We start from the raw sequence: 115343 nt of genomic DNA, 5'->3' as shown, positions 1-115343 counted from the left end.
ACGCAGCGTGCATTGGTGGACGCGCTTCAGGAGGAGGGTTTCTCATGTACTCAGGCAACTGTCTCGCGTGACATTACCGAGATGGGGCTTCGCAAGCTTCCGGAGGGAATCTACGTTCTCTCGGAGGACCTTCACCTGCAGCGCATGCTTTCCGAATTCGTCGTCGAAGTCAATCGAGCGAACAACTTGGTAGTCGTAAAGTGCCAGCCTGGCACTGCGTCAGGCGTTGCCGCCGCCATCGATGGGGGAGAGCTTGCCAACACGCTTGGCTCCGTCGCTGGAAATGATACCGTGCTGATTATTTGCAGCGCCGATGAAGGCGCCGAGAGCCTACAGGATCTCATCGCAAAGCTTGCGAGCTCGCGGTAGCTTTTGCGGTCGTTAGGACAAGAGGGCGGTCATGCTCGCTTGGGTTTTGGTCGCTGCATAGTTTTTCGAATCGCTCTATAAAATTGAGGCCCGGCTCCTTTTGGAAGCCGGGCCTCACTCTTTTTTGCGTTCTGACCGGAGCGCGGTGACGCTATTCGTCATGCCGTCCGCTTGGTGCTGCGAGGCGCTCAGTCTAGGCTACTCGGATCCACTGCTTGTGGAGCTCGAGCTATTCTGGCTGGTCCCGCTGGAGCTCGAAGAGCTGTCCGAGCTCGAAGAGGTGCCGCTGCTGCTTGAGGTGCCAGAGCTCGACGAAGTGTCACTGCTGGATCCCGACCCGCTGCTGCCAGAGCCTGACCCGCTGCTGCCAGAGCCTGACCCGCTGCTGCCTGACCCCGACCCGCTGCTGCCAGAGCCTGACCCGCTGCTGCCAGAGGACGAGTCCGAGGAGCTGCTTTCCGTGCTCGTGTCAGAGCTTGAGCTCGACGTGGTGCTGGTGGTCTGGGACTGCGTTGTCGTAGACGTGGTCGAAGAGCTGCTGCTCGAGGAAGAGCTGCTGACCGTCGAGCTGCTGTTTGCAGAGGAAGACGTGCCAACGAACGTCCACGAGCTGTTCGACTTGTACGTTGCCTCCTCGTCTACCTCGGCAAACTCCTCGCGATCGACGCCTTCAAGCACCGTGTTCATGTAATCGGTCCAGATAGGTTGCGACGTCTTGCCCGAGCCTGTAGAGGCAACGCCTTGGTAGTAGACCGTCTGGCTGTTGTCCTTGTTGCCGGTCCACACAACCGTGGTGAGCTGCGGCGTGAAGCCGCAGAACCAGAGGTTGTCGCCCTCGTCGGAGGTACCGGTCTTGCCGCCGACGGGCTGGTCGGCGGTGAAGTAGTCATGCACGTAGTAGGTGGTGTAGCCTGCCTCGACGACGCCCTCGAGAACCTCGCGCGCGTCGCGGGCGACTGCAGCGTCAATGACCTGCTCGGGATTGTCCTGGTGCTCGTAGACAACGTTGCCGTTTCGGTCCTCGATCTTGGTGATTGCGATGGCGTCGCGGTGCACGCCGTTGTTGGCGAAGACGCTGTAGGCCTCGCACATCTCAAGCGGCGTGACGCCAGAGGAGCCAAGGACCGATGAAGGCACCTCTTCAATCTCGGAGTCGATGCCCATCAGATGGGCGGTCTCGATCAGCTTGTCCACGCCGATGGCCATGATGACCTGCGCGTAGCCCGTGTTCGACGAGACTTCGGTTGCGCGCGCCAGCGTGATGTAGCCAAACTGCGCGTAGCTGTCGTTCTTAGGCGCCCAGGTGGCGGTCACCTGAATCGGCGAGTTGCAGTTGAGAATGACTGACGGACTCATCCCCTCGATCATGGCCGCCATCAACGTGAACGGCTTGAACGAGGAGCCGGCTTGTCGTTGGCTTGTTGCAAGGTTGACAGAGCTTTGCCCTTGGCTTGAGTCATAGCCGTAGTTTGTGCCGCCAACCATAGCGACGATGTAGCCGTTGGTGTTGTCGATTGAGACAAGGGCGCTCGAAATCTCGTCGTTCCCCGCCTGGGAGATGACCTCGTCGACGGCCTCCTCTGCGGCCTGTTGCTTCTCGGGGTCGAGCGTTGTGTAGACCTTCAGTCCGCCCTGGAGGATGGTGTCGTTGTCGAAGTCCTCCTCGAGCAGGGTCTTGACGTAGTCGGTGAAGTAGGGGTAGTCGCCCACGGTGTCGTCGTCAAGTGAGCCAGGGTTCAAAACGATGTCCTCGGCGCATGCCTCGTCGTATTCCTCTTGGGTGATGTCGCCCATCTCGAGCATGTTGCCCAAGACCTTGTTGCGACGCTCCTTGCACGCGTCGGGGTTCACCATGGGGTCGTAGTAGCTCGGCGAGTTGGGGATGCCCACGAGGGTCGCGGCCTCGGCCAGCGTGAGCTCGCTTGCGTGCTTGTTGAAGTAGGTGATGCTCGCGGCCTCAATGCCGTATGCGCCTTCGCCATAGTAGATGGTGTTCAGGTACATGTTGAGGATCTGGTCTTTGGAGTAGGTCTTCTCCATCTGGATGGCGATGTAGGCCTCGCGGACCTTTCGCTTGAGGGTCTGGTCAAATTGCTCGTCAGACAGAACAGTGTTTCTGACCAGCTGCTGCGTGATGGTCGAGGCGCCCTCGGAGCCGCCCGTCAGGTTTGAGATGATGGCGCGGATGATGCCCTGCGGGTCGACGCCGTTGTGCTCGTAGAAGCGCTGGTCCTCGACGTCCACCGTTCCCTCGGTCACGTATTCAGAGATTTCGGAGAGGTCTACCGAACGACGATTCTGTAGGTAATACGAGGCAATCTCGTTGCCGTCCGCATCGTAGACGATGGTGGGCTCGGCAACCAAGTAGGCATCTGCCGACTGATAGTCGGGCAGGTCCTGAAGCCATGAGTCGACAAGCGAGCCCAAAGAGATGGCAACGGCGAGAGCAAAGAGAGCAATGAAGCCGAAGACACCGGCAATGCCAAATGCAACGATGTGCGTCTTGGAGTGCTTGTGGGCCCTGCGTGTTCTGATGCCCATGAAATGAGTCCTCCTCAAACTAAAAACATGTAGGCACCATTATAGAGGGAAGTTGCTTCGAGGTTTTCTCCGCTTTCGTTTAACACAAGGGCTCGAGAAGCCCAAAATATTGAATATTGCTTGGTCTGGCTATCTTTTTGAGGTTGGTCTGGCAACTTCCTGACGTGCTTGTTTGCGCCGATTTTTGAGCTCGTTTTGCGGTAACGTACTATTGTTTTGCGGCCTTGACTCCCATTGCGCCGCCAGATGCACGTGCAGATATTACTTACGGAGGACAGAGAATTGCTGCCAGTCGAAGAACAGCTTAAGGTCATTACCTCGGGAACCATGCAGATTGTGCCGATGGACGAGCTGAAGAAGAAGCTCGAGCGTGGCGTCCCCCTGAACATCAAGCTCGGCGTTGACCCCACGAGCCCCGACCTTCACCTTGGCCATGCGGTCCCTCTGCGTAAGATGCGCCAGTTTCAGGATCTTGGCCATCATGTGACGCTCATCATTGGCAACGGCACGGCGCTCATCGGCGATCCGTCTGGTCGCGACTCCACCCGTCCGCCTCTGACCGAGGAGCAGGTCGAGAAGAACGCCCAGACCTACGTTTCCCAGGCAATGAAGGTCCTTGACCCCGAGAAGACCTCCATCGTCCACAACGGCGACTGGCTGAAGCCGCTGAACCTAGCAAAGATGCTCGAGCTCATGAGCAAGTTCAACGTAGCGCGCATCCTCGAGCGCGAGGACTTCCACAATCGCTACGCAAACGGCCAGTCCATCGCCCTGCACGAGTTCATCTATCCCGTGCTCCAGGCCTACGATTCCGTCGTGGTGAAAGCCGACCTCGAGATGGGCGGAAACGATCAGATCTTCAACCTCCTTGCCGGTCGCGACCTCATGCGCGCCATGGGCATGGAGCCGCAGGTGGCACTCACCGTGCCGCTTCTGGTGGGCACCGACGGCGTCAAGAAGATGTCCAAGAGCTATGGCAACTACGTTGGCCTGACCGACGAGCCGAACGACATGTACGGAAAGCTCATGTCCATCCCCGACGAGCTCGTGCCAGCCTACTTCCGCCTCTGCTCGACGCTTCCGGTCGCGGAGATTGACAAGATTGATGAGCAGTTCAAAGACGGCACGGCCGATCCTTATGCGCTCAAGCGCCAGCTTGCTCGCAACATCTGCGACCTCTATCACGGAGAGGGCGCGGGCGACGCTGCCCAGGCCTCCTTCGATGCCCAGTTCAAGAAGAACGAGGCTCCCGAGAACATGCCAGAGTTCCCGCTCTCTGTGGTGCAGACGAACGACGAGGGAAAGGTCTACCTGGCCAAGCTGCTTGTCGATCTGGGCATCTGCAAGTCCGCGGGCGAGGGCCGTCGCCTGATCGACGGTGGCGGCGTCAAGATCGACGGCAAGCCGGTCGAGCCCAAGTGCTACAACGTCGACCCTGCGCTCTTCTCGGCGGGCACGACGGTGCAGTCGGGTAAGCGCCACTGGGCTAAGCTTGTATAACTCATCTGCGGCGCCCTTCCTTCTGGGGATGGGCGGTCGTGGGTTGCTGTTGGCTGACGGAAGGGTTCGGCTGCGCCTTTGCTTGGGTTGGCGTAGCGTCAGAGGGGGTCGATAGTGAAGATTCTGGCCATCATTCCCGCGTACAACGAGGAAGACTGCATAGCGAACACTGTGAACGAGCTTGTAGCAACTTGCCCGGACGTCGACTATCTTGTTGTCAACGATGGCTCTCACGACCGCACTCCTCAGATTTGCGACGAGCTGGGCTTCAACCATATTGACATGCCCGTCAACTGCGGTCTGACGTCAGGCGTCAAGGCCGGCATGAAGTACGCCTATCGGTATGGCTACGACGCTGCGGTCCAGTTTGACGCGGACGGTCAGCACATGCCCGAATACATTCCCCAGATGGCGCGCGCCATGCAAGAGCAGGGGGCAGACATCGTTATTGCCTCGCGCAACCTGGCGGGCGGGGGAGCCGTTGGAGCTCGCGGGACGGGAGCCAAGCTCATCACCTTCTTCATCAAGCACGCCACGGGGCAGACGATCCTTGACCCCACCTCAGGGATGCGCATGTACAACCGTGCCATGATCGAGAAGTTCGCACGCGACTTTGACATCGCTCCCGAGCCAGACACCATCTCGCTTCTCATTCGCAAGGGCGCGAAGGTCATCGAGGTTCCCGCAAAGATGCGCGAGCGCCAGGGCGGCACAAGCTACCTGCGCTATTTCAGCGCCATTTCGTACATGGCGCGCACGTGCCTCTCGCTGCTCTTGTTCCAGTGGTTTAGATAGGGGGTAGCGCATGTCGCCTGTTCTTCGAGTCGTCCTTATCGTCGGGGCGTTCTTGTCCCTCTGGATCGTTGTCAAGCGCGTCCGCAAGAGCAAGATTCGCGTGGGGGACTCCGTCTACTGGGTCCTGTGCGCGGTCCTTTTGCTACTTCTTGCCATCTTCCCGCAGATTGCGTTCTTCTTCTCGGGGCTCTTGGGCTTTCTCTCGCCAAGCAACTTCGTGTTCTGCATGATCATCTTCCTCATGCTGATCAAGCTCTTCAACCTGTCGTGCGATGTCTCCCGGCTCACCGACAAGGTTGAGCAGCTTGCCCAAGAGCTTGCTCTTCACGAGAAGGAAAACGACGACGTGCTCGCAACGTCGTCTGAAAAGGACCGCCAAGTTCGTCCGGGGGGTTCAAAATGAGTCCCAATGACAAGCTGCTCTCCGTTGTCATCCCCGTCTACAACCTAGAAAGGCAGCTTCCGGCTTGCGTTGAGAGCGTGCTCGAAGCAACTGACGAGCGAGCTGAGATCTTGTTGGTAAACGACGGAAGTAGCGATGGCTCCAAGGAGCTCGCCGAAAGCTACCAGCGCAGCTATCCCGACCGCGTCGTTGCCATCACCCAAGAAAACAGCGGTCCGGGGGCCACCCGAAACCTGGGCATCGAGCGCGCTTGTGGCACCTACATCAGCTTCATCGACGGCGACGACACGGTGGAGCGGGAGTTTTTCATCAAGCACCTCTCCGCCATCGAGAGCACGGGCGCCGACGTTGTGGTAAGCGGCTACAAGCGCATCGTCGACGGCAAGGTCGACTTCATGCTGAAGCCCGAGGACATCCCTTGGTCGCGGTATCTGGTGACGGCGCCGTGGGCAAAGATCTTCAGCCTTGACTTCATCAGGCGCAACAACCTGCGCTTTAGCGACTCTCCCATCGGAGAGGACGTCTACTTCACCACGGTGGCCTATTCGTATGCAGACAGGGTCGTAACGCTTCCGTACACCGGATATCACTACATCTGCAACTCCACGAGCCTTACCAACACGAAGTCGACCGGCCTTCGCGCCGACATCGACTTCACCCAGCTTCTGGACCGCATCAATCGCGACGTTCGCTCGCGAGACAGGCTGCTCGAGTACTTCTTCATCAAGTACGGCGTCCACTACTTGCTCTATTCTGGCAGGCTCGCCACCAAGGAGCGCTTCATGGAGGAGCACGAAAGGATCTTCGACTGGTATCGTGACAACGACGTCCCCCTGAGCTTCCCCATGGGGGGAGAGGTCTCGTCGGAGTTCTTCAAGAACCGCTTCGCCATCAACGCCTATCTGGCGCTGACGAAGATGAACCTGATAGGCGCATTTGCGAGCGCCTATTGCAAGGGCGCGCCAGAAAGCTGACGAAGCGCGTGCGCCCTCGCGCTCTGTTCCTGTCCTCCTCATGCCGTGCAAAGGTTATAGCCCATGGAATCCGAAAGAAAGAAACTCTCTGTCGTCATCCCCGTCTACAATGCCGAAAAGTGGCTGTCGGGGTGCGTGGACAGCGTTCTTGCTGCGACTGACGATAGCGCCGAAATCCTCTTGATCAACGACGGCTCAAAGGACGGATCCAAGGGCCTTATCGAGGACTACCAGGCGCGCTATCCCAACAAGGTCATCGCCATCTCAAAGCCCAACAGCGGCTCTGGGGAGACGCGCAACTTTGGCCTTGAGAGGGCCACGGGCAAGTACGTGTGCTTCATCGACAGCGACGACTACGTGGACCCCGACTACTTCGATAAGTTCGTCTCTGCAATCGAGACCACCGGCGCCGACGTGGTGGTGGGCGGCTACAAGCGCGTGGTCAACGGCGAGGTCCAGTTTGAGGTCATCCCCAAGGACGTGCCGTGGTCGCGCTTCCAGATTCTGGCCCCGTGGGCGAAGATCTTCGACCTCGACTTCATCAACAAAAACCACCTGCGCTTCGCTCCTCTGGTGCTGGGGGACGACGACCACTTTGCCACGGTCGCCTACTCCTATGCCGACAAGGGGCCATCCTGCCCTATGCGGGATACAACTTCATCTGCAACGAAGAGAGCATCACCCAGACCAAGCACAAGGGGCTTCGCCGCGACATCGAGCTGACCGACCTTCTCGACAGGATCGATGCCGATGTCAAGCGCCGCGACGAGCTTCTGAACCTGCACTATATCAAGCTTGGCGCCTACTACATGCTCTATTCCGGAGGGCAGGCCACAAAGGAGCGCTTCATGGAGGAGCACGAGAAGCTGTTTGCGTGGTACAGGGACCACAGCGTGCCCCTGAGGTTTCCCATGGGCGGCGTGACCTCGTCGGAGCCGCTCAAGATCAGGCTAGCCGTGAACTTCTACCTCTTCCTTCAGAAGACGCATCTCGTCGGCGCGTTTGCCAGCGTGTACTGCAAGGGCAAGGAGCAGGACTAAAGACAGGGCCAAAGAGCTAGGGAGAAGGCGCAGCTGCGCCGTCAGCTCCTGCGGCGGGCGGACCGCTGGCTGCCGCGCTAGGCCCGCTTGAGCTCTTTGTTCCTAGAGAGGCGAACCAGCGAGATTATTATTCCGCTGACGCATGCGACAATCACGACGTAGTTGATCCCCTGCATGTCAAACGCCGCCTCCAGCGGGACCATGGTTGCGAGCGTGATGATCAGCGCAGCGGTGGCGCTGATGAGCGCCCCGCGGATGTCGCGGCATAGGATGAGGACGTCGGACAGGTAGTACAGCATCGCAAGCGCGCTCGTGCAGATGAGGACGTTCGTGAAGAGGTAGGTATAGCCGGCGACCTTCTGGCCGTACACCAGATCGAGCGCCCACGGCCCAACCCAAGACAGCACGACGACGCACACGACGATGAGCGCCAGCATGAGCTTGAGGGTCTTCTTGAAGAAGGGAAGGAACTTCTCGCGAGGGGACTCGTTCCACTTTTCGGAGAGGGGGACGAGCGCCGGGGCATAGAGGTAGCGCGCGGCGGCCTGCACCAGCACCGCAGGCGTCGCAACGGCGGCATAGATGCCCAGCCGGTCGTTTCCGTAGGCATTCGCGTAGTATTGGCGCGCAACCGAGACGATCATCCCCAGAAAGAGCACCTCGAGCACAATCGGCAGGCACTCCACAAGGAGGTCCTTTGCCTGCTGGGCGGAGAGCTCGGGCTTTATGGGAGCGATGCGCCTGGAGTGGGGAATGTCGTAGAGCAGCGTGACGGCAAGCCCTGCCGGGAACATGCCTAGGATCGCGATCACGATGCTCTGCGAGAAGTACAGCCCCAGCGAGAAGACGGCGACGACAAGAACGCCGCGGACAAACTGGGAGATTCCGATGTAGTCCATGCGCTCCCCTCGCTGGTCGACGCCATAGAGCACGTCGCAGAAGGCCTCGTCCACCTTGAAGAGCAGATAGACAAGCACCGCGGCGAAGGTCTCGCCGTCGGGGGAGACGAACACCGAGTAGATGGAGAGGGCAATCACGCCGATGACCAGGGTAAGCAGCCTGAAGCCAACGTAGTTGCGCTGCGAGTACTTGCCCTTGACGTCAGATACCTGGTAGGTGCGCATGCTGTAGGTGCCTATGGCGGAGAACATGTTTCCGACGCTCATGGCAAACGACAGGATGCCCGAGTCGTTGTAGCCGTCGGACAAGATCACCACAAGGACGGTCGTAATCCAAAGGCAGCCTTGGTAGGTAAGGCTGCCGATGGTGTTGTAGAGCATGTTGCGCTTGATATCGAGGGGTTTGGGCTGGTTCTCCACGTGCATCTCCCTACGTTTCGCTACCACTTGATGTCGATGCCTAGGTGGTTGATCACGGCAGAGTACACGGAGAGGAAGGCGGGCAGAAGCCCGAGCTTGTAGAAGCGCGAGACGGTGAGCAGGCGCTGGTAGGTCTTCCCGTGCAGGCGGGCGTACCTGCCGTTGATGTATGGCGAGTCGTGCCACGTGGGGAAGTACTCGTTCAGAAACGCGGTGCACTTCTTGATCGTGGCGTCCAGGTCGCAGTTCGGCGAGGCGGCGAGGCGGTAGTTGAAGGAGATGCCCAGATGAAGGAAGGCGGCGGCATCGAGCGCCTCCTGCTTTGCCTTGGGCGCGCCCGCGTCGGTGTAGCGCCGCTTCACCTCGCGGAAGGCCGCATAGGTGGGGTCGACTTGCTGTGGCTTCACGGTCTGGATGATGGAGTCGGAGCGGACCATGTAGTTCACGAGGGACTCGGGCACAAAGACGACGCGCCCGTCCATCTCGAGGTAGGCAAGCCAATGAAACAGCAGGTCATCGAGGACGGGCGGGATGGCGGAGAGGTCGTCGAGCCCCTTCAGCACAGAAGCGCGGAAGATCTTGTTCCATGGCGCGCCGTTAAGCTCAAGCAGGCGCCCCGGGTCATCGGCGATGGTGAAGTCCTCGCGCTTGTCGCACATCTCGCGAGAGAGGACCTTTCCGGTTGCGAGGTCGGTGCGCGAGAAGCCGCAGACGGCGATGTCCGCGTCCGCTGACTTGGCCGCCTGGTAGAGGTCTTCGAGGAAGTTTGGCTCTGCGTAGTCATCGCTATCCAGAAAGCCGATGTACTCGCCGCGCGCCTTCGCGATGCCGTCCCACCGGCCGCGCCAGACGCCCTCGTTTTCCTTGTCGATGATCACGATGCGGTCAGGGTAGCGCGACTGCCACTCCTTCAGGATGTCGATGCAGCGGTCGGGCGACCCGTCGTTGATGAAGATGAGCTCATAGCTGTCAAGCGTCTGCCCGACAAGCGAGGCGATGCACTTGGGGAGGTACTTCTCCACCTTGTAGCACGGGATGATGACGCTCAGCTTGGGGTTGGTGCTTCCTGTCGACACGAGTCGGCCCTCCTGAATCGATAAGAACTGCGTAACCGACGGCTTCCTATAATCGCTTGTCGGATGCTTCGTTTGCTGCCAATGAGGAAAGCAGCAGCGAAAAAATAGAGAATGCGCTGCTCTGACGAGAAGGTCATGGCATCCGGTAGAGTATGGTCTTGGCTTATTGTATCGACCGCGCGGTCAGTTTGCCGACGACCGCCCGATCGGTATCGACCGCGCGGTCAGTTTGCCGACGACCGCCCGATCGGGATTCTTGCAAAAACAGGGTTAGGAGATTGGCGTGACAAGAAAGGGCAGCATCGAGCTGCTCGCGCCTGCGGGAGGCCCCGAGGCCTTCAACGCAGCGCTGGCGGGTGGCGCTGACGCCATCTATTGTGGGCTGGGCAACAGCTTCAACGCTCGCAGGAGCGCACACAACTTTGACGACGAGAGCTTTGCTGCGGCATGCCGCCGCGCCCACCTCGCGGGCGCGCGCGTCTACGTGACCGAGAACGTCGTTATCGCGACGCATGAGATGCCCGAGGCGCTCGAGCTCGTCCGCCGCGCATGGGTTCTGGGGGCCGACGCCTTCATCATCCAAGACTGGGGCCTTCTCTCAGAGGTGCGCCGCAGCTGGCCTCAGATAGAGTGCCACGTCTCTACGCAGGCCAACGTCCATGACGCGCGCGGCGTCGCCTGGTGCCGCGACTTGGGCGTCGAGCGCGTGACGCTTTCTCGCGAGCTGTCGCTCCCCGAGATTCGACGCATCTCCGAGGAGGGCGTCGAGCTCGAGTGCTTCGGGCACGGGGCGCTGTGCATCTGCTACTCAGGCGTCTGCATGATGAGCTCTCTGGCGGGCGGCCGCTCGGCCAACCGCGGCCTGTGCGCCCAGCCATGCCGCCTTCCCTATGACCTCGTCGACGAGAAGGGCAACGTGATCGAGGGCACGGAGCAGGCGCGCGCCCTCTGCCCGAAGGACTATTGCGTCGTGGACGACCTTGCCGAGATGCGCGACGCGGGCGTGGGCTCCATCAAGGTGGAGGGGCGCATGAAGGCCCCCGACTACGTGCTCTCGGTGATCTCGTCGTATCGCCAGGCGCTGGACGCGCTGGAGAGCGGAAAGCCCCTCAGCAAGGAAGAAGACGCCGCCATGCGCCGCCGCCTGCGCCGCGCCTTCAACCGCGACTTCACGCATGCATACCTGATGGGCCGCTCGGGCAGCGAGATGATGAGCTACGAGCGCTCGAACAACCGGGGCGAGCTCGTGGGAGAGGTGCTTTCCTCTCGCCGCCTGGAGGACGAGGTCGTCCGCCGCGGCGGCTCTGACGGAGGTCGCGAGCGCATGCGCCGGCTCACTCGCGCGGAGGTCACGATCAGGCTGGACAAGCCTGTGGGCGAGGGGGACCTCCTGGAGCTTCGCCCGCTTGAGGACCCCTCTCAGTTCCTGACCGTGCACGCCGTCTCGGACGCCGTCGCCGGCGACACGATGGTCTGCCGCGCGTCGCGCCCCGTTCCCGCGCGCTCGACCGTGCGCGTCATCCGCTCGCAGGCGGCAATGGAGGAGGCCTCGCGCGCGGCTGGCATGGAGGTTCCCCGGAAGCGCGCGGTCAAGGTGCGCATCGTCTCCAAGCTGGGCAAGCCATTCTCGGTCACGCTCTCCTGCGCCGACGGCTCTGCAACCGCGACGGCCGAGGGCTTTGTCGTAGAGAAGGCAAGGACGCGCGCCGTGAGCGAGAAGGACTTGGTTGAGCACGTGGGGCGCATGGGGCAGACCCCGTTTGTGCCCGTCTCGTTTGACGTGGATCTAGACGAGGGCTGCGGCATGGGCTTCTCGGCCGTCCATGGCGTGCGCGCCAAGGCTTGCGATGCCCTTGAGCAGGAAATCCTCGACCCTTACGCCGCAAGGCTCCAGGGCCTTTCCGTCACCCCGTCGCTTGCCGGCATCGCCTCGAGGCTCTCTGACGTTCGCGCGGCCGCAGGAATCCGCGAGCCCAGTGCCTGGACGCGCCCCGAGCCTGAGGCATGCGCGCTTGTCTCTTCGGTCGACGCCGCGCGCGCCGCGCTTGAGGCCGGGGCCACACGCGTCTACGCCACCCCCGACGCGCTTTCTGACGGGGTCTGGCCCGAGGGCGTGATTCCCTGGCTCGACGAGGTCTGCCGCGAGCTTGACCACGACCGGCTAGACCCCTGGGTTAGCGAGGGCGCGCCTGTGGGCGTAGGCAACGTCTCCGAGCTAGCGCTGGCGGCCCAGCGTGGCGCTGCTGCGGAGATTCGCCCCTGCATTCCCGTGCATAACGAGAGCTGCATTGTTGCGCTGGAGTCGGCAGGCGCGAAGGGCTTCTGGCTCTCGCCGGAGCTGACGCTCGAGGAGGTCTGCTCGCTTGCGAAGGCTTCCTCGGTCCCGGTGGGGCTTGTGGTCTCGGGGCGTGCGCGCGCCATGACGACGGAGCATTGCGTGCTGCAAGTTGCAGGGCAGTGCATAAACGACTGCGCCCACTGCAAGCTTCGCCAGCGTCGCCTGTCGCTTCGCGACGTCGATGGCAACCTGCTGCCCGTGCGCACCGACATCCACGGGAGGTCCCGAATCTGGGCGGCGCACCCGCTTGACGCAACGCCGCAGGCAGCCGAGCTGGTCTCGGCTGGCGTCACACGCCTTATGGCCGATGCCACGCTGCTTTCGCCTGAGGAGTGCGCCTTTGCCGTGGCGCGCGTACGCCGCGCGCTCGAGGCGGCCCGCGAGGGGAGAAGGCCTGCAGCTCGTGTGCAGGGAGCAACCTCCGGGCATCTTTTCTCTGGCATCGGGTAACATGTCACCAGTAACCTATCAGTTTGCTGGGAATTAAAAGAGGCGCCGCCGCGGGCGGCGCAGGTTGGAGGAACACCATGGCCGAGAACGAAAACGCAGCTCAGGAGCCCGCTAAAGAGGAGAAGCCCCAGCTCAACCGCGCTCTTCTCGAGGAGACCATCAATATCATTCGCCAGAGCCTGCAGGCCGACGGCGGCGACATCGCCCTTGTTGACGCCACCGACGACGGCGTCGTGACGCTTGAGATGCAGGGCGCTTGCGCGGGCTGCCCGCTTTCCACCTATGACATGTCCGAGGGCATCGAGCGCATCCTGAAGGAGCATGTGCCTGGCGTCACTCGCGTCCAGCCCGCTCTCCTGTAGGTGGCCGTCTGTGTGGCTGAATGACCTCTACCATTCGCTTGACCCTGTCGCCTTTACCATCGGGCCCTTCTCGGTCCGATGGTATGGGCTTGCCTATCTTGCGGGCTTCGTCTGCGCCGGTATCGTGCTGGCGCGCGTTTCCAAGCGCTGGAAGCTCGACCTGACGATCGACGACGTGCTGGACATCATGGTGTCCGTGGCTCTGGGCATCATCATCGGCGCGCGCATCTTCTACGTGGTCTTTTATGGCGCAGGCTACTACCTTGAGCACCCGCTTGAGATCTTTGCGCTCAATCAGGGCGGGATGAGCTTCCACGGCGGCCTCTGCGGTGCCATCGTCGGTGGCGCCCTCACCTGCAGGAGGCTGCATGTCTCCATCCCAACGGTATGCGACCTTGCTGTCTGCGGAGCTCCGCTGGGGCTGTTCTTTGGCCGCTGCGCCAACTTTGTGAACGGCGAGCTATGGGGCAAGGAGACCGACCTTCCCTGGGGCGTCATGTTTGAGTCGGGAGGAAACGTCTACCGCCATCCCTCGCAGCTTTACGAGGCGCTGCTCGAGGGCGTCGTTCTGTTCATCGTTCTCTTTGTGCTGTCCCGCAAGTATCCGCCACGCCCACAAGGCACGTTTCTTGGGACGTTCTTGCTTCTGTACGGCATCTTCCGCTTCCTGATCGAGTTCGTCCGCCTGCCCGACGCGCAGCTGGGATACCTCTTTGGGACCGACTGGGTCACGATGGGGCAGATGCTGAGCCTGCCGCTCATCGTCATAGGCATCGTGCTTCTCGTGCTTGCCCATAAGTGGCAGCGTCCTCAGGTGGGGCATCTCGACGCACCCGAGGTAGAGCCCGAGGGGCAGCAGCAGTAGTAGGCTTGTGTCCTGGCAATGGATTGCGAAGCGCTCGTTGGTGGCCTTTTCCGCTGACGAGCGCTTTTCCCGGCCGTGCTTCAGAGATAAACATCAACAGATGTTGTGGTTTCGTCTAAGGGCGGTAGAGACGCAGGCACTTGCTCGCTGCCTCGGATATACTTTCGTGCTAGCAATAGAGACTTGAGGGCACGTTTGGGCTGCTGTAAGGCCACGTAATGGATCCCGGTTCTACTCCGGGCCAGCGACCAAGACTGTGCTTATCTCCCTGTGCGTCCTTTGCTGGTCTGTGCCTGCAAGACGCGTGGGGTCAAGACTGCCCGTCGTTACAACCGACGTCCACGCTTGCCCTCCCGAAGGCCTGTGAGGTCAGGAGGTAATCGTGGCAAGGCGACATGTGTACCTTGAGCGCTTCCTCGCCGTCCTTCTCGCGACGGCGATGGTTGTGGTGGCTCTGCTCCCTATGCAAGCGTTGGCTTCCGAGCTTGGCGGCTCGAGCTCGAGCGCCGCTGCGACCGATTCCGCAAGCGCGAGCACTGCCGACGAAAGCCCGACGCTTTCCGCATGCAGCGCAAAGGTCCAGTCGAGCAAAGACGCCGGCGACGCTGACGCCGCGCTCACCGGCGAGCTTTCTAGTGGGCAAACCATCTGGGCAAATGTGTATTGCGAGGCAACAGGGGAGGACAGCGAGAAGGGCTCCGGCTCTCTTGAGAGCGTCTCTTCCCAGGATGGCTGGAGCTATCAGTGGCTCTCCTCCTCAGCCAAGTCCTCCTCGCCGGACGACTATGTGGCGATTGAGGGCGCAACCTCTCAGAGCCTGACGATAGACTCCTCGCTTGCGGGAAGCTACGTCATCTGCCGCATCACTGACGGAACGACGACGCTCTACGCCCCGGGCTCAGAAGGTGGAGTCATTGCTGAGGGCTCCGTGCCGGGTCCCGTGGCATCGTCGCAGGAGCAGGGCACGGGCTCTGCCCAAGAGGAGAGCGCCTCTCAGACGGAAGAATCCGAAGCTGCGGCGACCTCAGATGACGCGGGCACCTACCAGGAGGAGGAAGCGTCCGCAGCCGACGCCTCGTCTTCAGAGAAGAGCGACGAGACGCTGGCCGTCCTCGCCTCCGAGGCAGCCTCCTCAGCTGACTCCGCAAGCGAGGGCGAGGCCGATACCGTCTCTGCAAGCTGCTGGGTCGTCGGTCCGGACGAGTCTGGCTCCTTGACCACTTGGGTGCCAATGGCCACCTTTGCCGTCGCGTCGGACACGACGGCAGCCGATCTCACCAAGCAGGTGCTCGACGAGAACGGCATCACCTACGACGACAGCCTCTACACCTTCACCAAGGACGGCAACTCGGTTGGTTGGGACTCGGCAACGGGCAAGTGGTGGCAATTCTTCATCAACGGCGAGTCCGCGGGCGTGATGGCCTCGTACTACGTGCTCAGCGAGGGAGACCAGATCGTCTGGTACTACTCCGCATGGGGCGACTCGCTGCCGGGCCAGGTCACCGGCACGGTCAAGGTGATCGGCAAGGACGCCTCGGGACTCGACCAGGTGTGGCTTGACGCCACGAGCGAAACGCTCGTCGAGGGCTCGACGGCTGACGAGCTCTCCGAGGCCGCCTTCGCTTCGGGCTCGCTCACGCACAACTCGTCTACCACTAGCTGGGGATACTATCTCAGCACGATAACCTCTCCCGAGGATGGTCGTGAGCTCGGCTATGACGCCTCCACGGGAGCATACTGGCACCTCTTTGTGAACGGCGAGATGTCGCAGGTTGGCGCGAGCAGCGTGACCATCTCGCCTGGCGACGAGGTCGTCTGGTACTACTGCACCGACTCCGACAGCCTGCCCGACACCGACGCGCTCGTGGTTGACCCAACGGCCGAGCGCCCCGAGAGCTACGAGTCTGACTGGGCCGGCTACAAGGGCACTGACGGCACGGGCGTCGTGCGCGGGCTTGCGACGCCGGTCTCTGAGTCCGGCACTTCTGCCAAGCTCGACTGGAGCCAGTCGCGCCTGACCCAGGACATGTTCGTGAACGCAAGCGACGCCATCATCGTGAACGGCGACGTCTACGACGCGGCGCAGACGGAGGTCTACCGCCGCGACTCCCAGACGGGCGAGGTGCTTGACCAGGCGCGCCTTGCTGCGAGCGTGGACTCGACGGCTCGCCTGCAGTATGCCGACGGCCTGATCTTGGTCCCGCTGAGGGGAGGGCGCATCCAGGCGCTGACGGCCGACACGCTCACGACGGTCTGGGTGTCCCCTGAGCTTGGGGCCTCGACCAGCGCAAGCGGCAGCTCGGTCGACCAGCAGCTGCTCTCGTCCATCGCGGTTCGTGACGGCAAGGCGTACTTCTCCACCGTGGCGCCCGACGGCGGCGACTCCTGCGGAGGCTACGTTGCGTGCGTGAGCATGGACGACGGCAGCCTTGTGTGGTCGTACGCCAATGACAGCGGCGTCGGATTCTACTGGACGGGCGCGGTGATCACCGACGACGGAGTGCTCACGGCAGACGACAACGGACGCGTGTATCTGCTGGACGCCCAGAGCGGAGCGGTGCTCTCGACGCTTGATTTGGGGCAGCGCTGCCGCGCGCAGCTTTCCGTAAACGGCAGCACCGCCTATGCGGTGACGACCGACGGCATGCTGCACGAGATTCTGCTCGGCGAGGGCGGGACGCTTGCCGCGGGCAGGTCCGTGCAGTTTGGCTCGTACTCGACCTCGTCCCCGACCATTTGCGACGGGCTTCTCTACGTAGGCGGCGCGACGTCTGACGACATGACGCGCGGCTCGCTCTTTGTGATAGACCTTGCGACCATGAGCGTCCGCTACGAGGCGCTGGTGCCTCTCACCAGCGTCGATGGCCAGGCAGGCACCGGCGACGTGAAGAGCGCCCCGCTTGTCTCGGTGGCCGCGGACGGCAATACCTACGTCTACTTCACCTGCAACGGCAAGCCTGGCGGCGTCTATTGCTACAAGCTGGGCGATGCCGCAGCGGCCACGCTCTTCACCCCCGAAGAGTCGCTCTGGCAGTACTGCATGAGCTCGGTCGCGTGTGACGGCGAGGGCAACCTCTACTTCTTCAACGACTCGGGAACGCTCTTCAAGCTGGACGCAGGCGAGAAGGTCCAGACGCCAACGAACAGCAACGAAGGCGACGGCGAGAAGGGCAACGGCGCAGCCGCCAACGAGGGCGAATCTGCCGCAGCCAACGGCGGTATCGCTTCTGGCGCGAGCGCGAGCGCCGGCAGCGGAAGCAAGGGGAGCAACGCTTCGTCAGGCACTTCTGGCCAGGCAGGCTCTGCCTCCACGAGCGCCGTCGGCAGCTCTGCTGCCACGTCTGACGCAGCTTCTGCCGGCGAGGCGTCGCTTCTCGATGGCTTCAGCTCTGAAGATGTCTCGGCGGTGAGCGCTACCAGCAACTCCGCGCAAGACGCAGGTCTCGCCGCCACGACGCTGGGCACGCAAGGCTCCCAGAGCGGGCTTCCTGTCTGGCCCATCGTGGGCACCTGCATCGGCGCAGCGCTGCTCCTGATTCTTCTTGCAACGCGACGCCGCAAGGGCGACCAGAAGCAAGAGGGGAGGCGTGCCTAAGTGCCTGAAGACAATGCAAGCGGTCGCAAGGTCGGTCGGGTAATCGTTGGCGCTCTATCCGCGGCGCTCATCGCGTTTTGCGTCTGGGCCATGTCGGTCTACGCGCGCGGCGGAGACCCCCTTGCGTGGATTGACGGAAGCGATGCCTTCCAGACAACTGCCGAGCAAACCACTGGCCAGGAAGGCGACGAGGCAGCCACATCAGACGAGACGACCACGACGACTGTGACCGCCGACGACGTGCAGAGCGCGCTTTCTGCGCTCTCCTTTGACGGCACCGACGTCTCTCTGGGCTCTGACCAGGCAAAGGTCGTGCTCTCCAGCGATGGCATCTGGGTCGAGCAGGCAAGCTCTGATGACGCAACGACCATGGTCGAGATAACCGCCCAGCGCGCGACGGCGCTTGCCGGATGGGCAGGCGAGCAAGGCGTCGGCCTCACGAAGGTCACCTGGATCTGCGAGGACGGCTCTGGCGCTGTCCGCATGGCCGTGACCATGCCCGTCGATGGCGCCCCCGCCTCTGGCGCTACTTCCGAGCTGCTTTCTGCCGCAACGGGCTATGCCATCTCGGGCGACGCCTACTCCCAGCTCACGCTTGAGGGAGTCGACCAGTCTGCAGGCGAGCAGCCCGTTCTTCCCGACGGGACCGTCATCACGGTTGAGAGCGCAACGACCTCCACCGGAGAGGACCTCTCCACGTCGAGCGTCAGCGAGCGCCAGGAGGCAGTGAACGAGGGCACGGCCGCAAGCTCCGTCTCGGCCGGAGCCACCACGGGCGCAACAGCTGGCACTACGTCTAGCAGCTCAGAGACGAGCTCGTCTGCCAGCGCCTCGTCCTCCGGCGATGATGCAAAGATCAGCGTGAGCGTGACGATTGACGCTTCCGCCGACGGAGGGGCAAGCAGCACGTACTCGGTGACGCTCGACTCTGGCGCAACCGCCTACGACGCCCTCGTTGCCACGGGCGCGAACGTCAACGCGAGAAGCACCACGATGGGCCTCTACGTGTCGGCCATCAACGGGTATGCCGAGAAGGACCAGGGCGGCGAGTCAGGCTGGAAGTACGCCGTCAACGGCTCCTACCCTGGCTACTCGGCGGGTTCCTACACGCTCTCCGATGGCGATTCGGTCCTTTGGGTATACGTCACCGAGGCATAGCTCACATGGGTGCCGGAGAGACGCGACAGATGACGGGGCAACCCGCGCGGACGGCGCGGGCCTTCTCCACCTGCCACGCCTCTGTGCCTCTTGCGTGCTTTGCAGGCGTCATTGTGATCTCGATGTTCGCAATCCAGCCCGTGTACGTGGCGATCTCGCTTGCCGGTGCGCTTGCGTTCTCGCTTCTTGCCCGCGGATTGAGCCCGACGCTTCGGGGCTTGCGTTGGCAGCTTCCGATGATTGCGCTGATATGCCTGTTGAACCCGCTCTTCTCGGCGTCGGGATCGACGCTGGTCCTGAAGCTTGGACCCTTGAGCGTCTACGCGGAGAGCCTGGCATATGGTGCCGTCATGGGCGCGCTCATGGTTGCGGTCGTCGTGTGGTTTGAGGACGCGGCCGCCGTGCTCACGCAGGACCGGCTGCTCTCGCTCTCTCCACGCCGCGCAAGGTCAGTCCCCGTGGTGGTCAGCATCGCGGCCCAGCTCGTGCCGCAGCTTCTGGAGCGCAGCCGCACCGTGCGCTCGACAAGCGACGCGTGCACGGCGGCGGGGCCTCGACCCAGCGGAAAGGACGCACTGATCAACACGTCGACCTTGCTGCTCGACTGGTCGCTCGAGGACTCCCTCGAGCGCTCTGACGCCATGCGGGCTCGTGGCTGGGAGTCGGGGAGAGAGCGCACGTGCTATCGTGTGGAGCGCTTTGGTAGCTCCGACGCCTTCAAGCTGACGCTTCTTGTGCTGCTCGTTTGCGTAAACGCGCTGCTCGCATGGGTTGCCTGCTCGCAGTGGCACTTCTATCCGACGATGCCGCAGCTGGTTATGTGGTGGGGATATCTTCCCTTTGCGGCCCTTGCCTTTGTGCCGATGGCCTCGGAGCTTCTTGCGCGAGCGACGGAAAGGAGGCTTTCGTGACTCAGGATTCCCCCGTGACGGAGCCTGCCCAGGCGGCGCTCAGCTTTCAAGACGTGAGCTTCTCGTATGCCAGCGCAAAGGGGGTCGACGACTTGGCTCCCGTGCTCTCCAACCTTTGCCTTGAAGTGCCCAAAGGGGCGTTTGCCCTGCTCGTAGGCAAAACGGGGTCGGGAAAGTCGACGCTTCTTCGCTTGGCGAAGCCGGAGATTGCGCCCGCCGGGAAGCTCGACGGAACCGTGAGCGTCTTTGGCCATGACGTCCGCTCGCTTGACCCTGCGACCTCCGCCGCGAGCATCGGCTACGTCTTTCAGAGCCCCGACAACCAGATCGTTTGCGACACCGTGTGGCACGAGATGGCATTCGGCCTTGAGAACCTTGGGGTCGAGCAGGGGGAGATGCATCGGCGCATCGCGGAGACGTGCAGCTATCTGGGCATGGAGCCCTGGTTTCGAAAGCAGACGGCCGAGCTCTCGGGCGGCCAGCGGCAGGTGCTCGCGCTTGCCGCCACGCTCGCCATGCGCCCGCGCGTGCTTCTCTTGGATGAGCCGACGAGCATGCTAGACCCGCTTGCCGAGAAGGACTTTCTCTCGCTTCTGTTTCGAGCGAACCGCGAGCTGGGTCTTACCGTGGTGGTGGCGACGCATGCGCCCGCCCCGATGGTGCCCTATGCCACCTGCGCCTTTGCGCTCGAGGACGGCGCTGCCAAGCCAGTCGACCTTGACCGGCTTGGAAAGCGGGCGGCGCTCTGCGTTCCCGCTCGCGCCCACGACGCTGACGCTTTGGGGGATGCGCCTTGCGTCAAAGCGTCCGACCTGTGGCTTCGCTATTCTCGCGACGCCGACTGGGTATTGCGCGGCCTTTCGCTCGAGATTGGCGCAGGGGAGGTGCGCGCTATTGTCGGGGCAAACGGAAGCGGAAAGTCGACGCTTCTCTCGGCTCTTGCAGGGACGCTTGCGTCGCAGCGCGGTCGCGTGAGAAATGTGCGCAAAAAGAGCCAAGCGCTGCTTCCGCAGAGTCCGAAGGCGCTTCTGACCTGCGCTTCCGTGAGAGAGGAGCTCATGGAGTGGTCTAAGGCGGGCGGCTATGGAGCCTCTGAGGTTTCCTCAGCGCTTTCCAAGATTGGCCTTTCGGGCATGGAGGGACGCCACCCCTATGACCTGTCGGGCGGGCAGCAGCAGCTGCTTGCGCTCGAGAAGCTGCTGCTGGTGCGCCCGCAGCTTCTGCTGCTCGACGAGCCGACAAAGGGCCTTGACGACGCTTTTCGCCAGCAAGTGGCGTCCCGCGTGGCCGAAGCGCGCGATTCAGGAGCCACGATCGTGGTGGCAACGCATGACCTGGGCTTTGCCGCTGCCGTCGCCGACCGCGTGACCATGCTCTTCGATGGCCAGGCGGCCGTGAGCGAGCCCACCGAAACGTTCTTCTCGCGCTCCTGGCTCTTCCGTCCGTAGGCAAGGAGCGCGAGAAGCGCGACCGCGGTCTCTTGCGAGAAGCCCGTCGCTTCTCTAGAAGCTCAGGAAGGGCTCGTCGGGGACGAACTCGTCCTCGTCCTCGTCCTCATCCTCATCGTCGTCTTGGTCGGAGTCGAAGTCGTCCTCATCGTCGTCGCAGGCATTGGCGTTGACCATGTCGGTGCCCTCGTTGAGGTCGGGCAGCACGCTCGTCATGCTGCAGAGGCCGTTAACCGCGGGCACGATCTTTTGCCACTGGCATATGACGGGGTCAGACGGAGCCTCCTCGAGCTCGGTTAAGGAGTCGAGGTAGATCTCGTGAGCGCCATCCAGAAGGTCGGTCGTGCGGCGAAAGTCCTGGAAATGCTGGGCAAACTTCCCCATGGCCTCCTCGGCGTTCTGCGCGTATACAACGCATGGCATCAGGCAGAAGTTGTCCTTGTCGTCGGAGTCGTCGTTGTAGCTGAAGTTGCCTATGTAAAGCATGGGACCTCCTTGTTCGAGGGCTGCCGTGTGGCAAACTTATCTCATGATAGCTTCACGACACACAACCAATGACACGCGACGGACGGGCGGACCCGCCGACGGGCACGGCGGCTCGGCTGCCGTGGTGCTCGCTCGCGCCGAGGCGCCCGTGCTCGTTGCCGTTCCCATATCAATGATTGCACTTGCTGCGGCAGGTGTTCAGGCAACGGCTGCTCTTACGATGCTCATCGCCTTGCTCGCGCTCGCGCTTCTTCTCTCGAGCTTCGAGGCGTCGCGACCGGCGCTTCGCCAGCTGATGCCCACGGCCGTGCTCTCTGCCGTGGCGGCCGCTGGGCGCGTGCTTTTTGCGCCAATTCCTGATGTGAAGCCCGTCTCGGCCATAGCCATCATTGCCGGCGCGACGCTTGGAAGAAGGAGCGGGTTTGTGGTTGGGTCCTTGGCCGCGTTTCTCTCAAACTTCTTCTTTGGGCAGGGCACCTGGACCCCCTGGCAGATGTACGCGTGGGGCCTTGTCGGCTACGTGGGCGGCGTGCTGGCAGACCACGGTCTTCTTGAGCGGCGGGCAGTGCTCTATGGCTGGGGCTTCGCGTCTGGCCTTGTCTACGGGGCGCTTCTGAACGGCTATTACGTGCTTGGCTACGTGCAGCCGCTTACCTGGCCGGCAGTCCTTGCGGCTGTTGCCGCGGGGCTCCCGCTTGACCTTGTTCATGGAGGGGCGACGGTGGCGTTTCTTGCGGCAATTTGGGAGCCGTGGGGCCGCTCGATTCGCCGCGTGGTGGCCAAATACGACCTCTCGCTTGACCGGAAATTATAGAGCGAGGGCTAGCTAGCTGCCCCCAGGGCGTCGTCTGGCGGCGCTATCTCCTCGGCGTCCTGCGCGTCCTTGCGGTGGGGAATCACCGCGTTCAGGTGAAAGATGTTTCCCCTCACGTTTGTATGCATGGCGCCGCCATAGCGCGAGACGACGAGGCGCATCGACTTCATGCCCCATCCGTGGGCGTCCTTGTCGTCCTTGGTCGTCTGCGGGAGGTTGTCCTCGAAGGTCAGCTGGCCCTTGAAGTAGTTCTCGACGTGGATGATCACCATGTCGCCCCGCTGCTCGATCACCACGCTGATCGTCCTCATGCTGGGGTCGTCGAGGGCCTGTACGGCCTCGATGGCGTTGTCCAGCGCGTTTCCGATGAGCGAGTAGATGTCGCTGGGGCTCATGAACGAGAGGCAGGTGCCGTCGACGATGGTCGAGAGGGCAATCTTGTCCTTGCTGCAGGTAAGGCTCTTCTCGGTCAGGATGACGTCAAGCGGCTCGTTGCCGGTCTTTATCGCCGAGTCGTAGATGCTGACCTCCTTGGCTGCCTCGTCGATAAAGTGCTGGTCAATGGTGGGGTGCTCCTGACCAATCTGGCGAATTTGGTGCCTGATGTCGTGGCACTTGAGGTTGATGGCCTCGATTGTCCTCTTTGAGAGCTGGTACTGCTCGCGCTCGTCCTCCATCAGGCGGGTTATGGTTGTCACCTCGCGGCTCAGGCGGCGGTTGTAGAGCAGCTCGTACTCGAGGTAGAGAATCGTGACGCAAAGCAGGGTGTGCGCCACGCGGCAGCCAAGAATCAGCTCGAGCGGCAAGCTGTAGTTATAGAGCTCCTTCACCACCACGTCGAAGGCGATCACGGCGCAGATCACCAGCACGATCGCGCCAAGCGCCACCTGCGGCTGCACGAGCTCCAGGCCGCTTTGCTTGATGCGCGAGATGAGCGCCACGTAGCACAGGGCGTATACCACCACAAAGGGGAGCACCTGCCAGACGATGTTGACCGAGAGGCTCTTCCCGAGAAGCGCAAAGGCCCCAGACGAAATGCCGCTGGCGAGGTTCTGCATGGTGTAGCCGGCCGTGCTGCAGAACAGGGCCGACCAGACGGACGACTCGAAGACGAAGTACGTGATCGCGCTCGCGGCGCAGATCGTCAGGGAGAACACCACGACGATGAGCACTGGATTGCTTGCGATCTGGGACATGAGAAGAGCGAGCAGCGCGGACCATGCCAGCACAAAGAGGCAGGCCGCAATGGCCCTGGGCCTTGTCGGCTCTCGACGGGGGAGGCTCCACGCAAAGAGGAACGCCGCAGCAAGAATCTGTATGCAGGTGAAAAGAGACATTGGAAGCTCTCTCAAATACATCAGCTACTACCTCCCAAGTAGTCGGCGAAGGCCTCGATGCAGGGGCGCCTTCGCGCACGGCTGGCGTAGAGCCGCTCGCCCGTCGAGAGGACGATCTCGCCGTTCTTCATCGAGCGGATGTGGTCCATGTTGACGATGCAGCTGCTTGAGATGCGCAGAAACGAGCTTTGGCCCAGCTGCTCCTCAAGCTTGGTAAGGCTGCCGCGCACGTGCAGGGGCTCTTCGTCCTTTGGTGCGCCAACAACGTGGTAGACGAGGTCATGCTTGACCGTCTCTATGTAGAGGATCTCCCAGTATTCGAGCACGCTGATGCCGTCGCGCGTGGCGACCGTGAGGCGCTTGTGGCCGCCACGTTCCATGGCACGCACGGCCTTGTCCATGCGCATCGAGAAGCTGTAGTAGCTCACGGGCTTCACGATGAAGTCGAGCGCGTTCACCTGGTATCCCATGACGGCGTACTGGGCGAGGTTGGTCACAAAGATAAGCGGGGTCGTCTTGTCATAGGCGCGCATGAGCTCTGCGGCCTCCATGCCGCTTATACCGGGCAGGTCGATGTCCATGAAGACGAGGTCGCACGAGCGCTCCTTCTTCAGAAACTCGACCGCCGAGGCAAAGCGAACGACGGAAAACTCCATGCCGAACTCGCGTCCATAGCGCTCGATGCAGTCCTCGAGCGTCTCGGCTGCGCTGTCGTCGTCCTCCACGATGATGATCTGGTACATGGCTCCCCTTTGTCCAACGAGATTCTATCAGTATCGCTACCTGCGCTTTTGGCTCTCGGGGGAGCTTGCTTTCTCGTGCCGTCGGGTGGTCGAAATTCCCAAATCGGGCGACTCGCCTACCGAATATGGCAACTGGAAGCTTCCTTAACGAACCGGCCATATGGTGCCTGCGAAGGCAATGCGCCGCAGGGAAGGGTCTAGCGACCGCATGGCCGCCAGGAGATACGGAAGGTGATGAGCATGGCAATCAAGAAGGTCCGCAAGGAAGTCTGGAAGGGAATTGCCGCAATCGCGTTGGCGCTGCTTGTGATTCTGGCGCTGGCTACGCCAGTCGCCCAGTCTTACGAGGGGCGCATCAACACGGCACTGGGGATCAGCACGACGCAGATCGTCGAGAACGAAGAGTAGGGGGTAAGACATGGCAACGCCACTGAGCAGGCGCGACTTCTTCAAGCTGGCAGGGGCCGGCATGGGCGCCGCTGCCGCGACGGCAGGGCTTGGAGCTGCACCGGCGCTGGCTGACGAGAGCTCCTCCTCGGCCTCGTCGGACTCCACCTATCGCTACGTGAGCGACTACGGCACCGACATCATGGACGAGAGCGCGCTCCAGACGCTTGAGGAGGACTGCGCCGCAGCAGCCCAAGCAGAGGTCGAGGAGGGTGCCGTCCTTCTCCGCAACGAAAACGATGCGCTTCCCCTGCCCTCCGGCAGCAAGGTCACGCTCTTTGGCCAGAACAGCATCGAGTCGACGGTCGAAGAGGAATCTACCGGGGGCTTCGGCGCCCCTCAAAGGCTGAGCGGCCCGTTCTATAGCTACCATTCTGGCGGAGACTCGACCAAGGGCTCCATGATTGCCACCAAGACCTACCTTGAGTGCATGCAGGAGGTCTACGAGGTAAACCAGACCTTGGTAGAGGCTTACCAGACAAGCAACTACAAGCGCGTCAAGTCTGCGGACTCACCCGAGGTTGGCGAGGCGCCAATCGACCTCTACACCGATGACATCAAGGCGAGCTGGGCAAGCGACTACAACGATGCCGCCATCGTGATGCTGACCCGCCAGGGCAGTGAGGATTGCGACCTGGTGCTCGAGGACTCCGAGGGCATCTCCCAGCTTGCGCTTCACCAGAACGAGCGCGACATGCTCTCGATGATCAAGGACGAGAAGGACGCCGGCGTCTTCAAGCGCGTCATCGTCCTGGTCAACTCCAGCTGGGCTATCGAGCTTGGCGAGCTTGCCGACTATGGCGTCGATGCGATCCTCTGGGTTGGAGCGCCAGGTGCGGTGGGCTTCGAGGGCGTTGCAAAGATCTTGGTCGGCGAGGTGAACCCCTCGGGCAAGCTCGTTGACACCTATGCCAAAAACTCGCTGTCCGCCCCCGCCATCACCTACGCGCAGCTCAAGAACACGCCCACGTGGAAGAACCTGCAGGAGGTGCTGGACGCCTGCAACGACACCGACAAGTTCGTGAGCTACTACCTCATCTATGCCGAGGGCATCTACGTTGGCTACAAGTACTACGAGACGCGCTACGAGGATTGCGTGCTCGGGCAGGGCAACGCTGACGGAACTGCCGGCTCCTCTACGGGCGAGGCCTGGAACTACAACGACGAGGTCGCCTATCCGTTTGGCTACGGCCTCTCCTACACGACCTTCGACCAGAAGCTCGACAGCGTGAGCTACGACGACGCGACCGACGTCTACACCGCCTCGGTCACCGTGACCAACACCGGCACGGTTGCCGGAAAGTCGGTCGTCCTCCTCTTTGCCCAGACCCCCTACGGCGACTATGAGAAGGAAAACCTCGTGGAGAAGTCGGCCGTCCAGCTGGTCGCCTTCGGCAAGACCGGCGAGCTTGAGGCCGGAGCCTCCGAGACCGTCGAGATCACCGTCGAGCGCTACCTGCTTGCGAGCTACGACTACAAGGCCACCAAGGGCTATATCCTCTCGGCGGGCGACTACTACCTTGCCATTGGCGACGACGCCCACGACGCGCTCAACAACATCCTTGCCGCAAAGGGCGCATCGGGCATGACCGACGTCTTGGGCGACGCGGCGTCAGGAGACAAGGACAAGGTCTATACCTGGAACGTCGCCACGATGGACGACACGACCTACCACATGTCCCGCTACGCCTCCGACGTCGAGGTCACCAACCGCTTCGAGGAGGCAGACCTCAACAACCTCGGCACTGACACCATCACCTACCTGACTCGCTCTGACTGGGAGGGCACCTTCCCGACCGAGCAGGTTGCCGTCAGCGCTACGGAGGACATGATGCACGTGCTCGACGGCGTGCTCTACGAGATTCCCGACGACGCCCCGTCCGTGGACTCCTTCACGCAAGGCGCTGACAACGGTCTTTCCTTTGCTGACATGTACGAGGTCGACTACGACGACGATGAGACCTGGAACATGTTCCTTGACCAGCTTACCGTTGAGGAGATGGCGTCCATCCTGCCCGACCAGAACGGCTCGGCAGCCATCGACAGCATCGTGATGCCCGCCTCGTATCGCGGCGACGACATGGACGAGCTCGAGCAGGTGCACTTCAAGGTCAACGACTGCTCAGGCTTCCTCTGGCCCTCCATCATGATCTCTGCGAGCTCTTGGAACGCGGAGGAGCAGAGCCGCCGCGCGCAGCTTACCGCCAACGAGGCGTACTTCATGGGCTGCAACGAAATCTGGTCCGGCGGCCCCAACATTCACCGCACGCCCTTCAACGGCCGCGCCACGGCCTACTACTCCGAGGACGGCATGGTTGGCTACTACCTGGGCCAGCTCCAGTCCGAGGCGTGCAACAAGTACGGCATCATCCTTGGTCTCAAGCACTTCTGCGTGAACGACCAGGAGGCCTGCCGCGAGTCTGCGGCGACGTTTTTGAACGAGCAGACGCTGCGCGAGCAGTACATGCGCGCCTTCGAGGGCGCATATGCCAAGGGCGGCTGCAGCGGCATGATGACCGCCTTCAACCGCATCGGGTGCAGGTACTGCGGGAGCTCCTCCGAGCTCCTTCAGGACGTGCTGCGCGGCGAGTGGGCGGCGCACGTCGTCGTGTGCTCTGATGCCTGCGTCGGCTCTGACTACAAGACGCACTATGCCACCAACATCCAGGCTGGCTTGGACTACTGGTGCTGGGACATGGCCGGCGGCTTTGGCCCGCAGGCTGCCGCCTCAGAGGACACGAAGGTCTCCGACGGCGTCATTGCCGACATGATCAACAACGGCGACGGCTACATGCTCCAGCTCCTGAGGAACGCGACCAAGAACCAGGTCTACTGCGAGTCCCGCACGATCATGGTGAACGGCCTTGCGGGTAACGCGACCATCGTCCACACCACGCCGTGGTGGGAGACCGCGCTGACCGGCACCACCGTTGCCACCGGCGTCGTTGGCGCCGCTGCGCTGGGTCTCTATCTTGCGAAGTCCTTTGCCTGGGATGGCAAGGCCGAGAAGGGAGGCGAGTAGCATGGCTCAGGATCAGAAGAAGTCGCTTCTCGTGAGCAAGAGGGTCACCTGCTACCTCAACTTGGTCGTCGCCGTGATTTTGATAGTCGCTGCAATCATGTCGCTTGCGACGAGCGGGACGGACCTTGACGCCTCGGTGCCGGTGATGCTGTTTGTCGGCGCCGCTTGCGCGGCCGTGTTCGCCATGGTTCCCAACAAGATCGCCGACCTTGGCAACCTGGCTACCGTCTGCTGCATCGCCTATGCGCTCGCCGCTCACCTTATTGCGAGCATCAACACCATCGTGAACGCGATGACGGGAATCACGATGTTCAACTCGGGCAGCAGCTTCACCACGGTCGTTGCCCTTGCCGCAATCATGGCGGCAGCGCTTGTCGTGGAGATCGTCTCCTGCTTCATGAGCCGCGACGCAAAGTAGCCGTCACGGAGTAGGGGCACCTGGCAGCCAGATCTGGCGCAGGCTGCAACGCTGCGATACCTCCCTTTTCTTTTCCCCCTCCCGCCACGCCATTGCCTTGGCGGGAGGGGGATTGCCCCTTCTTCGAGAGACGTTGCCATCTAGCTGGGACGCTGCTAGCGCGTGCTCGAGCGGGCGTAGACCTCGTAACCCATCTTCAGCTCGCGCGGGACAAACTCGCCCTTCTCCTCCATGGCCTCCACGAGCATTTTTGCGGCCTCGATCCCGCTTGTGAGGTAGTAGAAGTGCACCGTCGTAAGCGAGGGGGTCACGATCTTTGAGAGCTTGGAGTCGCCGACGCCTGTGACCTGCACGTCTTCGGGCACGCGCTTGCCGTATTCGCGCAGGCAGGTGATGGCGCCAAAGGCGATGTCGTCCGTCGCGCAGACCAAAGTGTCTATGGAGGGGACGGCTTCCAAGAGCTTTTCGGCGCTGAGATATCCGGAGTCAACGCTAAAGCTTGCGGAGGCCTGCGCCTTTTCCGGCGATTCGATGCCTGCAGCTTCGCAGGCGTCCAGGAACGCGCGGTGACGGTCGCGACCTGCGGCGACGTCCTTCTCATACACGCCGATGTAGCCGGGGACCTTTGCCTCCTTCAGAGCGAGCGTGGTGATGTCGAAAATTGCATGGTAGTCGTCCTGGAAGACGCAGGAGTGGTCTGCCAGCTGCTGGCCCAAGATCACGACCGGAATCTTGAGCGAGCCAAGAACGCGCAGGTGGGCTGGCGTAAAGACGGTTGCAATCAGTATGATGCCGTCCACTTTGTTGCGCTCGGCAAACAGGTTGAGGTAATCGACCTCCATCTGCTCGTTGTTATCAGTGTTTGCGAGAAGCGCCTGGTAGCCGCTTTGCGCAAGGATCCTTGTAATGCCTGCGACCATGCGGCTTACGGAATGCGAGTTGATCTTTGGGATGATGACGCCGACCAGATTGGTCTTTCCGGTGCGAAGCGTGCGAGCCTGCTGAGAGGGGATGTAGCCAGTCTCCTCGATGACGCGGCTGATGAGCTTGCGCTTCTCTTTTGAGACGTAGCCATCGTTGAGATAACGAGATACCGTAGCGCGAGAAACGCCTGCCAACCGCGCAATCTCGTTGATGTCCATTCCCGCGACCTCCGTCAGCCAGTTCGTACTCTTGCATGAAATTGCATGTGAGAGGGTTCCGCTTTTGTTGCCCTGCAACTTCGAAAGACTTGCTAATAATGGTATATGAGAACGATACCATACGAGACTTGCTCGAAATCGATTCCGCAGATGGTCATTCGTTTTCCGTAGACGCGTCATAATGTGGCCGGGGTGTGGTCGGGAGGCTAGCGAATATTCATCAAAACGGTAGGATGAAACGAGTGCCGATTTCTACGAGGGGGATTTGCCATGCTGATGGAAGGGTCGCGCGAGAGGATCGTTGCCTACGGAAAGCGTGTGGCTAGTGAGGGTCTTGCCGTTGGCACTAGCGGAAACCTTTCGGAATTCGATCCCAAGATGGGCCTCATGGCGATAAGCCCGTCTGGCGTGGGGTACTTCGACACGAATCCTGAGGATGTCGTGGTCATGCGCCTTGACGGGACCATTGTGGAAGGGGAGCGCCGCCCCTCGTCTGAGGCGCCGCTTCACGCACAGACGTATCGCTGCCGTCCCAACGCACGCGCTGTGGTCCATACGCATTCGCCGTTTGCGACGACGCTTGCTGCGCTCGGCCAGCCAATCCGTGCCGTGCATTTTACGATCGCCGACGCAGGCACTGACGTGGTGCCCCTTTCGCCCTATGTCACGTTTGGCACTCCTGAGCTGGCGGAATCTGTGGGAAAGACCCTTGCAGAGAATCCCAAGACGCAGGCGGTACTCATGGAAAGCCACGGCCTTATCGCTTGCGGGGCGTCGATGGACGACGCGTTCACCCTTGCCGTTAACCTCGAGTTTGTCGCCCGCGTGCAGTGGCAGGCCGAGTGCGTAGGGAAGCCGAGGGTCTTGACCCCCTCTGAGATGGGCAGCGTGGCCGAGCGCTTCTCTACCTACGGTCAGGACGCGAGCAAGTAAGAGCCCAGAGCGCAGCGGCCCGGGACCGCGCACAACGGCGCTTCAGCCCCACACGACGCGCTACTGCCAAGTTGCGCGACTTCTGCGGCATCAGAAGTCGCTGAAGTTGGCAGGTGCGGCATCAGAGGTCGCGGAACTTGGCAAAACGGGCATCAGAAGTCGCGCAACCTGGCAGCGACCGGCATCAGAGGTCGCGTAACCTGGCAGCGACGCGGCGCGCGCTCTTGCGGCAAAGAAAAAGCTACGCCCCCGACGCTGGACTGGGGATGCCAGCGACGGGGGCGCAGCGAGAGGGGCAAACTCACAAGCAGCTTACAGCGAGCACGACCAGCGAATGTTCTCGTCGTCCATGTCGAGAGGGTCGTTTGGATCCTCAACAAGTCTCGGCCCGGTGAAGCGGCGGTCGCGAACAACCTTTGCTGGCACGCCCGCAACCGTGACGTCGTGTGGCACATCGTGCACGACAACAGCGCCGGCGGCAACTTTTGCGTTGTCGCCAATCGTGATATCGCCCAGAACGATGGCCCCTGCTCCCACCAGCACGTTGTTGCCTAGCGTGGGGTGACGCTTCCCGCCGTGCTTGCCGGTCATGCCCAACGTAACGTTCTGGTAGACCATGCAGTCGTCGCCAATGATTGACGTGGCGCCAATGACCACGCCTATGCCATGGTCAATCGAGAAGCGCCTTCCGATCTGTGCTGACGGGAAAATGTCAGCGCCATACTTCTTGCGGGTGCGCTTGGCAAGAAAGAGCGCAAGCCCCTTCATGCCATGCTTGTACAGCCAGTGGTGGCGACGGTATGCCCACACTATGTGCGTGCCGGTTGAATAGAGGTAAATGTCACGGAGCGACTCCGCTGCTGGGTCGCGCGCCAACGCGGCCTTGGCGTCCTCGCGCATGACTTCGCGCAGCGGCATCTCGTCAACGGTTCGCGTGTCCTTCTCGCCCGAGTCTAGCGTTGGGACAGGCATGTCAGCGTAGGCGCTCATTAGAGGTCCATTGACAGGTAGCGTTCGCCGGTGTCGGGCAGAATGGCCACGACGGTCTTGCCGGCAAACTCTGGACGGTTGGCAACACGCACGGCAGCGGCCACGGCAGCGCCGGAAGAGATGCCAACGAGAAGGCCGTACTCGTTGGCCAGCCGCTTCTTGATGTCGATGGCGTCAGGGGAGGAGATGGGAAGAATTTCGTCGACTACCTTGCGGTCGAAGTTGTCAGGGACAAAGTTGGCACCGATGCCCTGGATCTTGTGGGCGCCAGCCGGCTTGCCGGCCAGGACCTGTGACTCCTCGGGCTCGACGGCTACCGAATAGACGGATGCCTTCTTCTCCTTCAGGAAACGGGCGGTGCCGGAGATGGTTCCTCCGGTGCCCACGCCAGCGACAATTGCGTCGACGGTCCCTTCGGTGTCGCGCCAAATCTCGGGACCGGTGGTCTCGTAGTGCGCCTGCGGGTTTGCGGGGTTGGAGAACTGCCCGGCGATGATCGAGTTGGGGGTCTGGGACTGAATCTCTTCCGCCTTCTTGACGGCCCCTGCCATGCCTTCCTTGCCAGGCGTCAGCACAATCTGCGCTCCATACGATGCGGCGAGCTTGCGGCGCTCGACGCTCATGGTCTCAGGCATGGTGAGAATGAGCTTGTACCCGCGAGCTGCGGCAACCATGGCCAGGCCAACTCCGGTGTTTCCGCTGGTAGGCTCGATGATGGTACCGCCGGCAGTCAGTTTGCCGTCCTTCTCGGCAGCGTCGACCATGGCTTTTGCAACACGGTCCTTGATGGAACCGCCAGGGTTGGTGGCCTCGTACTTGCCCAGAACCGTGGCGTTTCCGTTGGCGAGGCCAGATAGGTCGACAAGGGGCGTCGACCCGATAAGGGCCTCAATTTCACGTGCAACCTTCATGACAGACTCCTTAAGTCTCTGGTGACGAGGCACGTCGACTGCCCTCTCTAGGGCTCCACCGTCTGACAACTCGTCGATACCTAGACTGCCACTTAATTACCCAGCAAACAAGTAGGAATTAGAAAATGCGAGAATCCCCCTCAACTTTTCCAGGGGCATGAGCGCTACGACCAAGGGACAGGTGCGCTGCGACGGCGCGCCCCTCGAGTCCTGGTCGCGCCGCAGGCGTACTAGAAAATCCACCTTGCGCTCGATCATCAAGCAATCTCAGTTTGAAAACCCAAGGTAAGCTACATGCCGTACAGAGAGCGAATCGATACTTTCAGGTTTCTCGCCTAATAATATTGCGCAAAGCGGGTAGTCTACTAAATGTTGATGGTTTCAAGCCTCTAACGCGGCCTTAGGCCCAATCGATGGGATGTCATGGATTCTCGCTATTCCGGCACCAAAGGGCAGGTTTCGTATGCGAGCGCGCGCCAAGCGCATAGGGGGACATCCGTGCGACCCCGGTCGTCGTATGGCCCTCGCAGGGGTCGTCCGTCTTCGTCGCCCCAGCGCCGGCGTCAACCACATCCTCGGCAAGACACCGGTCAGTTTGCGAAGGAGCACGCTGCGGCATCGAGAAACGCTCACGTGAAGCAGCAGGCAATTCCTCAGCTTCCGGGGTATGATTCGCGCCGCGCTTATGTACAGTACTCTGGCGCCGTTGCGTTTGCGCGTCGTCAGCGGGGCTTGAACGTCTTGCCCGTGCTTGCCTTCGTTCTTCTTGTCGTTGCGATCGTGCTGGCAATCGTGGCCCTATAGCTCACGTGCCGGCGCCACCCCAAGCATGGGCTCCCGGGCTACTAGTACAGTGGCAGCTCTCCGGTGATTGGGTCGATGTCCTCCGCGGCAAGCGGCTCAAAGGCCAGGCAGGTATAGGTGGGTTCGCCATGGAACTCGGTCAGCCCGGCGTCGCGGATAAGCGCTACGGCAAAGCCTCGGCTGCGGCCTTCCTCCGCGAGGTCAAGCAGCTCTTGCTCTGAATCGACGTACACGCACACCTTTGCTACGCCTGCGTCAAACCAGTCAGAGAGGGGCGTGGCGTCCTGCTCGGCATGGTCGAGCCACACCCAGGAGGGGTCTCCGTTCTCGTCAACGGCCAGTCGGAGCTGGTCCTGCCTGCCCTCGCGCACCAGAGCCATCAGCGTGGCCTCAACGCACGCATGGCCTGCTTGGGCGGCAATCTTTCCCTTGCGCATCTTGAGGTCGCGCCTCATTACAATCATCTGCTTTGCTTTGTATGCCACTTTTTCTGCCTTTCTGCGCGCGCAGGAGCGCCGAAGCTTGTATGCATGCCTTATGCACGAAGTCCGGAGGAAGGTGTCTTGCATCCCGAAGGTCGCGGCCCCATGAAAGCCAGGTCCTGAAGGCTCGGAGCCCTCCTGAAGCCTGCAGGACTCTATTGCTTGGACGAGACGTAGCTTTCGTCGATCGTGATCTTGCATATGGCCTTAGGATAGCGGGCCGTGACAATGTCGCTGATCTTCTTCTTCAGCTCGTCGTTTGTGAGCGCGAGGTCATGCGGACGCACGCAGTCAAAGATCACGTTGGTGTGCGTGGGACCGGGAACGGTGCGCAGGTCGTGAATCGTCAGCCGCGGATCGATCTTCTCTTGGATGTTGACGGCAATCCAGTGACGCATGTCTGCAACCATGGGGTCTTTGGTCACTATCGGGTCGTAATGAAGGGTCATGATCAGCCCCTCGTCCTTGAAGTCCTGCTCGATGTTGTCCAGAACGTCATGCGCCTCAAAGACGTCCTGCTCGCCGGCCATCTCGACGTGCGCGCTGGCAAAGAGCCTCCCGGGCCCGTAGTCGTGCACCATCAGGTCATGGGTGCCAAGGACTCCGGGGTAGCTCATGATCTTGTCGTGGATGTGGTTGATGAGCTGCGGGTCTGGACTCGAGCCCAAAAGCGGGTCGATGGCCTCGCGCAGAAGGTCGAATCCGCTCCAGCAAATGAACCCTCCCACGACGGTGCCGGCGATGCCGTCGAGGTCATAGCCAATGACCTGGGAGATTACGGCCGAGGCCAGAACGGCGGCCGTGGAAATCACGTCGTTTCTCGAGTCCGCAGCCGTCGCCTCGAGCGTGGTCGAAGAGATGCGCTTCCCCAAGCTCATGTTGAAGGCGGCCATCCAAGCCTTTACCCCAATGGAGAGAAGAAGCACCACCGTCACTGCAGGACCGAAGTCCGTGGTCTCGGGCGAGAAAATTTTTTCAAATGATGTGATTACAAGATTGATGCCAATTGCCAACACCAGCGCGGCTACGGTTAGCCCGGCAAGGTACTCAAAGCGACCGTGCCCGTAGGGGTGCTCGTTGTCTGCGGGCCGGCTTGCAAGCTTGAAGCCCAAAAGAGAGATCACGTTGCTCGAAGCATCGGAGAGGTTGTTTACGGCGTCGGCGACAATTGAGACTGACCCCACGGCAAGGCCCACGAGCCCCTTTGCCAAGCAGAGCGCGACATTGCAAATGATGCAGACGATGCCCGCAAACTGGCCGTAGCGCAGGCGAACTTGCGGGTCGCTTACGTTGTCGGAATCCTTCACGAATGTCTTTACAAGCCACTCAGTCACGAGTATCCATTCTTTCCCATAATCGATGGCACGCCGCTAAGAGTCGGCATGTAAAGGCAAAGTTTACCCTTTTGGTCGGCGGAGGCGAGAGATATTCGGATTTGGTGCCATGTCTTCACCTCTGCCATTCACAGCCTTGCTTCAATCAATTCCCGAACATATAAAAAACTTTCCCTAACGAAGAGCAACTGGAAGGCTAGTATCTAAGGAGTCGCTGTGGGCTCACCCATGGTGGCTGATTCGAGCGGGCGACCCCCGAGCGCCCGTTCGTCTCGCGCGGCCTTGCTTCCCTAAGTGTGCGGCCCCTGTGCCCCGATCGTCTCCCCCTACGGTAGGGGCCATGGCGGTCGCTGCGCGACGCCCAGCGCCGTGCCGCACTTGGGAGGCAGGGTCGCCATTCTCGTAAAGCAAGGACTCCCATGATCAAGCTCGCTCTCTCTGACCTAGACAACACGCTCGTATGGGGCGACATGCCGCGTGTCGCTACGCCCGCCACTCGCAAGGCCATCCACCAGGCACTGCACGCCGGCGTGCGCTTTGCCCCTGCCACGGGGCGAAAGGCCAGCTCGCTCCCCGAGCTCTTTTGCCAGGACGAGAAGTGCTACGAAACGGCCCTTGCCAACAATGGCCAGACGATCTATCTCGACGGGAAGCTGGTCCATGAGGTTGACTTCTCGCCAAGCTCGCTTCAGCGTGCGGCACAAGCGCTTGAGCCCTTCGGCGACGCATGGCTCGTGGTCGACTTCCTCGACGAGCCTCCGCTCGCCATCGGTGCCCCTATGGAGCTTATAAGAGAGCACCCCGAGCACTTTTGGCGCGTGAAGAGAAGCGCCGACAAGGTGCCTGAGAGGCCTATCCCCAAGGCGAGCGTGCGGGTTATCGCGGGATTCTCGCGAGGCCGAAAAATCCGGCACGTTCTCGCAGATGCCTGTCCTGACCTCGACTTTGTCTTTCCTACGCAGGAGCGGCCCCTGATAGACGTCGTCCCTCGCGGCTGGGGCAAGGGGGCGGCGGGCCTCTGGTTGGCAAAACGCCTGGGGATTGCGCCCGATGAGGTCTGCTGCTTCGGCGATGCCGGTAACGACCTGGAGATGTTCTCGCGCTTCTCGAACTCAGTGGCCGTCGAGAACGCGAAGCCCGATGCTGCCGCGGCGGCTCGCTGGCACATTGGCCCAGCCAGCGAAGACTCTGTGGGAAAGGCGATCGCGGAGATTGCGCGCGCGGCGGCAGCGGGGGAGGATCCCTCGTTCATGCGCGACTAACGCGGCGAGCCTCATTGGGTTGCCTGCGTGTTTCTCGCTCGATTCAAGTAGTAAAACCGCGCTACCATGTGCCCACTGCAAGCTGTGCCGCATCGTGCGCAGAGAGTGGGGGACCTATGAAGATTTCTGACAAGATCAGCGACCATCGCACGCTTTCGTTCGAGATTTTCCCGCCCAAGGGCGACCTGCCGCTTGACGAGGCCTATAGGGTCGCCGCTGCCGTGGCCGAGACAAAGCCGGACTGGATCTCTGTAACCTACTCTGCGGGAGGCAGCGGGAGCACGGGCAACACCGTCCCCGTGGCCCAGAGAATCGAAGAGGTCTTGGACGTTACGGCGCTTGCCCACCTCACCTGCATGGGCGCCACGCGCGCAGACATCGACGACCGCATGTCGCAGCTCAAGGCGGCTGGGATAGCCAACGTGCTCGCCCTGCGCGGCGACCCCCGCCCTGACGTGAAGGTCATGGACTACGTGCACGCCTCTGACCTCATCCGCCATCTTCGCTCGGCATGGCCAGAGCTGTGCATTGGCGCTGCCTGCTACCCCGAGGGCCACATCGAGTCTGCGACCGAGAAGGAATCGATGGAGGCCACCTACGCCAAGCAGGAGGAAGGCGCAGACTTCCTTGTGACGCAGCTCTTCTTCGACAACGAGGACTTCTATCGCTTCCGCGAGCGCTGCCTTCGCTATCGCATCAAGCTGCCCATCATTGCCGGAATCATGCCCTTCACGAGCGTCAAGCAGATTCAGCGCATGGCCTTCAACTGCGGCGCCTCCATCCCCGCCAAGGTGGTCAAGCGCCTTGTGCAGGCCGGGAGCGACCCTCTTGACCAGGCAAAGGCGGGAATGGAATACGCCTGCGAGCAGCTCGTTGACCTTGCGGAGAACGGCGTCGACGGCATCCATGTGTATAGCATGAACCGTCCGCAGGTGGCCCAGTCCGCGCGCGCGGCGCTGCTTGGCTGCGGATACCTCTCCAACTAGGCAAGGCCATGGTCGAGCGCTACAGGATTGGGTCTTTGGACAGAAGCGAGGTGCTGCGCTACCTTGGCTATCGTGGCCAGACAATCTCGGAGGAGCTCTCGCAGCGCATTGACGCGCAGGTAGCCCGCTCCCTCAAGCTGGCCACGCCCTCTGGGGTCTGGCGGATCGTGCCGGTGTCGGGGGTGGTCGAGAAGGACGGGGTTCCAGAGGTGACGCTTGAGGGGACCTCGCTCGTGCTTTCCGGCCATTCGATCGCAAGGCATCTCAGGGGGGCCGTTGGCGCGGCGCTGCTTGTCGTCACGACGGGCATGGGCGTGGAGCGCGAGCTCAGGCGCCTTGCGCTCACGAGCCCGCTTGACCAGGCGGTCTTCGACGCTGCGGGAACCGAGCTTGCCGAGCGGACGGCAGACGCGTGCGAGGCGAGCATCGTCGCGGCGGCGCGGGAGCGCGGGCTTTACACCAACTTTCGGTTCAGCCCGGGCTACGGCGACTTGCCCCTCAAGACGCAGCCGGAGCTCCTCCGCACCCTTGACGCCCAGCGCCAGCTAGGCGTCACGCTGACGGAGAGCCTGCTGATGATTCCTACCAAGAGCGTCTCTGCCGTCATCGGGCTCTTTCCCGAGCCGCGGGACGAGAAGCGCCAGAAGAGCTGCAGCGGCTGCCGCTGCTTTGACTTTTGCAACATTCGCCTTGCGGGGACAACCTGCAGGAGCTAGCGAGAAGGGAGCGTCATGAGCGAAGGCGAGAAGACAGGTCGCTGGCCAAAGGCGCGCTTTGAGAGCCGTCCGCGCCGCGTGAAGGACGCGCACCTTGCCGCGGTGCTCGAAGGCAAGGAGTTCCTGCTCTTTGACGGCGCCATGGGAACCCAGCTTCAGGCGCGCGGGCTCGCCGCGGGCGAGCTTCCCGAGCTTTTGTGCCTGTCCAATCCCGACGAGGTCACGGCCGTGCATGCCGCCTACGTTGCGGCAGGCTCCGAGGTCGTGACGTCCAACACGTTTGGCGCCAACGCCGCCAAGCTGGGAGGCGCGGCATCGGTCGAGGAGGTTTTCTCTGCTGCGATCAAGTGCGTGCGAGCGTCGGGGGCGCGCTATGCGGCGGCAGACATCGGCCCAACCGGCCAGCTGCTGGCCCCGATGGGAACGCTCGCCTTCGACGACGCATATGACCTCTTTGCCCAAGAGGTGCGCGCGGCGGACGCTGCGGGGGCGGACCTGTTTGTGATCGAGACCATGTCTGACCTTGCAGAGGCCAAGGCCGCCCTTCTCGCCGTGCGCGAGAACTCCGACCTGCCGGCATTCGTGACCATGACCTTCGGCGAGGACGGGCGAACCTTCTTGGGCACGACGCCCGAGGCCGCGGCCGTCACGCTGGGCTCGCTGGGGGCCGACGTGCTTGGGATTAACTGCGGCCTAGGTCCCTCGGCGGTGGCTCCGCTCGTCAAGCGCATGCTTCCCTGGGCGAGCTGTCCTGTGATGGCGCAGGCCAATGCCGGGCTTCCTCGGGTTGTGGACGGCGTCACTACCTACGACGTGGGGCCAGAAGAGTATGCGCGGGCGGTCGAGGAGATGCTCGATGCCGGCGTTACGGTGATCGGCGGCTGCTGCGGCACCACGCCCCAGCACATCGCCGCCGAGCGCGCGCTTCTCGCCGGACGCACGCCAGCGCCTCGGAAGACCAACAAGAGCTTTGCCGTTGCCAGCGCGCAGCAGATTTGCTCGCTCGATCAGGGGCAGGTCGGCGTCATTGGCGAGCGCATCAACCCAACCGGGAAGAAGCTGATGAAGGAGGCGCTTCGCTCGGGGAATCACGACTACGTGATGCGCATGGCCATCGAGCAGGAGTCGGCCGGCGCGCAGATCCTAGACGTGAACGCCGGCCTTCCCGAGATTGACGAGCGGGCGGTCATGCTTCAGCTTGTGGACGAGCTGCAGGGCGTATCGACGTTGCCGTTGCAAATTGACTCCGCCGACCCAGCCGTGATCGAGGCGGCGGTGCGCAGCTATCCAGGAAAGCCCCTCATCAACTCGACGAACGGACGGTCTGAGGTTATGGCCGCGGTTCTGCCCATCGTGAAGCACTACGGCTGCGCTGTGGTGTGCCTCACGCTGGACGAGCAGGGCATCCCCAAGACCGCCGAGGGTCGCTTGGACGTGGCAAGAAAGATCGTTGCGGAGGCTGACAGGCTGGGCATTCCTCGGCAGGACTTGGTGGTCGACTGCCTTACGATGGCCGCCTCCACCGACCAGGCGCAGCCGGGGGCGACCCTCGACGCCATTCGCATGGTGAAGCGCGAGCTTGCCGGCGTGCGGTGCGTGCTGGGCGTGAGCAACGTGAGCTTCGGCCTGCCGTTTAGGCCCCTTGTGAACGCGACGTTTCTGGCCGCGGCCTTCTCCGCCGGCCTTGACCTGGCGATCATGAATCCCTGCCTCACCAGGATGATGGACGTCGTGAACTCGTGGCGCGTGCTCTCGGGCGAGGACGAGAGCGCCCAGCGCTACATCGCAGGCTATGCCGCAAGGAGCGACGCCAAGCCCGCCGCTGCGCCGGCGACTGCGGATTCGGCCTCGGCGCCTTCGAAGGGCGAGAAGGACGCAACGCGCTCTTCCGAGAAGCCCGCCTCGGCCGACGAGGAGGCCCGCGAGCTTGTGCTTGCTGGCCGCAAGGGCCCCATGGGGGAGGTCATCGCCCGCGTTATTGACGAGCATGGCCCCATGTTCGCGATTAACGAGGTGCTCATCCCCGCCTTGGACGAGGTCGGAGACCGCTTTGAGAAGGGCACGTTCTTCCTGCCGCAGCTCATGGCCTCCGCCGAGGCTGCGAAGGCGGGCTTTGACGTAATCAAGCAGTCTGTCTCTGCCGGCAGCGACTCCGCGGCAGCCTCTAAGGGCAAGATTGTGATCTGCACGGTTCACGGGGACATCCACGACATCGGCAAGAACATCGTGCGGATGCTGCTCGAGAACTACGGCTACGACGTGGTCGACCTCGGGCGTGACGTGCCGCCGGAGACGGTCGCCGACGCGGTGGAGAGAGACCACGTGACGCTCTGCGGCCTCTCCGCGCTCATGACCACGACCGTCCCGGCGATGGCCGAGACCATCAAGCTCCTGCGCGAGCGCGCGCCCTGGTGCAAGGTCATGGTCGGCGGCGCGGTTCTCAATCCCGAGTATGCCAAGATGGTTGGGGCAGACTACTATGCCAAGGACGCCACGGAATCTGCCCGCATCGCAGAGGAGGTCTTGGGTTAGAGGGGGCCGGCGGTCTAGGTTCGCCCCGCAGGAGGGCCCCTTACATTGCGCTGATATTTGAAAGATAGGATTGGTTTAAAGAAAGCTGGCCCTGCGACCGCGTCGGGTCGCGGGGATCCGTGGAAGGACCTCCTATCATGTCTGCGCAGGTCTCTGGAACACCCAGAAGCACGGGTCGTTTCGTTGCGGTTCTGGCGTGTGCGCTCATCACCTTAGCGTTCGTCCTGTGTGGCTGCGACTTTGCCCTTGATGGGGGAGGAAGCTCTGATTCTTCAGCTGCGAGCTCGTCCTCCTCGACCTCCTCGTCAAGCAAGGTTCAGACCTTCACGCCCTCTGGCGGGAGTGCCACGGTCACAATCAAGATTGCATCGGGCTCCGAGAACAAGGAGGCCGCCGAGGCCATTCAGCATGCCGTCGATGCCTCGGGCGTCGCCGTCGAGATCCACTACATGGGCTCGCTTGACATCATGGGCGTGCTCAAGGACGGCGGCGACGACTACGACGCGGTGTGGCCCGCCTCGTCCATCTGGATCTCGCTGGGCGACACGAGCCATCTCGTGAAGGACGCCGAGTCAACCTCTACCACGCCGGTTGTCTTCGGCGTGAGCAAGGCCAAGGCTATAGAGCTTGGCTGGGCCGACTCCTCTGGCGCAACCAAGCAGGTCTCTACCTCTGACATCATCACTGCCGTCCAGAACGGTCAGCTCACCTTCTCGATGACGTCTGCCACGCAGTCCAACAGCGGTGCCTCCGCATACCTCGCGTTCTTGTCGGCGCTCTCGGGCGAGAGCGGCCCGCTCACTGCCGACGACCTCCAAAACGAGGAGGTCACAAGCCAGGTGAAGGAGCTCCTCTCAGGCGTTGACCGCTCGTCGGGCTCGTCCGACTGGCTGAAGGACATGGTCGTCTCCGACCCCGAGAACCACCAGGCGATGGTCAACTACGAGTCGCTCGTGATACAGGCCAACAAGGAGCTTGAGGCCAAGGGCGCCGACCCGCTCCTTGCCATCTACCCATCCGACGGAATTGCCATCTCAGACAGCCCGCTCGGCTACGTCGACCGCGGCCAGGGCTCTACCGTGAAGGACGCCTTCGACTCCTTCCAGAGCGCGCTCGAAGACGACGAGGCGAAGCTCCTGCTCGAGCGCGTGGGAAGGCGCTGCGGTCTGGGGGGAAAGCTGGCAAACCCCGACGACGAGGAGGTCAGCCGGGCATTTCGCTCAGACTGGGGCATCACGACCGACGCCTCAGTGCTCAAGTCCGTGCCCATGCCCGCTGCCGACGTAATCACGCAGGCGCTCCAGCTCTACCAGAGCGACCTGCGCAAGCCTTCCTACACCATCTGGGTGGTCGACTACTCGGGTTCGATGTATGGAGAGGGCAAGGATGGCGTTGTCGAGGGCCTCACCGAGGCGCTCGACCCCGAGCGCTCCGCTGCCTCAATGATTCAGCCCGGCGAGCAGGACGTTAACGTGCTCGTGCCCTTCTCGAGCAGCGTCCACGACATCTGCACGGTCACCGGAACCGACACCTCCGAGCTTCTCGACCTTGCGAGGTCAACCTCGGCGGATGGCGGCACCTTCCTCTACCCCGCGCTCGAGCAGGCGCTCGAGCTGGCAACCCAGGCGGAGCAGAGCGGGACCTACACCGTGGCCATCGTCGCGATGACCGACGGCATGTCCACCTATGACGAGAAGGACGAGTTCGAGGACAGCTATAGGAACTCAGGCACGACGGTTCCCATCTTCTCGATCATGTTCGGAGACGCCGACTCGTCTCAGCTCGACGAGCTCGCCGAGCTCTCCAATGGCAAGGTCTTCGATGGGCGAGAGGGAGACCTCGCAGACGTGTTCCGCCAGGTCAAGGGATACAACTGATGCGCTACCTCCTCTCCGCCGTACTCGCCTTTGCAGGCGGCATCGCCTGCGTGCTCATGGTGCCCGGAATCGCGGGCATCGTCTCGGGTGCCGTCGTGGCGGCAATGCTCTACGTGGGGCTCTCGCTGGTCCTGCGCCCGCAGGCGCGGCTTGGCGGCGTGGTCGCGAGCCTGCTTCCCAATGGCGAGGAGGCGGCACGTCGAATCGAGGACGCCCGCAATCTGGAGAACCAGATTGACGAAGTGGCCGCCGACATCGACAACCGCCAGGTGCTCGCCGAGATCGCCGAGCTGAAGGAGGGGATAGAGCGTCTCGTGGGCTACACCGAGACGCATCCCGCGAGCTTCAGGCGTCTCTCGCACTTCCTCAACACGTACGCCGAGCAGTGCGTCTCGATGCTGCGTGGCTATCGATCCCTCGAGCAGAGCGCTCGAGGGGAGACTTTGAACCGAGCCGTCGAGGATGCGCTCTCCGGGCTGGGCGACCTCCAGGGCGTGGTGGCAGGCGAGCTCGAGCGCGCCATGGGCTCCGAGGCGAGCGAGCTCTCGAGTGACTCCGACGCCATCAGGCGACTCATGGAGATGGACGGATATACCTCCGACGACCCTGGCAGAGCGGGCCGGTCGGAGACCAATGCGAAAGGTGAGGGCTAGCGATGTCTGCGCGATTCGTTGCCAGCAAGGGCAAAATCATCGGGTTGGTGCTCGTTGTCGCTGCGGTCGTGATCGTGGGCGTAGTCGTTGGATGGCAGGCCAGCCAGCCCGAGCCCGTTGCTCCCGAGGAAGCCGTGACCGTGAACGGCTACCTTGGCGGCGAGAAGATCTCGCTCTTCGAGGACTCGGAGTTCCAGAGTCTTGCCGCCGACGCTGGCCTCATCGTTGACTACAAAAAGGCCGGCTCCTACAGCATGATGACCTCCGACCAGACCGGCATGGACTACCTCTTCCCATCCTCCCAGGCGGCCGCGGCGTACGGAAGCGCGCAAGGAATCGAGCCCACCTCCTCCGACATCGTTCTGAACTCGCCAATCGTGGTCTACACCTATCGTGACGTGGCCGATGCGCTCGTGGCGTCGGGCATCATTAGCAAGGACGGGGACGTCTACCTCATGGACGTCTCCGCGGCCGTTGACGCAATGCTCTCGGACAAGACCTGGGCAGACCTTGGCTACACGGACGGCTATGGCGAGTTTCGCATCGACTCCACCGATCCGACGGCGTCCAATTCTGGAAACGAATGGGCGGCGCTGCTCGCCAGCGTGATGAATGGCGGCTCGCCTGCGACGGTCGAGAGCGTTCAGCGCGACGGCGAGAGCTTGCGCAAGGTGTTCGCCAAGTCGGGCTGGATGGAGACGAGCTCCGAGGATTCCTTCAACCAGTTCCTTACGCTTGGCAAGGGCTCCAAGCCCATGATGGTGGGCTACGAGAGCCAGATTCTCGACTTCGCCGTGAATGACCCAGACACCTACGCGCAGGTTAAAGACGAGCTCGTAATCTGCTACACCACGCCAACCGTGTGGTCCACGCACGTGTTCATGGCGCTCGACGAGAACGGCGAGCGCCTTCACGACCTGCTCAAGAGCGACGAGGTGCAACGGCTGGCTTGGGAGCGCCATGGCTTCCGCGGTGCCTCTCTCAGGGGCACCGACAGCCCTTCTCGCTTTGGCGTCACCGGCGTTGCAGAGAATGTCCCCGCCGCGATCGAGCTCCCCAACAACGATGCGATGCAGGAGCTCATAAGACAGCTGCAGTCATAGGGTCGCAAGGTCCTCTATCGGCTTGAACAACACGACAGATAGGAGCATGGCATGTCAGAAAACGAGAACCAGAGCTCAGCCCCGCAGGCCAAGAAGGTCACGCTCGCCGACCTCATGGCAAGCTCGCCCACCCCGGCAGCGCAGCCGGACGACCTCGCCCAAGTTCCTGCCGAGCCTGCCGTCACGCTGACGCCCGAAGAGCAGGAGAGGGCAAACCAGCTCGCAGCCAAGATTGACTTCATGAAGGACGGCATCGAGAGCAGCTACGCCCGCGACGCGCAGATGTCAATGAGCGACTTCGCCGACAACGTGCTCGCCAAGGTATCCAACAAGGACGACGGGGAGGCCGGCAAGCTTCTCGGCGAGCTTCTCACTACCGTGGACGAGGCAGACCTCGGCGGCGTCAGAAACGTGCCCATCATCGGGCAGGTGGTCGTGAGCGTGGACAAGATTCGCCGCCGCTACGAGAAGGTCGCGCCCCAGGTGGACGAGATTGTTGAGAAGCTCGAGCGCAACCAGGCGCAGATGGTCTCCGACATTGCGATGTACGACAGCATGTACGAGAAGAACGTCCAACAGTACCGGCTGCTCAAGATTGACATCGCTGCCGGGCGCAAGGCTATCAGCGACTTCCGCGCCGAGCAGCTGCCCGCCCTCGAGGCCGAGGCCAAGGCCTCGAGCGACCCCATGGGCGCTCAGGTGCTCAAGGACTTCAAGGACAAGCTCGAGCGCTTCGACAAGCGCCTCGACGACCTCGACCGCGTGAGCGTCGTGAGCCTCCAGATGGCTCCGCAGATAAAGATCCTGCAGAATGCCGATCGCTCTATCTCTGACAAGATCGACACGACCATCTCCACCACGATCCCGCTATGGAAGTCGCAGATGGTCATCGCGCTCGGTCTTGAGAACCAGCGTCGCGCCCTCGACCTGCAGAACAAGGTGGATGACACCACCAACAAGATGCTGCGTGCCAACGCCGAGGCCCTGCACCAGGGCGCCATCGACGCGGAGAAGGCCAACCAGCGTGGCGTTGTGGACATCGAGACGCTGCAGGAGGTCAACGACAAGCTCATCGCCACGCTCAAGGAGACCGTGCAGATCCAGAAGGAGGGCAGGGCCGCGCGCGAGCAGGCGCAAGGCCAGATGCGCCAGATAGAGAGCGACCTCAAGCAGGCGCTTCTCGAGAACGCAGCCTCGATGGAGTAGGCGAGCCCTTTCACGCGAGGGTCTGCTCGCTTATGGGGCAGCCCCTCTCGCAAACCTCCACGAACCGTAGCATTTTCAGGTATCTATATGGGCAAACGTCGTTCAGTTTCGACGGTTCGTGGAGGTTTGCGAGAGGGGTTCGCGAAATTAGGGCGCCCGAGCCGAGAGGCCCGAGCGCCCTTGCGCGCGTGCGGTGATGCTCCAGACAGCTAGAACTTGATCCAGGCGTTGGGGTCGCCCTGCTCCTCCTTCAGGCGGTCGGAGAGGCGTCCCTTGGGGCTGTCGTGCCAGATCGGCTCGGAGGTCTTTGCCCATGCCGCCGCGGCCGCCTTGGTCTTGCTCTCCAGCTCGTCGACGTCCTCGGGGTGCACGTAGTCGGTGGACTTGGCGCCGGTCTCGTGGACCATCTCGGAGAGCTTGCCGGGGTTGTCCAGCAGCGGGCAGGGCCTCAGCATGTTGGAGTTGAAGGGCTGGTGGGCCTGGTAGCTCTTAAAGAGCGGGCTCTTGTAGCACTCGAGCAGGCTCTTCTCGCGGATGTTGGAGTCGGAGTAGTGGATGAAGGCGCAGGGCTCCACGTCTCCGGCGGCGTTGATGTGCAGGTAGCGGCGGGCGCCGGCGATGCAGCCGCCCGTGTACTCGCCGTCGTTCCAGAAGTCGGCGAAGAAGATGGGCACGTTGTTGCGCCAGTTCTTGCGCACCTTGTCGTACATGCCCTTGCGCTGCTCGGCGGTGGCGAGAAGCTCCACCGGTGCGCCCACGCCGACGGGCATGTAGGTGAAGATCCAGGAGAAGAGCACGCCCTTGTCGACCAGGAACTGGATGAACTCGTCGGAGGTGATGGAGTCGTAGTTCTGGCTGGTGTAGCAGATGGACGCGCCGAAGGGCAGCTTGCGCTCGCGCAGGATGTCCATCGCGTGGGTGACCTTCTGGAAGGTGCCCTTGCCGCGGCGGGAGTCGGTTGCCTCCTCGAAGCCCTCGATGGAGAAGGCGGGCATGAAGTTCTTCACGCGCAGCATCTCGTCGGCGAAGGCCTCGTCCACGAGCGTGCCGTTGGTGAAGGCAGAGAAGTAGCAGTCGGGGTGCTTCTCGCAGAGCTTGATGAGGTCGTGCTTGCGCACCATGGGCTCGCCGCCGGTGAAGAGGTAAACGTAGGTGCCAAGCTCGGTGCCCTGCGAGATGATGGAGTCGAGCTCCTCAAAGGTGAGGTCCTTGTGGTTGGAAGAGGTGTAGTTGGCCGCCCAGCAGCCGTTGCAGTGCAGGTTGCAGCGGGTGGTGGGGTCCATGAGGATGGCCCAGGGGCAGTTGCAGCCCTCGTTGACGTTCACCTGGCGCTGGATGTTGCCGCCGATGGTGACAGAGTTCACGAAGAAGTTCTGAACGAAGGTGCGTGCGACCTCGCGGTCGACGTCGTTGATCACGTGGTCAACCAGGCGGCGCCAGTTGTTCTCGGGGTCCTTCATGTAGCCCATGACCATGTTGAACAGGCGCAGCTGGGCGTCGTTGATTTCGTCGCCGGAGCCGGCGAACTTGTCGATCATGGCTTCCACTTTGGGGAGGTTGCCGTCAAAGTCGTCATAAAGCATGTCAAATGCCTTGTTGACTGCCAGAGAAATCGCCTTCGACTTCACGGAGTCAGAAAAAGATAGCTTTGCCATGAATCACCTTCTCGTTGTTTTTGCAGGTAGCTATGGTTGTCGTTCGTCATTCCAGCTTTCGTTCAAAAAAATAATCGAACCCGGTTCAAATATCATAGCAAAGGAGTCAGAAAAGAAACCCCTTAGGCGCATTCGGGCCAATTGATGACATATTTGGCGAAACAACAACAATATAAAAGAAGAATGTACATGTTTGTATGTGCTTCCCATGGCGACGGGAAGCAAAAAGCGGCTCCCTCGACATCTGCCGAGGGAGCCGGAGCCGCCCAGATCCTTCGCAAAGTTATCTGGCTTGCTACATCACGCGGCGGACCGCGTCGTGCCAGCCGGCGAGAAGCTCGTCCGCGCGCTCGGGGTCCATGCGGCGGAAGAAGCGGTCATCGGTCTCGCGCAGGGCGCGCAGCTCGTCGGTGCCGCTCCAGAAGCCAGTCGCAAGCCCAGCGAGGTACGCCGCGCCGAGCGAGGTCGTCTCGGTGTTCTGCGGGCGCCTGAGCTCGCAACCCAAGATGTCGGCCTGGAACTGCATCAGGAAGTCATTTGCCGAGGCTCCGCCATCGACGTTGAGCACCTTGATCGGCTTCCCTGCGTCTGCGGCCATTGCGTCGGAGAGATCGCGAATCTGGTAGGCGAGCGCCTCGAGCGCCGCGCGCGCAATGTGATTGCGGGTGGTGCCGCGCGTGAGTCCCACGATGGCCCCGCGGGCGTCGGGCTTCCACCAAGGGGCGCCAAGGCCGGTGAACGCAGGGACAATGTAGACCCCACCAGTGTCCTCGACGCTCTGTGCCATCCACTCGGTGTCAGATGCGTGCTGGATGATGCCCAGCTCGTCACGAAGCCACTGGATGAGCGCTCCAGCGACAAAGACGGAGCCCTCGAGCGCGTACTCGGTTTCCTCGACGTCGGGAGGAGACGCCACGATGGTCGTGACCAGGCTATGCTCGCTTCGCCTGGCCTCGCGGCCGGTGTGGAGCAGCATGAAGCAGCCGGTGCCGTAGGTGTTCTTGGCCTGCCCGGGCTCAAAGCAGCACTGGCCGAAGAGCGCCGCCTGCTGGTCGCCCGCGACGCCCATGATGGGGATGCCCGCGGGGATCCCAGGGTAGCTTGTCTCGCCAAAGGGCCCTGAGCTGCGGCGCACCTCGGGCATCATAGACTCGGGGATGCCAAAGAGGTCGAGCAGGTCCTTGTCCCAGCAGCCCTCGTGGATGTTGTAGAGCATCGTGCGGCTTGCGTTGGTGACGTCGGTCGCATGCACAAGGCCACCGGTCAAGACCCACACAAGCCAGGTGTCGACCGTGCCAAAAAGAAGCTCGCCCGCCTCCGCGCGCTTACGGGCGCCAGGCACGTTGTCCAAGATCCAGCGGATTTTGCTGGCGGAGAAATACGCGTCGGGGAGAAGCCCGGTCTTGTCCTGCACCATCTTGCGCACCTCGGGCGTGCCGCAGAGTTCGTCTATGATCGGAGCGGTCCTTCGGCATTGCCACACGATGGCGTTTGAGACCGGAGAGCCTGTCGTGGGATCCCATACGATGGTGGTCTCTCGCTGGTTATCGATTCCGATGGAGTCGATGTCTTTGCCGGTGAGCCCGTGCTTCGTGATGAGCTCCGTGAGCGACCCAAGCTGGGAGAAGAGAATGTCCTGCGGGTTGTGCTCCACCCAGCCGGGATGGGGGAAGATCTGCTGGAACGGGCGCTGGACAAAGTCGACCATGTGCCCCTCTCGGTCAATGAGCACCGAGCGGCTGGACGTGGTTCCCTGGTCAAGTGCAATGATGTACTTCTCGCCGCTCATGGCGCTCACTCCCTCTTCTTCCCGTCGTCCTGAGGCATATGGGCAACAATCCAATCCTTCACGTCGCCATAGACGCGCATATGGTCGTCTTCGTTCAAGATCTCATGGCGCATGTTGCCATAGATAGTGACGACCACGTCCTCAGAGCCGCCGTCTCGCGCCAGGGCTGCGGCGTGGCGGACGCCTTCGCCGAAGCCGCCCACAGGGTCGTCTCCGCCAGAGATGAACAGCAGCGGCAGGTCGCTGGGCACCTGGGAGGCGCACTCGAGCGTGTTGACCTCGGCCGTGAGCGTGGTGAGCGCGACGTATCCGCTCGTCGAGAACATGAATCCGCAGGCGGGGTCCGCAATGTAGCGGTCGACGTTGTCGCGGTTGTACGAAAGCCAGTCAAAGTCGGTGCGAGCGTTCTCGATTGCCCTGCTATATGAGCCTGCTCCCATGGAGTCGATGAGCTTCGAGTGGTGGTTCTCGCCAAAAAGGAACGAGGAGAGCCAAGAGGTGCGCTTGGCAAACTTCGACGCGGCAGGGGCCACATAGCCCGTTCCGCAGATGATGGCGCCTGCGAGGCCCTCGGCGTGGCGCGCGATGTAGGAGCGCACCTCAAAGCTGCCCATGCTGTGTCCGAAGAGGAAGTAGGGAATCTCTGCTCCGATGCGCTTCTGCACGATCTTTCGCAGCTTGTCTACGTCCTCTACGAGGATTTCGGCGCCGTTTCTGATGGGGAGCTCGCCCCAGTGCTCGGGCGGCGTGGTACGACCGTGACCTATCTGGTCATGACCGGCTACGAGAAAGCCCTCGCCAGCAAGATATCGGGCAAAGTCGTCGTAGCGCTCTATGTGCTCGGCCATGCCATGCACAAGCTGCACGACTCCGCGAGGCTTTGCGTCCTCAGCCGGCCACCAGAGGAACCCGTAGACCGTTGAAATGCCATCGGTTGAGGGAAACGTTATCTGTTCACGTTTGATGTCTGTTGGCATAGCTGACCTTTCTTCCAAAAATTGATTCACGTAAATATTATTGGCATGCGTCGGCTAGCTTGTGCCCACGACTTTGTGGCCGTAGCCGCCCGGCGGGGTGGGCGGCCGCCCGCGTTCAGGCCAGCCGCATCAGTCCTTGCGCTTGCTCAGCTTCGCGAGGAACTTCTCGCTGAGGGACGCCTTCTTGGTCTTTCCCGTGCGGATGTCCAGAGCAGGACCCAAGTGGCAAAAGAGGGCAACGCCCAGAAGGGCGAGGCCGGCAATAACGTGCGGAAGGTCACCCCAGACAAGCTGCAGGACAAGCCATATCGCCGGAATCGCGATGGCTCCCAGGCAGAGATATCCGCCGAAGAGCACCACGAGAAGCCCAGCGATGAGGGCAACCCCTCCAAGGACGGGGGAGGTCAGCACGATGGCTGCGCCCGTCGTCGCGACGCCCTTGCCCCCCCGAAAGCGGTGCCATGCCGGGAACACATGGCCGAATGTTGCGCCTACGCAGGCATAGAGGCCTGCAAGGTCCGCCTGGCTTGCAAAGATGGTCCTTGCAATCAGAAACGCGACGATTACCTTGACCAGATCTCCTGCCAGCGTGATGGCTGCGGCGCGAACCCCGTAGACGCTGCCCATGTTTGCCATTCCGGGATTGCCAAGGCCAACCTCAAAGGCGCTCTTCTTGCCGAAGCGCCGGCTAACGACCTCGGCCGTGAGAAAGCTGCCGCAAAGGTAGCCAATTGCGAAGGATGCGAGCGCCATACACCAGAACTCGTACATTCCCTAAGCCCCTTCCTTTTTTCTTGGCGCGAAATTGCATGGGCGTGAAATTACGATTCATTCTGAACTATCGTTGGGTACTAGTAACTGTGGTACCGTGTGGGGCCTAGAAGAAAGCGTACCCTTTGATGCCCCATGTTTTCTCTGGGAGGGAGCTTGATGGCTGGGTTCCACTGCACCGACTGCATATACAGCTCGTTTTCTATGAACGAGCACTCCAACAGGTATCAAGGCGCCTGCTCTCGCGGATATACGCTCGCCGTTCCACATGTTTACAAGAAGCCCGACATGTTCTTTGCTGACGACCCGCGCGACCTTGTGCCCGTGGTTAACCCCTATGGCAAGGAATACCTGCGAACAAGCAACGTCTGCCGCGACTTCACGACGCCGGTCGATAAGAAAAGGGCTGACGCCAAGGCCAAGCGCGGCCGCTCCAAGGGGTCTGCGTCGAATGGGTCAGAACAGGACGCAGCGGGGAAGTAGCCTATGATAAGCCAGCTCGTCTCACTTTCGGTAATCATGCTCGTTGCGTCGCTCGCACCCTTCGTAGCGAGCCTCATTCCCGGGCGAGCGATTCCGGAGGTCGTCTTTCTGGTGTTCGCCGGAGCGCTGCTTGGCCCATCGGGAGCAAACATCATCAGGACAAGCGGAGGAGCCCTCTCGCTTGTCTCCGAGCTCGGGATGGCGTTTCTCTTCCTCATGGCCGGCTATGAGATCAAGCCGTCCGAGATCGTGGGCACCATAGGCAAGCACGCGTCGCTTTGCTGGCTGGCCTCGCTTGCCGCAGCCATCGGGCTCGTTACGCTTACGGGCTTTTCGCGCTTTACGGGCATGGCGGGCGTCGCATTCGCCATCATGCTGACTACGACGGCGTACGGCACCCTCGCGCCCATCATGCGAGACCGCAACCTTACGGACACGCGCGTTGGTCGCGCCGTCACGGCATATGGCGCTACCGGCGAGGTGCTTCCCGTTATCGCCATGTCGCTCCTGTTGTCGACGCGCTCGATCCTCTTGACGCTGATCGTGCTCGGGCTCTTCTTTTTCGTATGCATCCGCATCGCGCGGCTCTCGCGCTCAACAGCCAAGGCGGGCGAGAAGTTCCGCCACTTCATCGCCTCCAGCGCAGGATCAAGAACGTATACCGACGTGCGCCTCGTGGTGCTCCTCTTGGTGTTCTTGCTCGCCCTCGCCGCGATGTTTGACCTCGACACGGTGCTTGGTGCCTTCGCAGCGGGGTTCGTGCTCCGCGTGTTCTTCCCTGATGGGAACCCGGGGCTGGAGGAGAAGCTCAACGCAATCGGAAACGGCTTTCTGATCCCAGCGTTCTTCGTGATCTCAGGTGCGGGAATCGACCTTCTCGCCGCCTTCCAGGATCCGTGGCTTCTTCTGCTGTTCATTGGCATGCTCATTGCAGTGAGAGGCGGCAGCGTGGCCATCTCGCTCAAGGTCAATCCCGAGACTCGCACCATGAGCGGCAACGAGCGCTTTGTGACCTCGGCCTACTGCGTGATGGCGCTGCCGCTTGTGGTCGCAATTACCCAGGTCGTCGTCGATGCTGGCGAGATGAGCTCGAGCGACGCCTCGGTGCTGGTGACAGCTGGCGCCATCACGGTGCTCGTGATTCCAGTAGTGACGTCGCTTGTCAGGATCGCTGAGCCCATTCACCCGGTGCTCGACGTCTCCGAGATCGCCCACGGCCGCGAGAGCTTCGAGCATATTGCCGAGCGTCGTCACAGCGAGGTGGAGGCGGCGCGCCGCGAGTTCATTCGCGAGCGCATGCGCCGCGGGCGCGACTTCTCGTCGGGCGAATACCTTGCCCGCCTTGACGAGCTTCACGGCAAGATGGAGCAGGGCGCTCCTTCCAGCGATGATGAGGCCTCAAGTGCCGGCGCGGATGCCAGTGGCGCATCCCCTGAAGCCAAAGCGGACCACAGAGCCGACGCTCCTTCCGGCGATGGCGAGTGACAAAAATTAGCGCCTTGCGGATGAACTCCGCAAGGCGCTTTCTTGACTCTTTAGAAAGCCGGCTAGTTCTGGGGCTTTGCGCCACCGGGGATCTCGCCGCCGCAGTGCGGGCAGCGCGTTGCCCCCTCCTTTACCTCCTCGAGGCAGTGCGGGCAGATGGGGGCGGCAGCCTCCTCCTCGACCTCCTGCTGGTGGCTGAGCTTCTTGGCCTCCTCAGAGAACTTGTTGACTCCCTTGACAAGCAGGAACACGATGAAGGCGATGATCAGGAAGTTGATGATTGCCGAGATGAATGCTCCAAAGTTCAGCTGGGCCGCGCCGACGTTGACCACAAGGCCGATCTCCTCCTCGCCGCCGGTGAGGCCAGAGATGAGCGGCTCGATGATATCGTCGACGAGCGACGTGACAATCGCGGTGAACGCGCCGCCGATGATGACGCCGACGGCCATGTCCATCACGTTGCCGCGAGCAATGAACTCGCGGAACTCCTTCATGAACCCCTTCATTTGCGACTGCTCCTTTCGTCTTGCGCAAAGCGCACGTGTTCCTGTGCGGAAGGTCTTATTGCCTTTGCCACGACAGCAATTATGACGTATATGATGACGCCATGGCCTCACATGACCTCATCTGTTTGCATTGTCTATTGCCGCTCTCCAAGCCCAAGCTCGTCAGTGTCTAGAAGCATGGTAAATGGGCCGTCGTTTACGAGGCTCACCCGCATGTCGGCCCCAAAGATGCCTCTTCCGACACGAGCGTGGCCAAGGTCCTTCTCGGCAAGCTCGCAAAAGTGCTCGTAGAGCTCGTTTGCCAAATCGGGAGCGGCGGCCCCCGTGAAAGAGGGCCGGTTTCCGTGACGAGCGTCGGCATAGAGCGTGAACTGGCTCACGACAAGCACCGACTCGCCCACGTCCTCAAGCGAGAGGTTCGTCTTGCCGTTCTGGTCGCCAAAGATGCGAAGGCGCAGCACCTTGTTCCACAGCCGCTCGCAAACCTGCCTGGTGTCGTGCGGACCAACTCCGAGAAGCACTAGGAATCCGTGGCCGCAGGCGCCCACGACCTGCCCGCCAACTTCAACCGACGCTCTCTCTACGCGCTGCAGGAGCGCTCGCATTGCCCCTCCTACAGACCGTAGATTGCCGAGAACTTCTTGGTGAGGTAATCGGTATAGTACTTGGCCCTGAACTCCTCGCCGGTTGCGTCCATGATCAGCTCGGCAGAGTCCTTTGCACGGCCCCACTTCCAGATCTTCTCGGACAGCCAGTTGCGGATGGGAGCAAGGTCTCCCGACGCGCAGGCGCCGTCGAAGTCGACGCCTTGCCGCTCCATAGCAACCTTGAGCTGCGCGCCGTACGCGCCGCCGAGGGCGTAGGTGGGGAAGTAGCCAAAGTCGCCGTCCGACCAGTGCGTGTCCTGAAGCGCGCCGTGGGTGTAGTCGGGGACGTTGATGCCCAGGTACTTCTTGTAGCGCTCTGACCAAAGCCCGGGGACGTCCGCGGCCTTTGCCTCGCCGGAGAAGAGCAGCTGCTCGATCTCATAGCGCACGATGATGTGCAGCGGATAGGTGAGCTCGTCCGCGTCGCAACGAATCAGGCACGGCGTGGCCTTGTTCTCGGCCATGTAGAGCTGGCGAGCCGTCAGCCGGCCAAGCTGGCCGGGGAAGTGCTTGCGCAGAAGCACGACGAGCTGCTCTGAGAAGGCCTCCGAGCGGCCGACGTAGTTCTCGAAGAAGCGAGACTGCGCCTCGTGCATGGCAGCGGAGGTGCCGCCCCGAAGAGATGTGTAGCGGTAGTCGGGGCTCACGCTCTGCTCGTACATTGTGTGGCCGCCCTCATGCAGCATCGAGAACACGTTGGAGAGCACGTTGCTCTCATAGGCGTGTCCAGCGATGATCACAAACCCCGTGGACGGGCCTCCGGTAAAGGGGTGCTCCGTCTTGCCCAGCCAGAGAGCGTCTCGGTCGACACCTTCTAGGTCAAGCACATCGCTTGCAAGCTCCCACTGGCGGCGCTCGTCAAAATCGCCGGCAACGACGCGGGCGTCAGGCTGCCTGGACGAGGCCATGCAGTCGGCAAGGAGCGGGACGACGCAGTCTTTGACCTGCGAGAAGAACGTGTCGTAAAGGCTACGGTCAGCACCGTGCTCGTGTTGGTCGAGCCAGAAGTCGTAGGGGTCCATATCGGGCTTGGCGTGCTGCGCCATGCTGACGAGCGCCGCAACAACGCGGTCAAGGTACGGCTCGAAACTCTCCCAGTCGTTGGCGGCCTTCGCGCGGCGCCACACGTCGTTTGCTGTGACGGTCAGGCGGCAGAACTCCTCCTGCTCTTCGGCGGGGATGCCAAGAAGCGCCTCGCGGTCGCGCTTCAGGATCTTCACTTGGTAGCGGCGGGTCTGCCCAATGATGCTGGCGTTTTCCTCAAGACGATTGAGAAGATACCCAACCTCCGGGTCAAGCAGAAGCTCGGTCTCTTGATTGGCAAGTACGGCCGTGGCCTCCGCGCGCTCCTCAGTAGCCTTGGGCGGGTCGATCACCGGGCCGAGCGACCCAATTTCTCCTAACGCATAGCGCAGCGAGAAGAGCTTGCGCTCAAGCTCGTCGAGCTTTGCCATGTCTTCGCGAGGGTTGGAGAGTGCTGCGTTTATGTTGCCTGTTTCTGCGGTTGTCATGCTTCCTCCATGTCGGTCCTCAGGCCGAATTTGTACGTTCATTGTCGCACACGGGCTGGGCATAATAAGAGAGCGGATTAGCCCGAGCCATGACTGAAGTGTAGTCACTTGCGTTCAAGTCCGTGCATCGGTTGCTTCTTCGTGCGATTATTTCCGTATAGCTTTATGGAAGGGTCGGTCTCCTCGGGTTTCCGGGGGCGAGAGAGGAAAAAAGATGGAAGCTGTTCTGGGCATTGATGTCGGCGGCACCAGCATTAAGGTCGGGCTTTTCTCGCCCGAGGGCGACTTTCTTGAGGAGCGCAAGATCCCGACTCCCGCGCTTGTCTCTCCCGAGGCCTATCAGGTTGTGACTGACGGCATCGCCAAGGTGCTTGCGGCGCATGACACCACCCCTGACGAGGTCATTGCCTGTGGCCTCGACATCCCTGGCCCGGTTGCCGACGATGGCCATGTCGGCTTTCTTCCCAACATCCAGCTCGATCCCGAGGGGCTCGTCTCTGCGATCAACGCTGCCTATCCCAATGCCGCCGTCGCGTTTGTCAACGACTGCAACGCCGCGGCGCTCGGCGAGCTGTGGGCTGGCGTCGCGCATGACGTCTCGAGCTTCGTGCTCATCGCGCTTGGCACTGGCGTCGGCGCAGGCGTTGTGGTGAACGGCCAGCTCGTCTCTGGCGCCTTTGGCGCTGGCGGCGAGGTGGGGCATATCACCGTCAACTACAACGAGACCCGCACCTGCGGCTGCGGGCGCCATGGCTGCCTTGAGCAGTACGCCTCCGCCACGGGCGTCGTCCGCCTATACCTTGAGGAGTGCGAGCGTCGAGGCGTGACTCCCGTCCACGTGGAGCACGCGACCGACACGCTGTCTGTCTTCAGGGCCCTTGCCAATGGCGACGAGTGCGCCAAGAACGCCATCGACCAGATGTGCGAGTACCTCGCGATGGCCATGGCGCAGATCTCCTGCGTGATTGACCCAGCCATGTACCTGATCGGCGGGGGCGTCGCCGGCTCGTTTGCCGTCTTTGCTCCCGAGCTGCGCCGTCGCTTCCAGGCGCACGCGCTGTCCACTTGCAAGGACGTGGCCATCGAGGCCGCCTCTTTGGGCAACCAAGCCGCAATGTACGGCTGCGCGTACGAGGCGCTGCAGATGCGCAAGCGCACGATGGGGGAGTAGCTAGGACAAGGTCCCCTGTCCGAGGCCATCGACATGGTCTCGACGTCCATCGCGCTCGTCGGCAAGGCTGCGTGGTCTGGTCGTTTTGAGCATCGATAAGGTCCCCGCTCTACGAGAGGCAGTCGTGGAGCGGGGCGTTTTTTGGGCCTGCAGACTGGGCTGCTTTCGGCTCCCTTCTTCGCACTGCGATTTACTCGTGGGCCGGGCCATGTCCTGCTCGGCCTTCTGCGGGGATGCCGCTCGACGAAAAACTTTCTTTTTTCTTCGTTTACTCTATTTATCTTTCGATTATGTGTTAAAGTTGTGCGCAGATTCCGGAGGGAACGTGGAGATGAGCCACTTCCCTCGAAGACGGGTCGTTATTGACCAGGCAACGGCGTCAAGCACGCCAATACAAGAGAGGAGTGAAGGGATGGCTGAAGACACTAAGTATGATCTCATCGCTGCTACTGGTTGTCCGACGGGCATCGCCCACACCTTCATGGCTAAGGAGGCCTTGGAAAAGGCCGCCGCGGCCAGGGGCCTCAGCATAAAGGTTGAGACTCACGGACAGGTTGGCATCGAGAACGAAGTGACCCCGGCAGAGATCAAGGCTGCCAAGGCCGTTATCGTTGCCGCCGACAAGGACGTGCAGGCAGAGCGCTTTGAGGGCAAGCCCCTGATCAGCGTGGGCGTCACCGCTGCCATCAAGGACCCTGACGGCCTCATTGACAAGGCTCTTGCGGCCAAGGCCAAAGGCGAGCTCTCTGAGGAAGTCGCAAATGCCTCTGAGGGCGGCGACGACTCCGAGGAGAAGGAATCCGTCGGCCACATCATCTACAAGCACCTGATGAACGGCGTCAGCCACATGCTGGTCTTCGTCGTTGCAGGCGGCGTTCTGACCGCAGTCTCCTTCCTCTGGGGCATCACCTCCTACGACTCCACTGCGTCTGACTACAACACCTTCGCCGCGATGCTCAAGATCATCGGCGGCATCGCCATGAACCTCATGGTGCCTGTCCTGTCTGCCTACATCGCAGAGTCCATCGGGAAGCGCCCGGCCCTGGTTCCTGGCTTCATCGCCGGCATGATCGCCATCACCGGTCTGCCCGTCTCCGCTGAGACCGGGCTCATCGATGCTGGTGGCACGGGCGTCGGCTTTGGCTTCCTCGGCGGCATCGTCGGCGGCTTCCTGTCCGGCTATGTCATCCTCGGCCTTGAGAAGCTGCTCTCCGGCATGCCGAAGAACCTCGACGGCCTGAAGGCCATCTTCCTGTACCCGCTGCTCTCCTCCTTCATCGTCGGCATGGTCATGCTGCTCATCTCGACCCCTATGGCCACGATCAACACTGCAATGATGGAATTCCTGGAGGGCCTGAGCGAGTCCGGTCCTGTCGTCCTCGGCCTGGCCATCGGCTGCATGTGCGCGTTTGACATGGGCGGCCCGGTCAACAAGGCTGCATACGTCACCGGCACCGCAATGCTGACCGAGGCTCTCGCCGCCGGCGTCGGCACCGAGACCTACAACTTCGGCACCAACTTCATGGCTGCCGTTTCCGCCGCCTGCATCGTCCCGCCGCTGATCACCTCCTTCGCCGTCATCGTCGGCAAGAAGTACTTCTCCAAGGAAGACCATGACGCCGGCATCGTCAACATCATCCTGGGCTGCACCCACATCACCGAGGGCGCCATTCCGTTCATGACCAAGAACATCTGGCCCGTCATGCCCATCATGATGCTCGGCTCCTCCATCGCGGCAATCCTGACCATCATGTTCGGCGTCCACGACCCCGCTCCTCACGGCGGCTTCCTGATTCTGCCCGTCGTCGATGGCTGGTACCTGTGGCTGATCGCGATTTTTGCAGGTGTTTTGGTCGGCGGCATTCTATATGTCATTTTCAAGCGCTCCGAGTACCATAAGAACGGCGACAAGGTCGTTGAATAAGGAGCTGCTATGAGCGAATTCGTCCCATCTTCCCATGTGTACCTTGACAACCCTGCTACAAGCGTTGACGAAGTCCTGAGGTTTCTGTCTAAGACGGCGGTCTCCTATGGGGTGGCAACCGACGCCGACAAGGTCTTCGAAGCCTTCAAGACGCGCGAGGCAGAGGGGACCACGGGCATGATGGGCGGGTTCGCGATTCCGCACGCCAAGTGCTCTGACATCACCCAAGCTACCGTCATAGTCGTCAAGTTCTCTGGCGAGGTCGAGTGGGACACGATGGACTCCAAGCCAGTCCGCTGCGCGATCGCTCTTCTCATCCCGGACAACGGTGAGCAGACCAAGCAGCTCAGGCTTCTCTCCAAGGTTGCCGTCCTCCTTATGGATGCCGGCTTCCGCGAGAAGGTCCTTGCGGTCACTGAGCCTCAGCAGATTTCAGATCTCATTAACTCCGGCCTCGACAACTAGGCTAGGTAGCAGGTTTGAGCCTAGGGACCCGTCGTCCGTGCGTCGGGTCCCTTTCCTTTTGCGGCATTCGTATTCATGCACGGCCGTGCGGCCGGCGGAGGGGAGCTCTCATGATCTACACACTAACCACTAACCCCGCCATTGACATGAACGTTACCTCCGACACCATGTCGACCGAACATGTCAACCGCACGCGGGATGCCGTCTACACGCCAAACGGGAAGGGCCTGAACGTCTCGTTTACGCTGAGGCACTATGGGGTCGACTCGACCATTCTCGGGTTCTTTGGCGGCTTCTCTGGCGACTACATCGTTCGCGAGGCAAGCAAGGTTTGCCCGGTGAGGTCAGTTGAGGTCGACGGCATCACCAGAGTCAACGTCTTCATCACCACGCCGATGGGGGAGTACAAGTTCCCCAACGCTGGCGCCGAGGTCAACCGCGCAAAGCAGCAAGAGATGCTCGAGCTCATGCGCAGCTTTGACGACATGGAGTGCCTGATTGTTTCCGGCAGCCTCCCGACGGGCATCGGGCCCAGGTACTACGACGAGCTCATTGACGTGGTGCGCGAGAAGGGCGCGGAGTTTGTCTTGGACATCTCGCATCCGCACCTTGCGCAGCTTGTCGAGAAGGAGCCCCTGCTCATCAAGCCAAACGACGAGGAAGTCGCGGAGATCTTCGGCGTGGACGTGAAGAGCGAGAAGGACGTCGTTGCCGCGCTCCACACGATTCACGACAGGGGGGTCAAGAACATCTTGCTGACGCTTGGCGGCGAAGGGGCGTACTTCTTCAACGGCGAGCACGTCTGGCGGACCAACGCCGCCAAGGTCGAGGTGCTCTCGACGGCGTGCGCAGGAGACGCGACGCTTGCGAGCTTCCTTTCGCTGTGGCTTGCAGACTCCAGTGCCGTTGAGCCCGCGCTTGTCCGGGCCATGGCGACGGGAGGAAACGTGGCCATGAGCGCAGGGCTGGGCGACTTTTCGAAGGTGGACGAGCTTTCAAGGTCGATCAACGTCGAGCAGGTGGAGTAATTGCGACGTCCGGGATGCGACCTGACGGTCGCGCGTTGCTGATGCGCGCGCAGCGTCGCAAGTGCAGGCGCGCACGCTTCGATCCAAAAGGCCTTGCGCATCGCGACCACCGCAAGCGCCGGGCATCGTGGGCTTCTCAAGCCCATGCGAGCTCGCCAGAGCCAATGGCATGAAGCTCGGCTCTGGCGAGCCCTTTCGCTCTTTTGAGCCAATTGTGATTTTCTACGTTTTGGACTCGATGGTTAGAAAAGAAAGCATCGCGAACGTATAATTAAGAATTATTAAGCTATTTATCAGGTATTTGTCTTATTTTTCAAAGGTTTTCGTAAGTCGGCTCGTTTGCGTTCTGGAGAAATCGATGGAAACGGAAAATCACAATCGCATGCTCGCTGCGGAGCGACAGAAGCTCATCCTTGACCTTCTGCATACAAACGGATCAGTCTCCGTAAACGAGATTTGCGAGAAGTGCGGCGTCTCGTCCGTCACCGCGCGCTCTGACCTCGATGCCCTCGAACGTGAGGGACACCTGAAGCGCACGCATGGCGGAGCAGTCCCGATTTCCCAGCTGGTAATCCCTGCCGTTCCTCAGCGCGTGCGCAAGAACGCGCGCGCCAAGAAGGCCATTGGCAAGCGCGCGGCCGAGCTCGTAGAGGATGGCGAGACCATCCTTGTCGGCTCTGGCAGCACTACGCTGGCATTTCTCCATTGCTTGGGCGAAAAGCACGACATCAAGATCATTACCAACGACATCAACGGCCTAATTTATGTCGAACAGTTTCTTCCCAACGCGACGCCCGCTTGCACTGGAGGCGTACTCGGAAGGGAGTATCGCCATTTCTCAGGACCGATGGTTGCCTCTTCTCTCTCTGAGATTTACCTTGACAAGGTCTTTCTTGGGGCAGACGGGTTTGAGCCCGACTTCGGTTTCCTTGCAGAGTTCGAGCAGACCGCATCGACGAAGGTCGAGTTCATCCGCCATGCCCGCAAGACGGTCATCTTGATGGATTCCACCAAGGTGGGGACCGCACGATCCTTCGTGAGATTCGCTGGACCCAAAGATGCCGACATCGTGATTATGGACAAGGATCCCGGCGGAATAGTAGCCCAAGCCACGATGGGTCCTCACGGACAGAATCGCGTCATTCTCGCGTAGCCCGGACCACCGCCCAATGCCTGGCAGGGGCGCTTTGCGTAGGGCGCAGACAGCCCCAGCAGGCGCGTCGTGCGGGGCTTGGCTAGAGAATGCGTCGCATGTCAAGTGGGAGCGCCACCATGCGTGAGAGCGCGTGCCGGGCGGTCAGCGTCGCACATCCCCAAAAAGGCGCTCCCGCCGCCGGAGAAGGCGACGGGAGCTTGCGATGTGTGCTCGCTGCGAGCGCGAGGCGCGCGCGAGGGAGCGCCGTAAGATAGAGGCCTGCTCGGCCAGTTTGTCTCGACGGATCGAGTGGCTAGCCGGTTAGCCTGCGGTTATGCCTTGTTGGTGGAGCCCAGGTTGTCCATGTGGCTTGCGACGACGGCGTAAATCTCATCCATGCCAGGCTTGGAAGGCTTCTTGGGGTCGAAGTTGTTGGGATTCTCGGCCATGTAGCCCATGAAGCCGCGCGTGAAGGCCTGGCGAAGCTCGGTGGCATAATTCACCTTGCAGATGCCGTTCTGAATGGCCTCTGCCACTTGGTCGTCGGGCACTCCGGAGGTTCCGTGGAGCACCAGGGGCACGTCGACGCGGTTGCGGATCTCCTTCAGGACTCCCTGCTCGATGTGCGGGGTTCCCTTGTAGACGCCATGCGCGGTGCCCACGCCCACCGCCAGCGAGCTGCACTTTGTGCGAGCGACAAACTCCTCCGCCTCGTCGGGGTCGGTGTAGGGGTTCTCGCCCTTGACTGCCGGGCCGTCGTCTTCCTTGCCGCCGACCTTTCCGAGCTCGGCTTCGACGGGGATGCCCATGGCGTTTGCAACCTTGGTCACGCTCTCGGTCAGCGCCATGTTGTCCTCGAACGGCACATGAGAGCCGTCGATCATGACGGAGGTGTAGCCGGCGCGAAGGGCCTGCATGCAGCGGTCGAAGCCGTCGCCATGGTCGAGGTGCAGGGCCACGGGGACGCTTGCCTGCTCGGCAGCGACGCGCACCATGGCGGCGAAGTAGTCGAGGTTGGCATACTTGATGGTGCCAGGGGTGGTCTGCATGATAACGGGAGAGTGCTTGTCCTCGGCGGCGCGGATCACGGCCATCACGAACTCGAGGTTCTCGACATTGAATGCGCCGACTGCGTAATGGCCAGCCTGGGCGTCAAGGAGCATTTGCTTTGTGGTAACCAGCATTGCCTTCTCCCTTCTCGCTGCCGATCACTATGGTCGCGCCTCGCGGGACGCTTTGCGCTTTGGTCGGCAAGCCCTTGTGTTGACACCCATTCTATGGTCTGAGCGTTTTACGTGCGCAGATGAAGGGGCTCGGCATGCCTGCTAAACAACGAGAAAGCGAAAGCCAAAGAAATGCCCGGGGGCAGCGTGGACCCCGTTTGGCTGCTCTTTGTGAAGGGCGCGTCGCAAAAAAGAAAGCAAAGTGCCTGTGTTATCCTTCTTTTTTGGAAAGCAAAAGAAACACATTTCTGTCACAGAAAGGGTCTGCCATGCCTGAGTTTGCCGAGGAGAGGCGCGCTGCGGTGCTCCAGATGGTGGAGAGGAACTCTTCTGTGCAGGTGTCTGAGGTCGCCGACGCCTTCGGGGTATCGCGCGTGACGGCGCGCGCCGACCTTGACGCGCTTGCTCGTGATGGGAAGCTCCGCCGCACGCATGGCGGCGCAGTCTCGCTTTCGCGCACGCTCACGGTGTCGCTGCAAGACAAGCGCGTCAACGTGAACGCCGACGCCAAGAGGGCCATCGCAGCTCGTGCGTCGCGGCTTGTGGAGCCGGGGTGGTCGGTGCTGGTGGACACGGGCACGACGGGTCTTGAGCTGGTGCGCGCGCTTGGGGCAACGCCGGGCCTCACCATCGTGACGGCGGACCTCACGATTGCCGACTACGTAGACCGCTCCATGCCCACGGCCGAAGTCGTGATCTTGGGAGGGGCGCTGCGCAAGGGGCATCGCTACACCTCCGGGCCGGCGACGGTGGCGGCGCTTTCGTCACTGCGGCCCGACGTCTCATTCGTATGCCCCACGGCATTTTCTCCGGATGCTGGGTTCATGACTGGCTACGAGGGAATGGCGCAGCTCAAGCATGCGTTCCTGCACGCTTCCGTGAAGACTTACGTTCTTATGGACTCATCAAAAATCGGCGCCCATGGCCTCTTTCGCTTTGGAGGGGTCACGGACGCCGAGGCAATCGTTATGGAGGCAGACCCGCACGGCGTCATGACGTCGTGCGTGGCGGACACCCAGACGAAGCTTGTCTTGGCACCTGTCGAGAAGGGCGAGCCAGGCGGCAAGCAGCCTGCCGGCAAGAAGACCGGCAAGCAGCCCGCTGGTAGAAAGTAGAGGCTAGAGGCGCTCGACCGTCGTTCCTGCAAGCAGCCGCTCGGCGTCAGCCATGTCAAAGTGGCCCGTCGAGGCAGAGAGGCAGTTGGCGCTTGCGCACGCCATGGCGTAGCGAAGCTGCTCGGGAGCCTCCATGCCGCGCGCCATGGCAACGGCAAAGGCGCCGACCATGGTGTCTCCCGCGCCTACGGGGTTCACAACCTCGATCTTTGGAGCGCGCCCGCGATACATGCCTGACTCGCAGGCCATGATGGCGCCATCTCCGCCCAGCGAGACGACAACCTGCGCCACTCCGCGGTCCTTGAGCTCGCGGGCCGCCGAAGCCACCTCTTCAAGCGAGCTGACCTTGCGACCAAGGATCTGGCCAATCTCGTCGGTGTTGGGCTTGACCATCGTGGGCTTGGCGTCGATGGCGAGCGCCAGCCGCTCGCCCGAGGTGTCAAGGATGACGGGGGTGCCTATAGCCTTGATGTCGCGCACCAGCGTTGCGTAATAGTCCGTCGGCACGCCTGCGGGCAGGCTCCCGTCGAGCGTGACCACGTCCGCCTTCTGGGCAAGTGCCATTACCTTGTCGTGCGCACGGGTAAGCTCCTTGGCGCTCACTGCGCGACCGGGCTCTAGAAACTCGGTCGAGGTGCCGTCGGGCTCAAGCACGTTGATGCAGCAGCGCGTCTCCTCGGCGGCGGGGGAGAAGTCGTGCTCGATGCCGTCTTTGTCAAGAAGGTCGCACAGAAGCTCGCCGTTGTGCCCGCCCACGATGCCTGTGGCCACGACCTTCTCGCCGCACGTTGCCACCGCACGGGCCGCGTTTAAGCCCTTGCCGCCGGCGTTGTCGATGCATTCGCTCACGCGCATGACCGAGCCACGCTCGAGCGTGCAGGACAGCCTATATGCCTTGTCAATCGATGCATTGAGGGTCACGGTTACGATCATCTTTTTGTCTCCCGTCAAACTTGGACGTAAATCTAATACCAGTTCCTGAAAGAGAAGAATGATAAAAAATTTTGTCATCAAATATGTGACCGTTGTCCACCAGAACGAATCTTAGCCACTCCCGCTGTTTGGCGGGAGGCGAAAGTCGATGTGGTATCAGCGATCTAATACCATTGCCTGAGAGATTTAGGGATGAACGGAGTGTTTTTGGCTACGGGCGGTCAGTTGACAACCAATTTTACAAAAATCCAACAAAAATGGTCCATACGCACTTAGAGTATTCTCAGCGATAAGAGATTGGTAGTAACAAGTAATCCAGTTGTGCGGTAATGGAAACTATACGGAACCTGAACAGACACACAGGTCTCCTAGCCTTTGATTTGCTCGCAAAGGCGGCGGAAAGGAGAGCAAAATGGTCGGATTTGTACTGACGGGTCACGGGATGTTTGCGCCCGGGCTTGCTAGTGCTGCTTCAATGATTGCCGGACAACTTGACGAGTTTGACGTCGTTCCTTTTAAAGAGGAGGAGGCCGGAGGCTATCCCGAGAAGATCGCCTCAGTGATTGCGGACTCAGCCAAGAGGAACGAAGGCGTGATTGTTCTTTGCGACCTTATGGGCGGAACCCCCTTCAACCAGTCAATGATGGCATCGCAGAACTGCGAGAATGTCGAGGTCGTTGCTGGCGCAAACCTTCCGATGCTGCTTGAGGTCCTAAGCACGCGCGCTCCCGAGAGCACGGTTGACGAGCTTGTTGAGTGCTGCCTCGAGGCCGGCAAGATGGGCGTCGCTCATGTGGCACTCGATGAGGACGACGCGTCCGAAGACGAGGGCGAGGAGGACGGCATTTAATGAGCTCCGACTTTCTCCAGAGCGTGCTCGCCTCGTGTGTGGCGCTGCTTCTCCTGATTGCTATCATGGGCGTTGTCTACGCCATCTATAGCTCCGTCAAGGCAAGGAAGAAGCGTGACTACTTTGCCGACCTCCACAAGAACCTGAAGAGCGGTCAGCGCGTTGCCTTTGCGGGCGGTCTTTTGGGCACGCTCGTGCGCGTGGGGGAGGAGACCTGCGACGTAAAGATCAAGTCGGGTGACGTGATTGAGGTTTCTCGCTACGCCATCCAAGAGATCGAGGGCAAGTAGGGCGCACGACAAGTCGAGAAGCGCCGATTAGCGCGGCGAGCAAAGAGCCGCTTGGTGAAAGCAAGCTCAACCGAAACTGTCAAACCATAGCATCGAAGCCGCCAAGATGACGGCAGGCAAGCGAAGACGACAAGGGAAAGGATGTTCTTCATGGCCGAGCCAAACATCGTTCTTACGCGCATCGATAACCGCCTGATTCATGGACAGGTGGCAACGCAATGGACTAGCTCCATCGGTGCCAACCTGCTTCTTGTTGCAAACGACGACGTCGCCAAGAGCAAGATGCGCCAGAACCTCATGAACATGGCAGCGCCACAGGGTGTCGCCACGAGGTATTTCTCGATCCAGAAGACCATCGACGTCATCCATAAGGCCGCTCCGCGCCAGCACATCTTCATCATCGTCGAGACCCCTGAGGATGCGCTTCGCCTGGTCAAGGGTGGCGTGCCCATCAAGAAGCTCAACATCGGCAACATGCACATGTCCGAGGGCAAGCGCCAGGTCGCAACCACCGTCGCCGTCAACGACGAGGACGTTGCCGCCTTCAGGGAGCTCCAGAACCTGGGCGTCGAGCTTGTCATCCAGCGCGTCCCCTCCATTCCTCCCGAGAACACCGAGAAGCTCTTCTCGTAAGAGGTCTGGCAGGCGGCTCTGCACCGAGGCTCCTGCGGTAGGTGCCTGAGAGTAATGCGCCACTTCACAACCTAGTTTGTTCGTTTGGCACCCTATGGGGCGGGTGTTGGCGATAGCTCTGTCCGTTTTTTCAAGCACGTAAGTCAGTTGAAAGGAGGAGGAAGGTATGGAGATCTCTGCGCTTCAAGTTATCTTGGTCTTCATCGTCACGTTCATCGCGGCAATCGACCAGTTCAGCTTCCTGGAGTCTTTGTACCAGCCCATCGTCACAGGCATGGTAATTGGCCTTATCTTGGGCGACCTACAGACCGGCCTTATCGTTGGCGGTACGTACCAGCTTATGACGATTGGCAACATGCCAATCGGAGGTGCCCAGCCGCCTAACGCAGTCGTTGGCGGCATCATGGCGGCAATTCTCGCCATCACCCTCGACCTCGAGCCGAACATTGCAGTTGCGACTGCAATCCCGTTCTCGCTGCTTGGCCAGTACGGCGTCACCCTGATCTTCACCCTTATGTCGCCTCTTATGTCTAAGTGCGACGAGTATGCAGCCAATGCCGACCCCAAGGGCATTGAGCGCATCAACTATCTGTCCATGTGCCTGCTCGGCCTCGTCTTCGGCATCGTTGTCACGCTGTTCTTCGTCGGCGGCGCCACGATGGGCCAGGCAGTTGTCGACGCCATCCCCGCTTGGCTCTCTGACGGCCTGTCCGCTGCCGGTGGCATGATGCGCTTCGTCGGCTTCGCAATCCTGCTCAAGTTCATGATGAACAAGGATATGTGGGGCTTCTACTTCCTGGGCTTCGGTCTCGCCATCATTATCTCTGGCATCGAGAGCCTGGCTACGCCTGCCCTGCTGATCCTTGCACTTATTGGCTTTGGCTTCGCGTACTGGGACTACCAGCAGAACACGGAGCTCGGTGGCGCCTCTCTTGCCGCTGCCAGTGATGACGGAGGTGAAGAGGATGGCATCTAATACCAAGGAGAAGGTCAATCGCTTCGAGGGAGCCACCCACTATAAGGACCTCACTCCTGCTCCCGATCTTGACCAGAAGACCCTGAACCAGATGGCATGGCGCTCCTGCTTCCTGCAGGCGTCGTTCAACTACGAACGTATGCAGGCCGCTGGCTGGCTCTACTCCATCCTCCCCGGTCTCGAGAAGATTCACACCAACAAGGATGACCTTGCCCTCTCGATGACCCACAACATGGAGTTCTTCAACATCCACCCGTTCCTCGTCACCTTCGCCATGGGCATCGTCCTGTCCATGGAGCAGAAGAAGGTTGACATCCCGACCATCCGCGCCGTCCGCGTCTCCCTCATGGGCCCGCTCGGCGGCATCGGCGACGCCCTGTTCTGGATGACCCTTGTGCCTATTACGGCAGGCATCTGCTCCAACATGGCAATTGCCGGCAATGTGTTCGGCCCCATCCTGTTCCTGATCGTCTTCAACGTCGTCCAGTTCGCGCTGCGCTTTGGCCTCATGAACTGGTCGTACAAGATGGGCATGAACGCGCTTGACTACCTCATGGAGCACATGAAGGCGTTCACCCGCGCGGCTTCCATCCTGGGCGTCTTCGTTGTCGGCTGCCTCACCGTCACCATGGGCGCTACGCAGATCGGCGTCGTGATCCCCAATGGCTCTTCTGAGTCCTATGTTGCCCACACTGCCGTGGTTGACACCGAGGACGTCGACGACTTTGAGATCATGGCCACCGACGAGGATGGCAACACCACCTCCGGCATGGTCGATGCTGACGGCAACGCGCTCGTGACCACCGACGAGGATGGCAACGAGGTTACCGCTGGCGCCGTGGATCTTGGAAACGGCAAGAGCGAGGTCACCTATATGGAGATGGTCGAGACGCCGGTCGTCATCGACATCGCCAGCATCCTCGACAGCATCTGCCCGAAGCTCGTCCCGCTCGGACTCGTTATGCTGCTGTACTACCTCTTCACCAAGAAGAACTTCACGCCTATGAAGGGCATCCTGCTCGTGCTCGTCATCGGCATCGTGGGTGCTGGCCCGTTCGGTCTCTGGCCGAGCATCTGGGCCTAATTAGCACGCCTGGCTTTGCGCCCGAGGCACTTCGCCTCGGGCGCATGGTTTGCTGGTGCGCAATATCGTAGGAGGCGGAACCAACAAGGCCTTGTGCTAGGATTTCGCAGGTAGAAATTGCCATTCCCACGCATCGTCCTTGGGGGCAAGCATGTCACCAATATCACGAAAGCAACCTCTGTACGACCAGCTCGTCGACCTTCTTCGCGAGAAGATCGAGAACGGCGAGTATGGTCCCGGTGACTTGCTCCCATCGGAGCGCGAGCTGTGCGAGACGTATGGTCTTTCTCGCACGACGGTTCGTTTGGCCCTTGCGGAGCTCGAGAACCTCGGGCTTGTGGTGAGACAGCATGGAAGGGGAACGTTCGTCTCTTCTGCCGTGCATGAGGCGACAAACCTCATGGGCACCTACAGCTTCACCGAGCAGATGAAGGCCATGGGGCGTCACCCCAAGACAAAGGTTATCGAGTTCGAGACGCTTGAGGCTACAAAGAACATCGCCAACTCGCTCAAGATTCGCATTGGCGAGCCAGTTATCATGATGCGGCGCCTTCGGCTTGCCGACGACGTGCCCATGATGATTGAGCGCACCTACCTTCCGTCGTCCGAGTTCATCGGACTTTCGGAGAAGGACGTTTCCGCAAAGCCGCTCTACGACATCATCGAGAACGACTACCAGCAGCGGATTCGCGTGGCCGATGAAGAGTTCTCTGCGAGCCTTGCCACCAAGGACGAAGCGGGCTACTTGGACATTCCCGAAGGTTCTGCTGTCCTGAAGCTCTATCGCACTACGTATAACACCAAGAACGTCGTTATTGAGTACACGCGAAGCGTTGCCCGAGCAGACCAGTTTAGGTACCGCATCGCTCACTATCGGGGCTGACGTGAGGCCCCGAGGAGCGGAAGACCCCGCGTCGGCCGCTCCTGTGCGTTCAGGAAGGGATTAGCTATGTTTGAAATGGATACCGATGCTCTGACGAAGCTCGGCGCGCAGATCACCACCGCAGAGATCAAGCAACAGCCAGGCCTTTGGCGCGGGGCGCTCAAGATCTACGAGGAGAACCTCCCTGCCATCAACGACTTCCTTGCCAAGGCGCGCGAGCTCGGCGGCTCCCGTCGCACCCGCGTGATCTTCTGCGGCGCTGGCACCTCTGCCTACGTGAGCGACACCGTGGTGCCCTACCTGCGCCGCGTTGGCGATCGCGACTCCTTCGAGTTTGCCGCCGTCGCCACCACCGACATCGTGTGCTCGCCGCTTGACTACGTAAGTCCCGAGGACCCCACGGTCATGGTCTCTTTTGCGCGCAGCGGCAACAGCCCCGAGAGCGTCGCATCAGTCGAGCGCGTTGGTCAGGTTGCAAAGGACCTGCTGTATCTGAACATCACCTGCGCCCCCGAGGGCAAGCTCGCCCAGGACTCCAAGGGCGACCCGCGTGCCCTCACGATCCTGATTCCGGACGCCAACGACAAGGGCTTCGCCATGACCGGCAGCTACTCCTGCATGGAGCTTATGGCCGCGCTGATCTTTGACCCCGCGACGCTCGAGCAGAAGCGCGCCTGGGTCGAGCAGGCCGCGTCCATGGGCGAGGACGTCGTTGCTCGCGAGGACCAGATCAAGGGCTGGGTCGACCGCGACTTCAATCGCGTCACCTACCTTGGCTCCGCGTCGCTCTCCGGCCTTGCGCGCGAGTCGCAGCTCAAGATCCTGGAGCTCTGCGCTGGCAAGATCGCCACGTCTTTCGACTCCTCGATGGGCTACCGCCACGGGCCGAAGTCCTTCGTCGATCCTAAGACGCTCGTCTTCGTCTATGTGAACAACGACCCCTATACCCGCCAGTACGACCTCGACATTCTGAACGAGATTGCCGGCGACAAGATTGCCCTCGCCACGGTTGCCATCCAGCAGAAGAACGGCTCCGACTTTACGGGCGAGTCCTTCTCGTTCGAGGGCGGTGCGCCGCTTCCCGACGCCTATGTCGCCCTGCCGTTTGTCATGGTCGCCCAGACCGTCGCGCTGAACTCCTCGGTTAAGGTTGGAAACACCCCCGACACCCCGTCTCCGACGGGCACCGTCAACCGCGTGGTCAAGGGCGTCACCATTCACCCGTTCGAGAACTAGGAGATATGATGGGCAGCTTTGCGATTCATGCTTCCAACTTCGTGCTTCCCGGCAAGAAGGCCGGCGCGGGATACCTGACGATCGAGGACGGCAAGTTCGGAGCCTACAGCGTCGAGAAGCCCGACTGCAAGATCGTGGACTACGGCGACGCTTGGGTCGGCGCCGGCCTCGTTGACACGCACATCCATGGCTTCTTTGGCCATGCAACGACTGACATCGACCCCAACGGCATGAACGAGGCGAGCGTTGAGCTTGCCCGCCGCGGCACCACGTCATGGCTGCCCACCACCTTCACTGATTCCGTCGAGCACATCGGCGATCAGTGCGAGGCCATCGCGGATGCTCGCGACAAGCGCGGTGACGACTTTGTCGGCGCGCGCATGCCTGGCATCTACCTCGAGGGCCCCTTCTTCACGGCCGCTCATAAGGGCGCGCAGAACCCTGCCTACCTGGTGGCGCCGTCCTACGACGTCTTCAGCGAGTGGCAGCGCCGTGCCCGCGGCATGATCGTGAAGAGCGCGCTCGCGCCCGAGTATCCAGAGGCGCCTGCATATGCCTCTCGTCTGGCTGCCGAGGGCGTCGTGACCTCGCTTGGCCACTCCGACGCCACCTACGACCAGGCCATGGCCGCCGTCAATGCTGGCGCGAGCTGCTTCGTGCACACCTACAACGGCATGCGCGGTCTCAACCAGCGCGAGCCGGGCATCCTCGGCTGCGCGATGGTCTCGCGCAACACCTACGCCGAGCTCATCTGCGACGGCCGCCACGTGCTGCCCGCCGCCTGCGAGGTGCTCGTTCGCGCAAAGGGCTGGGAGCACGTCGCGCTGATCACCGACTGCCTGGGCTGCGGCGGCCTGCCCGATGGCAACTACATGAGCGGCGGCCTTCCCGTGGTGCTGAAGGACGGCCTGTGCTACCTCGCCGACATGAGCGGCATCGCGGGCTCCATCTTGACCTTGGCCAAGGGCGTCAAGAATATGGTGGACTGGGGCATCGTGACGGCCGAGCAGGCCATTCGCATGGGCTCCGAGATTCCTGCCCGCTCTGCGCACATCGACGGCGTCTGTGGCCTTATCCTGCCAGGACGCAACGCCGACCTCAACATCTACGCGCCGGACATGGCACTTGAGGCCACCTATATTGGCGGCACCCTCGTGGAGCCTGCCGAGTAGCAGTCACACGCAAGCCGCTTTCTGTTTCGAAGCAGTCTCGCCCCTGGACGGGTTTCCCGCCCGGGGGCGTTTGCTTTTTTCAGGCGACCTCTTCTGAAGCGCCCCCATTTGAAGCGCCCCCATTTCACGAGCGCGCGACGCACGGCGCTCTGCACATGGCGCTCAGCCATCCGAGTCTTGTGGCCAGCTCTATTGCGCCAAGCCACAATCCTTTCGCTCAGCTTCTAAGTTGTATAGTCACTACAGCGCCAATAGGGCGGCGCTCGTGGTTTTTGGATCAGAGGTAGAGGTGTGTTCATGGCCGCTTCCAAAGACAAAGGCCAGCCGCTATCCGACAAGGTTGTCGAGCAGCTGAACGAGAAGATCGTTAATGACATGGAGCCAGGCGACCAGCTTCCGCCAGAGCGAGAGCTGGCCGAGCTTTACGGCATCTCTCGCACCACGTTGCGCGCTGCGTTGAGACGCCTTGCCGAGCGTGGAGTTATCACGCGGGTGCCGGGAAAGGGCGCTTTTGTTGCCAGCATGGACGGAGCTGCGGTAACCAATCTGCTGAGCATCCATGGCTTCTCTGAGCAGATGCGCCAGCAGGGCAAGGAGCCCACGTCCCAGATTCTGGAGTTCGTGGCGCTTGGTTCGCCAAAGCATGTGGCGGCTCAGCTTGAGATCTCGGCCGGAGACCCCGTTTGGCGCATCCGCCGCCTGCGCCTGGCAGACGGAATTCCGCTTCTCGTTGAGCGCACCTACCTGCCTCGTGCCGTCTTTCCTCAGCTCGACGAGGAAGAGCTCGCCACAAGGTCGCTGTACGACGTGCTGGAAAAGCGCTATGGCAGGGAGATCGACGTCGTTCACCAGGAGGTCTTCGCGTCGTTTCCCACGGTGGACGAGGCCGAGCGACTCGATATTTCCGAGAACGCGCCCGTGCTACGCCTTACCATGGTCGCACGAGACAAGCGCGGAATACCGCTTGAGTACACTCGAACCGTTGCTAGGGCAGATCAGTTCAGATATTCGTTCACGTACCGTCGCTAGCAATGCATTGCAGCGCACGGTGCCATTTTTGGAGGGCTTCGCATGGACGTTCCTGACATCAGGCTTATTTTGACCGACATTGACGAGACGATCCTTCCGCGTGGCGCTTCGCGCGTGAGCGACCGTACTGTGAGGGCCATTCACGCGGCGCTTGACGCCGGCCTTCGCGTGGGGCCTGCGAGTGGCCGAGGCATCGACTGGATACCCCCCTTCTTTGGCGGCGACGAGCAGTGCTGCTCGACCTGCCTTGCCACCAACGGCTTGCAGGTGTACTTGGACGGCCGGCTTGCCCATGAGGAGCATCAGCCACACGATGCGCTCGAGCAAGCGGCGGCCATCGTGAGCGAGGTGCCACGCGCTGGCATGCTCTGCTTTGACGGCGGCACCCCGCTCCTTGTTGCAGGGACGCGCGAGGACCTCGCCGTTCCCTTCCCTTCGTATGCCAAGACTTGCAAGGAGGCGGACGGCGTGCCGGCCTTTCCCGTGGTGAAGGCCAACGTCTTCATCAACGGAGACGAGGCGCAGACCCGACAGCTCCTGGCGCGCCTGAACGAGGGGGTGGACGCGCTCGACTTTGACTACGCGCGCGTAGGCTTCTCCAACGTGATGCCCCATGGCTACAACAAGGGCTCGGGCGTGCTCATGCTCTGCGAGCTTCTTGGCATCGATACCAGGCAGGTCGTCGTCTTTGGCGACGCAGGAAACGACCTTCCGATGTTTGCCGCCGTGGAGAATAGCGTTGCCGTCGCAAACGCCCAGCCAGAAGCTGCCAAGGCCGCTCGCTGGCACATCGGCAGCTGCCAGGACGACGCCGTGGCATCCGCAATCGAGGCCCTTGCTGCAGGGGAGTGGCCCTTCAGGTGAAACGGGAGCTTGGGGGCACAGGCCTTAGGGCGTGGGGCTCTGCGAGTGCCCCGAAGGATCAGAACGCAACATCGTCGTAGTCAAGGCTCTTCTTGCGCGACTTGACACGCCTGGGCTTGCCCTTCTCGATGCCCAGAGTCTCTTCTTTTCTGGCGGGAGACTCGCGAGCCGTGCTGGCTGCGATGCTGGGGGCTGGCGTGGGGTCGGTCTGGGGCTCAGGCACTGGCTTGGACGTGCCCTCGTCCCTCCCGTTCTCGCTATCATCTTTCAAGACGGACTCTACCTGCGAGAGGTCTCCTATGGTGCTGATGACAAGTGGCGGGACCCGCACCTTTGGCGCATGGTTCTTCGGCACCCGAAGCAGAAAGAGCGTGTCGTCGAGCTTCCTGTCGACAAGCGCATCTTCCAAAGGCAGAGCGACATAGGTGCACCTGCCAGCAGGCATCCATTGCTCGGAGTCCTTCTCGCGGATAAGCGCGTCGCCCTCAAGGCGCGCGCTCTCTTTGTCCGTGATGGAGAGAATGACGCGCGAGCCGTCCCTAAGCTTCCAGCAGAAGTGCGCATCGCGCCCGCGGTCTTCCTGTTCAAACGCTACAACCTGGCCAAGCTGGGGGTCTACGTAGCCAAGCTCCCATATCGCGGCGCGCACAATCGAGCACTCGAGGCTCGGGCAGTTGCCATCCGCATGCTTGATGGTCTCGCGTGCCTGCACGATGCCATGGACGCCTCTTCCGTGAAGGTGTATGAATGCCTCGACGCTGTTCTTTTCGGCAATGCCAATCCGAAGCGCCGAGTCGATGATCGCAAGCCCGTTCCTAAAGTTTGTCCAGCAGAGGCTGTCCAAGAGCGTTTGCTCCACCGAGGTGACGGGGATTCCATGCCACATCACGCGGCCTTCCGACGAGCGCCTATGGCTCGAGATCCCCCATTGGCTCCTCCAGTGCGAATTGAAGCCGCCGTTGGTCTGAACCGTCTTGAGCAGCTCCCTCGGCACGGCGATGCCCCATACTAGCGCGGCTGACGGACCGCAAAACGTCCATTCGCGGTGCTCGTCGTGCAGGGCGCGCAAGACCATGAGGTGCCTTTCCTCCGGGGTGCTCTTGTTCCAGGTCTCGGTGCTCACGTACATTCCTGGCATGGGGGAGATTGCCCCCAGCCTCAGCGCGCGCTTTTGCAGCACTTCCAGCACGGGGCCGCTCTTTACGCAGAGACATTTTCCTGCTTCCTCCGCCTCGCGCAGCATCCTGTCGGTCTCTTTGATGGTTACCCGTCCCATTGCTCTCCAATCTCAGGCGTTGGCGTTGCAGACCATTCTTGGCTCATGGCGATGCCGAAAAAGGCGAGGGCTAAGTGGCCCCGTCGCACCAAATCCCCTATCTTTCAGAAGTCTTTCGTGGCAGAAGCAGCCTCCAAAGCGAGTTTTCAACAGCGCATCTGGGCAATAGAGCAGCGCCGACGGACTTGCGCGTCGCCATGGGACATGTCGGGCACGCTCAGCCGAATTTCCGATAGATTCGTGTCAGCTTTGCGGGCGGTCGGATTCTCGGATGCGAACAAGCCATCTGTGCTACCATGCGTCACTAGGCAATGACGGAGAGGTTTGCGCCTCGCGTCGCCAGCGGACAAGAGAGGGAGCTCACCGGCTGAAAGGCTCCTACGCGGGCGGAGGTGCGGAGTTCACTCCACCAGCCGCAACCTGAACGCGCCTTGTTCTCGCACGGTCGCCAGTAGGGGAGCCGTCCGTCCCACGGAACGGGACACAATGAGTGGGCTCGCGCGAGAGAAAACGCGCGTCGCCAATCAAGGTGGTACCGCGGAGACATCCGTCCTTGGGCAGAAAAGGCCTAAGGACGGATTTTTTTGTTGAACAGGAAGGAAGAAGCACATGGGGATGTCCGACGACCTCAAGTCCATTGAGGCGCAGGTGAAGGAGGGCCTTGAGAAGGTCCAGTCCGAGGAGGCCCTGGAAGAGCTGCGCGTTGCAACCCTTGGCCGCAAGGGCCAGCTGACGGCGCTCATGCACATGATGGGCAAGGTTCCGCCCGAGGAGCGCCCTGCCATGGGCAAGCTCGCCAACACGGTTCGCTCCGAGGTCGAGGATGCCATCTCGCGCCGCAAGGCCGAGCTCGTGCGCGACGCAATGGCACGCCGCATGGCGGCTGACACCGTTGACGTAACCCTGCCGGGCCGCGAGCTCTCGCTGGGGACTCAGCACCTCATCAGCCAGATTCGCGAGGAGATCGAGGACATCTTCTGCGGTCTGGGCTATACCGTCGAGGACGGCCCCTACGTCGAGACCACCTGGTACAACTTCACGGCGCTCAACGCCCCCGAGGACCATCCCAGCCGCTCCGCGCGCGACACCTTCTACGTGGTGGACAACGCCCCCGAGGGCAAGGAGGCCCACGTCCAGGGCGAGTCCGACGTTCTGCTGCGCACCCAGACCTCTGGCGTGCAGGTGCACGTGATGGAGAACCAGCAGCCGCCCATCTACATGATCTGCCCGGGCAAGGTCTTCCGTCCCGACACCGCCGACGCCAACCACCTGCCTCAGTTCACGCAGGTAGAGGGGCTTGTCGTGGACGAGGGGATCACCTTTGGCGACCTCAAGGGCACGCTCGACTACTTCTGCCGCGAGATCTTCGGCAAGGACCGCGCAACGCGCTACCGCCCGCACTTCTTCCCGTTCACGGAGCCCAGCTGCGAGGTGGACGTCTCGTGCGGCGTCTGCGGCGGCAAGGGCTGCCGCTTCTGCAAGAACACCGGCTGGCTTGAGATCTTGGGCTGCGGCATGGTCGACCCCAACGTCTTCCAGTACTGCGGCATCGACCCCGAGAAGTACACCGGGTTCGCGTTCGGCATCGGCGTCGAGCGCGTTGCCGCGCTTCGCTATGACCTGCCTGACCTGCGCATGCTCATGACTGGCGACATGCGCTTCTTGAACCAGTTCTAGTCCGGCGCCGCCTGCGCAATCTCAGAGGTCCCTTACAGAAGACGACGCGCCTTAGGGCGCGAAAGAAAGGCAGCAACAATGCGAGTTTCCTACGAGTGGCTCAAGGACATGGTGGACGTCCCCGACGACCCCAATGACCTGGTCAAAGAGTTCGTCCGCACCGGCACCGAGGTCGAGGCCGTCGAGAAGGTCGGCGCCAACCTCGACAAGGTGTACACGGCGCAGATCGTCAGCAAGAAGCGCCATCCCGACTCAGACCACATGTGGCTCTGCCAGGTCTCTGTCGGCGACAAGAACGTGGACGAGAACGGCAATCCCGCGCCGCTGCAGATTGTCTGCGGCGCCCAGAACTTCAACGAGGGCGACAAGGTCGTCACGGCCATGATCGGCGCCGTGCTCCCCGGGGATGTCAAGATTAAGAAGTCGAAGCTTCGCGGCGTTGAGTCGTACGGCATGAACTGCTCGGAGCGCGAGCTTGGGCTCGGAAACGACCATGACGGCATCATCATCCTGCCGCCCGACGCCCCCGTCGGCATGCTCTACACCGACTATCTGGGCAGCTCGGACACCGTGATCGACTGCGAGATCACCCCCAACCGCCCCGATTGCCTGTCTATGTGCGGCATGGCCGTCGAGGTCTCCGCGATGCTCGACGAGGACACGCACATCTCGCTTCCCTCCGTCAAGCACGAGCAGGGTCCCGACGCGCACGACCTGGTTTCCGTGACCATCGACGACTCCGAGCTTTGCGGCCGCTACACCGCGCGCGTGGTGCGCAACGTGAAGATCGGTCCGAGCCCCGAGTGGCTCGCCCGCCGCGTGATTGCCGCCGGAAGCCGCCCCATCAACAACGTCGTCGACGTCACCAACTACGTGATGTTCCTTACCGGCCAGCCGCTGCACGCCTTTGACCTGGGCAAGCTTGAGGTCCGCGGCGACGGCAAGCGCCACATCGTGGTGCGCGCCGCCTCTGACGGCGAGAAGCTCACGACCCTCGACGGCAAGGAGCGCACGCTCACGCCCGACATGGCCGTCATCACCGACGGCGGCGACAAGCCCGTCGCGCTTGCGGGCGTCATGGGCGGCCTCAACTCCGAGATTGACGACAGCACGACCGACGTCCTGCTTGAGAGCGCGGTCTTCTCGTCCGGTCACATCTCTCGCACGAGCCGCAACCTCGACCTGATGAGCGAGGCCTCCATCCGCTACGAGCGCCAGGTCGATGGCAGCCGCTGCGCGGACGTGGCCAACATTGCGGCGGCGCTCTTCGAGGAGTGCTGCGGCGCAGAGGTCTGCCCCGGCATCGTGGACGAGTACCCCGCGCCAGTGCCTGCTCCTGTCACCACGATGCGTCCTTCTCGCGTGTGCGCGCTTGCTGGCGCCGACATACCGACCGACTTCATGGTGGAGCGCTTGGAGCGCCTTGGCTGCTCGGTCGAGCGCGAGGGCGATGACAGCTATCGCGTGGTCGCCCCTACCAACCGTCCCGACCTCACCCGCGAGGTTGACCTGATTGAGGAGGTCGTGCGCCTGTGGGGCGAGGGCGACATCACTCCGACGCTGCCTGCCGCGCGCAACCATGCCGGTGGCCTGACCGTTGACCAGCAGCGCGTTCGCAAGATTGGCTCCGTGCTGCGTGCGTGCGGCCTTTCCGAGACCTCCACGTACTGCTTCGCCGACGCGCGCGACCTCGAGCGCCTTGGCATGAGCGAGGAGGGTCGCGGCGTGCCCGTCAAGATCATCAACCCGCTCGTTGCCGACCAGGCGGAGATGCGCCGCTCGATGCTGCCCGGGCTCCTGCGCTCCGTGGCGTACAACCTTGACCACGGCGTGAGCGACATCGAGCTCTACGAGCTTGACCGCGTCTTCTTCGGCCACGAGCACAAGAGCCAGCCGACCGAGCCGCGCTTCGTTTGCGGCGTCATGTGCGGTCAGCCCGACGACGAGTGGTGCGAGAAGCACAAGCCCTATGACTTCTTTGATGCGAAGGGGGTCGTTGAGCGCCTTCTCTCCGCGCTGCGCCTGACCAAGGTTCGCTTCAAGGTGGCCGACCCCGAGAAGTACGGCTGGCTGCAGCCCGGGCGCGCGGCCGAGGTCTACGCCAACAAGGGCGAGCTTATCGGCTGGGTGGGCAACATCCACCCCAAGTCGCTTGCGGCATTCGGCATCGACCAGCCCGTCGTCGCCTTCGAGCTGGAAGTCGAGTCGCTGCTGCGTCTGGCCAAGCGCGAGCTGCCCTATCAGGAGGTGCCGACGCTCCCTGGCGTGGATGTCGACCTGGCCATCGTGGTGGACGAGTCCGTTACCTGCGAGACGCTTGAGCAGCGCATCAAGAGCGCGGGCGGCAAGCTGCTCGACAGCGTGCGCCTGTTCGACGTCTACCGCGACCCAGTGCGCGTGGGACCGGGCAAGAAGTCCATGGCGTTCTCGCTTACGTACCGTGCGGCCGACCACACGCTGACATCGGACGAGGTCGAGCGCGCGCACGAGAAGCTGGTCAACAAGGTGTGCCGTGCCACTGGCGGCGAGGTGCGCTCGTAGCGGCATTCGTCATGCGCGGGCTGCGCACGAAGGGTTGCATGATTGCGGGGCGGTCGGTTTCCGACCGCCCTTTTTTGCGCAGAGGGCGCGACTCTGAGCGCTACTTCCTTTGGTTTCAGCGCATTCTTCAAAGCCGGAAACTAGAGAGTATCTTATTTCTTTGATTATCTGTAAACATGCATAAATTAGCTAAAAATATTCTCATAAAATGTAGTATATGCTGAGTATATACTCTCCTATATGATTGCCCTTGCTGACATATCGGCAATGAGAGCATGGGCGGGAGGAAGGCCCATCGACGAGTACGGCGCAACAGTGTCTTCGGCTGCAGATTGGTCTGGAGCTTCGAGCAAAGAGATCTGGGACGCCGTATCGGGCGAGCTTGGGCTAGAGCCGTCACGGTCCGATCCTGTTCATGTGCTGGTCGCTTCAGCGGAAGACCGCCCGCGTGCCTCGTGGATTTGCCCCCACGTGTGGAACGAGGAAATTCCCGCAGGCTCGCTCATCCGGCTAGCTCCTGGAATCTGTGCCTTATCGCCAGAGTTCTGCTACCTGCAGATGGCTGGTCGGCGAAGCGTGCCTGAAGTTGCCGCCATCGGCATGGAGCTGGTGGGACGCTATGGCCGCGACAGGACTGCCCGTGGTTTCACTGACAGAGATCCCCTAACGTCGACTGAGCGGCTTGCGACTTACCTTGGTCGCTCGAAAGGTCTTTATGGAGCATGCATCGCGCGCCGAGCGCTGCCTTGGGTCCTGCCAAATTCGCGTTCGCCTATGGAGACCGCGCTTGCCCTTGTGCTGACGCTGCCTCCATGCTATGGCGGCTACGGCCTTCCGCGACCGCAGCTTAACGTGCGCGTTGGCAGGAACGCTGAACAAGTGATGCTGACCCAATCGCCTTGGTACGAGCTAGACCTGTGCTGGCAGAAGCGCAAGACGTCTGCCGAGTATGACAGCTACGACAACCATCTGTCCATCGGATCACTTGACCACGACTCGATGAAGTACAACTCGCTTGCAAGCATGGGATGGAAAACCTTCTCCGTTACCCGTGCGCAGATGTCTGGCGTGTCGCTAGACGTTCTTGCCAACCAGATTGGCCGAGCGCTGGGCGTTCGGCCAAGGCGGCCGAGTCCCTCGCGCAGAGATTGGCTCGTTTCTGTTCTCACAAAGGGCTAGAGCTTCCATCAGAAAGAGACCGAGCGCCCGTGAGGGCGCTCGGTCTCTTTCTGAGGAGGAACGTATCGGAGCCGAGTGCGCATAACCTCACAGACAACGGGCAAAAAGACCCTTGTCTGTGAGGTTATGCGCACTTGCCTTCGGGACACCCCTCTGCAAAGTCGCAGATCCAGAGGTTTTGGGGTGCCTCCGAGGCTTTCAGGAAAGCGTACATACCCTTCATTGCCGCAGGTAGCGGTATTGCTCTGATGACGAATCCATTGCGCTTTTCGGGGGGCTATTGCCGCAGTTCATGGGTCGCCAGCTGCGAATTCGCCCTTTGCCTCAAGGCAGAGCGCGCATAACCTCAATGACGCGGCTCCCTTGAGCCGCCTTCGTAGAGGTTATGCGCCCTCGGCGCTCGAGCCAAGCGGACGCGTTACCATGTTCCTATGCCTAGCTGGAACATACATACTGCCCACGTTGAGCGGCTCCTTCATGAAGAGGGGGCCGATAAGCTGGGCATTCACGACATCAATGCCTTCCTTTTTGGCAACTTTGTTCCTGACATCTATGTTGGCTACATGGTCCCCAACATCTCGTATCGCATCGATTACAAAATGACCCATCTGGCGCTTCGCGAGCATATTCCACTGCCTGACTACAATGCCTTCTGGGATTTTTACATTGTTGGTGGCCCGAAGCCCGTTACTGACCTGACGCTGGGCGTTTGGGCTCACTTGGTCGCTGACCACACCTACAACAAGCACACGCGAGCCTATATTGCGAGCATCGGCCTTAAGCCTGGCGAGTCTGTGCGCATCTCAAAGCAGGGCGACTTCGCGCTCTTTGGGCGCACGAAGTCGATCGCGATGGTTCCCGAAGTCACTGACAGCCTCATCGACCAGTGCCGCCATTTCCCCCAGTACTCCATTGCTCAGCACGACCTTCGCGGAGCCGTTGAGGCGGCTAAGCACGTGGTCGAGGTGAACAAGGCCTGCCACCTTGACGAGCAGCCCTCCTATACGTTGCTTACGCCCGAGTTCTTCGAGGTCGCGTCCGAAGAGGCCAACAAGATCATCGTCGAGGGTCTTGAGTCGCTAAAGTAGGCGCTTCTGTCGCGCCAGCGCTCCCTTCAGCGGCAATTCGGTTAGCGGAACCGTAGTGAATCGACGCGTTACAGCTAGTTCACTGTATTGAAATAGCCAATGTTCACTATGTAATTGACGACCGGTACTCCCGAACACCCGGTCGTCCCTCCCGTCCTCCGAAGAGTCGGGGGACCCCTTCCCGGTGGCCGCGGCTTTTAGTCGCGGCCATTCGCATCTCTAGGTTCTTCAACACTTCATGGCTACAATGATGGGGACTGCGCGACCGCAGACGGCGGTCCCGGCACACGAGAGGAGAAAACGATGAGCTGGTATGAGCCCTCGTTTGTATATCAGATCTATCCGCTTGGCCTTTGTGGTGCCCCCTACGAGAACGACGGCGTCCTTAAGCACCGCCTGCTCAAGCTCATTGACGACGGCTGGATTTCCCACATGCATCGCCTAGGCGTCACATGCCTCATCTTGAACCCGGTCTTCGAGAGCCTGACGCACGGCTATGACACGACCGACTACGGCAAGGTTGACTGCCGCCTGGGCACGGCCTCTGACCTGAGAGCCGTTGTGGATGCTTGCCACGAGGCGGGAATTCGCGTCCTTCTGGATGGCGTGTTCAACCACGTTGGCCGCGACTTCTTTGCCTTCAAGGACGTTCGCGAGAAGGGACAGGCAAGCCAATATGCCAGCTGGTTCAACATCGACTGGGGCGGCAACACCGAGTACAACGACGGCTTCTCCTACGAGACCTGGGCTGGCGTTCCGTACCTCGTGAAGCTCAACCACGGAAGCTTCCAGCTCAACGACTACATCGCCGACATGATTCGCTCCTGGGAGCGAGACTACGACATCGACGGGCTGCGCCTGGACGTTGCCTACTGCCTAGACCGCGGCTTTCTTGGCTACCTTCGCCAGGTGGCCGACCAGATTGGCGAGAAGCGCGGCGACAAGTTCGTGCTGGTCGGGGAGACCATGTTCGGCGACTACAACCAGTGGATGGGCGACGGCCTGTGCGACTCGGTGACCAACTACGAGGCCTACAAGGGTCTGTGGTCTTCGATGAACACCGCCAACATGCACGAGATTGCCTATGCGCTCGAGCGCCAGAGCGGCTCGGACCCCTGGGACCTCTACACGGGCAAGCACCTGCTGAACTTTGTTGACAACCACGATGTGCCGCGCATCGCGACCAAGCTGGACAACAAGGCCCAGCTCAAGCCCCTCTACGGTCTGCTCTTTGCAATGTGTGGCGTGCCGTGCGTCTACTATGGAAGCGAGTGGGGCATCGAGGGCGAGCAGCGCTTTGGCGACCACGAGCTGCGCCCGGCCCTCGACGCTCCCGAGTGGAACGACCTTACGGACTGGATTGCCGCGCTTGCCAAGGCGCGCGCGGGCTCGAAGGCGCTCATCTGGGGCGACTACAAGCAGATTCTCTGCCAGCCCCAGCAGCTGCTGTTCCAGCGCCAGACGGAAGGAGAGCGCGTGATTGTGGCAATCAACGCCTCTGACCAGCCCTTCGTTGCCCACTTTGACGCCGGCTGCGGTCGCGCGGTAGACCTCATCACCGGCGCGGACCACGACTTTGGCGGCGGCTCCGAGCTTGCCCCGATGTCAGCCGAGTGGTGGCTCTGCGAGCGCTAGGACGTCGCTTGTGCCGCCGGCGCAGCGCCGGCGGCGGTGTCCTTTCCCTACCAGATATGCGCCTTCAGCCAGTCGGCGGCCTGGTTGACCACCTGCCAGTAGTAGGGGTCCACAAAGCCGTGCCCGCCGCCGGGAATCACGTGCAGCTCGCAGGTGGGGAAGAGCTCCGCCGCGCGCTGGGAGTAGGAGAGGGGCACGGCCTTGTCGGCGTCTCCGTGGAAGATGATCACGTCGCGCGGGAACGCGGGAATGTGCTCGAAGAAGTTGTAGTCCCAGCACGAGCGCAAAAAGTCGCCCGAGACCTCCATGCTCATGATGGGGTAGCGCTCGGGCAGGTCGTCGCGGTTGGGGCATGCGGCATGCACGGCATCGTAGAGATTGAAGGCGGGGTAGAGCAGCGCGCATCCCTTCACGAGCTCGGCGTTGGCGCGAGCAGCCATGAGCGTGATGGTGGCGCCCAAGCTTGCTCCGCACAGGAAGATGTTGCGCTCGTCCACGAAGGGCTCGCGCGAGAGCTCCCAGGCAACAGACTCGAGGTCGTGCTGCTCGGTGAAGAGCGACATGTTGTCCTGCCAGTCGCTTCTGCTGTAGTTGCCACCTCCGCAGAAGTCGAACACGTAGGTAACCATGCCGCGCTCGGCGGCGGTGCGAGCGTAGGGCTCCATGTCGCCGTGGTTGGTGGAAAGGCCGTGCGAGAAGATTGCCGTCGCACGCGGCCTGCCGTCCTCCCAGCCGTCCGGAAGGAAGAGCTTGCCATAGACGTTCTTGTCTTCCCGACGGCACCAGTGCTCACGTTCTGTGTATCCCATAGCGTCCCCCTAAAAGACACACACGATGTATCAATTGTGTTGGCTACTATACGTATTGTGAACTAATGGGATGACTCTCGCGCGAGAACACACAGAGTTGCCGCATGAGCCCAGCGCCGAGCGCTTGGCAAGTCCAAGCTACACTCCCGTCTATAATGGGCCGTAACGTGCAGACGGGGAGGGGCGCCATGGCAGACGATGCGAGTCCGAAGAAGGCCGCGGGCGCGGCCGGCACCGACGACGGCTCCGCGTCCGCTCCAGACACGCGGCGCAGCTCAATCCAGCACTTCAGCCTGCTGAACTCTCTGCTTGCCGTCATCAACACGGAAAGCCCCCAGTCGACAGACGCGGTTCTCGCGCGCTACTTCCTCGAGAACTTCCACCGCATCGGAAAGCTGAACGTCTATGACGTCGCCGAGGAGTGCTTCACGTCGCGCTCGGGCGTGCGCCGATTCTGCCAGTCGATTGGGCTTGACAACTTCTCCGACCTCAAGTCGTACTCGTGGGAGTGGGACCGCCATCGCGCTCAGTACGTGGGCCACACCAACCACGAGGACTTCCGCGAGTACTTGGCGTCCTCGATCGACGGCATGATCGACCAGATAAACAAGCAGGTAGACGACGCAACACTCGACGACCTTGCCTATCTTCTGCACGATGCCTCAACGGTGGTGCTCCTGACGTCCGACTTCTCGAGCATGACCACGCGGCAGTTCCAGCAGTCGATGGTCTACCTCGAGAAGATCGTGAACGTGGTCACCGACACCACCCACGACGTCTCCCGACTCGCCTCGCTGGGGCTTGACGACGCCGTCATCGTGATCTCCGAGCGTGGCAACTATGCCCGCGCCGTGCTGCCCCTGCTCGAAAACCTGCCCGTGCCTCGCGCGCTGGTGACGGCGGACGCCGAGGACGCGCTTCTCGCGCGCTTTGACTACGCCGTCCGCCTGTCTGGGCAGCGGGTCGCGCAGGCGGGCTCGGTCTTCGAGATCTATGGGATGGCGTACTTCTTCGACCTCCTTTACCACCGCTATTATCAGCTCTTTGCCACTTCGTAACGCCGCAGCTGAAGCTGTCGCTCTCCTGTCGCCTTAGGGCCCAAACAATGGACCCCGCGCACTTGGCGCCCCTTGCTAGGATGCAGTCAATCAAAGCAGAGGCCACTGCAAGCAAGTTCCGCGCCAAGTGCAACAGAGGGAGAGACCATGGCAGCGAAGAAAGACTACGCAGCGATGCGCGACCAGATCATCGAGGCGTGCGGCGGGGTTGGCAACATCGCCAGCGTGACGCACTGTATGACGCGCCTGCGCGTGCAGCTCAAGGACCAGTCAAAGCTCAACGAGGAGGCAGGCAAGTCCATCAAAGGCGTGCTGACCCTCGTCGTCCAGAACGGCGAGAACCAGTTCGTCATCGGTCAGGACGTCCCCTCGCTCTACGAGGAGTTCCAGAAGGTAGACGGCATCAACGCTGCCGGCGTCGTGGACGACCCCGAGGCCGCCGCGGCCGACACCAAGGACCCCAAGGACCACGGCAAGGTCGTCTCCGCAATCCTTTCCTTCCTCGGCGACACCTTCTCGCCGGTCATCCCGGTCATCATCGCCGGCGGCCTTATGGGCGCGGTGCTCTCGCTGCTCGTTAACTTCTTCGGCGTCTCTACCGACAGTGGCACCTACCGCCTGTTCTCCTATATCAACCAGGCAACCTTCTACTTCCTGCCCGTCTTCATTGGCTTCTCCGCGGCCACGCGCCTGAAGTCCAACGGCTACCTGGGTGCCTTCCTTGGTGCAATCCTGCTCTACTACACGATCAACATCGACAACGGCTCGCTCGACCTCTTTGGCATCCCCGTGGCACAGGTCACCTACAACGCCACCGTGTTCCCAATCATCTTGGGCGTCCTGCTCATGAGCGTCGTCTACCGCTGGTTCCAGAAGGTTCTGCCCGACGTGCTGCGCACCGTCTTTGCCCCACTGCTCACGATGCTCGTCGTCGCCCCCGTCACGCTCATCGTGCTTGCCCCCATCGGCTACACCATCGGCACCGGCCTTGCCACCGTGCTCCTCGCCGTCTACCACGCCGCGCCCGCCGTCGCCGTCGCGTTCGTCGGCTGCTTCACCCCGTGGCTCGTCTTCTTTGGCATGAACAACGCCCTCTACCCGCTGCAGTTCACGCTTATGGCCGAGGTCGGCTCCGACCCGCTGATCTGCGCAGGCATGGTTGCCGCCAACATGGCCGTCGCTGGCGCCTGCATGGCTGCCGCCAGGATCGAGAAGGACGTGGACGAGAAGTCCGTGGCCATCGGCGCCGGCATCTCCGCCCTGTGCTCCATCACCGAGCCCGGCGTCTACGGCGTGCTCTTCACCAAGCGCTTCCCGCTCAAGGGCGCCATGGTTGGCGGCGTCATCGGCGGCGCCCTGGCTGGCATCACCGGCATGACCCAGTACGTCATCACCGCCTGCAGCTTCATCGCGTTCCCTGCCTACATCAGCCCCGACGGCTCATTCACCAACCTCTGGCTTGCGCTTCTCGTGATGGCCGTGTCCTTCGCCGTGGGCTTCGTCGCAACCCTGGCCTTTGGCAAGGGCACGCAGGAAAAGGGCGCCGAGACGGTCGCCCAGGCAGCCTAGTCGCCACGAGCCATTCGTACGGACATCCGGGAAGGGATTGCCATGTCATACACTACCACCGCATTTCCCAAGGACTTTCTTTGGGGCGCGTCTACCAGCGCATATCAGGTTGAGGGAGCCGCCCTTGAGGATGGCAAGAAGCTCTCTCAGCAAGACGTCATCAACCAGGACAACTATCGCGAGCGCGGCTTTGCCACGGCCGAGGTAACAAGCGACCATTACCATCACTTCCGCGAGGACGTCGAGTTGATGGCCGAGATGGGGCTTCGCGCTTATCGCTTCTCCATCGCTTGGTCGCGCGTCATGCCGGACGGCACTGGCGAGCCTAACCCCAAGGGCGTCCAGTTCTATCACGACCTCATTGACGACCTGGTAGAGCATGGTATTGAGCCCATCGTGACGCTGTATCACTACGATCTTCCTTGGGCGCTTGTGGAGCGCTACGGCGGCTGGGTCTCTCGCCAAGTGGTGGACGACTTTGAGGCGTACGCGCGCTTTGTGATCAGCGAGTACGGTGACAAGGTCAAGTATTGGACCACCATCAACGAGCAGTCCATCATCGTGCAGTACTGGACGCAGAAGTGCTACGTCCCCAAGGAGCTGCGCGGAAACAACCAGCTTCGCTACCAGATTAACCACCACATGAACCTTTGCCATGCCATTGCTTGCAACCTGGTTCATGAGCTGGTGCCCGGCGGCATGGTGGGCTCCGTGATTGGCTACTCTCCCATCTATCCGCTGACCTCCCGCGCTGAGGATGTCATGGCCGCCCAGAACGCCCATGACCTGCGCAACGGCTACTACCTGGACATCTATTTCAAGGGCAAGTACACCGACTCGGCGTTGGCGTACTTGGATGCCCACGGCCTTGCTCCCAAGATCGAGCCCGGCGACATGGAGCTCATCAAATCTGGAACTTCTGACATGCTGGGGCTCAACTATTACGCCAGCGAATGCGCTTGCGCTTGCCCGGACGACGGCACGCATGAGATGCGCTGGAATGGCGTTAACTTGACGGGCAAGAAAGGCGCAATGAGCGGGTTTGAGACGCATCCCGGCTTCTATCAGATGTGCAAGAACCCCAACCTCGAGACGAACGATTGGGATTGGGCCATTGACCCCATCGGGATGGAGTACATGCTGCGCGACATCTGGATGCGCTATGGCAAGCCGCTTATGATTTGCGAGAACGGCCTTGGCGCTTACGACCAGCTGACTCCCGACGGTCACGTTCACGACCCGTACCGCATTGACTACCTTGGCTGCCACATTGCCGCGATGAAGCGAGCCATGGACTATGGCGTCCAGATGATTGCCTACTGCCCTTGGTCTGCCGTCGACCTGCTCTCTACCAGCAACGGCGTGAAGAAGCGCTACGGTCTGATTTACGTCGACCGTACCGACGACGACCCCAAGGAGTGCAAGCGCTATCGCAAGGATTCCTTCGAGTGGTACAAGGGCGTCATCGCCCGCGACGGCGCCGGGCTTGAGCTGTAGCTAGCGGTTCGGCGTCTGGGCTGGCGGAGGGCGGAGGCTTTCCGTTGTGTGGGAGTTTCCGCCGCGTTTTCGCAGCTGGCGCAGCCTGTCGTGTGGGGATTCTCGGACGGGCACGGGGACGCGTCCCATCGTGTGGGACGGGCGAGAAGGGCAGACGCCCGTCGTGTGGGTCTTCTCGGCGTTTCCCCAGTTGGCGCAGCCTGTCGTGTGGGTCTTGGAGGTCCCAGCGCATCGTGTGCCCCACACAACGGGGGCTCCTGTCGCGCCGTCCCGGGAATCCCCACACGACAGCAACGACGACCTGCGCAAATGCCGAGAAGACCCACACAATGGGGAGCTCCATCCTGTGGGGAGTCCCACACGATGGCTCCCTGCCAAGTTATTCGAGTTTTGCAGCCGCAAAAGTCGCGCAACCTGGCAAAAGTGCTGCATAAGTCGCACAAGGTGGCAGAAAGGTGCTGCAAAAGTCGATCAACTTGCCAGCGGGGAACCGGGATGGCAGGTAAATCGAGTTCTGCTGCATCAGAACTCGCATAACCTGGCAGCCCGAGAAGCCCGTGGCAAGTTGTTCGAGTTTTGCAGCCGCAAAAGTCGCTCAACTTGGCAAAAGTGCTGCAAAACTCGCATAAGGTGGCAGAAAAGTGCTGCAAAAGTCGCGCAAGTTGGCAGCACCCGCCCCGCCCGCACGCCGCCCGTACGGCGCCCGCCCCGCCCGCACGCCGCCGGCCCACTCAACTAGCACAGCAAACAAAAATGGCTCCGCGCTTCCGCAATCAACGGAAACGCGGGGCCATCGTCATGGGGGGTCGCGCTACGGTGCTACGCGGCACGCTTACAGAGCGAATCTAGCTCTACAGGTTCTCCGGATCGGGGGAGACCAGGATCTTGACCTGCTTCTTCTTCTCGGGGCCAGTCAGGGTCTTGAAGCCCTCCTCGACGATGTCGTCCAGAGCAACCTTCTTGGTGATGAAGCCCTCGGCAGGAATCTTGCCGCTGGAGAGAAGGTCGATGACCTTGGGGAAGTCGTTGCAATAGCAGATGGAGCCGACGACCTTCTTCTCGGGAATGCAGATGTCGTTCAGGTTGACCTGAGCGGGCTTCTCCCAGATGGAGGTCACAACAAGGGTGCCGCCCTGGTGGATGCCGGCCAGCAGGTAGTCGAAGCAGGCCTGGGCACCGGTGCACTCAAAGGCAATGTCAGCGCCATAGCCGCCGGTCAGGCGCTTGATCTCGGCAACGGGGTCGCACTCGTTGGGGTCAAGCACAACGTCGGCGCCGGAGTTCTTTGCGTACTCCTGGCGGACGGACTTGCGCTGAACCATGATGACCTGGCTTGCGCCCATGGCCTTCAGGCTCTCGACGGTGGCAAGGCCGATGGTGCCGGCGCCAGCCACGACGGCGCTCATGCCAGGCTGGAAGTTGCCAGCCTCAAGGGAGTGATAGCCAACGGAAAGAGGCTCGACAAGAGCGGCCTTGTCATAAGGAAGGTTGTCGGGGATCTTGTGCACAAACTTGTGACGGAAGGTGGTGTACTCGGAGAAGCCGCCGCCGCGACCAGCAAGGCCATGGAAGCCAAGGTTGACGCACTGGTTATAGCGGCCGTCCTTGCAAGAGGGGCAATCGTCGTCGACAACCATGGGCTCGACGACAACGCGGTCGCCCGGCTTGACGTTGGTCACGTTGGGACCAACCTCGACAACCTCACCGGAGAACTCGTGACCCATGATGACGGGTGCGGCCTCCTTGGTGATGGGGTGCGGGGTGCCCACAGGAATGAAGATGGGACCAGCCAGATACTCGTGCAGGTCGGAGCCGCAAATGCCGCACCAATGCACCTTAACCTTTACGTCGTAGTAGTCGTCAATCTGGGGCTCGGGGACGTCCTCAACGCGGATGTCGCCAGCCTTGTACCACCTTGCTGCCTTCATAAAGGCCTCCTTGTGATAAAGGTTTTTATGTCGGCGCTCTAACAGCGGCGCCACTTAGTGATAGTAATCAGGTAAAAGGGTTTATCACATATCAGTTGCATATTTGAACAGATGACCATGAAAAGGTTTAATACGAGACCGTCTTTATAGCATTTCTCTACCGCAATATCCGCAGCTTGGCGCGTTACTATGCTTGTGGACATGCAAGCGGCTTAGCATCCTTGAAAGGGGAGCTTCATGATTCGCCTAGCCCTCTCGGACCTTGATGACACGCTGATTCCGTATGGGCAAGGCCGCGCCTCGGACGCAGCCATCGCAGCAATCAGGACCGTCAACGCGACAGGAGTCGCCGTTGCCGGCCCCATTTCCGGTCGAACCATCGCCATGATGTCTTGGATGTTCGAGCAAGATGCCGCCGACTGCTTTCAGACCGGCATCTTCGTAAACGGGCAGGTAGTGCGCTTGCGTGGCAAGGTGATCGAGAAGAAAGCCCCTTCTAGAGAAGGGCTTGAGCGCCTTGTTCGCTACCTTCGCCAGACGGAGGGCGAGGGCGTGGCGCTAACCGTCTACGACGACATGAGCGAGGACCGCGACTTCTGCATTGGCATCACCGAGGAGGAAATGGCCCGCCATCCAAAGGCGTACCACGCATTCCACCAAGTTTCCCCGCACATTCCCGAAGGCGAGTTCGTGAAGACCAACCTTCATTGCGACCGCCCCCGCGCATACGTCGAGAAGATGCGCGACCAGCTTGTGCCGCTCTTCCCTGAGTTCAACTTCATCTTCCCAAGCCCTACCTCGTCCACCTTGGACATCACGCCAGCCGGCGTCGACAAGATGAGCGGCCTTCGGACCCTCATGGACGCAATGGGCGTGGGGCTAGACGAGGTCTGCGTCTTTGGCGACTCCGAGAATGACCTTGCCGTCATTGAGGGCGTCCCCAATTCCGTGGCGGTCTCAAATGCCGCCCCGCAAGTTGCGGCTGCTGCTCGTTGGCACATTGGGTCTGTCAAAGAAGACGCAGTGGCATCCGCGCTCGTCGATATCGCGGACGCCACCAAAACGGGGTCTATGCCTGCCTTCATGCGCTGATGGCAGCGGCGGGTTGCTAGAACTTCTCGTTATCAGGCGGAAGGACAATGGTTGGGTAGCCCTGGACGATGCGCTGATAGCAAGGGCAGTCCTTGTCGTGGTCGCAAATGATGCCGCAAGCTTGCAAGTGCGAATAGACGGTGACGGGGCCAAGGTAGCTAAACCCGCGGCGCTTCAGCTGGTGGGCAAGCCGCGCGGAGAGCCCGTTGCTTACGGGAACCTTTCCTTCGGCATGCCCCTCGTACAAGATGGTGGCGTTTCCAGCCATGTTCCAAACGTAGCTTGAGAACGTGCCAAACTCGTCTCTCATGCCGATGAAACAGTTTGCATTTTTGATAACTGCGCGGACTTTTCTCTCCGAGCGGATCATGCCTTCTGTTGCCAAGATTCGCGCCACGTCATCGTCGCCAAACGCGGCGACCTTCTCGAAGTCAAAGTTGGCAAAGCATTGGCGGATGACCTCGCGCTTCTTCAAGATGAGGCTCCAGCTAAGGCCGCATTGCAAAGCCTCAAGCATCAAATGTTCAAACTGTTTTTGGTCGTCGTGCGTCGGCACGCCCCATTCGTTGTCGTGATACTCGCGCATAAGCGCGGACGAGTCTTTCCAAGCGCAAAATCCCATGGCTGTCCTCCGTCGTTTCTTTGTCCCTTAGCATACGCTGCCGGCGCGCTTGCCGGTCATGACAAGAACCGGGCACGTTGTGCAGAGCCAAGCGGCATGAAAGCTTCCTGTTGTATTTCATAATGGTGGGAAAATGCCGTGTGCTTGGGAGAGCGCACGGCACGAACGAGGGAGTGGGGGGAGATACCGTTGTCGCTACAAGTGGCTGTGGACGTCTTCGTGCGAAGCGTCCTGTCCCTTTATAACTTTGCGTACGCAATCGCCATCGTCTTGTTCTTGACGAAGTTCAGCAAGCTGGAGCATCCGGTTCGCACGCTGGCGCTTCGTTTTTTCGTTATGCTTCTTGTCGTTTGGTGCCTTGGCACCTTGTCTGACCTAATCTTCCCAAACTCAATCACGTGGACGATTCTTCCCGTTGTGGTAGCCGCTCTCTACTTGAGGGATTGGCCCGTCCCCATTCGCCTTGCCCGCTCGACGCTGCTCATGTGCGCCTGGGTCTACTCGCTGGCCGTTGCTGACGCAATAAATGCAAGCTTTCATGGCGGCATATTGCTTGCATCTTTGATGTCACTTGCCTATGTGGCCATCATCTGGCTTTTGATAGAGTTCTTTGAGCGCAAGAATGACGCGGCGAACGCCGACATAAAGCTTTTAACCGTTGTCCCCGTCATCATCGTTTGCGCATCGGGACTTGCCAACAGGGCAATCTTGATTTTGCGTTCCGACTTCGGCGTAGAGCCATACTCCGTCAAGACGCTTGAGAGCTTGCTCACGTGCATGAACGGCCAGATTGCCGAGCTTGTCGTCTACGTCTGCGTCCTCATGTTGGCAAAGGAGTTCTCCAGCACGCAGCGTGCTGACGCCGAGCGCCATCTTATGGAAGTGAAGCTTGAGGGGCTTCGCGTCTTCCAGCAAAGCTCGGAGAGCTTTCACGAGCTCCGCCATGAGGTCAAGAACCAATACGCGTACATCAAGATGCTCCTTGACCAAAAGGACTTTGACCGCGCGGAAGAGTTCTTTGGCGAGATGAGCATGCGTGCCAATCCGACGTTTTCCTATGTCGCCACGGGAAACGAGCTGGTAGACGATATCGTGAATCTTGAGATCGTCCGCGCCCGAGCAAGGGGCGTCCAGATAAGCCCTCGCATTGCCGTTCCCGAGCACCTTCCTTTTTCTGGGCCCGACCTTTGCAGCTTGCTCACGAACTTGCTGGACAACGCCATCGAAGCGGCAGCAGGAGGGGAGGACCCAACGGTCAACCTTGCCATGGTGGTCGACCATGGCACGCTTCTGATTTCGGTTGCGAACCCGGCCAAGAGCGCTCCCGTCATCAAGGAGAACGGAAGCTTGGCTACTTCAAAATCTGATGTTTCGCACCATGGCTATGGCACGCGCATCATCAAGAGGATCGCCCAAGCCAACGGAGGGGTCGTAAACTTTTCTTATGAGGATGGCATCTTCACCGCAAAGGTGATGCTTGTTATGAAGGGATAGTCCATGTTGCAGCTTCACATCGCCGTCTGCGATGACGAGCCGTTTGCCGCCCAAGCGGTGTCTAGCGCGGCAGTCTCTTGCCTTGAGAAGAACGGCGCCCATGCGACGTCCGAGATCTTCTCGTCCGCGACAGAACTTGCCAAGCGCATAGAAGACGTGGGCTTTGACCTGGTTCTTCTTGACATCGAGATGCCAGAGGTCGACGGAATCCAGATGGCTCGGGCAATGAGGATGATGGGGTCGCGGACAGACATCGTCTTTGTCTCCAACAACGAGAGCCGCGTCTTTGAGGCCTTGCCGGTGCGGCCTTTGGCCTTTGTTCGCAAGAGCCATTTTTCAGAGGACATGGCAACCGCCATGGAGGCCTTTGTCAAGCAGCGCCGCAAGAGCTCGGACGAGCGCATGATCACGCTGAAGATGCACGGCTCCATGGGCACGTTTTCCGTGGACAAGATTGCCTATGTCGAGGGCCGTCGTCGCGACAAGGTTCTTCACATGACGAACGGCCATACCGAGGAAGTTGTTGCCACGTTGGAGGAGCTTGAAGAGAAGCTGGTGCCTCTTGGCTTTTGCCGCGTGCACAAAGGCTACTTGGTCAATCTTGCGCGCGTCGAGAACATCAGCCCAGACTCCATGACCGTCTGCGGCGACACGGTTCCCATCAGCCGCTCTCGCTCCGAGCAAGTGCGCCTTGACTACCTTGACTACCTAAGCAAGAACAACGCGATCATGATGTGACGAGTGGCGGCGAGAAGAACCAAGCGCCCTTCTCGCCCTCTTGCAGCTCGTGACAAAAACGCCCCCGTTCGTAACGCGCTTTCTTCCTGTCGTAGCCTGCCCCTGCCGTTTGCCCTGCCCGCTCTTTGCCTTCCCTTCAGGAACGTATCGTTCAGCTTGACGAGCTTCTGAGCTTGGGTTTCAAGCGTCGTTCATACGTGAAGGAATCCCCAGAAGGGGAAGGCGCCGCACGAAAGTGCGGATAACGAGGGAGGAAAGATGCACCAACTGCTTGTCACAAGAAGGGGCCTTTTCAAGGGAACTGCCGGAGCGGCAATCTTGGCTGGTCTTGCCGGCATCCTGACCACGACGACGGGCTGCTCTAGCACGACGAGCGACTCCGCCAGCAGCTCTAGCACCGACACCCAATACTTCAAGAGCGACTACGAATACACCGAGGACGCCGAGAAGAAGCTTTCCGAGGACCAGCACGAGCTGTACCGCCAGATCGTGGGAGAAGGAACTGTCCTTCTGAAGAACGAGGGCAACGCTTTGCCGCTTTCCACCTCTGACGGAACCATCACCGTCTTTGGCAATGCCGGCCCTCAATACCTTTCAGGCCTTGACGAGTCTTTCAAGGACGCCGGCTTCCAGTTTGATGACGCTTGCTGGGAGTTCTACACCAACGGAACCACCAACGTCACCAACTGGGCAGTCAACGAGAATCCTTGGTCAGACGTCGAGTCTGCCGGCTTCCTCTCCAGCGCAAGCGGCGTCGCCATCGTGGTCCTTGGTCGTCGCGGTCGCGAGGCATCTGACAACAGCTCCACTGCCGAGCGCGACTACCTCGCTCTTTCCGAAGAGGAGAAGCAGATGCTGAACGGCGTGGCCGAGCTGCGCCGAAACGGCACCTTCACCAAGATGATTGTCCTCATGACCCTTACCAACACCCCCAGCTGGGAGGATGGCGACTGGAGCGACGCCGTTGACTCGCTTGTCTGGATTGGCTCTTACGACGACGCGTACTTCAAGCGTCACCAGCGCTCTTACACCATCGATCCCCTTGTTGAGGTCTTGGACGGCAGCTTCAACCCCTCTGGTCGCATGCCGGATACGCTTTACAAGAACAACCAGCTTAACCCTGGACTTGTGAACTTTGGCGTCATCGATGCCGACCTCTCCAAGCTCTCTGACGGCAAGGACGACGAGGTCCAGCACCAGATTGACAAGTGGAAGCCCTCTAACGACAAGGGCAGCCATTGGCGCCACAACTACGTGTATGCCGAGGGCATCTACGTTGGCTACCGCTATTACGAGACCCGCTACGAGGACCAGGTTCTTGGCGCCGAGAACGTGGGCGACTTTGATTACTCTTCTTATGTCGCGTATCCGTTTGGCTACGGCATCTCTTACACCACCTTCGCGTACTCCGACCTTACCGCCGCCGAGTCCGATGACGGCTTTGACATCAGCGTGAAGGTGACCAACACCGGAGACGTTGCTGGCAAGAATGCCGTCACCGTCTACATGCAGTCGCCTTACACCAGCTACGACGAGGCAAACGGCATCGAGAAGGCAGCAGTCGAGCTTGTCGGCTATGCCAAGAGCAGCATGATTGAGCCGGGCGCAAACGAGACCGTCACGGTTCACGTGGACAAGCGCCAGCTTGCTTGCTATGACGCAAACGCTGCCAAGACGTACATCCTCGACGACGGCGACTACTACTTCACGGTTGGCAATGGCAGCCACGAGGCAGTGAACAACATCCTTGCCGCAAAGGGCAAGACGACGGCGGACGGCATGACCGCTGACGGCGACTCCTCGCTTGTCTATACCTGGAACAACCCCTCGCGCGACACCGAGGTCTTCTCGACCTCCGCTGCTACGGGCAACAAGATCACCAACCTCTTTGACGACGTCGACCCCAACAAGAACGAGACCATGAAGGAGCTGAACAGCGTCACTTGGATGTCCCGCTCCGATTGGGCCGGCACGTATCCTACCGAGGCCACAAGCCTTGTCTACACCGACGAAGTTGCCGACATGGCAAAGCCCGTTCAGTACGAGGCGGGCAGCGGCGACACGTCGTCTGTGGCTACGCACGAGTTTGGCAAGACCGACAGCGACTTGGTGCTTGTTGACATGCGCGGCAAGGATTACGACGACCCCGATTGGGAGAAGCTCATCTCCAAGCTGACGTATGAGGAAATGGTCTCTCTTATTGCCGACGACCAGACTGAGCTGGACGTTATTGGCAAGCCCAACACCACAAACGCCGACGGCTCCAACGGTCGTTCCTCGGTCTTCTCGGTCTCCGGCCTTGACGGCATCCCGTACCCGATGACCGCTTGGCGCGCGGCAACGTTCAACACCGAGCTGAACGAGTCTGTGGGCAAGATGATCGGCGAGAACATGCTGCATGCGGCAGGCGTCGAGAAGAAGGGCGTTGGCCTTTACGGATTCAGCTGCAACACGCACAGGGTTCCGTACGCAGGCCGTAACCTTGAGTACTACTCCGAGGACCCGTTCCTTGCGGGCAACTCTGTTGCGCACGAGTCCAAGGGCTTCGTCGATAAGGGCGGCATCACCTACATCAAGCACTTTGCCGTCAACGACCAAGAGCAGTTCCGTCACGGCGTTCCCTCCTGGGCAAACGAGCAGGCCCTTCGCGAGATCTATCTGAAGCCGTTCGGGATGGCGATTGCCGACGGCAAGGCCAACGGCGTCATGTCCGGCTTCAACAGGCTTGGCATGTACTGGACCGGCGCAAGCCCCAAGCTTCTTCACGACTTTGCCGAGGGCGAGGAAGGCTATTGCGGCATCACCCTTACGGACGCTTTCGAGACCGACTACATGGATACCGTGGACGGCCTTCTTAACGGTACGCATGCTTGGCTTGGCGGCACCGGCTACAAGAACACTGACGCAATCCTTCTTCAGGACGACTACAAGAACGACCCCGTCATCCAGGACGCTGTCTTCTCGGCAGTTCACCGCATCCTTTATGTGAATGCCAACTCGCTGGCTATGAACGGCCTGACGCACGACTACAAGTTTGGCTCCAAGGGCCCCGAGCATCCGTATGCTGACAAGCAGCTCATGATCTCTGGCGTTCCCCTTGCCGACCCTGCAGCCGGCGCCTTTGGCGCGACGCTTACCACCGACTTCTATGCCGACGGCGTCTTTGCCATGAGCATTGCGGTCTTTGGCAGCGGAAGCTCCTCTCAAGGCACTTGGACGTACGACGACAACAGCGGTCTTGCCATGAAGCTTGATGACGGCACCGCCCTTGACGTCACCTTTGAGAACGGCGTCTTCAAGTGGTCGCAAGACATCAAGTCCGACCTGCTTGGTCAGCTTACCGGCACGGACGCCATCTCCCAGTACGAGTTCGTGACCGCCGCAAACCAGATCGCCGGCAAGAGCTACGCGGTGCCTGACCAGCCTACCTATACCGTCACGTACAGCGCCGAGAACGACAAGGTCACGGGAACCGACCCGTCATCGCAAACCGTGAAGACCGGCGACACCTTCACCCTTCCGGACAACCCCTACTCGGGCACCTACCAGCAGTTTGTTGGCTGGAGCGTGAACGGCACAACGATGCAGCCTGGCGACGAGGTGAAGGTCTCCGGCTATACCGACTACGCCGTGGTCGCAACGTGGGTCGACGAGGCCCTTGTGACTGCCGAGACGCAAGACGACTACAAGTTCTCCTTCGTCCAGCCTGACGGCGTGCCCATGATTCTGTACTGCAACGGCAACGTGCGCCTGCAGCATTACAACCAGGTTTGCTGCAACGGCACTTGGGAGGTCTCTGGCACGGGCGCGGGCACGGCCCAGCTGACCATCAAGAACGAGTCCGGCGCAGCCGTGAGAGCGTCCGTCGAGAAGGACAGCATCGTCTACCAGCAGGAAGGCTACTACTACGACTGGGGCCAGCCCGACGTTGGGTATGGCAGCGGCATCTTCCGCGCCATCTATACGCACAGGATTCCTGTCTCCGACTTTGTCGACCGCTACAACGAGGTCTTTGGCACTAGCTACTCCGACGTTTCCGTGACTACGGGCTCCGCAACCTTTGCCGAGGTCGACGATCCCACGGCCGCATCCGTCGCGCTTCCTTGGTAGAAGGCGCGCAAGAACGTGACTTTGACCGCGCCGGTCGCTTCCGGCGCGGTCTCGTGCGCCCCTCTTTGGGCGATGTGAGGAACATGGGAAATGAGCAACAAACCATCTGATAAAAAAAGAAAGAATAGCCGGTCGTCCAAGCACGTCGTGCGCCGCGTTCTGAAGACTGTCCTGGTTGTTGTGCTTGCGGCTTTGATTGTGGCGGCAAACTTCGTCCTTCCCCAGTACGAGACGGCCATCAACTCGTATTTGGGAGTCTCTCAAGGCTGGGACAACTCGGGCCTGAACACTGACGGGCTTGACCTTGAGTACAACAAGGCCGACTACACCTCTGACAACATCGGCGCTGCCGAGGAGAGCTTGGACGAGCAGATTGCCGGCGAAGGCATCGTGATGCTGAAGAACGAGGACAACTCCCTGCCACTTGAGAAGGGCACGACTCTCTCGTTTGTCGGCGAGAACTCCCGCACTTTGGGCAACATTTCCGGAACCGTCGTCGAGGACGCCCTTGGCGAGAATGACTCTGCATCCGACCCCGTGACCCCTGCCTTTGAGAGCGCCGGCTTCTCGGTGAACCAGACGCTTCGCGACTTCTACTCGACGGGCGCAGGCAAGGATTACGTGATGGGCGAGGGCTCCGTCATGTACGGCGAGCAAGAGGACTTCTCGATCAACGAGTGCCCGCTTTCTGTGATGCAAGACGCTGGCGTCCTCGACTCTTTGCAAGGAACCACCCCCGTCTTCGTGCTTCGCCGTGTGGCTGGCGAAGGCCGCGACATGCCGCGCTCCATGTATAACCACGCCTCGAGCGATGAGGACAAGGCAAAGAGCTACCTTGAGCCGGACTCCACCGAGCTTGAGATCCTTCAATATTTGAACGACAACTTTGATAACGTCGTTCTTCTCGTGAACAGCAACGCAGCTCTTGAGCTTGATTGGCTTGACCAATTCCCCAACATCAAAAGCGTGTTGTACATGCCGTCAAGCGGCACGTATGGGCTGAACTCTTTGGCCTCGATCATGGCTGGTGACACCAACCCGAGCGGCCGTACCGTTGACACCTTTGCCGCAAATGCGCTGAGCTCGCCGGCGGCCCAGAACTTTGGCGACTACCAGTACCTGGACAGCTCCGGCAACTTGACGCAATACAACTACGTCACGTACGAGGAGGGCATCTACGTAGGCTATCGCTACTACGAGACCCGCTACGAAGATGCGACGTTGGGGCAAGGAAACGCTGGGAGCTTTGATTACGACGCCGAGGTTACGTACCCGTTTGGCTACGGCCTTTCGTATACGTCGTTTGACTGGAGCGACTTTGCTTGCAGCTGGAGCGGCAAGACTTGCACGGCAACGGTTACTGTCACGAACACGGGCGACGTGGCAGGCAAGGACGTCGTTGAGCTATACGCGCAAAGCCCCTATACGGACTACGACAAGGCAAATGGCGTCGAGAAGGCCTCCGTCGTGCTGGTCGGGTTTGCCAAGACCAAGCTTCTGCAACCTGGAGAGAGCCAAGTCGTTGAGGTCAGCTTTGATGAGAGCCAGCTTGCAAGCTATGACTCGCAAAACGCAAAGACCTACATTCTGGATGCCGGCACATATTATGTGACCGCTGGGCGCAACTCTCATGACGCTATCAATAACATGCTGGTAGCAAAGGGTGTTGACGCGGGTGGAGATGCCTCCCTTGTTGCAACGTATCAGCCGGACGTTGACGGAGAAGTTGATGCCACCACGTATTCGAAGGACTCGCTGACGGGCGAGCAAGTCACAAACCAGCTGGATGATGCCCGCGGCGACGCCACGTACCTGACCCGCGCCGATTGGGAAGGCACGTTCCCGACGCACGACGGGGAGCCCACCAGCCAAGTTTCTACGTGGGGCAACGAGATTAACGGCTCTGACGGAGTCAGCTATACGTACGGAAAGCCAGCCTCAGACGAGCTTCTGGCAAAGCTTGACTCAACCGACTCTGGCAACCCGACGGACAGCTCCTCGATTGACGACACGCCGACGTACGGCGCCAACAACGGTCTTACCTTGGCTGACCTGCGTGGCGTTGACTACGACGACCCCTTGTGGGACCAGCTTCTTGACCAGCTGAACCCCGAGGACTACGAGATCTCTATCAGAAAGGCCGGCTACGGCTCTCAAAGCTTGAGCTCTGTTGGAAAGCCGTTTGGCACCGACGCTGACTCAACCTCTGGCTGGAGCTGGGGCGGAACGGGCATGAAGTTCTGCAACCCGATGATGGTCGCGCAGACGTGGAACACCGACCTCGCCAGCCAGCTTGGCACCATGATTGGCAACGAGGCCCTGCTTGGGGGCGGCACGGGCTGGTATGCTCCGGCCATGAACATCCACCGCACGCCCTTCTCGGGAAGAAACGGCGAGTACTTCTCGGAAGACGGGTTCCTCTCTGGCGCTATCGCGTCGCAAGAGGTGCGCGGGGCTGCCAGCAAGGGCGTCTACACGTTGATGAAGCACTTTGCGTTCAACGACCAGGAGAACCACCGCGGCGACCGTGGCGAGCATTCCATGGCAACTTGGCTGAACGAGCAGTCCGCTCGCGAGATCTACCTGAAGCCGTTCGAGATGTGCATGAAGGTCGACGACGTAGACTTGAATTACGTCAAGAAGGACGCTGACGGGTCGCTTGCGAATGCGACTACCAAGGTGCGTGCTTGCCAAGGCTTGATGACCTCGTTTAACCGCGTGGGCGCTACGTGGGCAGGCGGCTGCTACAACTTGCTGACAGGCATTGTTCGCAACGAATGGGGCTTTGACGGCTGGATCATCACTGACAACGCCGACATGGGAACGTTCATGGATGCTGGCCAGATGATTTCCGCAGGTGGTGACTCTAAGCTCACGACTGCCGACCCTGTTGGAACTTGGACCTTCAACAAGGACGACTCTGCCCAGTATCACTACGCTCGCGAGGCGCTGCACCATCTGCTGTACACGATCTCCAACAGCCATCTGATGAACGGCTCGATGCCGGGAAGCAAGTTCACATCCGGCGTTGGCGGGATGCAGATCGTGGACATGATTCGCTGGGGCGTCACAATTGCTTGCTCCGCGGGAATCGCGCTGGTTGGCTGGACCGCTTGGCGTAACCACAAGAAGGCGCAGGCTGAGCGAGGCAAGTAAGCGCCAGCTGCAGGCACAGGTTTCTTTGCTCCCTTCCCTCTAGGCCCATCCCGCATCTTGTGGGATGGGCCTTTGGCTTTCGCTAGAATTGGCTGGATGTTGCCGGGAGCGTTGGTGGGGGAGTAGCCATGAGAATCGAGCACGTTGCTCTTTACGTCAACGACCTTGAGGGCGCGCGTTCTTTCTTCCAGAAGTTTTTCGGCGCGACGGCGGGCGAGCAATACCACAACCCAAAGACGGGATTTCGCTCGTACTTCCTCTCGTTTGAGGACGGGGCGCGCCTTGAGGTGATGTCCAAGGAAGGCATTCGCGACGATGCGAAAGAGCCCGAGCGCACGGGCTATGCTCACGTGGCTTTTTCTGTGGGGAGCGCCCAGAAAGTTGACGAGCTGACGGCGCAGCTAAAAGACGCTGGATATCAGGTTGTCAGCGGTCCTCGCACGACCGGCGACGGCTATTACGAAAGCTGCGTCTTGGGGCCCGAGGACTTGCGCGTAGAGATTACGGTGTAGCTGGCTAGCGGCGGGCGTCTTGTGCGGTTGCGTCTTTGCGGATTGAGTCTGCAAGCTGCTCGTCGCCGTCCTTCTCGCCCTTCGAAAAAAGGCCTGCTACCAGAGCTATCGCTTGGATCAGCAGAGGGGCAACAAAGGGCGCGAACATAAAAAGTAGAATCGAATGCAAGCCCGAGAACAGCCCGCCGCGAAGCACAAAGCTCACAATGATATAGAGGTAGATGACCGAAAGCACCGTTGCGGGAATGCGCGTCGTGCGCATCATGCCGCGTAGCATGATGACCGTTGCGTGGCTGAACGTGGACCAGATGAGAAGGAATATCGAGACGGCGATAATGGTCGGCGCCCAATCCTCGTCGATGGCTGCGACGTCCGGGGCAATCTGGATGAGGAAGAACCCCTCGACTGCCAGGAAGGTGCCGAGAAATCCCCATTTGTTCATTCCCGAGAAGAACTGCATTGCGGTTTCCATCTCGGAATCTCTTGGTGCAGTTGCCATGGCTTCCCCCTGACGGTGGCGCGGCGCGGAAGCTGCGCCGCGGACTTGCTCCTTTGGCTTGGAGTCTACCCGAGCAAGCAAATCTGCCGCTTTCCCCTTACCAAAGCATTACCGCGCGGGGCGGGGGCTAGCCTTTCAGCGCCGCTTTGATTGCTTTCACCAGAAACTCAGTTGCGCCCGAGCCGGCACGGCTGTCGTAATACTGAACAAAGCGAGGGGCGGCAAGGTAGCCTTCCGCCAAGCTAACATGCGCTTGCGGCGAATAAAGGCCTTCCGGCCAATAGATGCGCAACCACTTTGCGTGCAGCTCGACAAGCTCTTGGGCTGCGGCGCTTTGCGGATTGCCTTCTGCCATGGCTTGCTTCAGCCGCTCGATGATCTTCTCGCCCAGCGCTTGGGCCTCTTCCCATTGCTGCTCAGAAAGGCCGCGGAGCTTCTCGTTTGCCGCGTCGACCGTCTTGTTGCCCCAACGGCTTCGTGCCTCTTCTCCATAGCGGGCCTCGTTTTCCGCTATGGCGTCGCTCTTTTTCTTCTCGAAGGAACGCTTGCTCGGCATGTGCTTCTCCCTTGAGGGGCGGATTGCTTTCTTGATGGGGCATTCTTTCCGAATTGATTATGGCGAAAACGGTGATTGCGCGGGCGGGACAGCGTTGACGCCTTGGGCGCCACCATGTTGCGCTACGATTCCGCAGGTCAAACAATGCCTGACAGGAGAGCCCATGGACTACCAGCTTATTGCCTTTGATATGGACGGAACGCTTCTGGATGACAAGAAACAGATTTTGCCTGACACGTTGCGTGCGATTCATGAGGCAACTGAGGCGGGGAAGGTCGTTGCCATTGCGTCTGGTCGTAGCCCGCGAATGATTGAGCTTTATCGCGAGCAGCTTCCCGACGTTCGTTATGCCATTTGCATAAGCGGCGCGTCGATTCTGGACTTGCGCGAGGGGCGTCTTCTGATGCAAGAGAGCTTCGACCCCAAGGTGATCTCTAGGCTGCGCGCGGCTTGCGAGGGGGAGGACTATGTTCTTGAGGTCTTCTCGGGCATGGACGCGTACATGCAGAAAGATCAACTTTCTAACCTTGAGCCTTACGGCGTCGGGCAGTTCCGCAAGCTGTACGAAACCGTGTCCGTGCTGGTAGATGACATCGAGGGTTGGGTTACTGAGCATCCTGACGCGATTGCAAAGTACAACGTTCATGCACGTGGCGCCGAGGCGTGCAACCGCATCATTGACGGCGCGGCTGGGCTTCCCGCAACCGTTGCAATCACCGAGGGATGCAGCGCGGAGTTTTCTCCGGCGGGAGTCAGCAAGGGGACGGCGCTCAAGATCTTGTGCGAGCAGCTGGACATTCCCGTCGAGAAGAGCATCGCTGTTGGCGATTCCGGCAACGACGTCGAGATGATTCGTGCCGCCGGCTTGGGAGTTGCCATGGGAAATGCGACGCCGGACGTGCTTGCGGCTGCAAACGTGACCGTTTCCGACAACAACGCCGGCGGTTGCGCCGAGGCAATCCGCAAGTACCTGCTTGGCTAATTTGCGACGGGGTTGGGGCGCAGCTTCTCTGCCCGCGATGCGCCGTCAGTAAAGTTCGGGTCGGCGGTGCACAAAGACAGGCACGTTGCTGCGAATGGTTGCGACTTGGTCCATATCGAGATCGCACGCGAGAAGCTCTTCTCCGCTTCCCGCGGCAGCAAGCACGGTACCGTCCGGAGCGACCACGCGGCTGTTGCCTATGCAGCCGCTGTCGGGACGGCATACTCCCAGCACGAAGGCTTCGTTCTCGATTGCGCGCGCCTTGAGGAGCGTCTCCCACTGGTCAGCTTTGTGTGGACCCGCCACCCAAGCCGCGGGATAGATAAGAAGGTCACAGCCGGCAAGAGCTAGCTGCCGCGCAATCTCAGGAAAGCGCAGCTCATAGCAGGTAGCGATTCCGATCGTGGCGAAGGGCGTCTTGACCGGTGCCGAAGGAGCGTCTCCTGCGCTCAAGCGGTGCGACTCGCGGATGTCGCCCACGTCAAAGAGGTGCGTCTTTCGGTAAGCGAGCCGCCTGGCGCCATCCGGCCCCGTGAGGACCGCCGTGTTGTAAGGGTTGCCATCCGGGCGCGCCTCGTTTAGGTAGTACAGCAGCCACAGCCCGTTGGTCGCAGCAGCTTCATCAATCTTTTTGCAATACGGTCCGTATAGCGGCTCCGGTGGGACGGCGTAGCAGCCCAGCGCAGGGTCCCAGGGCGCCATGAGCCCCTCAGGAAAGCAGAGCAACTTGACTCCCTGCTTTGCCGCTTGCTCTGCAGTTCTTTCAACTAACCCGATGACGTTTCCGTCTGCCGGGTGAGAAACCTGCGCAAGAGCCACCTTGACCTGCATCGCATTGCCTCCCAGCTATTCTCGCCGCCACTACTCTACGCTATCCGTACTGGTTGGCGCGGCTCGGTGGGCGGACATCGCCTGCCTCAGTTGCGGGAAACGTTTTGAAAGGTACAAGCCAATCATATTCGTAAAATGAAAGTTACTTTCATAAACTCCGGATAAAGTCGCCCCTCCTGTATATCATGAAGTGAGAACAGGCCTTTGAGAGGACGATTATGAAGTCGAAGGATACAGGTCCGACAGAAGGCACAGACGGACTGGCTAGAAATATTGACCAGCCTGATTCGGGCGAAGACCTCGTGATGAGGATGCTTTCGCTTGTCGACTCTATGCCAAGCGGAGAGCGAGCTATTGCCGAATGGCTGCTTCGCCATCAGTCAGGGTCCATTGGTCTTTCCCAAGCGGATTTGGCTAAGCTTTGCGGAGTCTCGCCCGCTACTGTTTCTCGCTTCTGCAAACGAGTTGGCGAGAAGGACTACCACACCTTTCAGATGTCTCTCCTCAGAAGCCAGGAGAGACTCCACGGCTCTTCAACTCCGGACGCCGCCGACGCACAGATTTCGGCAGGGGATACTAAAGGTGCCCTTCAGACACTGCTCCAAGGCAAGATTGCTGACATGACCTCAACAATCGACTCATTGCCCATTGATGACCTCGATGCTGTTGTCAAATTGATTTGTAAAGCTCGGGTTCTTGAAATTGCCGCCACTGGCAGGACTCTTCCAGTTGCACTTGATGCTGCCTACAAGTTCGAACGCGTAGGCATTCTGTCTACTACGAGCATGTACTATGAGAAGCTGCTTTCTGCGGCCGCACTCCTGAAGAAAGGCGATGTCCTTCTCGTTATTAGCAGGTCTGGCTGGTCAGGAGTCTTGCAGCAGGTCGTCCATGCTGCGCAGGATCATGGCGCGACTATTGTTACCATCACGGCAAATCGCAACGCTCCCATTTCCCAAAAGTCTGACTACGTTTTTCTTGCCACGGCAAACGATTCCTCTCTTGATGGCAAGACAGGCAATTCTCGTATTACAGAGATGCTTGTGATTGAGGCTATCTACCATTTGGTTTGTATGCGCAAGAGTGACGCAATCAAACATCTTGAGGCTCACGATAAGTACGCCCTTACTCAAGTTGACCTCCCTTAGCGGTCTGAGCATCTGAGCGAATATTGTCGGAATTTACGACATTGATGAAAGTAGCTTTCATTAACTAATTATTTTAAGAATACAACGTTCTCGTTTACCGGTCAGAACGAACCGTTCACGACAATTCATATATACGAAAGTAACTTTCATCCTTATCCTCCAGCCGGCATTTGAGCAACAAGCGGTTGGGGAATGAAAGCGCGCGCCTCCAGCCAGCTCAAGCTCGGCGAGAAGAGGATTGGAGACCTCATGGCGACAAAGAACTACCCGGACCTGGCGAGGAGGATTGTCGAGAAGTTTGGCGGCAAGGAAAATATTTCTTGGCTTAACCACTGCGCGACAAGGCTTCGTATTAATCCTGAGGACAAGTCGAAGGTCGATCTAAAGGGCATCGAGGCGCTCGACGGCGTGCTGGGCGTTGCTGATAACGGCGACGAGATTCAGGTAATCATTGGCCAGTCTGTTGAGCAGCTATATCCCGAAGTGGAGAAGCTTGTTGGCAAGACCTCCGGCACTGATCATGAAGGCGAGAAGAAAAAGAAGACCCTTGGCGAGGCTGCGTCCAGCTTCTTGCTGATGATGGCCGGAATCATGAGCCCCATCATCCCCGCGCTGACTACCGCCGGCTTCATCTCGGTACTTCTCGTGCTTCTGAGGCTTCTGGGAATCGTCCAGCCTACGGACACCACGTACGTCATTCTTAATGGCTTTGCCCAGGCAGCCTTCTACTTCCTGCCCATTTATGTTGCGTATACCTCTGCGCGCAAGTTCGAGACCGAGCCCATTTTGGCAATGCTGCTTGCCGCCGGACTTCTCTATCCCGACTGGGTCAACTTGGTGACGGAGCTGACGAGCGAGGGGCAGACCTTTGCTTCATACTTCGGTATTCCCGTTTACCTTATGACCTACAACGGAGGCGTGATTCAGATTGTGCTTTCCGTCTGGGTCATGTCCAAGGTGGACCACTGGCTCTCTCGCGTGATTCCTGAGGTTGTGCGCTACTTCCTGAAGCCTTTCCTGCTGATCGTGATTATGTCCATCGTGACCCTTGCCCTTACTGGTCCTCTTGGCGGCTTTATCACCAACGCTCTTGCTGCTGGAATTACGTGGCTCAACAACAACATTCCTTGGCTGGCTGTCCCTGCAATCCTCCTGTTCTCGGTTACTGTTGGTCAGCTTGTCGCCGGCTTCCATCTGGCTCTTGTCCCCCTGGCAACTGAGGCTATCCAGACCGTTGGCTACGATACTGTCGTGACTATCTGGTTCTATTGCTTCACTCTTTCTGCTGGCTTTGTTTCTCTCGCTATTGCACTTAAGGCAAAGAACAGCAAGTGCCGTCAGATTGCGTGGCCTGCAGCACTTTCTGGTCTTATTGGCGGCATCTCCGAGCCGACCGTTTACGGTCTTGCTTACAAGATGGTCAAGCCTTACTACGCTCTTGCAATCACCTCTGTTGCTGCTGGTCTTGTAGCTGGCATCCTTGGTCTTAAGTCCTATGGCTACGGCTCTAACTCCATTCCGGGCATGCTGCTATTCCTTGGTCCTAACAACGACGTGCAGAACCTTACGAATGCCCTTATTGTTCTTGCCGTGATGGCGGTGCTTTCGTTCGTGCTGGTCTATGCATTCGGCTTTGATGATTCCGTCTATGGCGAGGACGACGAGGACGCAAAGGCAGACCAGGCCAAGGCAGCTCCCGTGCATCAGAACCTCGATGTGAAGCTTCCTGGCAAGGGTGAGTATGTCGCTCAGGCGAATCTGTCCGACGCCACTTTTGCACAGGGTACGGTTGGTCCTTGCTTCGGAATGAAGCCTGCCAACAACTCGATTAAGGCTCCTGTTTCCGGTACTGTCACAATGATTGCCGCGACAAACCACGCCATCGGAATCACGACAGACGACGGTGCCCAAGTGATGGTGCACATTGGCATTGATTCGGTGAAGCTGAATGGCAAGGGTATCAGGGTCTTCTGCTCGACTGGGCAGCATGTCTCGCAGGGCGATGAGATTGCGAAATACGACAAGATGCTCTTTGACAAGGAAGGCATTGACGACACCGTGGTTGTTGTCCTTCTCAACGCCGATGAGTATGTAGGCGTGAAGAGCGCTCCGGACAAGCCGCTGACTGCAACGGTGTAGTACGGAAAGATTTGCTTGGAGTAATGATGGACGATCAAAGAAAGTACGATAGACGGCTTGTTGACGCGATTCGCAACAAAGAGCACGTTGAGGATGTTGACGGCATGCCTGTCATCATGAAGCCGATTCCCGATCGGGACGAGACTCATGTGCTTGATCCGCGCGTTAGGAAGACCATCGAGCGCAAGGCGGCAATGTTTGCTCGACGTGCAGAAGAGACTCATGGCGCTTACAGCTTGGCAAATGAGCGCTACCGACCGGATAAGGTGACGTACGACCTTACGGAGGGCAAAGTCACTCAGACTGAGCAGCTGATTAGCGTTTCTGGAACTCATAAGATTGACGTTTTCACGTATTGGGCGGAATCCGCGAAGGGCGCCGTGCCCGCCATTGTCTTTCTTCACGGAGGCGGATTTACTGCAGGTAACGAGCGGATTTATCACAATCAGATGCGCTTTCTTGCCGAGCAGAGCGGTGCCGTCGTGGTGTTTCCTGAGTATCGGCTGGCTCCCGAATCCCCGTTCCCGGCTGCGATTGAGGATTGCGTTGCGACGGTGGAATGGACATACAACAATGCCGCCGAGCTGGGCATTGATCCGACAAAGATTATGGTTGCGGGAGATTCTGCCGGAGGAACGCTTACCAACTCGTGCTTGCTGGAAGACAAGAAGGGGATTATCAAGGGTGCGTATTTGATTTTCCCAAGCTGCGACAGCAGCGATTATCTTCGCCAAGATCTTTATCGATGGTCATTTGAAGGCTACCCAATTGATGAAGACGAGCGAGAACTTGCATACGGAAGGATGGACCGAATTAGAAAGCCCAGCGAGGGGGCGACGGCAGAGGGGAGCGAGTACGTCCAAGGAAAGACTACTCTGGACGATCCGTTGGTTAGCGTCGTCTTCGCAACGGACGAGCAGCTAAAGGCTTTCCCTCCCATTACGGTCGCCGTGTCCGAGTACGACTACCTTCGACTTGGCGCGGAGTATTTTGCCAGAAGGCTGTATGGGCTGGGCAAAGAAGTCCGTCTTGTGAGGTATTGCGGCTGCGACCATGGGTTCCTTGATCTCTTTGGAACTGAGCCTCAGGCGGAGGAAGTTTGTCTGGACATGGCTGATCAGGTCGCAAAGATGTAGCGAGATCTCTTGTTGCTACAATGAAGAGCAGGCCAGAGACAATGTCTCTGGCCTGCATGCTATAGATGGGCAGAGTGTGGTCGCAAGGAGACTATTCCATCAAATAGGACCATGTGTCGTTCACGGCGTCGTACTTGTAGATGAAGCCGTCGTTTGCAACGGCGTAGCGGTCTGCTGTCACCCAGTGGTCCGTGTGATCCTCGCCGAGAGCGAAGACGTAGCAGTCTGTCTCGATGCCTTCGCACAAGACGGTCTCGTGGCCTTCGTATTCGAGCGAGCTGCCTGCTTCAAGAGCATCGGCGACTTCGGTGGTACCGCGCAGTGCGGTCTCGGCGTCATCGGCGGAGGCTGGACCGGCTCCGTTATAGTTCTCTCCGTACACGGTTGCGTTCAAGGCGCAGTCGGCGCCGTTGCCGTCGGTTGTCAGGAGGGAGCCATCCTTCCCGCTGTAGAAGGGCATGTAGTCCTCGACGGTCGTGCCGTCGGGACCTTCCATGGTCACGACTACGCCGGTGATCACGTCGCCCACCATGCAGCGCAGGATGATGGGGTCGCCCTTCTCGCTGGCGTAGAGCTCGTCGCCCTTCTCTAGTTCGCCAGACGAGCTGATGCTTGCCGCATGGACGGAGACGCTTGTCTTCGCGTTTGCGGGCACGAGGCAAAAGACGTTGCTTGCGCCGTCGGGGGAGACCACGATGTGCTCCGCGTCGATGTCCTTGATAAACGGATAGGTCTCAAGCGAGAGCTGGTCAGTATCGTAAGGCGTGGCGCTGTCGGTGGCTGCGTCGCTCATGCCGAGGTCGATGATTGCGAAGACCTTTCCGGCGTCGGCGGTGCTTTTTCGAAGGGCGGAGAGGCTCTCATCCTCTGTCGGAGTGGCGGTTTCGGTCTGCTCCGTCTTGTCCATGTCCGGCTTGTTCGCGGTGTCCGAGCTAGTGGATTCCGTGGTCGTCGAGCCGTTGTTCGTGCTCCCGTTGTTTGTGGGCGACGAGCAAGCGGCAAGCGTGATGGCCAGAGGTAACGACAAGAGAAACGCAAGCGTCCGTTTCATGGTGGCCTCCTTGTTTGGCGCCTTCCGCGGATGTGCGGCGAACCGCGACCTCACTATCAGGTTAGAGGTTGTAGTGCGGACGCAAGCGCCCCTTGGGCAATCAGATAGATGAAAGGCGCGTTGCCGCAGGTCAAACGGTATGTTGACGCGATGTTGATAGTCTTGGCTGCTTCTTTGGAGGCGCGATTGCTTGCGAAAAATCCCGGCATTTGCCCAATAAAAAAGCAGGCCAGAGACATCGCCTCTGACCTGCGTGCTTTTGGTGGGCGTTAGAAGATTTGAACTTCTGACCTCTTCCGTGTCAGGGAAGCGCTCTTCCCCTGAGCTAAACGCCCGAATATGTACTGCTGGGGTTGCAGCAGAAGTTATATTACGCGAAAGTCATCGTCTGATGCAAGAAGAATTACAAAAGTTTTTTGGCTTCACAGGAATTGCCCTTCAGACATTACTTTCCCGCCAACTTTCCGCCATACATGGCAGAGTACGAGTCAGGCCTGAAATCGGCGTTTCCAGCCTCATCCTTGCGGAAAATCGGGATGTCTGTGAACTGGTCGGCAAGCGAAAGGTCTAAAGTTCCCGACTGCGATATTGGTTACATCTTTCAAGGCTGCGCCCCCGTCTTTGCGCTACGCTTCACGTTAGACGCAAGTTTTGCACCATTAATCAACCAATTGGTTGTTTAATGGTGTCGAGAGAATCACGGACAGGTAACGTCGGAGGAAAGAGTTCATGAACCAGAGGCAACTGTCGTATTTCATCACGACCATGCGGTGTGGAAGCATGAAAGACGCTGCCCATGAGCTGGGCATTTCTCCGCAAGGTCTCAGCAAGACCATCATTGCTCTTGAGGAGGAAGTGGGTCATCCGCTTTTTGAACGGACGCGGCACGGTCTTGAACCGACGGCGTATGCCGAGCGTCTGCGTCCACACGCTGTGGCAGTGCTACGCGCTTACGACAGCCTTGACAGGAACTTCTCGCGCGCTGCCAGCGGCAAGGAGATGTTGGACGTCGTGGCTACGTATGGCTTCATTTGCACGCTGCCGCCGTCGTTTTTCCGGCAGTTCTCGGAAATGAACCCCAACGTTCAATTGAACTTGGTAGAGATGACTGACTACCCCGCCGTCGAGCGTCTTCGTCGTGGCGACTCGGAGATTGGCGTGCTTCCCTCTCCTTTGGACACCGCCATCTTCCACGGAGAGCCGCTCTTTACCGCCAGGCATTGCTGCATCATCAATCAATCAAATCCTTTGTCACAGAAAGAGGAGATTGAGTACTCTGACCTGGCAGGTCAGCCTCTGGCACTTAAAGGCCGCACGTACATCATGTACAACGGCAACATCAATCGCTTTCTCTCGCACGGGACAGAGCCCACCATTTACATGGAGACCTCAAGTGACGAGCTGATCGCCGACCTTGCCGAGGACAACCAAGCGATTGGCATCTCGCTTGACTATATGGCCGAGAGAACAGCGCGGCCGCACACCGTGGCACGACGTTTTGCCGACCCCGAATGCTGCCGCACGCTCTACTTTGCTTATCCGCTGGGGATGCGTCTCTCTCCTCCGGCAGAGGCATTCAGACGGCAGCTTCTTGAACTGTTCAAGGATGGTCTGCCTGATAGTTCAAGCACAAAGTGAATCAACCAAATAGTTGTTCTTCTCGCTTCTCAGAACATATAATCATGGAGCGCATTGTCTTGTGTGGCGCAAGGCATCAAGGATGAGCCACGGAAAGGGGTCTCCATGAAGATTCAGGCTATGGTCGTGCACGAGAAGAATGGTCCTTACCTGCTTGAGGACGTCGAGCTGGACGAGCCCAAGGCGGGCGAGGTCCTGATTCGCAACGTGGCCTCCGGCATCTGCCACACCGACGAGTTCGGCCGCTCCCAAGGCGTGCCCATTCCGCTGCCGCTGGTGCTTGGCCACGAGGGCGCAGGCATCGTCGAGAAGGTTGGCCCTGGCGTCGAGGACCTGAAGCCGGGCGACCACGTGGGCGTCACGTACGCTTTTGATGGCACCTGCCCCGCCTGCCGCGCCGGCGAGCCTTACTATTGCGACAACTTCAACCAGATCAACTTCGGTGGCGTTGCGGCAACCGACGGAACCACCCGACTGCACCAGAACGGCAAAGACGTCTCGATGTTCTTTGGCCAGTCCAGCTTTGCCACGTACTCCGTGGCGGCAGACGCCAGCGTCTACAAGGTGGATGACGACGTTGACCTGGGCATTGTCGCTCCGCTTGGCTGTGGCGTGCAGACCGGCGCCGGCGCTATGCTCAACGTCGCGCACGTGGACGAGACCAGCCAGGTTGCCGTCTTTGGTTGCGGCGCCGTGGGCATGTCCGCCATCATGGGCGCTGCCGTTGCCGGCGCAAAGACCATCATTGCCGTTGGCGGCAACCCCAAGAGCCTTGAGCTGGCACGCGAGCTTGGCGCAACTCACACCGTCAACCGCAAGGAAGTCGAAGACGTTCCCGCCGAGATCTTGCGCATCACGGGACGCGGCTGCGATGCCACGATCGACACCTCGGGCAACCAGCACATGATGGTGAACGCCATCCGCTCCCTTAAGTATCACGGCACCTTCCTGCCCGTGGCCGCCGCCGGCGTGATCGACAAGTTCGATATGGGCAACGACGTCATGATGCCGATGCGCACCGTCAAGGGCACCTGCGAGGGTGAGTCCAACCCCAAGACCTTCGTGCCGCAGCTGGTGAGCTGGTACAAGGAGGGCAAGTTCCCCGTTGACCGCATCCTTTCGTTCTACGACTTCAAGGACATCGACCAGGCTCTTGCCGACAGTCACGATGGCAAGATCATCAAGGCAGTCCTGAGGATCTCCCAGCAGTAGCGCAAGACTTGCATTGACATGCAAAGCGGGCCGGGCATTCGCCCGGCCCGCTTTTTTGTGCCGAGGTGGCTGTGTGCGAGAGCAAAGCCCCTACCTGCGGCGATGGAGGTTATGCGCGCCAACCTGAAAGACCCCGACAAGCGAGCGGTATCCCCAACCAGCGGGTTTCCGGAGGCTTTGGCCTCCATGCCGCCGACCCGAGTGCGCATAACCTCCACGACAAGGGGTCAAAAGGGCTTGGTCGTGGAGGTTATGCGCACTCGGGTTCGGGGCACTCGCCAAAAATGCCCGAAAAGGAGCCGCCTATAGCAGCGAGCAAAGCGTCACAACATGATTTCTGACCAAAAGGATTGCGGTAAGAAGGAAGCAGACCGTCGCCAAGGCAAGAGCCACGTAGCCGTTAACGTTCGCGACCTTGCAGGACTCCAAGATATGAAAGACGCAGCACAAGGCAGCTGCAACCGAAAGGATAGTTCCCGCAGCTAGCGATGCCTGAATGACAATCGCCGCGACAAGCATCAGCAAAGCTGGAACGACAAGCCAAGAGCAGGCAAGGCCGAACGACCCCGCATTCCTTCCCTCGACGCTCAACTTGCGGCCCCGCAGCTTAGCTGCCACAAGAAGAAAGACCATCGCGAACGCCGTCATAAGCAGCCCATAGAGAAACTGCATCCAAAGCGGAGTCGACTGCTTGCAAACTACCTCGGCAACCTTTGCCTCCGCATCCACCGCCGAGTAGCCAAGCACCGTCTGCAAGACCCACTTCGAAAGCGCTTGGAACGACGTCGCTTGAAACAATGCATCCGCCACGGCAGACAGAACAATCGTGATAGCAGCGCCGACCTTTCCAAACCGCTCGTTCGAAAGGGGATCTTTCAGCAGCTTCTTCAGGGCACCGCCCCTAGAATTCTTGCTCATGTTTCCGCTCTCCTACTCCCCCGGCATTGCTCCGGTTTCGCCATCAATGAACTGCTCGTACCAGCCTGCGTTATCGAAGACGTAAGGCGTGTTTTCGCTCTTGAGCGTGGACTCGGGGAACGTGATCAGAAGGAAGCTCAAAGCCGCGAGGATGACGGCCCCACCCAACACGTCCTTCCACGCGATGCCGGTCCCAACGAAATAAATGATGTAAGCCACGCCGAGCGGAAGCCAGCAGACAAGAGCCGTTACAAGACCGGGGCCGTAGAATCCGGTGTAGACGCCAGCGTCGTAGAAATCTTGCATGGATTGACCCGCGCCAAGAAGATGAATTGCCACCTCGGCGAAGCTGAAGAACATGACAGCAAAACTCATCTTGCGACCATATTTGTCCAGCTCAACTAGGACAAACCAAATGACCGCTCCGCCAAAGTTGGTGATCATATCGGTAAGCTCGTTCATGGGATAGCGGTCGCGAAGACCGGGCGCCGACGCGATGTTATAGAAGTAATGGAAGCCTCCCGGAATGACCCACTCTTCCCAAACATGGAAGGTCAGCACAATCACCGTGAGCGCCCCCAGTTTGCGAAGGCTGCTCCAAGAATCGCCCTTCTGGCGAGCGACCACCATCTGGACCACCAGAGTGACGCTCATCGCAATCATTACGTACATCCATCCCCAGCTGACAAACCAAGCCCATGCCGCATCCATTCCGAGCCCCCTACCTGATGGTCGCTTACATTTCGAAACATTTGTAGCTATTTCTATGTAGCACCATGGCTGTTTCGCTACAATGGTTTCGCAATGCAACGCTACAGGCGGACGAATGTTGTAGCGAAATAGCCTCTCCTACCTGCGGCGATGGAGGTTATGCGCGCCAACCTGAAAGAGTCCGACAAGCGGGCAGGGACTTGACCAGCAGGTTTCCGAAGGCTTCGACCTTCATGCCTCCGACCCGAGCGCGCATAACCTCCACGACAAGGGGTCAAAAGGGCTTGGTCATGGAGGTTATGCGCACCCCCATCCGGGGCACCTGCCAAAAATCCGCCACTTGCTGGAATATGTCAGAAATTCCTTGCCAATCTTGGCTTCCGTGCTATCCTTTTTTTCGACATATGTCACTAATGGTATTGGAGCATGCGATGGCGGGAAGGCCGGAAAAGGTCCGCACAATAGGTATGGTGCCTGAGTTCGTAGGGTTCTCGCCCGAGGGGGTAGCTGCGCCGGATTCCGATGCGCTCGTCCTCACGCAAGACGAGCTCGAGGTGATTCGCTTGGTTGACCTTGAGGGGCTTGACCAGGCAGAGGCCGCGTCGCGCATGGGCATTGCCCGAGCAACCGTAGCAGGCATCTGCCAGCGAGCGCATCGGACGATAGCCGACGCGCTGGTAAACGGCAGGCGCCTTGAGGTAGCAGGCGGCAACGTGCGCTACGCTCCCGCAAAAATCCCTGACCCCGTCGCATGGCCAATGCGCAGAAAGGAAACTGACGTGAGAATTGCAGCAACGTACGACAATGGAGAGATCTTCCCGCACTTTGGGCGCACCGAGCAATTCAAGATTTACGACGTCGAGGATGGTAAGGTCGTATCGTCGCAGGTAGTTGGCTCAAATGGCGTTGGTCATGGTGCCTTGGCAGGACTCCTTGCCTCTGGCGGCGTCGACGTCCTGATTTGCGGCGGCATCGGCGGCGGCGCCATCAACGCGCTCTCCCAGGCAGGCATCCAAGTGTATGCCGGCGCTTCCGGAAGCACTGACGCGGCGGTTGAAGCGCTTCTCTCCGGCAACCTTCCTCAAGTGGGAGACGCAACATGCGGCGGACACGGAGATGCCGGCTGCGGTCATCACGACGGCTGCTGCCATTAAGAAAATCCGACCAGAAAAATCCCCCTCACTCGTGAGTAGCTAGTGAAGAAGGAAAGAGTTTCTTTTTCTGGTTGAAATCAGAGGGTCAGTCCCCTATAGTATTCCCGCGTCGCGCGAGCGACACCTATTTTGGGCGTTTAGCTCAGGGGGAGAGCGCTTCCCTGACACGGAAGAGGTCAGAAGTTCAAATCTTCTAACGCCCACCATAAA

At 60.5% G+C, this 115343-nt stretch carries 97 protein-coding genes and 2 tRNA genes (1 of these 99 running past the window's edge); 68 read left to right on the top strand and 31 right to left on the bottom strand.

Annotated features, from left to right (window positions below):
• Window positions 1–369, top strand: partial view of an arginine repressor gene (locus tag ACOYJL_RS03850; RefSeq protein ID WP_433568897.1) — the 3' portion only. 66 nt of this gene lie to the left of the window's left edge; 369 of the gene's 435 nt are visible here — the last part of the coding sequence; its start codon lies off the left edge, out of view; it ends in the stop codon at window positions 367–369.
• Window positions 370–567: 198 nt separating this feature from the next.
• On the opposite strand, the gene ACOYJL_RS03845 is transcribed toward ACOYJL_RS03850, so the two are convergent.
• On the bottom strand, window positions 568–2910 hold the full coding sequence (locus ACOYJL_RS03845; RefSeq protein WP_433568896.1) for a transglycosylase domain-containing protein: 2343 nt from the start codon (window positions 2908–2910) through the stop codon (window positions 568–570).
• Between the two features lie 282 nt (window positions 2911–3192).
• Here ACOYJL_RS03845 and tyrS point away from each other — a divergent pair, with 282 nt between their 5' ends.
• The 6 genes from tyrS (at window position 3193) to ACOYJL_RS03815 (ending at window position 7622) form a co-directional block, all read left to right on the top strand.
• Window positions 3193–4410 (top strand): tyrosine--tRNA ligase, encoded by a 1218-nt coding sequence (tyrS, locus tag ACOYJL_RS03840; RefSeq protein ID WP_433568895.1) that lies wholly within the window; start codon window positions 3193–3195, stop codon window positions 4408–4410.
• A 114-nt stretch (window positions 4411–4524) separates the two neighbouring features.
• Complete coding sequence (locus ACOYJL_RS03835) at window positions 4525–5205, top strand: glycosyltransferase family 2 protein (protein WP_433568894.1); 681 nt, start codon at window positions 4525–4527, stop codon at window positions 5203–5205.
• Between the two features lie 10 nt (window positions 5206–5215).
• The gene (locus ACOYJL_RS03830; protein ID WP_433568893.1) at window positions 5216–5608 is read left to right on the top strand and encodes a DUF2304 domain-containing protein; all 393 of its coding nucleotides are present in this window, start codon (window positions 5216–5218) and stop codon (window positions 5606–5608) included.
• Entirely contained in the window at window positions 5605–6582 is a 978-nt protein-coding gene (locus tag ACOYJL_RS03825; RefSeq protein ID WP_433568892.1) for a glycosyltransferase, read from the top strand. The genes ACOYJL_RS03830 and ACOYJL_RS03825 overlap by 4 nt, the downstream gene beginning before the upstream one ends.
• Window positions 6583–6645: 63 nt before the next feature.
• On the top strand, window positions 6646–7305 hold the full coding sequence (locus ACOYJL_RS03820) for a glycosyltransferase family 2 protein (RefSeq protein ID WP_433568891.1): 660 nt from the start codon (window positions 6646–6648) through the stop codon (window positions 7303–7305).
• A gap of 125 nt (window positions 7306–7430) precedes the next feature.
• Window positions 7431–7622, top strand: coding sequence for a hypothetical protein (locus ACOYJL_RS03815; RefSeq protein WP_433568890.1), 192 nt, complete (start codon window positions 7431–7433; stop codon window positions 7620–7622).
• A 77-nt stretch (window positions 7623–7699) separates the two neighbouring features.
• Here ACOYJL_RS03815 and ACOYJL_RS03810 read toward each other — a convergent pair whose 3' ends face one another.
• Both ACOYJL_RS03810 and ACOYJL_RS03805 read right to left on the bottom strand, forming a co-directional pair.
• Window positions 7700–8941, bottom strand: coding sequence for a lipopolysaccharide biosynthesis protein (locus ACOYJL_RS03810; protein ID WP_433568889.1), 1242 nt, complete (start codon window positions 8939–8941; stop codon window positions 7700–7702).
• Window positions 8942–8961: 20 nt separating this feature from the next.
• Window positions 8962–10017 (bottom strand): glycosyltransferase family 2 protein, encoded by a 1056-nt coding sequence (locus ACOYJL_RS03805; protein WP_433568888.1) that lies wholly within the window; start codon window positions 10015–10017, stop codon window positions 8962–8964.
• A 283-nt stretch (window positions 10018–10300) separates the two neighbouring features.
• On the opposite strand from ACOYJL_RS03805, the gene ACOYJL_RS03800 reads away from it, so the two are divergent.
• The 7 genes from ACOYJL_RS03800 to ACOYJL_RS03770 all read left to right on the top strand — a co-directional run bounded on the left by ACOYJL_RS03800 (window position 10301) and on the right by ACOYJL_RS03770 (window position 21144).
• Complete coding sequence (locus ACOYJL_RS03800; protein WP_433568887.1) at window positions 10301–12805, top strand: DUF3656 domain-containing U32 family peptidase; 2505 nt, start codon at window positions 10301–10303, stop codon at window positions 12803–12805.
• Between the two features lie 77 nt (window positions 12806–12882).
• Window positions 12883–13167 carry a NifU family protein gene (locus ACOYJL_RS03795; protein ID WP_433568886.1) on the top strand — a complete coding sequence of 95 codons (285 nt, stop codon included), beginning with the start codon at window positions 12883–12885 and terminating at the stop codon, window positions 13165–13167.
• A 10-nt stretch (window positions 13168–13177) separates the two neighbouring features.
• The gene (lgt, locus tag ACOYJL_RS03790; protein WP_433568885.1) at window positions 13178–14032 is read left to right on the top strand and encodes a prolipoprotein diacylglyceryl transferase; all 855 of its coding nucleotides are present in this window, start codon (window positions 13178–13180) and stop codon (window positions 14030–14032) included.
• A gap of 382 nt (window positions 14033–14414) precedes the next feature.
• Window positions 14415–17627 (top strand): DUF4430 domain-containing protein, encoded by a 3213-nt coding sequence (locus ACOYJL_RS03785; protein WP_433568884.1) that lies wholly within the window; start codon window positions 14415–14417, stop codon window positions 17625–17627.
• Window positions 17628–18785: a DUF4430 domain-containing protein gene (locus ACOYJL_RS03780; protein WP_433568883.1), complete on the top strand. Its 1158-nt coding sequence runs from the start codon at window positions 17628–17630 to the stop codon at window positions 18783–18785.
• A gap of 29 nt (window positions 18786–18814) precedes the next feature.
• Window positions 18815–19696, top strand: coding sequence for an energy-coupling factor transporter transmembrane component T family protein (locus ACOYJL_RS03775; RefSeq protein ID WP_433568882.1), 882 nt, complete (start codon window positions 18815–18817; stop codon window positions 19694–19696).
• Window positions 19693–21144, top strand: coding sequence for an ABC transporter ATP-binding protein (locus ACOYJL_RS03770; RefSeq protein ID WP_433568881.1), 1452 nt, complete (start codon window positions 19693–19695; stop codon window positions 21142–21144). The genes ACOYJL_RS03775 and ACOYJL_RS03770 overlap by 4 nt, the downstream gene beginning before the upstream one ends.
• Before the next feature lie 54 nt (window positions 21145–21198).
• Here the strand turns inward: ACOYJL_RS03770 and ACOYJL_RS03765 are convergent, their stop codons facing one another.
• Complete coding sequence (locus ACOYJL_RS03765) at window positions 21199–21630, bottom strand: hypothetical protein (protein ID WP_433568880.1); 432 nt, start codon at window positions 21628–21630, stop codon at window positions 21199–21201.
• A 43-nt stretch (window positions 21631–21673) separates the two neighbouring features.
• On the opposite strand from ACOYJL_RS03765, the gene ACOYJL_RS03760 reads away from it, so the two are divergent.
• Complete coding sequence (locus ACOYJL_RS03760) at window positions 21674–22444, top strand: ECF transporter S component (RefSeq protein WP_433568879.1); 771 nt, start codon at window positions 21674–21676, stop codon at window positions 22442–22444.
• Between the two features lie 8 nt (window positions 22445–22452).
• Here ACOYJL_RS03760 and ACOYJL_RS03755 read toward each other — a convergent pair whose 3' ends face one another.
• Window positions 22453–23781 (bottom strand): ATP-binding protein, encoded by a 1329-nt coding sequence (locus tag ACOYJL_RS03755; protein ID WP_433568878.1) that lies wholly within the window; start codon window positions 23779–23781, stop codon window positions 22453–22455.
• Window positions 23782–23801: 20 nt separating this feature from the next.
• Window positions 23802–24524 (bottom strand): LytR/AlgR family response regulator transcription factor, encoded by a 723-nt coding sequence (locus ACOYJL_RS03750; protein WP_433568877.1) that lies wholly within the window; start codon window positions 24522–24524, stop codon window positions 23802–23804.
• A gap of 240 nt (window positions 24525–24764) precedes the next feature.
• Between ACOYJL_RS03750 and ACOYJL_RS03745 the strand changes: the two genes are divergently transcribed.
• From ACOYJL_RS03745 to ACOYJL_RS03735, 3 genes are read left to right on the top strand one after another with little or no spacing between them, the layout of a single operon-like run.
• Window positions 24765–24932, top strand: a complete 168-nt coding sequence (locus tag ACOYJL_RS03745) for a hypothetical protein (RefSeq protein WP_433568876.1) — start codon at window positions 24765–24767, stop codon at window positions 24930–24932.
• A gap of 10 nt (window positions 24933–24942) precedes the next feature.
• Window positions 24943–27993: a glycoside hydrolase family 3 C-terminal domain-containing protein gene (locus ACOYJL_RS03740; RefSeq protein ID WP_433568875.1), complete on the top strand. Its 3051-nt coding sequence runs from the start codon at window positions 24943–24945 to the stop codon at window positions 27991–27993.
• Between the two features lies 1 nt (window position 27994).
• Window positions 27995–28411 (top strand): hypothetical protein, encoded by a 417-nt coding sequence (locus tag ACOYJL_RS03735; RefSeq protein WP_433568874.1) that lies wholly within the window; start codon window positions 27995–27997, stop codon window positions 28409–28411.
• A 155-nt stretch (window positions 28412–28566) separates the two neighbouring features.
• Here the strand turns inward: ACOYJL_RS03735 and ACOYJL_RS03730 are convergent, their stop codons facing one another.
• Entirely contained in the window at window positions 28567–29553 is a 987-nt protein-coding gene (locus ACOYJL_RS03730) for a LacI family DNA-binding transcriptional regulator (RefSeq protein WP_433568873.1), read from the bottom strand.
• A 270-nt stretch (window positions 29554–29823) separates the two neighbouring features.
• On the opposite strand from ACOYJL_RS03730, the gene ACOYJL_RS03725 reads away from it, so the two are divergent.
• Window positions 29824–30486, top strand: a complete 663-nt coding sequence (locus ACOYJL_RS03725; RefSeq protein WP_433568872.1) for a class II aldolase/adducin family protein — start codon at window positions 29824–29826, stop codon at window positions 30484–30486.
• A gap of 312 nt (window positions 30487–30798) precedes the next feature.
• Here ACOYJL_RS03725 and epsC read toward each other — a convergent pair whose 3' ends face one another.
• Complete coding sequence (gene epsC, locus ACOYJL_RS03720; protein ID WP_433568871.1) at window positions 30799–31476, bottom strand: serine O-acetyltransferase EpsC; 678 nt, start codon at window positions 31474–31476, stop codon at window positions 30799–30801.
• A complete protein-coding gene (cysK, locus tag ACOYJL_RS03715; RefSeq protein WP_433568870.1) occupies window positions 31476–32387 on the bottom strand; it encodes a cysteine synthase A in 912 nt (303 codons plus the stop codon). Before cysK ends, epsC begins: the two co-directional genes overlap by 1 nt.
• A 633-nt stretch (window positions 32388–33020) precedes the next feature.
• Here cysK and ACOYJL_RS03710 point away from each other — a divergent pair.
• Window positions 33021–33191 (top strand): hypothetical protein, encoded by a 171-nt coding sequence (locus ACOYJL_RS03710; RefSeq protein WP_433568869.1) that lies wholly within the window; start codon window positions 33021–33023, stop codon window positions 33189–33191.
• Window positions 33192–33232: 41 nt separating this feature from the next.
• Here the strand turns inward: ACOYJL_RS03710 and pth2 are convergent, their stop codons facing one another.
• Together pth2 and ACOYJL_RS03700 are read right to left on the bottom strand one after the other, a co-directional pair.
• The gene (pth2, locus tag ACOYJL_RS03705) at window positions 33233–33655 is read right to left on the bottom strand and encodes an aminoacyl-tRNA hydrolase (RefSeq protein WP_433568954.1); all 423 of its coding nucleotides are present in this window, start codon (window positions 33653–33655) and stop codon (window positions 33233–33235) included.
• 173 nt (window positions 33656–33828) lie between these two features.
• On the bottom strand, window positions 33829–35007 hold the full coding sequence (locus tag ACOYJL_RS03700) for a cation diffusion facilitator family transporter (RefSeq protein ID WP_433568868.1): 1179 nt from the start codon (window positions 35005–35007) through the stop codon (window positions 33829–33831).
• Between the two features lie 419 nt (window positions 35008–35426).
• Between ACOYJL_RS03700 and ACOYJL_RS03695 the strand changes: the two genes are divergently transcribed.
• The 8 genes from ACOYJL_RS03695 (at window position 35427) to ACOYJL_RS03660 (ending at window position 45342) form a co-directional block, all read left to right on the top strand.
• Window positions 35427–36269, top strand: coding sequence for an HAD family hydrolase (locus ACOYJL_RS03695; RefSeq protein ID WP_433568867.1), 843 nt, complete (start codon window positions 35427–35429; stop codon window positions 36267–36269).
• A gap of 116 nt (window positions 36270–36385) precedes the next feature.
• Window positions 36386–37255, top strand: a complete 870-nt coding sequence (locus ACOYJL_RS03690) for a methylenetetrahydrofolate reductase (RefSeq protein WP_433568866.1) — start codon at window positions 36386–36388, stop codon at window positions 37253–37255.
• Window positions 37256–37263: 8 nt separating this feature from the next.
• A complete protein-coding gene (locus ACOYJL_RS03685; protein ID WP_433568865.1) occupies window positions 37264–37971 on the top strand; it encodes a vitamin B12 dependent-methionine synthase activation domain-containing protein in 708 nt (235 codons plus the stop codon).
• 15 nt (window positions 37972–37986) lie between these two features.
• Entirely contained in the window at window positions 37987–40503 is a 2517-nt protein-coding gene (locus ACOYJL_RS03680; RefSeq protein WP_433568864.1) for a homocysteine S-methyltransferase family protein, read from the top strand.
• Window positions 40504–40640: 137 nt separating this feature from the next.
• Window positions 40641–42380, top strand: coding sequence for a substrate-binding domain-containing protein (locus ACOYJL_RS03675; protein ID WP_433568863.1), 1740 nt, complete (start codon window positions 40641–40643; stop codon window positions 42378–42380).
• On the top strand, window positions 42380–43033 hold the full coding sequence (locus ACOYJL_RS03670; RefSeq protein ID WP_433568862.1) for a 5-bromo-4-chloroindolyl phosphate hydrolysis family protein: 654 nt from the start codon (window positions 42380–42382) through the stop codon (window positions 43031–43033). Before ACOYJL_RS03675 ends, ACOYJL_RS03670 begins: the two co-directional genes overlap by 1 nt.
• 2 nt (window positions 43034–43035) lie before the next feature.
• Complete coding sequence (locus tag ACOYJL_RS03665; protein ID WP_433568861.1) at window positions 43036–44136, top strand: hypothetical protein; 1101 nt, start codon at window positions 43036–43038, stop codon at window positions 44134–44136.
• A gap of 51 nt (window positions 44137–44187) precedes the next feature.
• Window positions 44188–45342, top strand: a complete 1155-nt coding sequence (locus ACOYJL_RS03660) for a toxic anion resistance protein (protein ID WP_433568860.1) — start codon at window positions 44188–44190, stop codon at window positions 45340–45342.
• Between the two features lie 209 nt (window positions 45343–45551).
• Here the strand turns inward: ACOYJL_RS03660 and ACOYJL_RS03655 are convergent, their stop codons facing one another.
• From ACOYJL_RS03655 to ACOYJL_RS03640, 4 genes are all read right to left on the bottom strand, one after another.
• Complete coding sequence (locus tag ACOYJL_RS03655; RefSeq protein WP_433568859.1) at window positions 45552–46997, bottom strand: radical SAM protein; 1446 nt, start codon at window positions 46995–46997, stop codon at window positions 45552–45554.
• 295 nt (window positions 46998–47292) lie between these two features.
• Window positions 47293–48786, bottom strand: coding sequence for a glycerol kinase GlpK (gene glpK / locus ACOYJL_RS03650; RefSeq protein ID WP_433568858.1), 1494 nt, complete (start codon window positions 48784–48786; stop codon window positions 47293–47295).
• A gap of 5 nt (window positions 48787–48791) precedes the next feature.
• On the bottom strand, window positions 48792–49763 hold the full coding sequence (locus tag ACOYJL_RS03645; protein WP_433568857.1) for an alpha/beta fold hydrolase: 972 nt from the start codon (window positions 49761–49763) through the stop codon (window positions 48792–48794).
• Window positions 49764–49892: 129 nt separating this feature from the next.
• Window positions 49893–50534, bottom strand: a complete 642-nt coding sequence (locus ACOYJL_RS03640; RefSeq protein WP_433568856.1) for a glycerol-3-phosphate acyltransferase — start codon at window positions 50532–50534, stop codon at window positions 49893–49895.
• Window positions 50535–50693: 159 nt separating this feature from the next.
• On the opposite strand from ACOYJL_RS03640, the gene ACOYJL_RS03635 reads away from it, so the two are divergent.
• Window positions 50694–51017, top strand: a complete 324-nt coding sequence (locus ACOYJL_RS03635; RefSeq protein ID WP_433568855.1) for a hypothetical protein — start codon at window positions 50694–50696, stop codon at window positions 51015–51017.
• A gap of 3 nt (window positions 51018–51020) precedes the next feature.
• Window positions 51021–52502 (top strand): cation:proton antiporter, encoded by a 1482-nt coding sequence (locus tag ACOYJL_RS03630; protein ID WP_433568854.1) that lies wholly within the window; start codon window positions 51021–51023, stop codon window positions 52500–52502.
• A 62-nt stretch (window positions 52503–52564) separates the two neighbouring features.
• Here the strand turns inward: ACOYJL_RS03630 and mscL are convergent, their stop codons facing one another.
• From mscL to ACOYJL_RS03615, 3 genes are all read right to left on the bottom strand, one after another.
• Window positions 52565–53008 carry a large conductance mechanosensitive channel protein MscL gene (gene mscL / locus ACOYJL_RS03625; protein WP_433568853.1) on the bottom strand — a complete coding sequence of 148 codons (444 nt, stop codon included), beginning with the start codon at window positions 53006–53008 and terminating at the stop codon, window positions 52565–52567.
• A 134-nt stretch (window positions 53009–53142) separates the two neighbouring features.
• A complete protein-coding gene (gene dtd, locus ACOYJL_RS03620; RefSeq protein ID WP_433568852.1) occupies window positions 53143–53613 on the bottom strand; it encodes a D-aminoacyl-tRNA deacylase in 471 nt (156 codons plus the stop codon).
• 8 nt (window positions 53614–53621) lie between these two features.
• Window positions 53622–55166, bottom strand: coding sequence for a carboxypeptidase M32 (locus tag ACOYJL_RS03615; RefSeq protein WP_433568851.1), 1545 nt, complete (start codon window positions 55164–55166; stop codon window positions 53622–53624).
• Between the two features lie 214 nt (window positions 55167–55380).
• On the opposite strand from ACOYJL_RS03615, the gene ACOYJL_RS03610 reads away from it, so the two are divergent.
• The 5 genes from ACOYJL_RS03610 to ACOYJL_RS03590 all read left to right on the top strand — a co-directional run bounded on the left by ACOYJL_RS03610 (window position 55381) and on the right by ACOYJL_RS03590 (window position 60907).
• A complete protein-coding gene (locus ACOYJL_RS03610; RefSeq protein ID WP_433568850.1) occupies window positions 55381–56337 on the top strand; it encodes an ROK family protein in 957 nt (318 codons plus the stop codon).
• A gap of 412 nt (window positions 56338–56749) precedes the next feature.
• Window positions 56750–58261 carry a PTS fructose transporter subunit IIC gene (locus tag ACOYJL_RS03605; RefSeq protein ID WP_433568849.1) on the top strand — a complete coding sequence of 504 codons (1512 nt, stop codon included), beginning with the start codon at window positions 56750–56752 and terminating at the stop codon, window positions 58259–58261.
• A 9-nt stretch (window positions 58262–58270) separates the two neighbouring features.
• On the top strand, window positions 58271–58726 hold the full coding sequence (locus ACOYJL_RS03600) for a PTS sugar transporter subunit IIA (protein ID WP_433568848.1): 456 nt from the start codon (window positions 58271–58273) through the stop codon (window positions 58724–58726).
• Window positions 58727–58836: 110 nt separating this feature from the next.
• Window positions 58837–59754 (top strand): 1-phosphofructokinase family hexose kinase, encoded by a 918-nt coding sequence (locus ACOYJL_RS03595; RefSeq protein ID WP_433568847.1) that lies wholly within the window; start codon window positions 58837–58839, stop codon window positions 59752–59754.
• Window positions 59755–60112: 358 nt separating this feature from the next.
• Window positions 60113–60907, top strand: coding sequence for a DeoR/GlpR family DNA-binding transcription regulator (locus ACOYJL_RS03590; RefSeq protein WP_433568846.1), 795 nt, complete (start codon window positions 60113–60115; stop codon window positions 60905–60907).
• 314 nt (window positions 60908–61221) lie between these two features.
• On the opposite strand, the gene ACOYJL_RS03585 is transcribed toward ACOYJL_RS03590, so the two are convergent.
• Window positions 61222–62073, bottom strand: coding sequence for a class II fructose-bisphosphate aldolase (locus ACOYJL_RS03585; RefSeq protein WP_433568845.1), 852 nt, complete (start codon window positions 62071–62073; stop codon window positions 61222–61224).
• A gap of 308 nt (window positions 62074–62381) precedes the next feature.
• On the opposite strand from ACOYJL_RS03585, the gene ACOYJL_RS03580 reads away from it, so the two are divergent.
• Window positions 62382–63227: a DeoR/GlpR family DNA-binding transcription regulator gene (locus ACOYJL_RS03580; RefSeq protein WP_433568844.1), complete on the top strand. Its 846-nt coding sequence runs from the start codon at window positions 62382–62384 to the stop codon at window positions 63225–63227.
• Window positions 63228–63230: 3 nt separating this feature from the next.
• Here ACOYJL_RS03580 and pfkB read toward each other — a convergent pair whose 3' ends face one another.
• Window positions 63231–64160 carry a 1-phosphofructokinase gene (gene pfkB, locus ACOYJL_RS03575; protein ID WP_433568843.1) on the bottom strand — a complete coding sequence of 310 codons (930 nt, stop codon included), beginning with the start codon at window positions 64158–64160 and terminating at the stop codon, window positions 63231–63233.
• Between the two features lie 412 nt (window positions 64161–64572).
• Here pfkB and ACOYJL_RS03570 point away from each other — a divergent pair, with 412 nt between their 5' ends.
• From ACOYJL_RS03570 to ACOYJL_RS03525, 10 genes are all read left to right on the top strand, one after another.
• Window positions 64573–65010, top strand: a complete 438-nt coding sequence (locus ACOYJL_RS03570) for a PTS sugar transporter subunit IIA (RefSeq protein ID WP_433568842.1) — start codon at window positions 64573–64575, stop codon at window positions 65008–65010.
• On the top strand, window positions 65010–65300 hold the full coding sequence (gene yajC, locus ACOYJL_RS03565; RefSeq protein ID WP_433568841.1) for a preprotein translocase subunit YajC: 291 nt from the start codon (window positions 65010–65012) through the stop codon (window positions 65298–65300). The genes ACOYJL_RS03570 and yajC overlap by 1 nt, the downstream gene beginning before the upstream one ends.
• Window positions 65301–65450: 150 nt before the next feature.
• Window positions 65451–65933 carry a PTS N-acetylgalactosamine transporter subunit IIB gene (agaV, locus tag ACOYJL_RS03560; protein ID WP_433568840.1) on the top strand — a complete coding sequence of 161 codons (483 nt, stop codon included), beginning with the start codon at window positions 65451–65453 and terminating at the stop codon, window positions 65931–65933.
• A gap of 166 nt (window positions 65934–66099) precedes the next feature.
• Entirely contained in the window at window positions 66100–66909 is an 810-nt protein-coding gene (locus ACOYJL_RS03555) for a PTS mannose/fructose/sorbose/N-acetylgalactosamine transporter subunit IIC (protein WP_433568839.1), read from the top strand.
• Window positions 66899–67993, top strand: a complete 1095-nt coding sequence (locus ACOYJL_RS03550; RefSeq protein ID WP_433568838.1) for a PTS system mannose/fructose/sorbose family transporter subunit IID — start codon at window positions 66899–66901, stop codon at window positions 67991–67993. Before ACOYJL_RS03555 ends, ACOYJL_RS03550 begins: the two co-directional genes overlap by 11 nt.
• Window positions 67994–68144: 151 nt before the next feature.
• Window positions 68145–68876 (top strand): GntR family transcriptional regulator, encoded by a 732-nt coding sequence (locus ACOYJL_RS03545; RefSeq protein WP_433568837.1) that lies wholly within the window; start codon window positions 68145–68147, stop codon window positions 68874–68876.
• A 66-nt stretch (window positions 68877–68942) separates the two neighbouring features.
• Complete coding sequence (gene agaS, locus ACOYJL_RS03540) at window positions 68943–70112, top strand: SIS domain-containing protein (RefSeq protein ID WP_433568836.1); 1170 nt, start codon at window positions 68943–68945, stop codon at window positions 70110–70112.
• Window positions 70113–70120: 8 nt separating this feature from the next.
• Window positions 70121–71284 (top strand): N-acetylglucosamine-6-phosphate deacetylase, encoded by a 1164-nt coding sequence (nagA, locus tag ACOYJL_RS03535; RefSeq protein WP_433568835.1) that lies wholly within the window; start codon window positions 70121–70123, stop codon window positions 71282–71284.
• A 297-nt stretch (window positions 71285–71581) separates the two neighbouring features.
• Window positions 71582–72313: a GntR family transcriptional regulator gene (locus ACOYJL_RS03530; RefSeq protein ID WP_433568834.1), complete on the top strand. Its 732-nt coding sequence runs from the start codon at window positions 71582–71584 to the stop codon at window positions 72311–72313.
• A gap of 42 nt (window positions 72314–72355) precedes the next feature.
• Entirely contained in the window at window positions 72356–73177 is an 822-nt protein-coding gene (locus ACOYJL_RS03525) for an HAD family hydrolase (protein ID WP_433568833.1), read from the top strand.
• A gap of 58 nt (window positions 73178–73235) precedes the next feature.
• Here ACOYJL_RS03525 and ACOYJL_RS03520 read toward each other — a convergent pair whose 3' ends face one another.
• Entirely contained in the window at window positions 73236–74453 is a 1218-nt protein-coding gene (locus ACOYJL_RS03520) for a hypothetical protein (RefSeq protein WP_433568832.1), read from the bottom strand.
• Between the two features lie 609 nt (window positions 74454–75062).
• Between ACOYJL_RS03520 and pheS the strand changes: the two genes are divergently transcribed.
• The 5 genes from pheS (at window position 75063) to ACOYJL_RS03495 (ending at window position 82573) form a co-directional block, all read left to right on the top strand.
• Entirely contained in the window at window positions 75063–76130 is a 1068-nt protein-coding gene (gene pheS / locus ACOYJL_RS03515; protein ID WP_433568831.1) for a phenylalanine--tRNA ligase subunit alpha, read from the top strand.
• 78 nt (window positions 76131–76208) lie between these two features.
• Window positions 76209–78671, top strand: a complete 2463-nt coding sequence (gene pheT, locus ACOYJL_RS03510; protein WP_433568830.1) for a phenylalanine--tRNA ligase subunit beta — start codon at window positions 76209–76211, stop codon at window positions 78669–78671.
• A 315-nt stretch (window positions 78672–78986) separates the two neighbouring features.
• A complete protein-coding gene (locus ACOYJL_RS03505) occupies window positions 78987–79850 on the top strand; it encodes a hypothetical protein (RefSeq protein WP_433568829.1) in 864 nt (287 codons plus the stop codon).
• Window positions 79851–80281: 431 nt separating this feature from the next.
• Window positions 80282–80938, top strand: a complete 657-nt coding sequence (locus ACOYJL_RS03500) for a hypothetical protein (RefSeq protein ID WP_433568828.1) — start codon at window positions 80282–80284, stop codon at window positions 80936–80938.
• 303 nt (window positions 80939–81241) lie between these two features.
• Window positions 81242–82573 (top strand): alpha-amylase family glycosyl hydrolase, encoded by a 1332-nt coding sequence (locus ACOYJL_RS03495; protein WP_433568827.1) that lies wholly within the window; start codon window positions 81242–81244, stop codon window positions 82571–82573.
• 47 nt (window positions 82574–82620) lie between these two features.
• Here ACOYJL_RS03495 and ACOYJL_RS03490 read toward each other — a convergent pair whose 3' ends face one another.
• Window positions 82621–83382 (bottom strand): alpha/beta hydrolase family protein, encoded by a 762-nt coding sequence (locus ACOYJL_RS03490; RefSeq protein ID WP_433568826.1) that lies wholly within the window; start codon window positions 83380–83382, stop codon window positions 82621–82623.
• A gap of 188 nt (window positions 83383–83570) precedes the next feature.
• On the opposite strand from ACOYJL_RS03490, the gene ACOYJL_RS03485 reads away from it, so the two are divergent.
• The 3 genes from ACOYJL_RS03485 (at window position 83571) to ACOYJL_RS03475 (ending at window position 87506) form a co-directional block, all read left to right on the top strand.
• A complete protein-coding gene (locus ACOYJL_RS03485; RefSeq protein WP_433568825.1) occupies window positions 83571–84440 on the top strand; it encodes a MurR/RpiR family transcriptional regulator in 870 nt (289 codons plus the stop codon).
• Between the two features lie 147 nt (window positions 84441–84587).
• Window positions 84588–86009, top strand: coding sequence for a PTS transporter subunit EIIC (locus ACOYJL_RS03480; protein ID WP_433568824.1), 1422 nt, complete (start codon window positions 84588–84590; stop codon window positions 86007–86009).
• Between the two features lie 42 nt (window positions 86010–86051).
• A complete protein-coding gene (locus ACOYJL_RS03475; RefSeq protein ID WP_433568823.1) occupies window positions 86052–87506 on the top strand; it encodes a glycoside hydrolase family 1 protein in 1455 nt (484 codons plus the stop codon).
• A gap of 851 nt (window positions 87507–88357) precedes the next feature.
• Here the strand turns inward: ACOYJL_RS03475 and ACOYJL_RS03470 are convergent.
• Window positions 88358–89434: a 2,3-butanediol dehydrogenase gene (locus ACOYJL_RS03470; RefSeq protein WP_433568822.1), complete on the bottom strand. Its 1077-nt coding sequence runs from the start codon at window positions 89432–89434 to the stop codon at window positions 88358–88360.
• 237 nt (window positions 89435–89671) lie between these two features.
• On the opposite strand from ACOYJL_RS03470, the gene ACOYJL_RS03465 reads away from it, so the two are divergent.
• Window positions 89672–90526, top strand: a complete 855-nt coding sequence (locus ACOYJL_RS03465; RefSeq protein WP_433568821.1) for an HAD family hydrolase — start codon at window positions 89672–89674, stop codon at window positions 90524–90526.
• A gap of 16 nt (window positions 90527–90542) precedes the next feature.
• Here ACOYJL_RS03465 and ACOYJL_RS03460 read toward each other — a convergent pair whose 3' ends face one another.
• On the bottom strand, window positions 90543–91148 hold the full coding sequence (locus ACOYJL_RS03460) for a DNA-3-methyladenine glycosylase I (protein ID WP_433568820.1): 606 nt from the start codon (window positions 91146–91148) through the stop codon (window positions 90543–90545).
• 189 nt (window positions 91149–91337) lie between these two features.
• On the opposite strand from ACOYJL_RS03460, the gene ACOYJL_RS03455 reads away from it, so the two are divergent.
• From ACOYJL_RS03455 to ACOYJL_RS03435, 5 genes are all read left to right on the top strand, one after another.
• Entirely contained in the window at window positions 91338–92642 is a 1305-nt protein-coding gene (locus ACOYJL_RS03455; protein WP_433568819.1) for a sensor histidine kinase, read from the top strand.
• A 3-nt stretch (window positions 92643–92645) separates the two neighbouring features.
• Entirely contained in the window at window positions 92646–93380 is a 735-nt protein-coding gene (locus ACOYJL_RS03450) for a LytR/AlgR family response regulator transcription factor (protein ID WP_433568818.1), read from the top strand.
• Window positions 93381–93638: 258 nt separating this feature from the next.
• The gene (locus tag ACOYJL_RS03445) at window positions 93639–97490 is read left to right on the top strand and encodes a glycoside hydrolase family 3 C-terminal domain-containing protein (RefSeq protein ID WP_433568817.1); all 3852 of its coding nucleotides are present in this window, start codon (window positions 93639–93641) and stop codon (window positions 97488–97490) included.
• Window positions 97491–97580: 90 nt separating this feature from the next.
• The gene (locus ACOYJL_RS03440) at window positions 97581–100646 is read left to right on the top strand and encodes a glycoside hydrolase family 3 N-terminal domain-containing protein (RefSeq protein WP_433568816.1); all 3066 of its coding nucleotides are present in this window, start codon (window positions 97581–97583) and stop codon (window positions 100644–100646) included.
• A 128-nt stretch (window positions 100647–100774) separates the two neighbouring features.
• On the top strand, window positions 100775–101158 hold the full coding sequence (locus ACOYJL_RS03435) for a VOC family protein (RefSeq protein ID WP_433568815.1): 384 nt from the start codon (window positions 100775–100777) through the stop codon (window positions 101156–101158).
• A 4-nt stretch (window positions 101159–101162) separates the two neighbouring features.
• Here the strand turns inward: ACOYJL_RS03435 and ACOYJL_RS03430 are convergent, their stop codons facing one another.
• Window positions 101163–101657 (bottom strand): hypothetical protein, encoded by a 495-nt coding sequence (locus tag ACOYJL_RS03430; RefSeq protein WP_433568814.1) that lies wholly within the window; start codon window positions 101655–101657, stop codon window positions 101163–101165.
• Window positions 101658–101784: 127 nt separating this feature from the next.
• Window positions 101785–102213, bottom strand: coding sequence for a TipAS antibiotic-recognition domain-containing protein (locus ACOYJL_RS03425; protein ID WP_433568813.1), 429 nt, complete (start codon window positions 102211–102213; stop codon window positions 101785–101787).
• A 163-nt stretch (window positions 102214–102376) separates the two neighbouring features.
• On the opposite strand from ACOYJL_RS03425, the gene ACOYJL_RS03420 reads away from it, so the two are divergent.
• Window positions 102377–103195, top strand: a complete 819-nt coding sequence (locus ACOYJL_RS03420) for an HAD family hydrolase (protein ID WP_433568812.1) — start codon at window positions 102377–102379, stop codon at window positions 103193–103195.
• 45 nt (window positions 103196–103240) lie between these two features.
• On the opposite strand, the gene ACOYJL_RS03415 is transcribed toward ACOYJL_RS03420, so the two are convergent.
• The gene (locus ACOYJL_RS03415; RefSeq protein ID WP_433568811.1) at window positions 103241–104026 is read right to left on the bottom strand and encodes a nitrilase-related carbon-nitrogen hydrolase; all 786 of its coding nucleotides are present in this window, start codon (window positions 104024–104026) and stop codon (window positions 103241–103243) included.
• 218 nt (window positions 104027–104244) lie between these two features.
• Between ACOYJL_RS03415 and ACOYJL_RS03410 the strand changes: the two genes are divergently transcribed.
• The 3 genes from ACOYJL_RS03410 to ACOYJL_RS03400 all read left to right on the top strand — a co-directional run bounded on the left by ACOYJL_RS03410 (window position 104245) and on the right by ACOYJL_RS03400 (window position 108449).
• Window positions 104245–105174 (top strand): MurR/RpiR family transcriptional regulator, encoded by a 930-nt coding sequence (locus tag ACOYJL_RS03410; protein WP_433568810.1) that lies wholly within the window; start codon window positions 104245–104247, stop codon window positions 105172–105174.
• 192 nt (window positions 105175–105366) lie between these two features.
• Window positions 105367–107313, top strand: a complete 1947-nt coding sequence (locus tag ACOYJL_RS03405; RefSeq protein ID WP_433568809.1) for a glucose PTS transporter subunit IIA — start codon at window positions 105367–105369, stop codon at window positions 107311–107313.
• Window positions 107314–107339: 26 nt separating this feature from the next.
• The gene (locus tag ACOYJL_RS03400) at window positions 107340–108449 is read left to right on the top strand and encodes an alpha/beta hydrolase (RefSeq protein ID WP_433568808.1); all 1110 of its coding nucleotides are present in this window, start codon (window positions 107340–107342) and stop codon (window positions 108447–108449) included.
• Window positions 108450–108540: 91 nt separating this feature from the next.
• Here ACOYJL_RS03400 and ACOYJL_RS03395 read toward each other — a convergent pair whose 3' ends face one another.
• Together ACOYJL_RS03395 and ACOYJL_RS03390 are read right to left on the bottom strand one after the other, a co-directional pair.
• A complete protein-coding gene (locus ACOYJL_RS03395; RefSeq protein ID WP_433568807.1) occupies window positions 108541–109500 on the bottom strand; it encodes a hypothetical protein in 960 nt (319 codons plus the stop codon).
• Between the two features lie 260 nt (window positions 109501–109760).
• A tRNA-Val gene (locus ACOYJL_RS03390) sits at window positions 109761–109835 on the bottom strand.
• Window positions 109836–110229: 394 nt separating this feature from the next.
• Between ACOYJL_RS03390 and ACOYJL_RS03385 the strand changes: the two genes are divergently transcribed.
• Window positions 110230–111138, top strand: coding sequence for a LysR family transcriptional regulator (locus ACOYJL_RS03385; RefSeq protein ID WP_433568806.1), 909 nt, complete (start codon window positions 110230–110232; stop codon window positions 111136–111138).
• 105 nt (window positions 111139–111243) lie between these two features.
• Window positions 111244–112350 carry an NAD(P)-dependent alcohol dehydrogenase gene (locus ACOYJL_RS03380; RefSeq protein ID WP_433568805.1) on the top strand — a complete coding sequence of 369 codons (1107 nt, stop codon included), beginning with the start codon at window positions 111244–111246 and terminating at the stop codon, window positions 112348–112350.
• Between the two features lie 303 nt (window positions 112351–112653).
• On the opposite strand, the gene ACOYJL_RS03375 is transcribed toward ACOYJL_RS03380, so the two are convergent.
• Complete coding sequence (locus tag ACOYJL_RS03375) at window positions 112654–113268, bottom strand: hypothetical protein (RefSeq protein ID WP_433568804.1); 615 nt, start codon at window positions 113266–113268, stop codon at window positions 112654–112656.
• A 12-nt stretch (window positions 113269–113280) separates the two neighbouring features.
• Window positions 113281–113979 carry an HXXEE domain-containing protein gene (locus ACOYJL_RS03370; protein WP_433568803.1) on the bottom strand — a complete coding sequence of 233 codons (699 nt, stop codon included), beginning with the start codon at window positions 113977–113979 and terminating at the stop codon, window positions 113281–113283.
• 431 nt (window positions 113980–114410) lie between these two features.
• Between ACOYJL_RS03370 and ACOYJL_RS03365 the strand changes: the two genes are divergently transcribed.
• Both ACOYJL_RS03365 and ACOYJL_RS03360 read left to right on the top strand, forming a co-directional pair.
• A complete protein-coding gene (locus tag ACOYJL_RS03365; RefSeq protein ID WP_433568802.1) occupies window positions 114411–115133 on the top strand; it encodes a NifB/NifX family molybdenum-iron cluster-binding protein in 723 nt (240 codons plus the stop codon).
• 131 nt (window positions 115134–115264) lie between these two features.
• A tRNA-Val gene (locus ACOYJL_RS03360) sits at window positions 115265–115339 on the top strand.
• Window positions 115340–115343 lie beyond the last annotated feature (4 nt).

This window comes from Tractidigestivibacter sp. (assembly GCF_050946515.1).
GTDB lineage: Bacteria > Actinomycetota > Coriobacteriia > Coriobacteriales > Atopobiaceae > Tractidigestivibacter.
The sequence above is the reverse complement of the archived record's forward strand: the minus strand, read 5'-3'. Positions and strand labels throughout refer to the sequence as shown.

Excerpts from the sequence above, each read along its gene's own strand:
- ACOYJL_RS03590 (WP_433568846.1), top strand. The coding sequence starts at position 60,113 with ATGGAAACGGAAAATCACAATCGCATGCTCGCTGCGGAGCGACAGAAG.
- ACOYJL_RS03525 (WP_433568833.1), top strand. The coding sequence starts at position 72,356 with ATGGACGTTCCTGACATCAGGCTTATTTTGACCGACATTGACGAGACG.
- ACOYJL_RS03500 (WP_433568828.1), top strand. The coding sequence starts at position 80,282 with ATGCCTAGCTGGAACATACATACTGCCCACGTTGAGCGGCTCCTTCAT.
- pheS (WP_433568831.1), top strand. The coding sequence starts at position 75,063 with ATGGGGATGTCCGACGACCTCAAGTCCATTGAGGCGCAGGTGAAGGAG.
- ACOYJL_RS03370 (WP_433568803.1), bottom strand. The coding sequence starts at position 113,979 with ATGGATGCGGCATGGGCTTGGTTTGTCAGCTGGGGATGGATGTACGTA.
- epsC (WP_433568871.1), bottom strand. The coding sequence starts at position 31,476 with ATGAGCGCCTACGCTGACATGCCTGTCCCAACGCTAGACTCGGGCGAG.
- ACOYJL_RS03815 (WP_433568890.1), top strand. The coding sequence starts at position 7,431 with ATGGAGGAGCACGAGAAGCTGTTTGCGTGGTACAGGGACCACAGCGTG.
- agaS (WP_433568836.1), top strand. The coding sequence starts at position 68,943 with ATGTTTGAAATGGATACCGATGCTCTGACGAAGCTCGGCGCGCAGATC.
- ACOYJL_RS03435 (WP_433568815.1), top strand. The coding sequence starts at position 100,775 with ATGAGAATCGAGCACGTTGCTCTTTACGTCAACGACCTTGAGGGCGCG.
- ACOYJL_RS03445 (WP_433568817.1), top strand. The coding sequence starts at position 93,639 with ATGCACCAACTGCTTGTCACAAGAAGGGGCCTTTTCAAGGGAACTGCC.
- ACOYJL_RS03520 (WP_433568832.1), bottom strand. The coding sequence starts at position 74,453 with ATGGGACGGGTAACCATCAAAGAGACCGACAGGATGCTGCGCGAGGCG.
- mscL (WP_433568853.1), bottom strand. The coding sequence starts at position 53,008 with ATGAAGGGGTTCATGAAGGAGTTCCGCGAGTTCATTGCTCGCGGCAAC.
- ACOYJL_RS03660 (WP_433568860.1), top strand. The coding sequence starts at position 44,188 with ATGTCAGAAAACGAGAACCAGAGCTCAGCCCCGCAGGCCAAGAAGGTC.
- ACOYJL_RS03450 (WP_433568818.1), top strand. The coding sequence starts at position 92,646 with ATGTTGCAGCTTCACATCGCCGTCTGCGATGACGAGCCGTTTGCCGCC.
- ACOYJL_RS03570 (WP_433568842.1), top strand. The coding sequence starts at position 64,573 with ATGGTCGGATTTGTACTGACGGGTCACGGGATGTTTGCGCCCGGGCTT.
- ACOYJL_RS03400 (WP_433568808.1), top strand. The coding sequence starts at position 107,340 with ATGGACGATCAAAGAAAGTACGATAGACGGCTTGTTGACGCGATTCGC.
- ACOYJL_RS03750 (WP_433568877.1), bottom strand. The coding sequence starts at position 24,524 with ATGTACCAGATCATCATCGTGGAGGACGACGACAGCGCAGCCGAGACG.
- ACOYJL_RS03405 (WP_433568809.1), top strand. The coding sequence starts at position 105,367 with ATGAAAGCGCGCGCCTCCAGCCAGCTCAAGCTCGGCGAGAAGAGGATT.
- ACOYJL_RS03495 (WP_433568827.1), top strand. The coding sequence starts at position 81,242 with ATGAGCTGGTATGAGCCCTCGTTTGTATATCAGATCTATCCGCTTGGC.
- ACOYJL_RS03825 (WP_433568892.1), top strand. The coding sequence starts at position 5,605 with ATGAGTCCCAATGACAAGCTGCTCTCCGTTGTCATCCCCGTCTACAAC.
- ACOYJL_RS03425 (WP_433568813.1), bottom strand. The coding sequence starts at position 102,213 with ATGCCGAGCAAGCGTTCCTTCGAGAAGAAAAAGAGCGACGCCATAGCG.
- ACOYJL_RS03820 (WP_433568891.1), top strand. The coding sequence starts at position 6,646 with ATGGAATCCGAAAGAAAGAAACTCTCTGTCGTCATCCCCGTCTACAAT.
- ACOYJL_RS03460 (WP_433568820.1), bottom strand. The coding sequence starts at position 91,148 with ATGGGATTTTGCGCTTGGAAAGACTCGTCCGCGCTTATGCGCGAGTAT.
- ACOYJL_RS03655 (WP_433568859.1), bottom strand. The coding sequence starts at position 46,997 with ATGGCAAAGCTATCTTTTTCTGACTCCGTGAAGTCGAAGGCGATTTCT.
- ACOYJL_RS03440 (WP_433568816.1), top strand. The coding sequence starts at position 97,581 with ATGAGCAACAAACCATCTGATAAAAAAAGAAAGAATAGCCGGTCGTCC.
- yajC (WP_433568841.1), top strand. The coding sequence starts at position 65,010 with ATGAGCTCCGACTTTCTCCAGAGCGTGCTCGCCTCGTGTGTGGCGCTG.
- ACOYJL_RS03845 (WP_433568896.1), bottom strand. The coding sequence starts at position 2,910 with ATGGGCATCAGAACACGCAGGGCCCACAAGCACTCCAAGACGCACATC.
- ACOYJL_RS03640 (WP_433568856.1), bottom strand. The coding sequence starts at position 50,534 with ATGTACGAGTTCTGGTGTATGGCGCTCGCATCCTTCGCAATTGGCTAC.
- ACOYJL_RS03420 (WP_433568812.1), top strand. The coding sequence starts at position 102,377 with ATGGACTACCAGCTTATTGCCTTTGATATGGACGGAACGCTTCTGGAT.
- ACOYJL_RS03415 (WP_433568811.1), bottom strand. The coding sequence starts at position 104,026 with ATGCAGGTCAAGGTGGCTCTTGCGCAGGTTTCTCACCCGGCAGACGGA.
- ACOYJL_RS03685 (WP_433568865.1), top strand. The coding sequence starts at position 37,264 with ATGGTCGAGCGCTACAGGATTGGGTCTTTGGACAGAAGCGAGGTGCTG.
- glpK (WP_433568858.1), bottom strand. The coding sequence starts at position 48,786 with ATGAGCGGCGAGAAGTACATCATTGCACTTGACCAGGGAACCACGTCC.
- ACOYJL_RS03740 (WP_433568875.1), top strand. The coding sequence starts at position 24,943 with ATGGCAACGCCACTGAGCAGGCGCGACTTCTTCAAGCTGGCAGGGGCC.
- ACOYJL_RS03430 (WP_433568814.1), bottom strand. The coding sequence starts at position 101,657 with ATGGCAACTGCACCAAGAGATTCCGAGATGGAAACCGCAATGCAGTTC.
- ACOYJL_RS03550 (WP_433568838.1), top strand. The coding sequence starts at position 66,899 with ATGGCATCTAATACCAAGGAGAAGGTCAATCGCTTCGAGGGAGCCACC.
- ACOYJL_RS03580 (WP_433568844.1), top strand. The coding sequence starts at position 62,382 with ATGCCTGAGTTTGCCGAGGAGAGGCGCGCTGCGGTGCTCCAGATGGTG.
- ACOYJL_RS03485 (WP_433568825.1), top strand. The coding sequence starts at position 83,571 with ATGGCAGACGATGCGAGTCCGAAGAAGGCCGCGGGCGCGGCCGGCACC.
- ACOYJL_RS03480 (WP_433568824.1), top strand. The coding sequence starts at position 84,588 with ATGGCAGCGAAGAAAGACTACGCAGCGATGCGCGACCAGATCATCGAG.
- ACOYJL_RS03395 (WP_433568807.1), bottom strand. The coding sequence starts at position 109,500 with ATGAAACGGACGCTTGCGTTTCTCTTGTCGTTACCTCTGGCCATCACG.
- ACOYJL_RS03645 (WP_433568857.1), bottom strand. The coding sequence starts at position 49,763 with ATGCCAACAGACATCAAACGTGAACAGATAACGTTTCCCTCAACCGAT.
- ACOYJL_RS03680 (WP_433568864.1), top strand. The coding sequence starts at position 37,987 with ATGAGCGAAGGCGAGAAGACAGGTCGCTGGCCAAAGGCGCGCTTTGAG.
- ACOYJL_RS03690 (WP_433568866.1), top strand. The coding sequence starts at position 36,386 with ATGAAGATTTCTGACAAGATCAGCGACCATCGCACGCTTTCGTTCGAG.
- ACOYJL_RS03490 (WP_433568826.1), bottom strand. The coding sequence starts at position 83,382 with ATGGGATACACAGAACGTGAGCACTGGTGCCGTCGGGAAGACAAGAAC.
- ACOYJL_RS03795 (WP_433568886.1), top strand. The coding sequence starts at position 12,883 with ATGGCCGAGAACGAAAACGCAGCTCAGGAGCCCGCTAAAGAGGAGAAG.
- ACOYJL_RS03610 (WP_433568850.1), top strand. The coding sequence starts at position 55,381 with ATGGAAGCTGTTCTGGGCATTGATGTCGGCGGCACCAGCATTAAGGTC.
- ACOYJL_RS03365 (WP_433568802.1), top strand. The coding sequence starts at position 114,411 with ATGGCGGGAAGGCCGGAAAAGGTCCGCACAATAGGTATGGTGCCTGAG.
- ACOYJL_RS03380 (WP_433568805.1), top strand. The coding sequence starts at position 111,244 with ATGAAGATTCAGGCTATGGTCGTGCACGAGAAGAATGGTCCTTACCTG.
- ACOYJL_RS03830 (WP_433568893.1), top strand. The coding sequence starts at position 5,216 with ATGTCGCCTGTTCTTCGAGTCGTCCTTATCGTCGGGGCGTTCTTGTCC.
- ACOYJL_RS03755 (WP_433568878.1), bottom strand. The coding sequence starts at position 23,781 with ATGTCTCTTTTCACCTGCATACAGATTCTTGCTGCGGCGTTCCTCTTT.
- pfkB (WP_433568843.1), bottom strand. The coding sequence starts at position 64,160 with ATGATCGTAACCGTGACCCTCAATGCATCGATTGACAAGGCATATAGG.
- ACOYJL_RS03730 (WP_433568873.1), bottom strand. The coding sequence starts at position 29,553 with ATGGACATCAACGAGATTGCGCGGTTGGCAGGCGTTTCTCGCGCTACG.
- pheT (WP_433568830.1), top strand. The coding sequence starts at position 76,209 with ATGCGAGTTTCCTACGAGTGGCTCAAGGACATGGTGGACGTCCCCGAC.
- ACOYJL_RS03385 (WP_433568806.1), top strand. The coding sequence starts at position 110,230 with ATGAACCAGAGGCAACTGTCGTATTTCATCACGACCATGCGGTGTGGA.
- ACOYJL_RS03600 (WP_433568848.1), top strand. The coding sequence starts at position 58,271 with ATGAGCGAATTCGTCCCATCTTCCCATGTGTACCTTGACAACCCTGCT.
- ACOYJL_RS03635 (WP_433568855.1), top strand. The coding sequence starts at position 50,694 with ATGGCTGGGTTCCACTGCACCGACTGCATATACAGCTCGTTTTCTATG.
- ACOYJL_RS03465 (WP_433568821.1), top strand. The coding sequence starts at position 89,672 with ATGATTCGCCTAGCCCTCTCGGACCTTGATGACACGCTGATTCCGTAT.
- ACOYJL_RS03735 (WP_433568874.1), top strand. The coding sequence starts at position 27,995 with ATGGCTCAGGATCAGAAGAAGTCGCTTCTCGTGAGCAAGAGGGTCACC.
- ACOYJL_RS03530 (WP_433568834.1), top strand. The coding sequence starts at position 71,582 with ATGGCCGCTTCCAAAGACAAAGGCCAGCCGCTATCCGACAAGGTTGTC.
- ACOYJL_RS03555 (WP_433568839.1), top strand. The coding sequence starts at position 66,100 with ATGGAGATCTCTGCGCTTCAAGTTATCTTGGTCTTCATCGTCACGTTC.
- ACOYJL_RS03605 (WP_433568849.1), top strand. The coding sequence starts at position 56,750 with ATGGCTGAAGACACTAAGTATGATCTCATCGCTGCTACTGGTTGTCCG.
- ACOYJL_RS03765 (WP_433568880.1), bottom strand. The coding sequence starts at position 21,630 with ATGCTTTACATAGGCAACTTCAGCTACAACGACGACTCCGACGACAAG.
- dtd (WP_433568852.1), bottom strand. The coding sequence starts at position 53,613 with ATGCGAGCGCTCCTGCAGCGCGTAGAGAGAGCGTCGGTTGAAGTTGGC.
- ACOYJL_RS03745 (WP_433568876.1), top strand. The coding sequence starts at position 24,765 with ATGGCAATCAAGAAGGTCCGCAAGGAAGTCTGGAAGGGAATTGCCGCA.
- ACOYJL_RS03375 (WP_433568804.1), bottom strand. The coding sequence starts at position 113,268 with ATGAGCAAGAATTCTAGGGGCGGTGCCCTGAAGAAGCTGCTGAAAGAT.
- ACOYJL_RS03675 (WP_433568863.1), top strand. The coding sequence starts at position 40,641 with ATGTCTGCGCAGGTCTCTGGAACACCCAGAAGCACGGGTCGTTTCGTT.
- agaV (WP_433568840.1), top strand. The coding sequence starts at position 65,451 with ATGGCCGAGCCAAACATCGTTCTTACGCGCATCGATAACCGCCTGATT.
- ACOYJL_RS03475 (WP_433568823.1), top strand. The coding sequence starts at position 86,052 with ATGTCATACACTACCACCGCATTTCCCAAGGACTTTCTTTGGGGCGCG.
- ACOYJL_RS03615 (WP_433568851.1), bottom strand. The coding sequence starts at position 55,166 with ATGACAACCGCAGAAACAGGCAACATAAACGCAGCACTCTCCAACCCT.
- ACOYJL_RS03665 (WP_433568861.1), top strand. The coding sequence starts at position 43,036 with ATGTCTGCGCGATTCGTTGCCAGCAAGGGCAAAATCATCGGGTTGGTG.
- ACOYJL_RS03670 (WP_433568862.1), top strand. The coding sequence starts at position 42,380 with ATGCGCTACCTCCTCTCCGCCGTACTCGCCTTTGCAGGCGGCATCGCC.
- cysK (WP_433568870.1), bottom strand. The coding sequence starts at position 32,387 with ATGAAGGTTGCACGTGAAATTGAGGCCCTTATCGGGTCGACGCCCCTT.
- pth2 (WP_433568954.1), bottom strand. The coding sequence starts at position 33,655 with ATGATTGTAATGAGGCGCGACCTCAAGATGCGCAAGGGAAAGATTGCC.
- ACOYJL_RS03545 (WP_433568837.1), top strand. The coding sequence starts at position 68,145 with ATGTCACCAATATCACGAAAGCAACCTCTGTACGACCAGCTCGTCGAC.
- ACOYJL_RS03760 (WP_433568879.1), top strand. The coding sequence starts at position 21,674 with ATGATAGCTTCACGACACACAACCAATGACACGCGACGGACGGGCGGA.
- ACOYJL_RS03410 (WP_433568810.1), top strand. The coding sequence starts at position 104,245 with ATGAAGTCGAAGGATACAGGTCCGACAGAAGGCACAGACGGACTGGCT.
- nagA (WP_433568835.1), top strand. The coding sequence starts at position 70,121 with ATGGGCAGCTTTGCGATTCATGCTTCCAACTTCGTGCTTCCCGGCAAG.
- ACOYJL_RS03725 (WP_433568872.1), top strand. The coding sequence starts at position 29,824 with ATGCTGATGGAAGGGTCGCGCGAGAGGATCGTTGCCTACGGAAAGCGT.
- ACOYJL_RS03630 (WP_433568854.1), top strand. The coding sequence starts at position 51,021 with ATGATAAGCCAGCTCGTCTCACTTTCGGTAATCATGCTCGTTGCGTCG.
- ACOYJL_RS03585 (WP_433568845.1), bottom strand. The coding sequence starts at position 62,073 with ATGCTGGTTACCACAAAGCAAATGCTCCTTGACGCCCAGGCTGGCCAT.
- ACOYJL_RS03695 (WP_433568867.1), top strand. The coding sequence starts at position 35,427 with ATGATCAAGCTCGCTCTCTCTGACCTAGACAACACGCTCGTATGGGGC.
- ACOYJL_RS03470 (WP_433568822.1), bottom strand. The coding sequence starts at position 89,434 with ATGAAGGCAGCAAGGTGGTACAAGGCTGGCGACATCCGCGTTGAGGAC.
- ACOYJL_RS03775 (WP_433568882.1), top strand. The coding sequence starts at position 18,815 with ATGACGGGGCAACCCGCGCGGACGGCGCGGGCCTTCTCCACCTGCCAC.
- ACOYJL_RS03595 (WP_433568847.1), top strand. The coding sequence starts at position 58,837 with ATGATCTACACACTAACCACTAACCCCGCCATTGACATGAACGTTACC.